Source organism: Rothia sp. SD9660Na, assembly GCF_030064065.1.
Taxonomy (GTDB): domain Bacteria; phylum Actinomycetota; class Actinomycetes; order Actinomycetales; family Micrococcaceae; genus Rothia.
The window spans coordinates 974,222-1,087,113 of record NZ_CP125946.1 but is presented as its reverse complement, the minus strand read 5'-3'; the positions used below and the strand labels follow the sequence as shown (position 1 = coordinate 1,087,113).

Below are 112,892 nucleotides of genomic sequence, written 5' to 3'. Positions count from 1 at the left end.
TCTTAAAGAAATGAGGTGGGCACCGCCTTTGGTGCCCACCTGTGTGTGGTGTGTGGTTGGGTTTTAGTCGATGTTGAGGACGCAGGTGGCGCTGCCGGTGCCGTCTGCCTCGTTGGCGTGGTTGACGTGGTCGCCTTCTTCGAGGGCGTAGCCGGTGCCCTTGATGGCGCAGAAGACTTCAGCTTCGGGGTCTTCGGCGGTGACGGAGACACGAATCTGTGAGTCTGAGAGGTCTGCGAGGTTGTCGTAGGTGAGCTTGTAGAAGGCTTTGCCTTCGAATTCAGCCTGGTTGCCGTCGAAGTTCATCTGGTCTTGGTAGACGGTGATGGTTGCGGGAACCTCTGCGCCGTTGTGTTCGGCAGTTACCTCGATGGTGATATCGTCGCGGCCGCCCCAGCCGTCAGTTGCTTCGATGCCCATGCCGGGTACGATGGTTTGCGCGCAGCCTGCGAGCAGGGCGGTCGCCGCAAGCGCGGATACTACGGTAACTTTTTTCTTTGCCATACATAAAAATATAGCGTCTTCACAGACTCTTAGGGTAATGCTACGCGCCGGTGGGCGACAGTTTGTGGCTAAAAGTCTTGATGAGAGGTTGGGGGATGTAGTGGGGGCGGGCACTCTCTGGTGTGAGGGTGCCCGCCCGGGGTGCGGCGTCCTGGTGGTTGTGGACTAGTGAGCGTTCTCTAGTCGCTCAGGGTCGGTGGTGACCAGGATTTTGACGGCGGTTTCGTTGCGGTTGATGAGGGTGTCGAAGCCTTCGTCGATGAGGTTTTCGAGGGCGATTTTGCCGGTGATGAAGGGCTTGAGGTTGATTTTGCCTGATTCGACCAGCTTGATGGTGTCGGGGTGGTTGTTGACGTAGGCGATAGTGCCGCGCAGGTCGACTTCCTTGAGGACGAGTTTTTGCATGTCGAGCTGGGCGGGCTTACCCCAGATGGAAACCACCACGATAACGCCCTGGGGTTTGATAGCGTCGAAGAGGGTATCGAGCACGACGTTGACCGAGGTGCATTCGAAGGCGACGTCGGCGCCGCGGCCGTCGGTGAGTTTTTTGACTTCTTCAACGACGTCTACCTTGGCCGGTGAGAGGGCGTAGTCGGCGACTCCTGCGTCAAGGGCCTTCTGACGGCGCAGGCTGGAGAGTTCGCTCATGATGACGGTTGCGCCCTGGGCTTTGAGGACGGCTGCGGTAAGCAGGCCGATGGGGCCCGCGCCGCCGACAAGGGCGACGTCCCCGTCCTTGACTCCCCCGGCTCGTTCAACGGCGTGGTAGCCCACGGTGAGGGGTTCGATGAGGGCTGCTTCGTCGAGGGGGATGTCTTTGGAGATTTTGTGGACCCAACGGCGCTTAACGGCGATCTTTTCGGCAAGGCCGCCGCCGCGTCCGGCAAGTCCGATAAAGTTCATATCCTTGGAGAGATGGTAGTCCTTGTTGCCAGGGCCGGTTTCTACATCGTCGCGCACAATGTAAGGTTCAACGACGACATGGTCGCCCACCTCTAGGTCGGTGACGCCTTCACCGAGAGCTTCTACGACACCGGAGAATTCGTGGCCCATAGTGACGGGGGCGGTTTCGCCGGAAATGGGGTGCGGGGTGCTGTGGGTGGGGCAGAAAATGGGGCCGTCGAGGTATTCGTGAAGGTCAGTGCCGCAGATGCCGCACCAGGCTACCTTGATGAGGACTTCACCAGCGCCTGCGGTGGGTTCGTCGATGTCTTCGATGCGGATGTCTTTGTTGTCGTAAAAGCGGGCTGCCTTCATGGGAGTCATCACCTGTTTCGATAAGAGGTCTCCCCCGCCACCTGGCTGAGCTGGTAGCGAGGTTTGGTCGTCTATGACCTCTTTCATCCTATCCCCGCAGCACCTGCTTGTGGCGCCAGTTACGCCATATGCTGCAGCCAGGTCTGCCTCATCGGAGCTATCAACCAGAAGCTGGGCCGGGGACGTCCAGACCTGCCAGTTCTCTGCCAGCACGACTAGGAGCCGCTACTGGTGGTGTGGGAGGTTGAACCGGTGGTGCTTGAGCTGGTACCGGTGCTGGTCTCTGTTGCACTGGGTGAGGTCTGCTCAGTTACGGGGCTGTTGGCAGTGGCCGTTTCAGTACTCTGCAGGTCTCCATAGGTTTCTACTGCTACTGCGGCAGCCCCCAGGGTAGAGGTGGCTACTAGGCTGGCACCTGCCAGGTGGGCTACAAGCTTGCCGCGGGTACGTGTTTGCATAGGGTTGGACTCCTTAGGTTTTTCTCTTGAGTCTTAGCCTAGGGAGCAGGTATGCGCGGGAGTTTTATCCAACCTATGAGCAACCTGTGAAAGTTTCAGAAGAAGGCTTTGCCTCACCTGCTGGGCAGATGAGGCAAGGCTGTCTTAAGAAATAAGGTGCTCAGATGAGAGCGGGTTATGCAGGGAGCGGCCATTGGTGGCAATCACCTGCTGGTACCAGTCAAAGGACTTCTTGCGGTAGCGTGCCATGGTGCCTGAGCCGTCGTCATTCCGGTCTACATAAATCACCCCGTAGCGCTTAGACATCTGGGCGGTTGACATTGATATCAGGTCAATGCACCCCCACATGGTGTAGCCCAGCAGGTTAACGCCGTCCGCCAGGGCCTGCTCCACCTGGAGCAGGTGCTCGCGCAGGTAGCTAATCCGGTAGTCATCCTCAACCGTGAGTCCGTCCGGCCCACCTTCCACCAGCTGGTCCTTGGCGCCCAGGCCATTTTCGACGATGAAGAGGGGCTTGCCCCAGCGATCCCAGAAGTCGTTAAGCACCAGACGCAGACCCACCGGGTCAATCTGCCAACCCCACTCAGAAGCTTCTAGGGTAGGGTTGGGCACTCCCCCGATGATGTTGCCCTCACCGGTATCTGCGGCCCCCGCAGTTTCGCACACCGACATGTAGTAGGAGAAGGAGACAAAATCAACCGTATGCAGCAGGTCGCGGCGGTCCTGCTCGGTAATCTCAAGCTGCACCCCCAGTTCCCTGAGCTTACGGAGAAAGTAGCCGGGGTAGGTGCCGCGGCAGTGTACGTCGCCAAAAACATAGTCATCGCGCGAGGCTACCTGGGCAGCCAGCACATCTGCCGGGTCGGGTGTTAGCGGGTAGCGGGGAACAGCCAGAATCATGCAACCCACCCGATTCTGCCTATCAATCTCGTGGGCCAGGCGGGTGGCACGGGCTGAGGCAACCAGTTCGTGGTGCACCGCCTGATAAAGGCGCTGCGGCCCAATCTCATCAGGCGTTCCTTCAAGCCCCGAGAAGAAAGGAAAGTGCAGCACGGAGTTAATTTCATTGAAGGTAATCCAGTAACGCACTCGGCCTGCAAAATGGGTCATCACGGTGCGAGCGTACCGCTCAAAGAAATCAACCACCTGCCGGTTAGCCCACCCACCGTATTCACGGGCCAGATGCAAAGGGGTCTCGTAGTGGCTGAGGGTCACCAGCGGCTCAATCCCGTGGCGCAGCAACTCGTCAATAACCCGGTCATAGAAGGCCAGACCCTCGGGGTTGGGCTCAGCCTCGTCCCCGCGCGGGAAAATCCTTGACCAGGCAAAGGAAAGGCGGAAGACCTTAAAGCCAAGTTCAGCAAAGAGGGCGATATCGTCTGCATAGCGATGGTAGAAGTCGATGCCCTCAAGCTTGAGATTATCGGGGGTCGGCTGGGCTGTGGGGGCGGACGCAAGCCCCCGCGCCAGCACGTCCTGCACGCTCAGCCCCTTACCACCTTCAGCATAGGCACCCTCAATCTGGTTGGCGGCCGTTGCGCCACCCCACAAAAATCCTTCAGGAAAACTCACCGGGGGCATCCTTTCTCTCTAAAATCTTCTTTCAGCCTACACGTGGTGATAGGGGCGGCCAGCGGAGATTTCACCGGCCCGGTAAATCTGCTCAGTAATAATCAGGCGTACCAGCTGGTGGGGGAAGACCAGGTCCGAGAGACTCCAGATGGTATTGGCGCGGGCCCGCACCGAATCGTCCACCCCGTAGGCCCCGCCAATCACCAGCACTACCTTCCTAAAACCCAACTGGGCTTCCAGCAGGCGAGCTAGGGCTGGAGAGCTCAGCATCTTACCGCGCTCATCGAGCAGCACCAGGTAGTCATCACGATCGACCTTTTCAAGAATGCGGCGGGACTCCTCAGCCCGGGCGGCTTCTTCTGCCAGGGACGAGTGGGGCAGGTACTGCCAAGTAATATCCCAAGGCTTGCGCAGGCGGGTTTCGTAGCGGTCGATGCCGTCTTTGACCCACTTTTCGTGTTTCTTGCCGATAGCAATAATTTTGATGGTCATTAGTTCTCCTCAGTCAGGGGTGCACGGGCTGTAAGAACGGTGAAGGTGGGGGTGCGTTCTAGTTGCCGTACCTGTTCGAAGCGCTCTTCGACCTGTTGGCGATAGCGGGCGTGCGAGTTATGCACCAGGTAGAGCTGCCCACCGGGGGCTAACAGGCGCAAGGACGCATCGAGCAGGGGGCCCACCAGGCTCAGATCAACTGTGGTTCCGGTGTGGAAAGGCGGGTTGAGCATCACGATGTCGGCTGAGCCCTGCGGCAGGCGGGAACCGGCGTTGTCCCAGCTCACCTGCATCCGGGCGTCCTGCCCCAGGTTAAGGACAGCCGAACGGGCGGCGTCCACGTCAAGGTCGGTGGCCCAAACCTGGGCAACCTCTACCCCGGCAGGCAGGTGCTCTAAGACCTCGAGGGTCACCGACCCGTTGCCGCACCCCAGATCAACCAGTGTGAGCGGACTGTCGGGCACCTGGTTGTCCAGGTCGGTAAGGACGCTCGCGGCCAGCAGCTGCCCACCCCGGTCAGGCTTGCCACCGGAGAAGACACCGCCGACAGCATGTAGGGGCCCGGCGGGGCGAGGGGGCTCAGATGCCGGAGACGGCGCTGTAGCGAGTAGGCAGCGGTGCTTGCCCTTACCTCGCAGGCCTCGCACCTGCCCGAAACTGCGGCCCAGAGTCTGGTTGAAGCTGGTGCTCATATGCTTGGTATTGCCGCCCAGAATCAGGGTGGTCTCACTCCCCTGCTCAGCCTGATACCGCGCTAAATCATGGGCGAGGTCGGCGAGCGCGGCGTGACTCTTGGGTAGGTGGCCCAACACCAGACTGCCCTTAAAGTCGTGGTGGGTTAGGGCACGGTAGAGGCTAAAGGTGTCTGGTGTTACCTGCCCCTGGGCATCTAGCCCGGCCAGGGTAAGGTGGGCGGCGGCGCCCGTAGCATTTTCTGTGAGAGTGCGGTGCAGGGTCAGGGCGTCTGCGTAGGAGCGTTGGCGGCTGATCACCCGGTGGTTGCCGGGAGCGGTGTGCGCTAGGGCCCAGAAAGTTAGGGCGCCGGTGGGATCATCAAGGACGAGTATGTCACCGGCAATAGCGCCAGCGGGGCCGGATGCAGAGGCGGCGTCTGCGAGGATAAGCCGGTCAAGGGCACTTGCCGCGCCTGCGCTCAGTGAGTCGAGGGGCACGAGCTGGGTGAGGTAGTGGGTACTAGTTGTGGGCACCCCTCTAGTATCTCACGGGCGGTAAGGGGTCTAGGTGGGGCGGTGCGTCCACAGAGTGAGATACCGGGCCAACGAGTGGCGCTAGGGGGCCGCACTCCCGGCTTCTCTATCAGTCCGCTGATAAAATGCTGGGAGTAGGGCACCCAGACCCTGCCCACACCATACACCTGAAACGAGTAGATTGACATGAGCGAACAGACGCCTTCCTCCTACCCCGCACCCAACTACAACACCGACCCCTACCAGCAGCAGGCACCCCAGACAGAGAAGACCAATACGCTGGCAATTCTCAGCCTCGTTTTTGGTTTCCTGGTGAACATCGTCGGTATCGTGCTTGGCTTTGTTGCCCTCAACCAGATTAAGCGCACCGGCGAGAAGGGCCGAGGCCTGGCCATTGCCGGTATCGTCGTGGGCTTCATCAGCCTGATCAGTGGCATAATCTTCGCGATTCTCATGCTTGCTGGGCTCAACGAGGTTGCCAAGTCCGCAGCTGCCTACGAGTCATCGGCTGCCACTGCAAGCTCGTCATCCGCGAGCGCTCTGGCTACCGAAGAGGTCAGCGAGGAAGCCTCAGAGGCCGCCGACGATGCCTCCTCAGTAGCATCAGATACCGAAACCACCGCTGCCCTTGACCCTGCCTCCCCCTACTGTGTTGCTCTCGATGAGTTCCTGGTTGCCTCTGATGATATCCAGCAGGATGCCACCACCTTAGATGGTTACTTGGCCTCGCTGACCAAACTTCGCGACAATGCTCCTACCGAAGAGATGCGGGCTTCGCTGACCACCGCTATCGATGCTGTCAATGCCTCTGATGCAGCTACCTTTGAGTCTGCCCTGAACGAGGTTGTGTTCGGCCTGGGCCTGGACGCCGTCAACTGCGGCATCGAATAAACCCCGACTAACCCCCACAACAACAAGGGGCCCCGCACCGTCACGGTGCGGGGCCCCTTTGTGGTTTAGGCGGTCATCTTAACGGTTGCCTGCTGGGGTGCTACCAGGGGCATGGGCTCGTATTCAGCGCGCAGGGCTCGCAGGCGGGCCACGTGGGCGTGAAGGGCCTTATCTTCATCGGTAGTGGGCGTGAAGGGGCGGGCCGGTAGGGGCTGGCCGTCAAGATTGGTTGCCATGTAGGTCATAGAGGCATGGATAGCTAGGGGTAGCTAGTCGTGGCGTTCCTTCGGGTTGCCGGCGCGCAGGTGCGCCATCACGCCCATGGACCGCGCGTCGGTGCGTACCAGGCGGCGGCACAGGCGTAGGCGGCATTGTCGATCCATTCAAGCACGCGTCCACCGTACACCCCGGCTGAGCCTGCGATGATGACGTCGGTGGGTGCTGCGAGAAAACGTAGGGTGATGGAGGGCTGCGGGGCAAGCTGGGCCATAGCGGATTTCTTTCTGGTGCTACGTGATTGTTATGTCGTACGGCAGGCGCTGCGTTGCACCGAGCTGTGTCTCACCCTAAGAAAGATGTTAACCATGGTTGACACCTTTCTCATTTAGCAACTAAAGTTGACACCATGGAGCTCCCCCAAACCACCCAGCAGGCAGCAGATACCACAGACCCCCGGCGGGGCCTTCTCGCCATTGCTGCCCTGCGCTCGCTAACCGACAATCTTGAACACCAGCAGGTCGAAGCAGCCCTGCGCACCGGTATGAGTTGGCAAGCTATAGCCGACTGTCTAGGGGTGAGCAGACAGGCCGTTCACAAGAAATATGCCAAACGCATCGACCCCACCATTCCCCTACCGCGCAGAAAGGCGCCCTAGCTACCATGAGCACCGCTTCGAAATGGGCCGACTACCTAGCCATAATGACCGCAGCCCGTACCGCCGCAGCAGCCCGCGGGGCAGCCCTCATCGACACCCAAGACCTCTTCATAGCCCTCACCCTCGATGCGGGTACAACAGGGGCAGCCCTGCGTAGCCGCGGGGTCACCGAAGAGAAAGCCCAGCAGGCACTGGCTTCTCTCGAATCATCCCTCCTTGCCACCTTGGGCATGCAGGAGGTGCCTGCGCGCCAGCCCCTGCCCAACCTCGCCGGTTTCGACTTCACTGACCGAGCCCAGAAACTCCTGCAGCAGGCCATCACCCCGCAGGCTCTTGCCCTAGCGCTCTTGAGCGAACCCACCGGCGTCATCACAGAAGCCCTTGAGCGTTGCGGGGTAAGCTCCGAGCAGGTTCGCGAAAACCTCAACCTCAGTGCTGAGAGCATAGGCGATTCAGTGATAAAGGAGCAGGCCGGGGTATCTAGTGCGGGCGGCACGCAGCTAGGAACAACCCGGCAGACCCAGCTCACCCACACCTCGGCTGACTACCGGGTAACCTATGAGTTAGGTTTCCCCCAGCAGCGGCGGTTCAACACACAGCTCATTGAGGTTACCCTGCTCCCCCAGGATTCAGGGACCCTCGCTCAGGTAACCAGCAGCTGGCTCCGCGCGCCCGAGGCAAACCTGCCCCGCTCTCTGCGGTTGCTGCGCCGTCCGCTCAGTGCCGCAATGCGGCCCTTAACCCGCTGGACCACAACCATCCAGGCCAGCACCCTTGCCGAGCAGCTCCGCGCTGCCGCTACACGCTCCGCTCCCACTTCCTAAGGATGCCCATGGAAAGTATGATTCGCCAGGCCACCGTCATCGTCATCGGCGGCGGGCAGGCTGGCCTCTCGGCCGGCTACCACCTAGCCCAGCGTGGCTACGCCAATGCCCTGACCCAGCCCACAGCCCCGCTCACCTACGTCGTCTTTGATGCTGCTGAAGGTCCCGGTGGTGCCTGGCGCCACCGCTGGGACTCCCTGACCATGGCCACCGTCAACAACATCTTCGACCTCCCTGACTTTCCCCGGCCCCAGGTGGAGCTAACCCAACCCAGCAAACGGGCCATCCCCTCCTACTTCGCCGACTTCGAGGCAACCCAACAGCTGGCCATCGCCCGGCCGGTCGCCGTCCTTGGCGTTACCAAGACTGGCAACCCCGACCTACCCTTTGAACTCGCCACCACCAACGGCACCTGGCAGGCAGCAGCAATCGTCAATGCCACCGGCACCTGGAATAACCCCATCTTGCCCGCCTACCCGGGGCAGGCGTCCTTTCAGGGGCGGCAGCTGCACACCCGCGATTACGTGAGGCTTGAGGACTTCACCGGCCAGCGGATCGCGATTGTTGGCGGCGGTATCTCAGCGGTGCAGCAGCTGGAGGAAATCTCGCGGGTTGCCACCACCTTCTGGTACACCCGACGCGAACCGGTCTTCCGCGACGCCGAGTTCAATACCGAATACGGGCGCGATGTGGTAGCCCGCGTTACCGCCGACGCTGAGGCCGGGATCCCCACCGGTTCGGTCGTCAGCTACACAGGTCTGGGGTGGACGCCCTACGCCCGGGCCGCCAAAGCCCGCGGCGCCCTGAACCGCCGCCCCATGTTCAGCAGTATCGACGCAACCGGCGTGATTGAGGCCGACGGCAGCCACACCGACCTTGACGCTATCCTGTGGGCTACCGGGTTTAAACCGGCGCTCGCCCACCTTGACCCGCTGCATCTGCGCAACGAGCTGGGCGCCATCCAGATGGACGGTACCCAGGTAGCCGCCCAGCCCCGCCTGCACCTCATCGGTTACGGCCCCAGCCAATCGACGGTAGGGGCTAACCGGGCTGGGCGCGTAGCAGTGCGCAAGCTGCACCGGCTCTTGACCCGTTAAGGTCTTTACGCGCGCACAGAAGCTGGCCGGGCTAGCACCAGTGAGGGCAGCAGCGCCAGGGCTGCGATACAGGCGAGCGCCGGGAAAGAGGTTGCCGCCATAATGAAACCCGAGGCCAGGGCAGCGGTTGCAGCCCCCAGATTGGTGAGCGAATCCAGGCCACCTGCTGCCCGGGTGCGGCTTTCAGTCGGCAAGGACGCCGCAAACAGGGAGGACGCCGCCACGAAGGTTGCCGACCAGCCCACACCCAGCAGGATCAGGCTAGCCACCATGGCAGGTGTGCTGTGAGGGGCAAGGGCGCCTAACGCTACAGCCAGAGTCAACAGGGCAGTGCCGAGCAGAATCATGGTGCGCTCCCCCAGCCGGTCTGCGCCCAGCCCCATCAGGGGAGACAGCCCGTACATGCCCAGCACGTGCAGGCTGATGGTCAGGCCGATGATTTCGATGCCTGAGCCCTGATGGTTCATGTGCACCGGGGTCATGGTCATCACTGAAACCATTACCATGTGCGCCCCCAGCAGGCTAATGGCCGCGAAGCGGGCCTGCCTGTTGCCCGCAATTTCGCGGATGAAGGCCCCGATTTTTGCACCCAGGGTGGGCTTCTTTGGGGCGGACGCCTGTTCCCCCTGCCCCGCGGTAGACAAGCTGTGTGCGGCGTCCTTTTTATTGCCTGGCAAGAGGGTGAAGACCAGCAGGGTCGCGGCGGCCATAGCGATAGCCGCCAGAGCAAAGGCTGCACTGTAGAGGTTGATGCCCAGGGATGGCGCGAGCGCGGCAGCCGGGGCGCCAATGTTGGGGCCGAGCACAGAGCCGATAGTGCCAACCCAGACGATGAAGCTGAGGGCTGAGCCGCGGTTGGCGTCGGTGGCATGGTCGGTTGCCGCGAAGCGGGCTTGGAGGGCGGCGGCGGAGCCTGCTCCCATGAGAAGTAGGCCGAGGGTTACCAGGGTGATGCTTGCGGTGGAGGCGGCGAAGGCCAGCAGGGTGGCGCCGAGGGTGGCGGTGGCCCAGCCGGTGGTGAGGGCGGTGCGGCGGCTGGTGCGGGCTGCAAGGTTGGCTAGGGGTATGCCGAAGAGGGCGGCCCCGAAGGTGGAGGCGGTGCGGGCGATTCCAGCTAGTGCCTCGTTCTGGGTGACCTCGCTGGCCAGGAGCACGCCAATGGAGGGGGCTGCTCCTACGCCGATGGTTCCAAAGACCTGGGTGAGGGCCAGGGCCCAGAGGACGCGGCGCTGCTGGTGGGTGTTCATGTTTATCTATTCTAGGGTCGGCTATGGGTAGACTGGGCTCATGTCTGAGCTCCTAGATTTTCTCACCCGGGGTCAAGCGGAAAACCTAGTGAACCATCTTCAGAGTGTAGAACCTGAAGAACGCATGCAGGTGTTGGCCCCGCTCAAGCCATTGGCTCAAGTCGTGTTGAGGGGTGCGCCGGGAGAAATGTCCCAGCAGTGGTACGGCCCGCTCACTGAGGAGCACCGTCACGCAGCTGATGTTGTTGTGTTCCCTGATGTGGATTCTTTGCTGCGGCAGGTGCCTTTGTCTCATCGGTTCATTAGGGAGTCGATACCTGAGCTTTTTCCGGGCGCCCTGGCTCAGGTTTTTGAGGCATGGAGCGGGCTCTACGTCAAGGCTCCAAAAAACTATGACAGGAGGGCAGCTATTCTCCGAGCCGCCGAGTGGTTTGATGGGCGTTATGACGTATCTCTACCCGCTTCGCGCGAGGCTGGCTTCGTTTTCTTCACTGGTCGTTTCCACCTGGGGTGGGTGTATGACGTGCTAGTGCAGAACCCGTTGGAGTGTCGCCACATGGTGAGGGCGGTTTTCCTGGGACCAAGCGCGAAGGGGCTTTCCTTACGGCAGGCCGATGAGATCCGCCTGCCGATTCACACCGTTCGGGAATTCCTGCTACCAGCACTGTGTCAGGCTGAAATTCTTGACCGCACCGAGGTCAGAAACTGGTGTGAGATTGCCTTAGCGAGCAAGGAGCATAGCGCTTTTGAAAAGGTATGGTTCCGGCAGGTTTTAGACGCACAAACTGAATAAACTGTCTGCGGTGGAAACACTGGTGTTTCTTCTTGTGGTCTCCGCTGACAACAGCTATAAAACACCGCCCCTCAGCACCTTTGTTTTTCGCTACTATGAAGAGCTATGACCCCTACCCTTTGGCTTTCCCTCGTCGCTGCCTGGTAATTTCTTTAACCCCGGGGGCAGGTGCGGTCAGCACCATGACAACCTCCCTGCTGCACGGCTGGAAGAAGGCCTTTTTCACGGTCATGGGGCAGCAATACGCGAGCAGCGCATACCGCTTACACTGGAATACCCCCAACCCAACGCAGAAACCCAGGAATCCATTTCTGATTCGCTTGCGATGGAAAAGGAGGGTACCAGTAGATTTAAGAATGCCCAGGACATGTTTGATGACCTAAGAATCTAACGTGGCAAATGCCGGTGACTGGCTTTTAATCTGGAGAACAAGCAAAACTCACGCCTATTTCCTGCGAACAGGAACACACGACGACCTCTTTTGAACTATCATGCCCTTTATAAGGGCAAGCAGGCCCTGGACGCGGGCGTCCGTCTGAGCCAGGGTCTGGGCGACCATTGCCCCGAGAGATACCCCGGCCACCACAAAGGGCCCAGTGAGTGCCGCTACGGCAGCCTGCGCGCGGGCCAGTACCTGCTCGTGGGTGAGCTCCCGGTAAAAGGCCATCCCTTCTTCGATCGTGGTAAAGCGGTGCCCGTTGTAGAGGTCCGGGGTGGTCACTAAATGCCCGGCTTGAGCCAGGCGGTCAGCGAGCGATCGGACGCCGTCCGTCAGCCCCGCGGCGTGATGGAAGAGGACGATGGTGATCATGGGGACCTTTCGTGGGTGGTCTTTCTCACTATGGTAGCCCACACGGTGCCCACTACTCCTCAACGGGCCTATGCGCCGTAAACTGGGGTAGACCGTCCTATCTAGTTTGAGGAGTTTTGATGGCTCGCATCGGTATTATTCTTGGTTCTACCCGCCCTACCCGTATTAGCCCAGTGGTGGGCGCCTGGGCGCAGGAGCATCTGGCTGCCCTGGGCAATCACACCTACGAGATCATTGATTTGGCGGAGCAGAATCTGCCCCTCTTTGACGAGCCTGCATCGCCCAAGTCGGGGGTTCCCTACCAGCACCAGCACACTCGTGACTGGTCTGAGCTGGTTTCTGGGTTTGACGGTTTTGTGGTGGCCCTACCTGAATACAACGGTGGTCTGCCGGCAGTATTGAAGAATGCCATGGACTACCTGTTTGCTGAGTGGAAGGACAAGCCGGTTGCGGTGGTGTCCTATGGTTTTGGGGCGGGGCTCAAGTCGGCTGCGCAGTTCGAGCTAATCTGCCCGAACTACGGCCTGGTGCTGGTGCCCGCGGCGGTGAATATCAAGTTGGGCCGCGCGATGTTTGATGCTGAGGGTAAGATTTCGGACACCGCCACTGCCTTTGCCGAGTACGAGCAGGCCCTGCCCATCGTAGATAAGGCCCTGGGCGAAGCACTGGCATAAGCCAGTTCAGCTGGATTAGGGCAGGGTTCGAAGGATTTTTTCGAGCGGACGCCCCTTCGCTACCTCGTCAACGAGTTTGTCGAGGTAGCGAATCTGCTGCATAAGGGGGTCTTCAATCTCCTGCACCTTGTACCCGCAGATGGAGCCGGTAATGAGGTGCGCGGCGGGGTTAAGCTGGGCTGAGGCGAAGAAGTCGCGGAAGGATATCCGCCCCTCAAGGTGGCGGGCCAGGTCGGCGGGGCTGTAGCCGGTGAGCCAGCAGGTGACGGTCTCAACCAGGGCGGTGTCCTGCCCCTTGCGTTCTACCTTGACCAGGTAGTGGGGCCAGACCTCGGCAACGGGCATGTCAAAGATTTTGTGGGTCATGGGGTAAGTCTATCGGTTAGAGAAAAACTGACTCTCTCACGCCCTTGGAGTCCAAGGAAGTCACTAGTCACTGCTTATACTTTTTCGAGTTTTTGTGCTTAAGCAGAGCCGTGGCCTGGCCCCATACCGCCATGACAGCGCACCCTGTCACCAAGGCAGCTGTGAGGTTAAGGGCTGGGGCAGCATCAAAGCGCATACCCACAAAGAGCATCATGAAAAAGGCGCTAGCAACCGTCCAGGGCTTCTCTGACTCCCACAAAAGGTAGGTAGAGAGCACCAGAAAGAAGAAAGCGGCAGCGGTACTCATCAGAAAAAGGTCTGAGGGCACTTCCACAAACAGCAGAGCTATTATCTGGCACACCAGTGTCGTAGAAACCGCCGCAATACCCAGGCAACCTCGAACTGTTCGGTTCATGCTCTCTTCCTTCCTGTGGCTAGGTCACGATGTCGAGACATACTGTTTTTCTACAATGCTATAGACGGCATCACCGAATTTTTGGAAACTAGACGGGCAGTCGGCGATATCGTTTTCGACGCCAGTACCTAGCTCATCGGCCAGTACAGCTTATTAGAACTAGCCCGGGCCAAGGAAGAAGAGAACCGGTAAAGTGGTGCTGAGTCTATAAACAAGCAATCCCTCACCCTAACACCTAGGACACCATGCGACCAGATTCTAAGCCCACCCCTCGGGCGCTCTTCCGTACTTTTGCCACCGCTGAAATGATCACCTGGGCTCTGCTCATTACGGCCCTGATTCTGCGGGGTACCGGCGTAACCAATATTGTGCCCATTGCCGGTGGTATTCACGGGTTTGTTTTTCTGAGCTACTGCGTGGTGACTGTCTTTACCTGGGTGAACCAGCAGTGGAAGGCTCCCGTGGGCATCGCGGGTCTGCTGCTGTCGGTGATTCCCTTTGCGACGGTTCCCTTTGAGCTTTTCCTCGATAAGCGGGGCCTACTGCGCGGGGGCTGGCGTCTGGCACCTGGTGGGGCGGCGCCGTCCGGCCTGTTCGAGAAAGCCCAGGCCTGGGTCCTGGCCAAGCCCGCCCTGGCCAGCGCCCTGTTGCTTGCCTTTGTGGTTCTGCTCTTCGTGGTGCTCCTGCTGGCGGGCCCGCCCGTGCCCAAGAACTAGCAACTACTTTCGCCTAACGAAACGCCCTCAACCCTTTCAATAAGAGTTGAGGGCGTTTATCAAATAGAGGAGGCGGTGCAGAGACCGAGGCCTCTGCACCCTATATTCCTAGTCCTCGTTATCTAGCAGCTTCAGAAGCTTCTCGACGATGCTCAAAAGGCTATCGACAATCGCTACCAGCGCAGCTAGAATCAGAACTAGGTTCAGAAGTGTCGTTACCACTTCTAAACCTCCTCTATTTGATTTTTGAACGTACCGGGCAGATTTGCCCGGTACGTTTTTATCTTAACAGCATCATGCCGCCTCAAATAGGGGTTATAGGCAGAAAAGTGTGTCCCACCCCGGGCGCGTCACCCACCACGACCACCCCAACCACGCCGCACCACCACACCCTCACCCACAACAAACACACCCCGCAACTCATCCAAAGAACGCCCCACAGCAGCCTCCTTCCTCCGACCAGCAAGAGCAACCACCGGCACCGGCTCCAACCTAATCACCTCATCAACACTGGCACCCCAAGCCGCATCCACCCACAAAAGCCACCCCACAGCCCGCCACTGATGCTCCACCGGCATTCCACGATGCTCGCGCAACATGGCACGAATTTTCGCGTTATAGCCTTCTATGTGATTCGTGGTACGAGAAATAGAACCCTCCCTGAGCAAGTCTGAATCTAGAAAAGTAAACACAACACCCTGTTTCACCAAACGCTCAAGCCTCCTATAGGCAGTACGCACACGCTCATGGGTGTACTGCCAAGAACCATCAGATAACCAGGTTCTCTCCTTGATAAAGCCTTGATACTGCGAGTGCCAGGACGCTAAAGAGGCTGACCAGATCGCTGCTTCATCCAAGCTGGTTACTCGTAGAAGGGCTCTAGAAGGGACTGTCAGATTAACGGTGTAAACCCACAACAAATCTAGCGACCAGCCACCTGCGGCAACCGATCACCAAAAACAATAGCAAAAGCATTCAATGCCGGCTTCCACCGAGTCATCCACCGCCGGGCACCAGCACCTGAAGGATCCAAAGACCGAACCGTCAAATACATAAACTTCAAAGCTGACTCCTCAGACACAAAATGCCCACGCGACCTGGCAGAACGCCGCAACCTAGCATTCAAAGACTCAATCGCATTCGTCGAATACAACACCCGACGAACCTCCATCTCATACGACAAAAAAGGAATAAATTCCTCCCAGCGACGCCACCACAAAGCACTAATAGCCGGGTACTTCTCATCCCACTTCTGCCCAAAGGCCTCCAAAGCCGCCTGCGCAGCCTGCTCGGTCACCGCCTGATAGACCGGCTTCAAATCCCGGCAAATCGCCTCCCAGTGCTGCCTGGGGGCGTAATGCATGGAATTGCGGATCATGTGAATGACGCAGTTTTGCACAATCGTGCGTTCATAGACCGCATTCACGGCCTCAGGCAGGCCGGTGAGCCCATCACAGACCAGGTAGAAGATATCAGCGGTGCCACGGTTCTTCAGCTCGGTCAGGATCTGTAGCCAGAATTTGGCTGATTCGCCTGCCCCTTCAGGGCCTGCCCAGATTCCTAACACATCCCTAGCGCCTTCGACGTTGACTCCCATAGCCACGTAGAAGGGGCGGTTGCTTACCTGCCCTTCGCGGACTTTCAGGTAGATTGCATCGATAAACACAGCCAGGTAGACCGTTTCTAGGGGCCTGGCGGCCCATTCATTCATCTGGTCAAGGACCGTTGTGGTGATACGGCTGATGGTGTCTTTACTGATGCTGGCCCCATAGATTTGCTCGAAGTGGGCTGCGATGTCACCGTAGGTGAGTCCTTTGGCGGCCAGGGAGAGGATGATTTCATCGACGTTTTTGAGTCGACGGGCTCGTTTGGGCACGATGGTCGGTTCGAAGGAGCCGTCGCGGTCGCGGGGGACTTTGATGTCGATGGGGCCGACGGTGTCGGTGAGGATTCTTTTGGTGCGGTAGCCGTTTCTGGTGTTTTGGCTTGTCTGGTTGGGGTTTTCGGCGTGTTTGGGGTAGCCGAGGTGGTCGGTGAGTTCTTCGTCGAGGGCAGCTTGGATGATGTCTTGGGTGAGGGTTTTGAGTAGGGTGTCGCTGCTGAGGTCTAGGCCTTGTTCTTTGGCTTGGGTGATGAGGTTTTGGGCGAGTTGGTGTTCTGTTGTCATGGTGTTATTTTCTCCTGTTGGGGTTGGGGGGGGTACACCGTTTTCCTGACAGTCCCCTCTAGAAATCTTTAATAAGGACTTGCCAGCCTCAGTGCGTGGGGCGCTAGTGAGCAGGGCTCTGGTGTTTCTATAAATGTGCACTAGGCAGCGTTGGATCCGTGTTTCTGGCCAGCATGTTTTGGCGGCGCTGGCAAAGCCAGCCCCGCCATCTACGATGGCTACATCTGGGGCTGGGATGCGTGAGAGTAAAGCTTGGTAGGCTGCGGTGTTCTCATTTTTAGCCCATTGGTAGTCGATGACACCAACGCTGTGGTTGTAGGCGATGATGCAGACCATGCCGCTGATGTAGATGCCATCGAGTTGGATTTCGTGGTGGATTTGGCCTGTTTGTTTGATTGGTGGGGTGATGTTCCAGCACCAGGCGGTATTGGCGCGGAAGGTTCGTCCAGCTCCTAGGGTGGTGTGTTACTGGGTGTTTTTACTGGTGAGCCAGGTGATGAAGGCTGCTAGTTGGTGTTTGCGTGTGCTGGTGGGGCGTTTGATGGTTCTGCTGGCGCCGCAGTGGGTGCAGCGGTAGCGTGTGGTTCCTGCGCTGGTGGTGCCGTTGCGTTTGGTTCGTTGGTTGCATATCAGGCATGTGGGGTTTTTGGGCTCACTTGGTTTAGGTTAGCTTGTGGGGCTAATGTGTGGGGTTGGTTGTCTTGTGGTTGTTGGGTTGTGGGGGTGTTGGGGACACACTTTTCTGCCTATAACCCTCAAATAGACCTAAGTGGTTGATGCTGAATCACCCTTTTACCCTTAGTTCGCATTAGGCTACGTTGCCTATCTGACGAAAGTGCGTCATATCGCCCACCGTGCACATGGCAGGTGCACGCTCAGCGATATGACGCACTTTCGTCTATCACAATCTTTGGATGTGCTTGTATTACCTACTTGCGATGTAAAACTTTGAACAGGCACAGGGGTAGGTGCCCTCCATAAACATGCGGAAACAACTCGGAACTAGGATCAGAAGGGTCTGCTGGTTCCCATCGAACAGTGAACCCAGCAGGCTCTAATTCACGGGGGTCGATTTCAAGGACGAGAATATCTGGCCTGTCACCATAGATGAAGTCTGAAACTCGCTTTACCTGATCCATATCCGCGCAAGCGTGCAAGAATCCCTGCTCGTTGATACTCACTCCACGTGTCGAATGAACCCACACCTTAAGTTTCTGCGCTTGTTCCCAGTCTTCGGGCAAAGCTATGTGATAAATCGTCACTAAAGTTCCTCCGAGAAACATGCATTACCTGTTTTCAAATACCAGCACCTCTGCCCTGAGCTGACCACTTACAGATTCAAATGAACTTTCAAAGCCTCATCTAGTTCCCAAACTTTATTTCTCGATAAGGTACCTATATAGTCGCCGATACGATCCACAGATACTGTTCTTATAAGTTCTGTTTGGGCTTTTGAGTCGGTAGATAGGCCGGTTTCGTCCTGGGCCAAGAGCACCTGAAACGAAGCAATAAATCTAGTATTAGAGGTCAATGGAACAACCGTCAGTGTCCCGATACCGTGATGGGCTACATAAGTATTCGATTCATCCCTACTCACGATGATGGCAGGCCTTTTCTTGTTGGGCTCACTCCCTCGGGCAGGCTCAAAATCTACCCAGTAGACGTCACCTCGTCTCATACAAGACCGTCTCCTGAAGTCTGACCCCACACATCTTCTTCACCAGACTCTGCCCATTCCCGATGTGCTCTGGCGTATTCATCAGTGAGGTCTACGGATGTCATCTGATCAATGGCTGCTTTAATGGCAGATGACCGAGAAGCAAATTTCCTTTGTGCGATAAAACGGTCGAGAGCCTCAACCGTTTCGTCCGCTAAGCTGATACTAATTTTGGTGGTCATACCTCAATCCTACCGACTGGGTTATCTGCAGCTCAAGACCTCAACCCATGAGGCACACGCCCTGCTCCCACCCATATGGCATAATGTCCAGGTTAGACGCACTGACTTTTCGAGGAGACCCTGTGGGTGTTGAGAGCGAACGTTTTGCCCGGTTGAGGCTACTTTTTAAGAACGAGGGCCTGCAGAAACTTCAGGACGCCACCGTCATGGTGCTGGGTCTTGGCGGCGTAGGTTCTGCCTGCGCTGAGGCTCTGGCCCGCGGCGGTGTCGGCAACCTGATTGTGCTGGACCGCGACGTCGTGGAAGAAAGCAACATCAACCGGCAGGCCCTGGCGTTTACCTCCACCCTGGGCAAGGTCAAGGCCGAGGTCATGGAGGGCATGATTAAGGAGATCCAGCCCGACTGCACCGTTACCGCCGAGCGGGTTTTCCTTACCCCCGATAACCTGGCTGAGACTCTGGATAAGTTCCCCCGCCCTGACTATGTCATTGACTGCATCGATACCATCACCCAGAAGCTGGCTGTCTACCAGTGGGCTGCTGAGCGGGGTCTGAACCTGGTGGCGTCGATGGGCGCGGCGAACCGTCTTGACCCGACCATGCTGCAGTTCGCTAATATCCGCCGCACCTACAACTGTTCTATGTCGAAGGTGGTTCGCGCCGAGTGCCGCAAGCGCCAGATTTACGGGCTTGAGGTGCTCTTTTCCACCGAGTTGCCTTTCAAGGTGGAGAAGGTCCCCGGGGCTAAGGCTAAGGGTGAGACTCTGGGGTCGATGAGCTACATGCCCCCGATTATGGGGCAGATGTTGGCGGGTAAGGTGATTCGTCAGCTGGCCGGTATGGAAGAGATTCCGGCGCCTCCCTATCTTGGTTCCCAGGCGGGAGAGGAGGACGCCGCAGGTCAGCACCTGCCTCAGCCCCGCTAGCATGCTGCTTGACACCCACTTTCACTATGACTTCCTAGCCCCGGCGCTTCGTCCAGCGTTTGACGAGGCGCTGCGAGCCCAGGGCGTCCAGGTGGTTGCCCAGACCCTGAAGCCCTCAGCCTACCGGCAACTTCGGGAAACTGCTCCCCCAGATGGCCCCCTGCTGTCTCTTGGTTTTCACCCCTGGCAGATGGCCTCGTCTGCCCAGGTTGAGGCTGAGCTTGAGATTTTTGAGGCTGAGGTGCGAAGCACCCGGTTGATTGGTGAGATTGGTTTAGATTTTCTGCCCCGCCACTTGGAGGCCTCCCCTGCCGACCTGCAGGTAGAGGCCCTGCGCCGCATTTTGAGTGCGGTTCTCCAGGCAGCGGATGGGCAACCTACTGAGAAGCCCTATGTGCTCTCTTTGCACGCCGTCCGCGCAACAACGGCGATGCTTGATCTTTTTGAGAAGCTTGATGTGCCCAGCTCCCCTATCGTTCCAGTGGTTCACCGGTTTGGGGGAACGAGTGACGAGCTGACTCGGCTGATGAGGGCAGGTGGGTGCATTTCGGTTCATCCGCAGATGGTTGAGAGCAAGCGCGGACGGGCGTACTTCCGCCAAGTGCCCACAGATCGCCTGCTTTTGGAGACAGACCTGCCCGAGCAGCCTACCGACGCGCTCGATACCCAGCTTTTTGCGCAGGAAGTGGGCGGACGCCTGCGCCGGCTTATCGAGTGCATTTCGGCTGAGCGCGGCGAGGACTGTGCACCGGTTCTACAAGAGAACCAGAGGAGGCTCTACTCCCTATAGCCCTATCCGTGGTGTACCCAGCCCCAAGGTTTCACAGGGCTTGAGGATCTAAAGAACTCCTGGGCCCTTCGAGATGTGACTCTTTAGGTCGAGCCTCCTGCCTAGTTACTTCTCCGGTGCTCTACCGCTCGAAGCTAGCTGGCCCTTCGTCGTCCACGAATTCGAGAACGTCGCTCACACTACAGTCGAGTACCTTGCAAATGCTTTCGAGAGTGGTGAAGCGTATCGCTTTCGCACGCCCGTTTTTCAGTACAGCGATATTAGCTGGGGTAATACCAACAGCCTCCGCGAATTCGTTGACGCTCATACCCCGTTCGGCAAGCAACACATTGAGCTTGACCTTAATCAAATGACGGCCTCCAATTCTTCATGCTCGGTGCGGGCCTTATCATAGGTGCGGACCGCTAAACAGGTAACGCAAATAAACCCGATTGCGGCCAGGGTTGACATCACTAGGCCAAGCAGAATGAGCACGCCGCCGGCATTCATCGTGACACACAAGTGTATCGCCACCCCAGCAGGGATAACAAAGCCCAGGACGCAGAGCGCCCCCACCGCCTGAATAAGAGCCCGTGTGGCGCCATTCCAGAAGCCGGGTGTGGCGCTCTTTCCCAGTAGCTTGCACAGCAGGACGGCAGCTAGCTGAAAGCATAGCAGGGAGGCTATTCCTAGGGTTGAGTAGGGGGTTACAAGGTGGAGCACCTCGGGGTGGACCTCGGCTGATTCATTGGCTGCGATGGGCACAAGGAGCTGGCCGAGAAAGAGGACGACGATGAATAGGGTGAGTATGGCGATGAGGATTCGCCGTGCAAATGTATCCATGTATCGATTATCAATAGCCACCTATCGAAAGTCAATAGTTTCTATGGCTTAACAGACCCTCAACCCGAGCGCCTACCCCAGTTCTACCCTTAAGCAAAAAAGACCGCCCCTGTTAAACTTTCACAGGAACGGTCTTGATGGTGGAGGTAAGGGGATTCGAACCCCTGACCTTCTGCATGCCATGCAGACGCGCTACCAACTGCGCCATACCCCCGTGGAGCTAAGGGGATTCGAACCCCTGACCTTCTGCATGCCATGCAGACGCGCTACCAACTGCGCCATAGCCCCTTATTCATTTATTCCCCGCTCTCGCGGCGACTGTTCTATCTTATGGCACCCACAAGGGCTCACGCAAATCGAGAGCCCACCAGCACCTATGAACTGCATCACACAATATTCATGGGCTGTTCAACCTATGTCCATAAAAGGACGCCCCACCCTACTCCCCTAACGCAGGGAAGTTGGGTGTGGAGCAGGCTCGCAGCGAGCGCGAGCCTGCGCAACCCCTCTTAGGATGAGCTTCTAGTCTTCGCGCTGGTTCATCAAATCCGCTTCGGGAGTGATGATCTCGAAGTCAGCTTCGGCACCTTCAGTATCGATGGCACCAGCTTCGCTCTCTAGGCCCAGGTCGATGCGGGGGGCGTCGCCCCAGAGGCGGTCGAGGGCGTAGAAGGCGCGGTCTTCTTCGTGCTGTACGTGCACTACGATGTCGCCGAAGTCCAGGAGCACCCAGCGGCCTTCTGCACGGCCTTCGCGGCGCAGGGGCTTGAGGCCCAGTTCTTCACGGAGCTTATCTTCAACCTCGTCAACAATCGCGTTGACCAGGCGTTCGTTGTGGGCTGAGACGACTAGGAAGCCGTCGATCAAACCCATAATGTCAGAAGCGTCGACGGCCAGCAGGTTGGTTCCCTGCATGTCGTCGGCCGCGCGTGCGGCTACCTTCAACGCTTCAATAGACTCTGCAGCTGCAGTCATTTCGCCCTTTCCGAGCAAATCATTCCCCAAACCTTTTGGGGTCTCATTCAACTAAATCTTTAACTGAAGAAAAGGAACCACACGGTGGCCAGCACAAGCACGAGAAGCAGGAGGCCCACGACGGCTACGATAGCGCCGGTGGATCGACCCTCTGATGTTTCTGGGCTGTAGGTTGCTGCTGCTTCTTGTTCCACTTCGGCAAGGTCGCTGGAGGGGGCTTCGTCCGTTTGTTTGACGGTACCTGCGAAGTTGAAGCGCTGAGCGTCTTCTTCCTGGTCGGGGCCGGGGGCCGCCACCGGGGTCTCAGGTGCAGACTCGGTGGTCTCTTCGTCCGCTTCTGCCTGCGGCTCGTAGGTATACCCTTCGGGGGCCTCGGCATTTTCTTCAGAACTATCAGAGTCTACCGCACCGTCACTGTCGCTGGCTAGGGTGCTGGTGGCCGGGTCAGTCACATCGGCAGTGTCAATTTCGGTGAGATCCAGGCCCTGGGCATCAACCGCGCGGACGGGGGCGGGCAGGTCCGGGGTGTGCTGGCCTGCGGTGAAGAGTTCGGTGACGGGACCGCTCTGCGCGTCTTCGGCGAGCTCCGCTTCGGTTTCTTCTTCGGGGTGGGTTGCCCTATATTCATCGTCCTTGGCCTGGGCGCGGGCGATGATAGCGGCAATCGCCTCAGGGTTTGTGGTGACGACGGGTTCCTCGGCCTTACGCTCTTCTACCTGCAGCTCATCAACGCTCACGAAGTCACTTTCACCGGTGATTTCGCCGGCGGCAGCGGCGAAGTCTACCTGCTCGGTAGCTTCAGCCTGCTCGGAGTAGTCAGCGCCGAGAACCTGCTGGTCAATGTGAGCGAGGGGATCTTCGACCACAGTGGCACGGGTGTTATCGAAATCTACGTCGAGCTTCTCGCCCTCACCGGTGCTGATGCTGCCCATCTGCGACAGGTCAACCAGGGAGCGGGCGGCGTCCTGCTCTACTTCTACACCCTCGATGGCCCCCATAAACATGGGCACCTCGGGCAACTCTTCGTCCCCCCGCTGCAGGGCGCGCAGGTATTCAGCGACCTCTTCGTAGTAGCGGCTCAGACGGCGCGGGCCCATAGGGCGGGTCGGGGGCGGGATTTCTATCCCGTCCTCAGTGACGTAGCTTTCGGTGAGGTAGGCGGGTGTCTCGTCGTTCTGGCCGTCCGCGGCCTGATCGGGTCGTGTGCTCACAGTGTTTCCTTGAGTGGGATGCCTGGTTCTTGTGGTTAATGCTATCAACCCAGACAAGTGGTGAAGGTTCTTAGCCGAGGTGGTCTTTGGTTTTATTTCAGCCGGGGCAGGCCAGCTACGTAGCCGCTGCCCGAGGTGCCGGTGTCGTCGCCGGTGTAGAGGCTGTATTTATTGATGTACTGCACTACCCCATCGGGCACCAGGTACCAGACAGGCAGGTCGTTGCGAGCGCGGTCGCGAATGTCGGTCGACGAGATGGCCATGGCCGGTATTTCGATGACGCGGACGCGCCCCTGCGCTTCTTCGGGCACGGTCAGTTCGTGGCCGGGGCGGGTGACCGCCACGAAGGTGGCGAGGTCCCACATCTTGTGGGCGTCCTTCCAGGTGGTAATTTGGCTCATGGCGTCGGCACCGGTGATGAAGAAGAGCTCGACGTTGGGGCGCTCGGTTCGTAGGTCGGTGAGGGTATCGATGGTGAAGGTAGGGCCCTGGCGGTCAATATCGACCCGGCTTACGGTGAAGCGGGGGTTAGAAGCGGTGGCAATCACCGTCATCAGGTAGCGGTGCTCGGGGGCGGTGACCTGTTTGTTGGCCTTCTGCCAGGGGTTGCCGGTGGGCACGAAAATTACTTCGTCGAGACTGAGCACGGCAGCGACTTCGCTGGCCGCAACCAGGTGCCCGTGGTGAATGGGGTCGAAGGTGCCACCCATGACCCCCACGCGGGTGGTGGCGGGGTCGGGTTCGGGGATACCGAGCTCACGTCGGATTTCATGGGCGGGACGAATCACGGGTCTCCTGCTCGCTTTTGTATGTACGGCTTCGGCGCGGGCCCGCTCCCCCGGTTACCGGGTGGTGCGGGCACCGCGCCGAAGTGTGGTGGAGAAAAGTTTAGCGCTTGTGCTTGCTCTGGTAGTCGCGCAGGGCATCGGTCTCTTCGTGGGAGAGGTGGTCTGCTGCATGGTCGGGGCGTACAACGCCGCGGCCTGAGAATGAGATGGTAATGAGGAAGAGAATGCCGAAGACAATGAAGCCGATAATAGCGAACCAGTAGGTGGGCATGCCGAGCAGTTCGAGCTGGTGGCTACCTTCTTCTGAGGCAAGTGCGGTGGAGCCTGATGCAAGTACAGATGAAAACATGTGTGTACCTTTCGAGGCTGGGCGGTGTGTGGCCGCGCCAGTGCGGTCAAGTATGGGTTTATTACCATGCTACCGGGTTTCGCGCTCTATGAGCGGGACTTTACCCGGTAGCAGGTGCGATTTTTCTGCTTTTAGTCGCGGCTGTGCCAGTCGCCGCGCACGATCCACTTGGTGGTGGTGAGCTGTTCTAGGCCCATGGGGCCGCGGGCGTGCAGTTTCTGGGTCGAGATGCCAACCTCAGCCCCCAGGCCGAATTGGCCGCCGTCCGTAAATCGGGTGGAGGCGTTCACGTACACCGCCGCGGAGTCAACGTCGCGAATAAACTTCTCGGCATTGGCGATGTCGTTGGTCAGAATCGCCTCGGAGTGGCCGGTCGAGTATTCGCGAATATGGGCGATAGCTGCGCGAACATCGGGCACTGTCTTAACCGCTAGGTCCAGGGAGCCGTATTCGGTGGCCCAGTCCTCCTCGGTTGCTTCTACCGCGTCTGCGCCCTCGGGCAGGATGGCGCGGGTGGCGGCGTCCGCATGCAGGGTTACCCCCGCCTTAGCCAGGGCCGCAAGGACGCCCGGAGCGGCTTTCGCGCCCTCGGCCAGCAGCAGGGTTTCTACAGTGTTACAGGTACCGGGCCGCTGGGTCTTAGCATTCACCAGAATCTCCGCGGATTTTTCCGGGTCGGCGGTGACATCGAGGAAGATGTGGCAGTTACCCTCACCGGTCTCAATCACCGGCACCTTAGCGTTCTGCACCACCGACTGAATCAGGCTGTGCCCACCACGGGGAATCAGCACATCAATGTGACCGCGGGAAAGCATCATGGCCGCAGCGCCCTCACGGCCGAACTCGTCCACCGACTGCACCGAGTCAATCGGCAGGCCGGTAGCGTGCAGGGCATCGCGGATAATACGAACAATCACCTGGTTGCTCTTGGCAGCAGCTGAACCGCCGCGCAGCATCACCGCGTTACCGGCCTTAATAGCTAAGCCAGCGATATCAACCGTTACATTGGGGCGAGCCTCATAAATAGCGCCCACCACGCCCAGGGGCACCCGCACCTGCTGCATCCGCAGGCCGTTCGGCAGGGTTGAACCGCGCACCAGCTCCCCCACCGGGTCGGGCAGGGCAACCAGCTCGCGCAGGGCGTCCGCAAGCTCAACTACCCGGTGCTCGGTCAAGCGCAGGCGGTCCAGCATAGCCTCGCTCATACCGGCTTCCCGCTCCCGTTCAAGATCCTGGGCGTTCTGCTCAATAATCACCGCCGAATGCTTTTCGAGTGAATCGGCAACAGCTAGCAAAGCCCGGTTCTTCCACCGGGTATCGGCCTTGGCCAGACGGCGGGAGGCGATACGGGCATCCACCGCCATATCGGTGACCTGCCGCATCACATCGTCACTCACGTGTACCTGCTCGCCCATGAGCGTCTCCTTATGTATAGGGGGGTTGAACAACCTTGAAACTATCCTACCGCCGCACCCGCGCAAGGGCCCAGTATTACTGGGGCCGGTGATTACTACTGGGTGGGGGCCACCAGCGCAATATTATCGGCGTGCGCTACCGTACCGTCGTAGGTCTCCCCCATAGTGCGCTGAATCTGCTCGGTGTGCAGACCCACCATCTGGGCGGTCTCACCGGCAGTATAAGAACTCAGGGCATGAGCCAGCACCTCGCCGCCCTCATCAACGATCACCACGGGGCTACCACCCTCAAACGAGCCCTGAACACCCAGCACACCGGCTGCCAGCAGAGAACGACGGCGGCGCAGGGCGGCAGCAGCACCCGCATCCACGGTAATTGAGCCCTCAATATCGGCCAGATGCTCCAGCCAGAGGGTCTGCACCGGGCGGCGCTCGCCGGTGGCGTAGAACCAGGTGCCGACGTCCTCACCGGCAAAAGCGGCGCGGGCGTGAGCCGCGCTGGTCACCAGGGCAGGAATTCCGGACGCCGCCGCCACCTGGGCAGCCTTCACCTTCGTCACCATACCACCGGAGCCCACACCGGCAGACCCCACCGACCCAATCGACAGACCAGCCAGGTCAGCTTCGTTACGCACGCTGCTCACACGCTCGCCGCCCTGGTCGGGGTGGCGGGTGTAGAGGGCATCCACGTCCGAGAGCAGAAGCAGGGCGTCGGCTTTGACGGTGTGGGCCACAAGGGCCGCGATACGGTCATTATCGCCGAAGCGGATTTCGCGGGTAGCTACCGCATCGTTCTCGTTGATAATGGGCATGACCCCCAAATCAAGCAGGCGCTCTAACTGGCGGTGGGCGTTCTGGTAGCGGTCCCGGGCCATGAGGTCTTCGGCAGTCAGCAGCACCTGGGAAACGGTAACGCCGTAGCGGGTAAAGATATCGGTATAGCGGCTCATCAGTAAGGACTGGCCGACGGACGCCGCCGCCTGCTGGGTTGCCAAATCTTTAGGACGGCGCGACAGGCCCAGCGGGGCCAGGCCGGCAGCGATAGCACCCGAGGACACAAAGACCAGCTCGATAGAGGGGTGCTCTTTTTTCTTCTTAGCCAGCACATCGGAGATAGTGGCGATAGCCAGCTCGTCCAGGGAGTTTTCGATGGAGGTCAGGGACGAAGAACCCACCTTCACCACGATCCGCTTAGCCCGTGGCATGTCGGAGCGTTCGATGATGGGGCTGCGGCGGTGCTTGCCGCGTGACTCGGCGCTAGCCTGGAAGGCGTCCTTCAAATCCAATTGATTAGCTCCCTTAAAGTGTTAACTTTAGCTTCTATGAATATAGAGCAGAGTCGCCCCGGGCACACTACCCGGGGCGACTCCTTACACATAGTGAAATAAGAGCGGGGCGAAGAAAACCGCCCTAGCCCCTCTTACTCTTCCTCTGCCGCGCGCTTGGCAGCCCGCTTTTCAGCCTTAGCTGCCTTGGCCTTAGCGGCGCGGGCCTCGTCGACAGACTCGGTCCAGATACCCGCCACGCGCTCAGCCTCAAGCTCGGCACGGGCCTCAGCCTTGGCGTCCATACGCTCGTGGAACTCAGCCTTGCGCTGGGCACGGGTAGGGCGAATGATTTCCTCAAGGCGGGCATCGGTACCGCGCGGGGATGAGAGCAGCTCGGCGCCGCCAACCATGGTGGGCTCCCAGTCAAAGACCACGGCGTCCACTTCTTCACCGATCACCACAGCGTCACCGGCAACAGCACCGGCCTTGAAGAGCTCATCTTCAACGCCCAGGCGGTTGAGGCGGTCAGCCAGGTAGCCCACAGCTTCGTCGTTGTTGAAGTCGGTCTGCTTAATCCAGCGCTCAGGCTTCTCACCGATGACGCGGAAGAGGGGCTCAAGATTGCGCTCTTCCTTGCGGATGATGAATTCCTGGCGCTTCTTGGAGCGGAAGCCCTTGGGCTTGACCACGGCAACGTCTTCTGCGGGGGCGCTCTTACTCTTCTTGCGGGCCTTGCGGTCTGCTTCAACGAGCTCTGCCATAGCGAAGGTCAGCTGCTTGAGACCTTCGTGGGAGGCGGTTGAGATTTCAAAGACCCGGTAGCCGCGCTCTTCAAACATGGGGCGGACGAACTCGGCCAGCTCGCGCGCTTCGGGCACGTCGATCTTGTTGAGCACGATAATCTGGGGGCGCTCGTTGAGGGGCACGGTGACGCCGGCGGTGGGGTCAACCTCGTAGTTTTCAAGTTCCCCACGAATCACGTCGAAGTCGCTGATGGGGTCGCGGTTGGGCTCTAGGGTGGCGCAGTCAATCACGTGCACCAGGGCGCTGGAGCGCTCCACGTGGCGCAGGAAGCGGTGGCCCAGGCCCTTACCTTCGGAGGCACCTTCAATCAGGCCGGGAACATCGGCTACGGTGTAGCGGGTATCGCCAGCCTGCACCACACCCAGGTTGGGAATCAGGGTGGTGAAGGGGTAGTCAGCGATCTTGGGGCGAGCTGCAGAAATAGCTGCAATGAGGGAGGACTTACCGGCTGAGGGGTAGCCCACCAGGGCAATGTCTGCGATGGACTTAAGTTCCAGCACGATATCGCGAGTTGAACCGGGAATACCGAGCAGGGCAAAACCGGGGGCCTTGCGTTTGGTGGAGGCCAGGGCGGCGTTGCCCTTACCGCCGATGCCGCCTTCAGCTGCAACGAATTCGTCACCGATGCGCACCAGGTCGGCCAGCACGTTGCCGTCGCGGTCCTTGACCACGGTGCCTTGGGGTACGGGCAGAATCAGGTCTTGGCCGTTGAAGCCGTGGGACATATCTCCTCGCCCGATGTCGCCGTTGGGGGCGCTCTGGTGGGGGCTGTGGTGGTATTCGAGCAGGGTGGTGATCTGGGCGTTTACGCGCAGGATGACGTCGCCGCCCTTGCCGCCGTTACCGCCGTTGGGGCCGCCGAGGGGCTTAAACTTCTCACGGCGAACCGAGACACAGCCGTGCCCACCGTGCCCACCGGTTACGTGTAGGACCACGCGATCTACAAATTCTGCCACGAGTGCAAGCTCCTTCAAAAAAGTTTGGTTTGGTTATCTAGTCTACAGGGTCGCCCCGACGCCGGTCCCCCTCTGGTTTACGGGCGGACGCCCGCGGGGCGGCTTTGCGGAGGTGAGGTACGCAAAAGGGCGATTACGAGTTGCCCCGTAATCGCCCTTCTACTGAGGTGAGGTGTTTAGGCCTTACTCAGCGGCTGCAAGGATGTTGACTACCTTGCGGCCCTTGCGGGTACCGAATTCGACCTTACCTGCTGCCAGAGCGAACAGGGTGTCGTCGCCACCGCGGCCTACGTTGTTGCCGGGGTGGAAGTGGGTGCCGCGCTGACGAACGAGGATTTCGCCTGCGTTGACGGTCTCGCCGCCGTAGCGCTTAACACCGAGGTACTGGGGGTTTGAGTCACGGCCGTTACGGGTGGAGCTTGCGCCCTTCTTATGTGCCATTGATGCCTACCTTAGGTCAAAGAATGTTGGGATAAAACCAGTCTAAGCTGAACTTATGCGTTGATCGCGGTGATCTTAACGGTGGTCAGTTCGGCGCGGAAGCCCTGACGCTTCTTGTAGCCGGTCTTGTTCTTGTACTTCTGAATAACGATCTTGGGACCGCGGAGGTCTTCGATCTTTTCTGCGGTGACCTTGGCTGAAGCCAGGGACTTTGCATCAACGGTGACCTTGTCGCCGTCAACCAGCATCAGCACGGGCAGCTCAATGGTGCTACCGGGCTCGCCAGCGACGCGGTCAAGGGTAACCAGGTCTCCAACTGAGACCTTTTCCTGGCGGCCGCCAGCGCGGACAATTGCGTATGCCACTTGGGAACTCACTTCTTCTTGACGTCATTTTAATGGTTCAAAACGAGTCTTCCTGAAAGGAACTCGGGCTCAACAGCAAGGTGGTGACCCGGTTTGCTCAGTACGTACCGGGCGGTTTCAGGCTCTGTCGTTTTGAGATGGTGTGGCCTTATCCCGGGTGGAATATGCCTAGCTGAGTCCACGCTAACGCTTGCTTGTGGAAACAGCACCGACTCACCAGTTTACGTGGTGAGCCGGTGCTGAGCAAGATATGTGGTGAACCACTCAGGATCCGGGGAGGTGAAGGCCCCGAAGCCGACTGGCTGGGTCTGGCATGAATTGCTTATGAGCGCCAGCGAATCAGCAAGAAGGTTAGTCGGCGGAGGGGCCTTTTATTCCCCGGATCTTTAGTTACCTACACGCTTGATATCTGCAGCTGAGACGCCGACGCCGAGCATGACGGGGGCGTCATCGCTGGATGCGGCGGGCTTAGTAGCCTGGTCGATGCTGGCGACTACGGAGCTACCGGTTGCGGCCTTGACCTCTTCGGTGCGTACCTCGGTGGAGCCGGCACCTGAGCTGACGGCGCGGCGGGAGCGGCGCTTCTTGCGGGGTGCTTCGCTGGTAGCTGCTGCGGGTGCGGACGCCTCGGCGGGGGTTTCACCGGGTGCTTCAACCTTCTTGCCGGGGATGGCAACACCGGTGACGGTCGGGTCTGCTGCGACCTCGATGGGGGCGACGTACTTGACGTCGGTGCTTGAGGCGCGGCGGGGCTTGCGGGTGCGGCCCTTGCCTGACCCGTCCTGGTTGCGGGTGCCGTGGCGGTCGGTGCGGTCTGCACGGCCGGCTCGGTCGTTACGGCCAGAGCGCTCACCTGAGTTTGCTGCTTCTTCGCCCTCGCGCGGCTCATAGTCGCGTCCGGCCTTTTGGGAGGCGCGGGCACGGGCTTCACCGGCACGAATCGCGTCGAGACGTGATGAGTTCTGAGTGAAGCGGGAGTCAACTTCGGGGTCTACATCGAGTGAGGCATCGGAGTTGACGGAGAAGTCATCTGCTGAGATGTCTTCCCGCTTCTTGCCGCCTCGGCGCTTGGACTGGTTCCGGCCCTTTGAGCGTTCCTCGGAACGCACTTCGGCCTCGGTGTCAGCCTCAGCTTCGGTGTCAAAAACAGCAGCCAGAGATTCGAGAGTGAAGGAGCCCTGCTCCCCCATGTTCTCTTCAGATTCTGCCTCTACACCGGTGGGCAGCTCAATGACCTCATCGCCAATAGTGAGCACCTGCTCACCGCGGGCGTCCTGACCCTGCTGGTTTTCCAGCTCACTCCCCACCTCGGCACGGCGATTGCGCTTGCGGCGCTTACGCTTGCGGGCTGACTTGGACTCAGTTTCTTCCTGCTCGTCCCCGTGGTGGGAGCTGGCGGCAACAATGTTGGCCAGAGCAGCCTTGCGAGCCTCAGTCTTCTGCTCGGTCTCTTCGTCGACCTCGGTGAAGTCGTGGCGGTTTTGGGTCTTCTGGTTGCGGTAGCGCTTGCGGTCATCGCGCTCGGCACGGTGGATGAAGTCGCTGGCACCACCAGAGCGGCCCTTGAGGGGCTGGTCGTGCACGAGAATACCGCGGCCAGCACAGGCTTCACAGGGTTCTGAGAAGACTTCGAGCAGGCCGGTGCCCATGCGCTTGCGGGTCATCTGTACCAGGCCCAGGGAGGTCACTTCGGCCACCTGGTGCTTGGTGCGGTCGCGGCCCAGGCACTCTACCAAGCGGCGCAGTACTAGGTCACGGTTGGATTCGAGCACCATGTCGATGAAGTCGATGACCACGATGCCGCCGATATCGCGTAGGCGTAGCTGGCGGACGATTTCTTCGGCTGCTTCCAGGTTGTTCTTGGTGACGGTCTCTTCCAGGTTGCCGCCGGAGCCGATGAACTTGCCGGTATTGACGTCCACCACGGTCATCGCTTCGGTACGGTCAATGACCAGGGAGCCGCCGGAGGGCAGGTAGACCTTGCGGTCCAGGGCCTTAGCCAGCTGCTCTTCAATCCGGTAGTGGTCAAAGAGGTCATCGTCCTCTTCCCACTTCTTCAGGCGGTCCAGTAGGTCGGGAGCAACGTAGGTGACGTAGGCTTCGATGGAGTCCCAGGCGTCCGAGCCCTGCACCATCATGGAGGTGAAGTCTTCGTTGAAGACATCGCGCACGGTCTTGATGGTCAGGTCGGGTTCCTGATAGAGCAGTTCGGGGGCCAGAACTTTGCGGGATTCGCTCTTGGCCTTAATTTCTTCCCACTGCACGCGCAGGCGGTTGATGTCGTTGCTCAGCTCTTCCTCGCTGGCGCCCTCTGCGGCGGTGCGGACAATGACGCCGGCGTCCTCAGGCACACGGTCCTTGAGGATCTTCTTCAGGCGCTGACGCTCAACGTCGGGCAGCTTGCGGGAGATACCGGTCATGGATCCGCCGGGCACGTAGACCAGGTAGCGGCCGGGCAGGGAGACCTGGCTGGTCAGGCGGGCGCCCTTGTGACCGACGGGGTCTTTGGTGACCTGCACCAGTACCGAGTCGCCTGCCTTGAGGGCATTTTCGATCTTGCGGGGGGCACCGTCGAGGCCGGTGACGTCCCAGTTGACTTCACCAGCGTAGAGAACGGCGTTGCGGCCACGGCCGATGTCCACGAAGGCAGCTTCCATGGAGGGAAGAACGTTCTGAACCTTACCCAAGTAGACGTTACCGATCAGGGAGTCCTGCTGGGTCTTGGAGACAAAGTGCTCAGCCAGCACGCCGTCTTCAAGCACGCCAATCTGAATGCGGTCGTCCTTCTGGCGTACCAGCATCTGGCGGTCAACGGACTCACGACGGGCCAAGAACTCAGCCTCGGTAATGATCTGGCGGCGGCGGCCGGTGGCGCGGGTTTCGCGGCGACGGATGCGCTTGGCTTCCAGGCGGGTGGAGCCGCGGACGCCGGTGACCCGGTTGGTGCTGTGGGAGTCAGACAGGCGCGGGGCGCGTACCTTAACGATGGTGTCCTCGGGGTCGCCATCGGTACCGCCCTCAAATTCTAAGTCAGCATCTCCCCTGCGGCGGCGGCGGCGACGGTGGGAGGTGATTTCCGGATCCAGGTCAGCCAAACGACGCTCACGGCGCTCGGCTTCCTCAGCCTGGCGGCGGGCTTCCTTTTCAGCCCGGAGCTGCTCCATGATTTCGTCCATGTTGGGCGAGTAGAAGAGTAGGTTGTTGGAGCTAACAGCAGCATTAACCTGGGCCAGCTCCTCCTCCTTGAGCTCACGCAGGCTCTTCTGGGGAACCACCGGCTCTTCGGTGCTTTCTGAAGCCGCCTCTTCGGCACTATCACTAGCCTCGCTTGAGGGGGCTTCTTCTTCGGCCTTCTCTTCTTCAGACGAGGGACTCTCAGCGGCCTGATGCTGGTCATTAGCCTCTGCCTGCTGGGGCCCTTCGGCACCCTCGGTCTCAACTAGTGCCTTGGCTTCGGGCCCCTTGGCCTGAGATTCATCAACCTCGGTGGCAACCTCGGCAAGCTGATCTGCCTGCCCGGTGGTTTCTACAGCCTGGTTTTCTTCGAGGTTTTCTACTACCTCGGGCTTCTCGCTGCTCATCAGCCTTCACTCTCCTTGTGTTCGTTTGCCCCCACCGCACCGGGGGTCTTGCCTGCTGTCGGTGGTCCCTGACCGCGCATTTGGTCGGTCCACCGAAATCCTCGGTTACCCGGTAGAGCCCTGCTCCTTGGCGTACTCGACAGGTCAAGGCTTCTATGCTCCATGCCGAGGGGTACCGGGCCAGCGGCATCAACCCGAGGCAGTACTAGGGCTGCACTTGTGAGGGCAAGACGGTAAGGACGTCTGCGGGGAGGCAGAGCGTCACCGGCCGTGTCGGGGTGCCTGCTGGGTAGTGCCACCGCGTGCGGGCGGCACACTACCTCCCCCATTCTCTCATACCCGGGGCCTTTTCACCCCATCTATATCCGAACTCAACCCGCACCGAGCCGCCCTGCACCGGGAAGGAGACCACGGGCGTCCTTACCTGGGAACTTTGTAAAGAAAACCTGCCTCCCTCTGCAAAACCGACCTCGCTAGCAGCCTGCCCCGTAGTATGGGGAAAGAAAGTTTTGTACATCCTAAGGATTCACCGTGTCTACCCCTGTGAACACCACCGATACTGCTAGCTCCATCAGCCAAGCCCAGCTAGACCGCAGGCTCGCCTGGTTTACCCTCATTCCCGGCCTGCTAGCCTTCGGCGCTGCCGCCATGCTGGTTTATGAGCGCTTGCAGATTTATATGGACGGGGCCCACAAGTCTGTCTGTGATATCAACGCCCTACTCAACTGCGGCACCGTCATGCGCACCTGGCAGGCTGAAGCCTTCGGCTTCCCCAACCCCTTTATCGGTATTGCTGGTTACGCCATCGTCCTTGCAATTTCAACCGCCCTGATTGCCGGTGCATCCTTTGCCCGCTGGTACTGGGTGGCTATGCAGGTGGGCCACACCCTAGCCATGGCCTTTGTGGTGTGGCTCTGGTACAACACCACTTTTGACATCAACGCCCTCTGCCTCTTCTGCATGATCGTGTGGATTATGCAAACTGCCATTTTCGTCAAGGTCACCACCCGCAATATTCATGCCGGGGTGATACCCGCACCTGAGAGTATCCGTCGAGCGGCCCCCAACTGGACCTGGTTCTCCATCATTCTGGTCTACATCTTGATTTTCGGTATTATCTTTATCCGCTTCTTCGATGTGATCGTGGGGATGCTCTAAACCCTTTCCCACAGCAAAAGGCCGGGGCCCTCCTACTGAGGGCCCCAGCCTTTTAATCTGAATAAATCAGCGGGGTGCTTAGGCACCGAACCAGAGCACGATTTCTCGTTCTGCCGACTCGGGTGAGTCTGAGCCGTGGACCAGGTTCTTCTGTACGCTCTCGCCCCAGTCACGGCCAAAGTCGCCGCGGATGGTGCCGGGGGCAGCGGTGGTGGGGTTTGAGGAACCCATGAGAGTACGGGCACCCTCAAGCACGCCGTTACCTTCGAGCACCAGGGCAACCACGGGGCCCGATCCCATGTAGGACACCAGCGGCTCGTAGAAGGGCTTGCCCTCGTGTTCCGCATAGTGCTGCTCAAGCAGCTCACGGGAGGGAACCAGCATCTTCAACTCAGCAATGCGGTAGCCCTTACGCTCGAAACGGGCCAGCACCTGGCCGGTGAGGTTGCGTTCAACACCGTCGGGCTTGACCAGAATCAGGGTACGCTCGGTCATGACAATCTCCTTTGATAGGTCAGGGGCAAGTTTTCACCCTAACCCTATCAGAGACCCCGCTAGGCGGGGTTAGCCTTCTCCCATTCTTCTTGCTCTTTGGCGCGGACGGCGTTCTCGGCGTCCAGGCGGGCACCGCGGGTGACCCCGTACCAGTAGGCCACAGCAAAAGCCGCTCCCACAAAGAACATAGAAGGCAGGGCAAAGCCCACCAGAATCAGAGCAACCTGCAGACCGTAGCCCAGGTGGTATCCCCAGGGCTTCTTTAGGAAGGCCGGGGTAACCAGCAGGGCTGCCGCCAGAGCCAGACCCACTGCCCAAATCAGCACCTTGACCCAGGTGGGATCGTTGAAGTGGTGGCCAAAGATGGCCAGGGTGGCAAAGAAGGCAACCAGGGCTTCGAGCGAGAGCACCATCGAGGTAAACATGACCTTGATAGAGCGCTGCTTCTTGGGCTGATTGGGACGCCATTCGCGCTGGGCGCGCGTCATTCTCGCCATCATCTCTCCTTTACAGTCCGAGCAGGGTGCTAGCTTCACCCACCACGGTAATAGAGCCGGTGACCAGTACCGCGGAGTTCAGGTTGGGTACATCGGCTGCTGCCGTCACCGCTGCGGACAGAGCATCGGGAATGTTCTCGTAGGTCTCGATGGCGTCTTCATCAAAACCAGCGTCGAAGGCCAGCTCAGCCAGTTCCTCAGGCGCGATGGCCCGCGGCGAGTCTGACTTAGTCAGGTGCAGCACCGTGCGCCAGTCGGCCCGGTCAACGTACTCGTCGAAGAGCAGGTTCAGCATGGTCGAGGCGTCTTTTTCACCCAGGATACCCACCACCAGGTGGAGCTCTTCGAAGCTGAAGGACTCCTTGAAGGCAGCTGCCGACGCAGTGACCCCGTGGGGGTTGTGGGCGGCATCGAGCACCACGGGCGGCTCCGTGCGGGCCACCTCAAGACGGCCCGGCGAGCGCACCTCACCAAAGGCTAGCTTGATGAGGTCGAGGCTTAGTTCCTTCTCTCCCCCGCCCAAGAAAGCCTCAACCGCGGCCAGGGCCACAGCGGCGTTCTGGGCCTGGTGGGCACCAAAGAGGGGCAGGGCTATGTCTTCGTAGCGGCCAGCTAGCCCCTGGATGGTGAGCAGCTGCCCGCCCACACCGGCGGTGCGCTCGAGGACCTTGAATTCCAGGCCCTCAAAACGGTAATCGGCATTGCGGGAGCGGGCCGCCTCCAGGAGTACCTGGGCAGCAGAGGGGTCTTGGGCGGCAGAAACCAGGAAACCGCCGTCCTTAATAATCCCTGCCTTCTCACCGGCAATCTCGGCGAGGGTCTCCCCCAGCATGTCGGTGTGGTCAAGGCCGATGGGGGTCACCACCGATACGGTAGCGTCGGCGACGTTGGTGGCGTCCCAGGAACCCCCAATACCGACTTCAAGTACCATCACGTCCACCGGCTCGTCGGCGAAAATAGCGAAAGCCAGGATAGTGAGGGCTTCAAAGTAAGTGATGCGGGGGGCACCGGCTGCCTCAAGTTCAGCGTCCACGATCTGCAGGTAGGGCTGAATCTCGCCCCAGATACGCACAAAGGTGGAATCTGCCACGGGCGCCCCGTCAATCGAGATCCGCTCGGTGACCTTGGAAATATGGGGGCTGGTGTAGCGGCCCACACGAATGTCGTGCGCCATGAGCAGGCGCTCGATCATGCGGGCGGTTGAGGTTTTGCCGTTGGTGCCGGTGATGTGGATGACCGGGGCTGCCTTATTGGGTTCGCCCAGAATTTCCACGGCGCGAGTCATGGCGTCGAGGCGGGGGGCCATCTTGTGCTCGGGGGCACGAGCCAGCAGGTCGGCGTAGACCGAGGCTACGCCGAGGGCGTCGTCAGCGCGAGCGCCCTCGGCAGCAATCTCGGCAAACACGGGGTCAAGCTCCATGTTGTCCTTGGTCATCTATGCCTTCTTCACGGTCGCTGAGAATTCAGCGCCCTCGAGGTAGGTCACGGCCACAGCCAGGGTCTCACCGGCCACCAGTTCCTCGTGCTTCTTAAGGGCGTCAAGATCGGCGGCGGGGGCGGTGATGGTCAGCTCGATGCGGTCTGAGACGTTCAGGCCGGCGTCCTTGCGCTCAGACTGGATGGCGCGGACGGCGTCGCGGGCAGTACCCTCGGCGCGCAGCTCGTCGGTGAGGGTGGTGTCAAGGACCAGGAAGCCGCCGCCGGGTAGAACCGAGACGGCGCGCTCTGCGACGCCGTCGGTTTCTGCGACCACGGTTTCAAGCTCGTACTCGCCCAGCTCCAGGGCCATATTATCGGCACCAACCACAACGGTGCCGTCCTCGGTGACCTTCCAGTCCCCGCTCTTAGACGCCTTGATGGCAACCTGCACCTGCTTGCCCAGACGGGGGCCTGCGGCGCGGGCATTGACCTTGAGCTGCTGGGAGATACCGAAGTCAGCAGGAGCCACCTCGGCGGCATCCAGAAGCTCAACCGCCTTGATGTTGAGCTCATCAGCGATGATGGACTCAAAGGTACCGGCTAGGTCCTTGCCACCGGCAACCGCCACGGTTAGGGCGGCCAGGGGCTGGCGCACACGCAGCTTGTGGGCCTTACGCAGGGCAGAACCTGCCGAGGCCACAGCGCGGGTGGTCTCCATCAGGGCCAGCAGCTCAGCCTCGTCCTTGAAATCCGCCGGTGAGGGCAGGTCGGTCAGGTGAACCGAACGCTCCCCGGTCAGACCACGGTAGATTTCTTCGGTGGTTAGGGGCAGCAGGGGGGCCGCCATCTTTACGAAGGTCACCAGGGCGGTGTAGAGCACGTCGAAGGCCGCGGTGTCTTCGTTGAAGAAGCGCTCGCGGGAGCGGCGCACATACCAGTTGGTCAGGGCGTCGGTGTAGGTGCGCAGGGCCTCGCAGGCGGCAGATACATCGTAGGCGTCCATGGCCTCGGTAACCTCGGCAACCAGCTGGCGGGTCTTACCCAGGATGAAGCGGTCCATCACGTGCTCGGCCTCGGTGACCAGCTTGGCCTCGTAACCTGCACCGTTGTTGGTAGCGTTGGTGTAAAGGGCGAAGAAGTGGTAGACGTTCCACAGGGGCAGCATGACCTGGCGGACGCCCTCGCGGATGCCCTGCTCAGTCACAATCAGGTTGCCGCCGCGCAGAATCGGGGACGACATCAGGAACCAGCGCATGGCGTCCGAGCCGTCGCGATCCAGAACCTCGGAGACGTCCGGGTAGTTACGCAGGGACTTCGACATCTTCTGACCGTCCGAGCCCAGCACGATGCCGTGGGCGATGACATTCTCGAAGGCGGTGCGGTCAAAGAGGGCGGTGGCCAGAATGTGCATGGTGTAGAACCAGCCGCGGGTCTGGCCGATGTACTCAACGATGAAGTCTGCCGGGTAGTGGGCCTCGAACCACTCCTTGTTTTCAAAGGGGTAGTGGAACTGGGCGAAGGGCATAGAACCGGAGTCGAACCAGACGTCCAGCACGTCCTCCACACGGCGCATGGTGGACTTGCCGGTGGGGTCATCCGGGTTGGGGCGGGTCAGCTCGTCGATGTAGGGGCGGTGCAGGTCGACCTCGCCGTCCTTGTTCAGGGGTAGGCGGCCGAAGTCGGCTTCCAGCTCAGCCAGGGAGCCGTAGACGTCGGTGCGGGGGTAGTTGGGATCATCAGAGACCCAGACCGGGATCGGGGAGCCCCAGAAGCGGTTACGCGAGATGGACCAGTCGCGGGCGTTCTCAACCCACTTGCCGAACTGGCCGTGCTTGACGTTCTCGGGGATCCAGTTGATGTCCTCGTTCAGCTCGCTCATGCGGCCCTTGAAGTCGGTCACGCGCACGTACCAGGAGGTGATGGCGCGGTAGACCAGGGGGGTGCGGCAGCGCCAGCAGTGGGGGTAGGAGTGAACGTAGGACTTCTCACGGATGAGAACGCCATCAGCCTTGAGGGTGTTGATGATGGTGCGGTTAGCCTCAAAAATCTGGACGCCTGCAATCTCAGCCAGGGGGGCACCGTCAGCCAGGGAAGAGTCGGCGAAGAGGTCCAGGAACTTGGCACCCTCGTCGATGGACAGAATCACGGGGATACCGTAACCCTCGCAGACCTTCTGGTCGTCCTCACCGTAGGCGGGTGCCTGGTGGACCAGGCCGGTACCGTCGGTGGTAGTCACGTAGTCGGCGACCAGAATCTGCCAGGCCTTCTCGGTGCCGAATTTTTCTGCGTCGGTGAAGTAGTCCCACAGGGGTGCGTAGCGCACGCCTTCAAGCTGGGTGCCGGTGTAGGTGGCAAGGACGGCCTCGCGGGCGGCGTCCGCGGGCTTTTCAGCATCCGCATAGCCCAGGTCCTTAGCGTACTCGCCCAGCAGGTCGGCAGCCAGCAGGAAGCGGCGTCCTTCCAGCTCACCGGCGCCGGGTACGACGACGTAGCTGATCTCGGGGCCAGCAGCCAGAGCCTGGTTGGTGGGCAGGGTCCAGGGGGTGGTGGTCCAGGCAAGAGCCTCAACGCCTGCTAGTTCGGCAACGACCTCGGGGTGCTTGGCCAGGGTGGCGTCGTCAGTGATACGGAAAGCCACGGTAACGGACGGGTCCTGACGTTCCTTGTAGACGTCATCGTCCATGCGCAGCTCGTGGTTGGACAGCGGGGTTTCGTCCTTCCAGCAGTAGGGCAGCACGCGGAAGCCCTCGTAGGTCAGACCCTTATCGTGCAGCTGCTTGAAGGCCCAGATGACGGACTCCATGTACTCCACGTTCAGGGTCTTGTAGTCGTTCTCGAAGTCCACCCAACGGGCCTGACGGGTAACGTACTCTTCCCATTCCTTGGTGTACTTGAGCACCGAGGCGCGGGCGGCGTCGTTGAAGTTGTCGATGCCCATCTCGATGATCTGCTGCTTGTCGGTCATGCCCAGCTGCTTCATGGCTTCAAGCTCAGCGGGCAGGCCGTGGGTGTCCCAGCCGAAGCGGCGCTCGACCTTGTGGCCGCGCTGGGTCTGGTAGCGGGCGACCAGGTCCTTGACGTAGCCGGTCAGCAGGTGGCCGTAGTGGGGCAGGCCGTTAGCAAAGGGAGGGCCATCGTTGAAGACGAACTCGTTAGCGCCGTTCTCGCCGGCGTCGCGGTTATCAATGGATGCCTGGAAGGTTCCGTCCTTCTTCCAGTAGTCCAGCACTGCTTCTTCGAGTGCGGGGAAAGAGGGGGAAGCGGCCACAAAGCTGGCTCCGCTTGCACTTGCCTTGGGGTAAACAGGCTTGTTGGTCATGGTTGCGCCCTTAGGTTCTTGTCTGCCTAGTACTTGGGGTGCAAGGACGCCTGCCCTCCCCCGTCCGCTCGACGGGTAAGGAGCCTGCGCGGTACCACCTTGCTTACGTCAACCGGCTCGACCCCACCCCGAGCCGCACCGAAAGTGCGGGCGGGTATGGGTCTGCGCCGGGGCAACCTACCGTCTCGTGAGATGAGGTAGGTTGCGCCCAGCGCAGGGTCGAACCGGTTATCAGTCGCTTCATGACAGCTGTTTCGGGCTTACCCGTCCGGGTCTACTGGGGCTATATCTATTCCGCGCACTCCCCTCGTCGCAACGAATTACGGGGGTGTGCAGGTATAACCTGTTCTTCCGGATTGCTCGCCGGTGATAGCCGGGTCATTGCAACTGTTACCTATTTTAGGGGCAGGGGCGGTGGCTGTCTAACGGGTTTTTAGCTTTTCTGGCAGGCGCCCGCCGGGGCGGGGCGTGAATTACAGGCGTGTGAGCACAAGATGTAGTACAGGTGCGGACGCCCCGCCCCAAGATAGGGGATTACTGCCAGCTGGCAGGGTGAGCGGGGGAACCTAAATTACAATTCTTACCCCCGCCCTTGTGCTCACCTTGGGCCGCACCTGCTGGCGGGCGGCGTCCTCTCATCTCTCCCTCTCCTATTCCGCGAGCGTCCACCAGACTCTCAAAGTGCTTATTCCCCTGGTGGACGGCCTGAGAGTCTGGTGGACGCTCAAGATGAACACGCCCCTAATACGCCGCTAGACTTGGGTTCAAGCACTACCCAGGAGAACACCATGCCCCTCATTAATGTCTCGTATGCATCTACTCAGTCTGATGAGAAGAAGGCCGAGCTGATTGCTGAACTCACCCGCACCTATGCCCGGGTGATGGGCACCAAGGAAAGTTCGGTATGGGTGGTGCTCAACGAGGTGCCACGCACCGACTGGGGTGTTGGTGGGCAGACTTTGGCCGGGCTTGACACGGCTGCTGCTCAACTGGCTTAGGCGCACCACACCTCATCAAGAAAAGCCGCAGCAGGCTCTCCCCCGGCGACTCGCTGAGAGGGCTTACCATATCTGCAATTACGCGAGCCTGCACAGAACCACGACCAGACAGCCTCCGTAAGGCCTGGGCCAGTTTTTGGTGCTCAATCTTCCGCAAAGAACTATCAGCAAGCACAAGTGCCTCTTCGAATTTCATCACTATCATACAGTGAAGAACCGTATCGAGCGGTGCGGTTACATCCACACCCAAACTTTTCTCGGTTTCGGACCGGCTGTTTCTATGCCGCACAACCCGTGGTGAAGGGGTACCGTGTGCCTGACCTACTGTATGGATAGCAGTAGGTATGTTGAGTAGCCACATCCCGTGTACCGCTGCCGCTGAATAATGGGATAGCACCGAGGTTTTGAGTCTGCTTCTGCCATACCCGATGACACGAGCCAGATACTGCTGACTAGGGTAAAGCTGAGAGTGAAAACCGCTTTCCATATAGCTTCCGTAGCCAAGCCGCTGGTACTCGCCGCGAGCGACCGCGCGGGCGAGTGCGTCCTTGTTCATGCCTCGTGCGAATAGATCCTGTGTGGTCTGCACAGCCATAGCAATTTCTTCTGGAGATTTCATGGTCAGATTGTGCGCTGAGCCGGACACATTTCGCTAGGTAGGCACCTCCTGTGGATAGCGCTTTGCGCACCAGTGCACGGCGAGCGCGTTTAAAACGGTGCAGCCGTGACGCAATATGACGGTGCTGAGCTAAGTGTCCACAAGAATCTTGCACCGCCCATTTGAGACCTAAGCACTGCGAGAGTCTGGTGGACGCTCAAGATAAACACGCCCCTAATACGCCGCTAGACTTGGGTTCAAGCACTACCCAGGAGAACACCATGCCCCTCATTAATGTCTCGTATGCATCTACTCAGTCTGATGAGAAGAAGGCCGAGCTGATTGCTGAACTCACCCGCACCTATGCCCGGGTGATGGGCACCAAGGAAAGTTCGGTATGGGTGGTGCTCAACGAGGTGCCACGCACCGACTGGGGTGTTGGTGGGCAGACTTTGGCCGGGCTTGACACGGCTGCTGCTCAGCAGCAGGACGCCCGTGTTGAGATTCGCCGGGCACAGCAGGAAGACCTACCCACCCTTGCAGCCATTGAGGCCGAGTGCTTCCCGGCGGCTGAAGCAGCCAGTGAGAGCGACCTGCGGGCCAGGTTTGATGTTTTTGGTGAGCAGTTTTGGGTGCTTGAAGCTGACGGTGAAGTTGTTGCCTTTATCGACGGGCTGGTAACCGACTCCCCCGTTATCTTTGATGACCTCTATGAGAACCCTGCTTCACATACCCGGCACGGGGCTTACCAGACGGTGTTTGGCATCAACACCCGCCCGGCCCACCGGGGCCGGGGGTATGCGTCCGCCCTGATAAATCAGCTGGTCGAGCAGGCAAGGGAGCAGGGGCGTACAGGAGTGATTCTTACCTGCAAGAAGGAACTCATTGGCTTCTATGAGAAACTCGGCTTTGAGCTTGACGGGGTTTCAGAATCAACCCACGGCGGTGCCGTCTGGCACGACATGACCCTGCACCTAAGCTAGGCACAAGGACGCCCGCCCCACCTGATACAGGCGGGGCGGGCTTTTTGATACTAAGGTTGATGCAGGTGCTACAGGAGCAGGTGGGCAATCGGTGCAGTCAGCACGATTGACAGCACTACTCGTTCAAACCAGATCACAGTCAGTTGCCAGAACTTCAGGGGAATATCTGTAGCCAGAATCGAGGGCACCATTGCCGAGAGAAAGATGACCGCTGATACGCAGACGACAGCGACAATAAATCGGGTGGTGAGGTCTGCTTCGGGCCCAATTGCCGAGGCGGGAAGAAACATCTCGACATACCCCAGAGCAACTGCTTTACCGGCACCGGCGGGATCTGCCATGCCAGCCACCCAGGTGAAGGGGTAAAGCAGCCAGCCGACCCAGTCGAAGAGCGGAGTGTGGCGGCCCAGCAGAATGCCGATAAGGCCCACCGACATGATGGAGGGAAGAATCGATGAAGCCATCAACAGGCCGTCTTTGAAGTTGAGCCACATGGTCGCTGCGATTCCAGGCGATGCCTGTAGGGTGGCGCGAGCCTGAGCCCAGGCTACCTTGAGCTTATCGCGTCCAACTGCTTTTTCAGGCTGAGGTGTGACACCGGGGTAGTACTCATCGGGTATACGGGAGAGCGGTGGAATACGAACCAATACAGCGGTTACCAGATAGGTGACAACCAGGCTGGTGAAGAAATACAACAGCCAGTAGTCCATGATATTCAGAGCATTAGCTACAACCACCATGAAGGTAACAGAGACGGTTGAGAAACCTACGGCAATAATGGCTGCCTCTTTGGCGGTGTACCCGCCTGATTTGTAGACGCGGTTGGTCAAGAGTAGGCCCAGTGAGTAGGACCCGACAAAGCTTGCAACAGCGTCCACGGCTGAGCGTCCCGGGGTCTTCCAGAGGGGTTTCATGACGGGGCGCACAAAGACCCCCACAAACTCCATGAGCCCGAAACCGATGAGGAAGCCCAGGAAGATTGCACCGATGGGCACGATGAGCCCGACGGAGCCAACCAGGGTGCCCCAGAGGAAGGGGCCGACGCCGGGCTGGTCTAGCCAGCTGGGCGGGCTGGTCACCATCAGGATTGCGGTAATGAAACCCACGATGTTCAGCAGGGCGAAAATCGTTTTGGTGGTACTGGCCCGCCAGGTCCTCTGGATAAAGGGACGAGTGGTGCCAAAAGCTATCAGTGCCAGAAGGAGCCAGGGAACAACCGGGCCGAGCAGGGATCTGGCGATGGTTACCAGATGGTCCAGTGGAATGCTGGTTTTATCCTGGTAAGTGATGGGAATAAAGAACATGAAAATGCCAAGCGCCGAGCAGGCAATAAGCTTGACAGCATCTTTACCTGCACCAGGTTGGCGCACCGTATCAATGGCAGCGGTGGGTTCCTGACTCCAGGACTGCATGGACATAGCGACCTCCACAACAAAGGGGTTGTATATACATTGCAGCCAGACTACCAAGCTGCGTGTCCCATGTCACTATATTTTTATTTTTTATTCCAACCCAATTCGCTGGTGATGCGCTCAAGCAGGGCAAGCGCTCGCCGCGGGTTACCCCCGCCAGAAACAGCCACCAGTTGATCGCCCCGCCTGCGGTGGGCCAGTGACCATACAGGAGACCTCTGCGAGTCCCCACCCGCCAGGCACCAGATTCCCCGTTCTTCACACAGTGCCGCTACTCGTGCATTAAGCGCGGGTGAATCAGTCAGGGCATAGACTAACCAAGCCCCATCGAGATCATCAGATTCAAAAGGACGCCGGTGGGCAATCAGGTGCCCGGCAGCCAATTTTTCTTCAACTTCGGCACTCAGAGCGGGTGCAACCACTTCAATGCAAGCACCGGCACGCATGAGGGGGCCAAGTTTGCGGGCAGCAACCCGCCCTGCCCCCACGACAAGCACCCGGCGTCCGCCCAGATTAAGGGCTAGCGGCAGGCGCTGATTCACGCGGGGAGCTCCACCCATACTTCTCCATCGCGCACGTCAACGGGGTAAACCGCGAGGCGCAAATCTGCACCAGAAAGGCATTCACCGCTGACCAGTGAGTACACCTCTTTATAGAGAGGTGATGTCACGGTGGGCTCGCCGCCCTTTTCACCAACAATTCCGCGGGCAATCACCAGTGAACCAGAGGCGGGATCCTTATGCTCGGTGACAAAGATGGAGTCACTTGCGGTGCGGAAGACCGCGTACTGATGCCCATCGATGAGGGCTGCTTCACCCCAGTTGGGTTCCAGGTCGTCTTTTGTGCAGATTCGGTGCCACTGAGTTGTCACGATACTCTTCCTTTTTATGTTTAACTGCTTGTGTTTGCGTGGGTTTACCTTGCCTTTAAGCTAATATTAGCATTAGAAATACGCATTAAACCGGCATGAACCCACACTAGGGAGGCATATATGTCCACCGATCCCCACACCCCCAGCCAGCGTAAGGTCCTGGTGATTGGAGGTGGACCAGCAGCCTGGAGGTTCGCCAAGGCATTCCTTGACAAGGACGCCGGCGCCTCCCACATTACAGTGCTCAATGCCGAGAAACACCTGCCCTATGACCGTGTAGCGTTAGAGAAGATTTTTCACGACACCAACCGCGACCTTACTCTCGGTGATCCAGACCTATGGAATAACCCTCACGTCACCCTGGTCAACGGTGTTAGCGCAACCGCAATCGACCGCAAGAACCGCACCGTCAGCGCAAACGACGGCCAGACCTACCCCTACGATGAACTGATTCTTGCTACCGGCTCATCGGCGGTCAAGATTCCCATTCCTGGCTCCGACAGCGCCCACGTCTTCCGCACCATCGATGATGTGCAAACGGTGGTTGCGGAGGTTGCCCGTCTTACGGAAAAGCTAGGACGCCGCCCCCGCGCTATCGTGGTCGGTGGCGGCCTGCTGGGGCTTGAGGCAGCAGAGGGTCTGCGAGATGTAGGAGCTGACCCCACCATTCTCGATGTGGCTCCCTGGCTGCTATCGATTGAGGTAGACCAGGGCGGCGGCTTTGCGGTCAATGCTGCTATCCGCGAGGCAGGTATTGATGTTGAAACCGGTGCCTTTATCTCAACCATCAACAAAGATGCTGCCGGTGAGGTTGTCTCGGTATCGGTTGCTAACGGCATGGGCGATGAGGCCGATGTGCACCAGCTCGATGCTGACCTGGTCATGATGGCGGCGGGCATCCGCCCCAACGACCAGCTGGCGCGGGACGCGGGTCTTCAGGTTGGCGAGCGCGGCGGCCTGGTAGTCTCCCCCAGCTGTCAATCGGAAGACCCGCATATTTGGGCTATCGGTGAGGTGGCCTGTGTGCTCGGCCGCACTTGGGGTCTGGTGGCTCCTGCAAACCAGATGGCTGAAGCTGTGGCAGCTAACCTCACCGGCGGCCACGAAGAGGTTGAAAGCTTCGATATTGCCACCAAGCTCAAATTCTCGGGCCTTGAGGTTGCTGGCTTTGGCGACCGCCGCGGTGCCACCGAGAACTGCCTAGAGATCATGTTCGCCGACCCTGCCCGAGGGCTCTACCAGAAGATTGTGACCACCGCCGACGCAAAGACCCTGCTCGGTGGTGTCTTCGTGGGTGATACCGCCCCCTACGATTCGCTGAAGCCGCTGCTGGGCAGGGAGCTGCCCGCGGAGCCGTCCGCCTTTCTCACCGCCACAGGTGGCGGGGATGGAGTGCCCGATACCGAGCTGCCCGATGACGCGGTGCTGTGTTCCTGCAACAATATCTGCTTCGGTGCAGTGCGTGAGGCAGTCAAAGCAGGGGCGCACGATGTGGGTGCGGTCAAGTCTGAAACAACCGCGGGTACCCAGTGTGGCTCCTGCGTTCCCATGATTCAAAAGACCCTCGAACAGACCATGAAGAAACTGGGTCTGACAGTCTCAAAGGCCCTGTGCGAGCACTTTGATTTTTCGCGCGCTGAGCTCTTCCAGGCGGTCTACGCCGTGGGTGACCTTGATGATTTTTACGCAGTGCTCAAGCGCTTTGGGCGGGGTACCGACGGCTGTGCCATCTGTAAGCCGACCGTGGCGTCCATCCTTGCTTCGACCCGCAAGTCCTACGCCTTGGACGGCGGCCGCGGCGCCCTGCAGGACACCAACGACCGCAACCTGGCTAACATGCAGAAGGACGGCACCTACGGTGTGATTCCCCGTATCCCCGGTGGAGAAATTACTCCGCAGAAGCTGGCGGTTATTGCCCAGGTGGCAGCTGACTATGGGCTCTACACCAAGATTAACGGCGCACAGCGTATCGGCATGTACGGCGCCCGTCTAGAGCAGCTGCCCGACATCTGGCAGCGGCTGGTCGATGCGGGCTTTGAGTCGGGTCAGGCCTACGGTAAGTCCCTGCGCAATGTGAAGTCCTGTATTGGTTCTGCCTGGTGCCGGTTCGGTATGCGCGATTCGGTGGCTATGGCCATTGATACGGAAAACCGCTACAAGGGTTTGCGTTCTCCCCACAAGTTCAAGGTAGCTGTCTCGGGCTGCAACCGCGAGTGCGCTGAGGCCCAGGGCAAGGACGTCGGTCTGATTGCCACCACCAACGGCTGGAACCTCTACTTTGCGGGCAACGGCGGCGCTAACCCCGCCCACGGCCGCCTCTTCGCCCAGGATCTCGACCAGCAAACCGCCTACCGCTATATTGACCGCTACCTCATGTACTACATCCGCACCGCGGATAAGCTCCAGCGTACCGCCCGCTGGGCCGAGGATCTCGATGAAAAGTTTGGCGACGCTATCGAGCACCTACGCGAGGTGATTATCGACGATAAGCTGGGCATCTGCGACCAGCTCGATGCCGATATGCAGTACCACATTGACCACTATGAGGACGAGTGGGCCGCCACCCTGCGCGACGAGAAACGCCTGCGCCGCTTTAGGGCTTTTGTGAACGAGCCAGAGGCTAATTCAGCGGGTGACCGCATGTACGTGCTGGAACGCGACCAGATCCGCCCGGCTACCGAGGCAGAAATTGCTGCGGCTGAGGCCGATGGTGATCTTGAGGGTGAGGACGCCGGCGAGAAGGTTTTGATTGCCGGGGCAAGTTTGCCGGTGCACGCCGGCTAGCTACCGCCGTGTGACCTCGTGTGACAAGGTTGTAATATTCCGGTTCATGCGAGGTCACGCAAGTGGGTGAAGCTACCCGACCCGTGTGAGGATAAGGGGTAGCGAGTTTTCTAGGGAGAGGATACGGCGTGTTCGCTGATCTTGATGTCACCAGTGCCGCGGTGCTGCTCTGCGGAGCATCAGAGCGGGTGGGGCAGGTTGCGCCCAAGTATAAGGCGGCGGCTGAAGTCATGAGTGTCTACTCTGCTGACCTACTCCCCTCTGCTCTAGAAGGTTTCTCCCCCTCTGTAGTGGTCATCTGTGCCGAGCAGCCCGATGAGATTGGGAGCTGGCGGCAGGCGATCAAGGACGCCCTGGGCGGCAGGGGTCTGCACGCGGTGCTGCTTGTCGATAGCGAACCGGCGCCCCAGCGGGTTGGCAGGGTCTTTTTGATTGGTGCAGGCCCGGGAGATCCCGGCCTCATGACTCGTTATGCCCTTAAGGCACTGAGCCGGGCAGACGTCGTCCTGCTTGATCATCTTGCTCCCCACCAAGACCTACCCCGCTGGGCACCTAAGGCAAGCATTATTGATGTGGGCAAGATTCCCGGCCAACACCGGGTGCCGCAGCGGGAGATTGACCGGCTGATGGTGGAGCATGCCCTAGCCGGTCGAACCGTAGCCCGCTTGAAGGGCGGTGACCCCTACGTCTTCGGGCGCGGTGCTGAGGAGCTCTATGTCTGTGAGCAGTCCGGCATACCGGTCACGGTGTATTCGGGAGTGACCTCATCGATCGCGCTGCCCGCTCTGGCTGGTGTGCCGATTACCCTGCGCGGTGTGTCCCACATGTTCACCGTGGTGTCTGGGCACGCACCTTTAGGCAGCTCGGAGCTGGACCAGCTGGCGGGTCTGCTCAAGGACGGCGGCACGGTCTCCCTGCTCATGGGCGTCAAGTCCCTGCCCCATACCGTTGCCGGTCTGCGCGAGCGCGGGGTGTCGGCGTCCCTACCCATGATTGCGGTGCAGGACGGTTTCCGCCCCAACCAGCGCGAGATCTACGCGACCTTGGGTGACTGCCTTGAAACCCTGGCCGAGGTGAAGCCGCCTGCCGTGATTACCCTGGGTGAGGTGTGCGCGGTTGCCGGGCCCCGCCGCGAAGAGGTCATGGCAAGGGCTTTTGAGACTCACTAGGCAGCAGCTACCACGGCGACTTTTCGAGCCGGGGCCGACGTCCTCGTCCCGAGTCCTTTTCCGTGCTCTCGTTGTGCCTTCCTCCTAGTTTCGACGCGTCCGCCGGTTTTCCATGCCTCAACCGTGGAAAACCGGCGGGCGCGTCGAAGGTTCAGTAGGGTGCTAGAAATCCGGACGGACGCGCCCCCACCGGGGTGGTCCGGACAGGTTGTTCAGACCCTCCTCACTTCAAGATATATGACGCCTGCATGACCTGAGGGCCCCTCAAAACCTTTCCTGAAACCGGTTCAAGGGCAGAGTTATCCACAGATTTTCAGGGGTGGCCGGTGGCGATTGCTTATTCGGTGCAGTCTAGATACATGAAAAGCCTGCACGATATTCACCCCTTAGTTCAGACAGCTAGAGAATTGGAGCTGCGCGGTTTTACCCGTCATGCTGTACGTCAAAAAGTGTCCCGCGGCGAGATTGTCAGAATACGCCGCGGGGTCTATGTGCCCTCACAGAGCTGGTCTTCGCTCCTACCGAGTGAACGCTATGTGGCCCAGCTGGTTGCGTATTCAAAAGGTATGGGGGCTCGAACAGTTTTTTCGCATCAGAGCGCTGCGGCTCTCTATGGTTTTGCTCAGCTGACTGTTCCTGAACGCATCCACGTTGCAGCGCCGAATTCTAGAGCCCATTCTTCACCGGGCGTCACCGTGCACGGGCTAACGAGTAAACCCCAAGAGATAGCTGGTGTTCCCGTAACATCTGCCCTGCAGACAGTGGTGGACTGCTGCCGGGTTCTCGACCTACGCCATGCCCTCGTACTGGCCAATAGTTCCTTACGGGCTGGGGTTCTTTACCCCGATCTCTTGACATGTTTACGCCAGGCTACGGGCCGCGGCAGTAACCGACTACAGAGATTGGCTGACCTGGTCAATCCGCTTTCCGAATCTGCCGGTGAAAGTCTAGTGGTCTATTTCTTAAACGAGTTTGGCTTTCCGCCCTGCCAGCAGCAGGTGTGGGTTGAGGGCGGCGGACGGCGCTACCGGCCTGATTTTATGTGGCCTGAGTGCATGATCATTTTAGAGTTTGACGGAAATATCAAATACGCAGGTTCAAACCGGGAACAGGTTTTTGGGCAGCAGAATGAGCGTGAAGCCTGGCTCCGCGGTAAAGGCTACAACGTCGTGCGGACCAACTGGCATGAGGTTATCTACCGGCCGTACCTGTTGGCAGAGAAACTGAAGCGGGCTTTTGCGTCCGCCGGGGTGTACCTATAACTTCGACGCTTCCGCCGGTTTTCCACGCATAAACAATGGAAAACCGGCGGATGCGTCGAAAGACTGGTTCTAGACCAGCTGCTGCTCGTCCGCCTCCAGCGCGCAAAGGTCTGGGAGGCGTCCGCCCGCTCAGCCAGGTAGGTGCGGATCAGGCGTTCGAGGTAGTCTTCCAGCAGGTCAGCCTCACCTTGAGGCCGCGCACAGTACGGCCAAGGGTTCCGGCGGCGTCATTCTGGTAGTCGGCCAAACCACCGCCGAGGTGAACCTGGAAGCCGGGTACCCGGCGGCCGTCATCGGTGGTAATAATCTGACCCTTCAGCCCGATATCTGCGGTCTGAATACGGGCACAGGAGTTGGGGCAGCCGTTGATGTGCAGGGGCAAGCGCTCAGGCAGCTGGTCAGCCACATCGGCCATGCGCTCTTCGAGGTTATCGATGACGCGGGCGGCAGTGGACTTGGTCGCCACGATAGCCAGCTTGCAATACTCGATGCCGGTGCAGGCGATGGTGGAGCGGCGGAAGACGGACGGACGCGCGTAGAAGCCCAGCTTCTCAGCTTCGGTGATGAAGGGCTCAACATCATTTTCTTCAAGGTCAAGCATGACAAGCTTCTGGTAGGGGGTGGTGCGCAGGCGCGACGAACCGTACTTTTCAACCAGGTTGGCCAGGTCAATGAGCTGGGTGCCGCTAATACGGCCCACGGTGGGTGTCAGGCCGATGTAGAACTTGCCATCCTTCTGCGCGTGTACTCCCACGTGGTCGCCAGTGACGGCGGGCATCTCGGGAGCGGCGAGGACGCCACCGGCCAACAGGGCAAAGACGGCGAGCAGGTGCTCTGTGAGGTCCTGCCGCATTCCCAAGATAAAGCCCAGGCTGGCGGCGAAGGTGACCAGGAATTCGGCGGTGTTCACCCTGCCCACGATCCGGCGGGGTTCAGTTTTGCCGATGGTCATAAGGGTTGAGCTGGTGACCGGGCCCCAGCCTCCCCCACCGGCGGCGTCCACGAATCCACCGAAGAGCCAGAGGAAGCCGAGCGTGCGGGGGTTGGCGGGAGCGCCGGTACCGCGGGAGGCACGGCGGCCGGTGGAGAAGCGGAGTACCAGGTTGATGCCAATAAGGGTCAAGATAGTTGCCATGACCGGCTTGGCGGTAGCCAGGGAGAGGTTGGAGAGCAGGGTCGCTCCGGCAAAGGTCCCTACTGCACCAGGCAGGCCCAGTCGCAACACGACCTTCCAGTCGATGTTGTTGAACCGCCAGTGGCTGACGCCCGAGGCGAGGGTGGTACCGAGTTCTGCCACATGAACAACTGCCGAGGCGCTGGCCGGGCCAGGGCTAGCAGCAGGGTGGTTGAGGTGGCCCCGAAGCCCATGCCAAGGCTGCCGTCGACCAGTTGGGCAAGCAGACCGCCTAGAGCGATGAGTAGTAGTTTGTTCATGGTGGTGTTCGTTCTGTGAGGGCCGCTAGCGGACGAGACCTGCGGCTAGGGAGTTGCCGTCTGCCTGGTTAATCAGCAGTAGGGAGCCCACCAGTCCGCGCCCGGTGTAGGATTCGACCGGTAGGTCTTCTGCCAGTTGCAGGGTGGCGGTAAGTCCCCGGCTGCCCTCGGGCCGGTCGGAACCGGCAACCAGGTCGCCTCGGGAAAGGTCGATGTCATCTGCCAGACGCACCCACGATGGAATCGCCAACAGAAGCAGTGGCAACCTCACCGTATGCGGTATCGATGTGGGTGACAGTGCTGGTTCGCCCCTGCCCCAGGTGCACGGTGTTTCCCATCGAGAAGGTAACGACAAGCATGCCACTCACGTGCTCATGGGCCCAGGTCAGGATTTCTTCGGCGCTTGCATCGTAGAGGGCTTCGGCATAGCGATCTACGAGTTGCTGGTTGGCTTCCTTCTCGGCGTCTGAGAGCTGGGCGGGCTCGGGCGTGCCCTCCGGGCTGATAGCCGGATCTTCCAGCGCTGCGGCCGGTGAGCCAAGACCAAAGTTTTTAAAGCTCACGGGTGAGGGTTCCATAGCGCTCCTTTCATAACAGTTCTTAGGGTCGAATTGTTTGAAAGTCTAGGCTTATGGGGACGGGGTGGTCGAGTTATTGCGGGTGCCAGGTCACGGGGCGACATTTTTACGTCATAGGTCTTCACCGGGGGTAATTTTTACGCCCCTAGGTTTGCTTGAGGCCCTTGCAGCCCACTACTGTGCGCCACTGGTTGCAGGCTTACTTGTCATCTAATGAAACGTGCGTACCGCAGGTAGACCCGGGGCGTGCCACAATGGTGTTTATGCGTATTTTGTCTATTCAGTCCGCTGTTGCCTACGGCCACGTAGGTAATTCAGCCGCCGTCTTTCCCCTGCAGCGCCTTGGCCACGAGGTCATGCCCGTCAATACCGTCCTCTTTTCGAACCACACCGGCTACGGTGCCTGGCGCGGCCCGCTGATCTCGGGCGACGACGTCCGCGACATTGTCACCGGTATTGAAGAGCGCGGCGGTCTGACCGACACCGCTCTGGTCATTTCTGGCTACCAGGGTGGCTCTTCCATCGGTGACGCCATCCTCGATGCCGTTGCCAAGGCCCGCGCAGCCAACCCGGACGTCCTTTACTCCTGCGACCCCGTCCTGGGTAACGCCACCAGCGGTTGCTTTGTCTCCCCCGAGGTGCAGGAACTCATTCGCGACCGCGTGATCCAGCACGCCGATATCATCACCCCCAACCAGTTTGAGCTGGGCTTTGTAACCGGCACCGCCCCCAAGACCCTGGAAGAGGTTCTTGAGTCTGTGGCTGCAGCCCAAAAGATTGGCCCCCAAACCGTGCTGGTGACCAGCGTGAATACCCCCGAAACCCCCGAGGATTCAATCCAGATGCTGGCTGTTTCGGGCGATGAGGCCTGGCTGATTACTACCCCGCGCCTGCCCATGAAAGCCAACGGCTCAGGTGACGTCACCCAGGCCCTGTTTGCCTCTCACTTCGCCTCGGGCAAGAGCCTAAAGGAAGCCCTGGAACTCACCACTGCCAGCGTCTACGAACTGCTGAAGAATACCCTGGCCTCGGGCCAGCGTGAACTGCAGCTGATTGAGTCCCAGCAGGCCTACGTTGAACCTGCTGAGACCTTCGAGGCGGTAGCGGTTAAGCGCTAAGAGCGGCTAAGGCTTCGGTGGCCCTCTCTAGGGCAACCGAAGCGACAACCGCAGCGGAAGCGGCGTCACCGGGGAGCACCAGCGGCTCGGTGACGGCCGCTTTTTCTGTTCCCTGATAAGCCTTGGTGAGTTTGCTGTGGAAGTAGCCGCGAGCCAGTAGATAGGTAGAGATATATTCTGCCTGGTTGCTCTCCCATGCCTCGTCGATGGTGGGCTCAATATCGGCGATAAAGCCGTAGGGCACCTGCCGGCTGAGCAGGGTGCTGAAAACTTCTGCCTGGTAGAGCACGGCTTCACGGCCGTCAGCCCGGGACGAGCCCGCTGCTGCCAGGGCGATGTCGTCGTAGCCGTCCCAGCCCGCTTCTTCAAGGCGCTGGCGCTGGAGCTTAGCCAGGGCCGCTGAGGGGCCTAGTGCTCTAGCAACCGCGGTGGTCAGGTGGGTAGCTTTGGCGGCTGCCTGCTTCATGTCGTATTCGGTGTGGTAGCCCGGTGAGAGCAGCAGGGGCACCAGGACGGCGGTTGCTCCGGACGGCAGGTCCTTCAGCACCTGCGGCAGGGCGGGTTCTTGCACATCCACGTAGGCTTCGTGCACGGTGTAGGTTCCAGGGGCTTGGGCCTCGACCAGGGCGGTGAGCTGCTCACGGATGAGTTTGACGGCTTCGCGGCCCTGGGGGTTATCGGTACCGTGGGAGGTGGCGACCAGGTGAATCATGGGGCTCCAGTCTGCTGCTCATACAGCACAGTGGGTGGGGCTGACCCCACCCACTGTACAACCTAGCGGTCAACAATGAAACCGCAGCGGGGCTCAGTGCTGGCACAACCGGTGTAAACGGTCGAGCCCTCTTCCCCCAGCGGCCCGGTAATGCTGACCTGCCGTACTTCTCCGCTGTCGTCCTGCCCTAGAACAAGGTAGGCTTCTCCGTCCGCATCGAGGTGCAGGCCAGCAGCGGGCTCACCGGCCTCGTCGAAGAAGGGCTGAATCTCGAACCGCGGTTTCTCTACCGGCGCAGAGGGTAGAGTACCCTCCTGGCTGTACCCGGTATCGGTGGGTGCTAGGACGACCACGGACCTATCCGTTGCCAGGTAGATGTTGCCGTAGCGGTCGATGTTGGAGCCGCTGGCAAGGTCCCACGTCATATTGCCCATCACGGTATGCGTAGTGATGAAGGCGTAGGTATTGCCCAGGCCCTCGTAGAAGCCGATGGGCTGGCCGTCCTGGTAAACGGCGTAGGCCAGCTGCATCTGGGAAGGGGCTGACCCCGGGTTCATATCCCAGCCATAGGTGCGAATCTCTACCGGCCCGAGGGTGGGGTGGGTGACATCAATGGTTTCGTAGTGGGTGCAACGGTCCCGACAGGAGTCCTCAACAACCTGAGGCACGGCTGTCACTGACGAGTTTGAAGGCGAAGGGGTGCTTGCCGGTGCAGTCGCAGAGGTAGAAACAGCAAAGCTCTGAGCCGGTACCTGCGCTGGGGCTTCCCCCACTGGGGCTTCACCGCCACCGGCACAGGCGGCCAGGAGGGGCACGAGGGCCAGCATTCCGAGAGCAGGACGCCAGCAGGCCGGCCGATCGGCGAGGGCGGGGCTGGTATGGGGGTTGCGTTTCACGGTCATCATCTCCTTTGATTGATGGTTGGTTACCGTAGTGGGCTCCCTCTTCTCATACTAAGCAGGCTGGCTAGTTGCTTTCAAGAAGATGACGCAGGTTCACCCCGCCCCCTACCCGCCCCGGCTAGGAGGCTGCGGGCCGACGAATCACCTTGTACTGGGCGGCCTGGGCAACCGGGCGCATGGTGATGTGGTCCAGGTTGATGTGCTGGGGGATGTTCACGGCAAAGGTGACGGTCTGGGCGACGTCCTCAGCTAGCAGGGGCTTCTCAACGCCAGCGTAGACCTTAGCGGCAGCCTCGTCCGACCCCAGGCGGTTACGGGAGAATTCTTCGGTGTGTACCATGCCGGGGCGTACCTCAATCACACGCACGTTATGTTCGGCCTCTTCGAGGCGCAGGGTCTCGGTCAGGGCCCGCTCCCCGAACTTGGCAGCGTTGTAGCCCGCTCCCCCTTCGTAGCCGGCTTCGGCTGCGGTTGAGGTCAGGTTGAGCACGGTACCCTGGCCGTTCTCGCGCAGGGTTGGCAGGAAGGCCTTGACCATATTGAGGGTGCCAATCACGTTGAGCTCAAACATGGCCGACCAGCCAGCGGGGTCAGCATTAGCTACAGAATCAGCCCCAATAGCACCGCCGGAGATATTAACCAGGGCATCGAGGCGGCCGCCGGTTTCCCTCAGAATCTCCTGGGCGCGGGCAGCTACCGCGTCGGCGTCCGTAATATCGAGGACGACCGGGCGCACCTGGGTGCGCGAGGCAAGTTCTTCGAGGCGGTCGGCGCGGCGGGCTACGGCGTAGACCGTCCAGCCTGTCGCGGCCATGAGCTCGGCAGTAGCACGGCCGATACCCGAGGAGGCACCGGTCACCACGGCGACCTTACCGGCCTGAGCATCGGGGGCAAAGGGATTAGCGGGAAGTGATGTAGTAGTCATAGCACTAGCCTAACCTGCAACATATTTTTATTCGTGAGAGAATAGGCCACATGGCTGAAATCAACCAGGGCACAGACACGCCCGCAGAAAACACCGTAGAAATTACCGTCCCCGCGAAGCCCGGCCTTGAAGGCCTCGAAAAGAAGTTCACCGAGAACTGGGCCGCCAACAAGACCTACGCATTCGACCCCAACACCACCCGCGAGCAGGTCTACTCCATCGATACCCCGCCGCCCACCGCGTCCGGTTCCCTGCACGTCGGTCACATGTTCTCCTACACCCAGACCGACGTTATCGCCCGCTACCAGCGTATGAAGGGCAAGAACGTCTTCTACCCCCTAGGTTGGGACGACAACGGCCTGCCCACCGAACGCCGCGTGCAGAACTACTACGGCGTACTCTGCGACCCGGCAATCCCCTACAACCCCGATTTCAAGGCTCCCGAAAAGCCCGCTAAGAACCAGCGCGACTGGCCCCGTATCTCCCGTCAGAACTTCATCGAGCTGTGCGAGATCCTGGCGGTAGAAGACGAAAAGGTCTTCGAAGAGCTCTTCACCACCCTGGGTCTGTCCGTCGACTGGTCACACACCTACCGCACCATCGACGCCCACTCCCGCAAGGTCTCCCAGCTGGCCTTCCTGAACGACCTTAAGAGCGGCGATGCCTACATGGCAGAGGCCCCCACCATGTGGGATGTCACCTTCCGCACCGCGGTAGCCCAGGCAGAACTTGAAGACAAGGAACGCCCCGGTGCCTACCACCGCATCTCCTTCCACCGCGAGAATGGCGAGAAGGTCTGGATCGAGACCACCCGTCCCGAGCTCCTGCCCTCCTGCGTTGCCCTGGTCGCCCACCCCGACGATGAGCGCTACAAGTCCCTCTTCGGCACCAAGGTCACCTCTCCCCTGTTCGGTGTAGAGGTCGAGATCAAGGCCCACCCCCTGGCCCAACCCGATAAGGGTGCCGGCATCGCCATGATCTGTACCTTCGGCGACACCACTGACGTTACCTGGTGGCGCGAACTGCAGCTGCCCACCCGCGCCCTCATCGGCCGCGACGGCCGCTTTGCCGCCGACACCCCCGAGTGGATTACCTCCACCGAGGGCCGCGAACGCTATGAGCGCATGGCAGGTGCAACCGTCTTCACCGCTCAGAAAACCGTCGTTGAGATGCTGGTCGAAGCCGGTGAAATGGACGGCGATCCCAAGCCCATCACCCACCCGGTCAAGTTCTACGAGAAGGGCGACAAGCCCCTTGAAATCGTGGCCTCCCGCCAGTGGTACATCCGCAACGGTGGCCGTGACGCCGACCGCCGTGACGCCCTGGTTGAGCGCGGCCGTGAAATCGCCTGGCACCCCGCCTTCATGCGCTCCCGCTACGAAAACTGGGTTGAAGGCCTCAACGGTGACTGGCTCATCTCCCGCCAGCGCTTCTTCGGTGTGCCCTTCCCCATCTGGTACAAGCTCGACGCCGACGGCGAACCCAACTACGACGAGCCCATCATCCCCAGTGAAGAGATGCTCCCCGTCGACCCCGCTTCGGACGCCGCCCCCGGCTACACCGAAGACCAGCGCGGCGTACCCGGCGGCTTCATTGCCGACCCCGACGTCCTCGACACCTGGGCCACCTCATCCCTGACCCCGCAGATTGCCACTGGCTGGGCCGTGGACGAGAACCTGCACAAGGTCACCTTCCCCATGGACCTGCGCCCCCAGGGCCACGACATCATCCGCACCTGGCTCTTCTCCACCGTGGTTCGCTCCAACTCCCTGGAGAACTCCGTGCCCTGGACCGACACCGCCCTTTCCGGCTGGATCCTGGACCCGGACCGCAAGAAGATGTCCAAATCCAAGGGCAACGTGGTGGTACCCAACGAGGTCCTCGAAAAGTACGGTTCGGACGCCGTGCGCTACTGGGCAGCCAGCGCCAAGCTGGGCGCCGATACCGCCTACGACGAGGCCCAGATGAAGATTGGTCGCCGTCTGGCCATCAAGCTGCTGAACGCCTCCAAGTTCGTTCTCGGCCTGGGCGCCACCGCCAACTCGGTCATCACCGACCAGGCCGCGGCAGGCGTCCTCACCAACGAGCTCGACCGTTCCCTGCTAGCCCGCCTAGCTGCCCTGGTTGAAGAAGCCACCGCCGCCTTTGAGAACTACGAGTACGCTCGTGCCCTGCAGATCTCAGAGACCTTCTTCTGGCACTTCACCGACGACTTCGTCGAACTCATCAAGGACCGCGCCTACGGCAACGTCGGTGAAGCCGAACAGGCCTCCGTCCTGGCAGCCCTGGCCACCACCCTCGACGCCATGCTGCGCCTTTTCGCCCCCTTCCTGCCCTTCGTCACCGACGAAATCTGGTCCTGGTGGCGAGCAGGCTCTGTGCACCGCGCCCCCTGGCCCACCACCGACGGCTTTGCCGCCGCCGTTGCGGACGCCGACCCCGCAGTCCTGCCCACCGTAGCAGCTGCCCTGGGCGGCCTGCGTAAGGCCAAGTCAGAGGCCCAAGTCAAGCAGCGCACCGAGGTTGAAACCGCTACCATCACCGGTTCAGCGGACGACCTCGCCCGCATCCGTGGCGGTCTTGGCGACCTCAAGGCAGCTGGCAACGCTCGCGACCTCACCCTCACCGAGACAGAGGACGAGCTGGCGGTCACCGACGTTGTGCTGATTACTGAGGAAGAAAGCTAAAACTAGCCGCCTGCGGGGGTATGCAGGCCCAGCAATACTGCACATCAAAAGATTAGGCCCGGTTCCAGATTGTCTGGAACCGGGCCTTATCGTGTATTCGACAGTACGGGCTTTGAGTGCCCGCTAGTTACTGTTTTTCGGTGGTGAAAATCGGGCCGACGTTGCGGGAGCGCTTAATCTCAAAGAAACCGGGGTAAGAGGCCAGAGCCACAGCGCCGTCGAAGACCTTAGCGGCTTCTTCACCGGTGGGGGCAGGTGACATCACGGGGCCAAAGAAGGTCACACCGTTGATGCTCATCAGGGGCACGCCGATGTCATCACCACCAGCAGAGTCTAGACCTGCACGAGTTGAGGCCCGCATCTGCTCGTCGTATTCATCGGTAAAGGCAACCTGGGCTAGTTCGGCAGGAAGACCCACCTCAGCTAGGGCAGCTTCGATAGCCTTCTCGAAGTAGGTGCCCTCTTTGTTTTTCTGGTGGTGAATCTGCTCGCCCAGGGCGGTGTAGAGTTCATCGAGTTTTTCCTGGCCGTACTGTTCTGCCACGGCGGTAGCCACGCGGGCAGGGCCCCAGGTGTTGTCGATGTGTTTGCGGTAGCCCGGGTCAAGGTCGCGGCCTTCGTTCAGGACGGCGAGTGAGAAGGGGTGCCAGGTGACGGCAACATCGCGCTGGATCTCAACCTCTTTAATCCAGCGGGAGGTCATCCAGCACCAGGGGCAGGTAGGGTCAAACCAAAAATCAACGGTATTTTCAGCCACGGGTTGTCCTTTCAATCAGGGGTGGGATGCAAGAGCCCGCTGCCAGCGCGCAGAGGCACCGACAGCGGGTGAGACTTTTAGGCAGATTTTTTCTCGGTGGCTTCGAGCACCAGAATCGGGTCCTTCTCCCCCGCTACAACAGCCTCGTCAATAATGACCGAGGTGACGTCTGAGCGGCTGGGTACATCGAACATGACCGGCTGCAGAATCGACTCCATAATGGAGCGCAAACCGCGGGCGCCGGTATCTCGCTCAACAGCCTGGCGGGCAATAGCTGCCACGGCGGCGTCCTCAAAAATCAGCTCGACCCCGTCGAGGGCAAACATGCGCTTGTATTGCTTGACCAGGGCGTTCTTAGGCTCGGTCAGAATCCGCTTGAGGTCAGATTCGGTGAGCTTACCCAGGGTTGCCAGCACGGGCAGACGGCCAATAAATTCAGGAATCAGACCAAACTTGAGCAAATCCTCAGGCATGAGCTTGGTGAGAATATCGCTCTCTTTAGCGGCCTGGTCAATAGATGCGCCAAAGCCGATGCCCTTGCGGCCCACTCGCCCGCCCACAATCTCTTCGATACCGGCAAAAGCACCAGCGACGATGAAGAGGATATTGGCTGTATTAATCTTGAGGAAGTCCTGCTGGGGGTGCTTCCGCCCGCCCTGCGGGGGTACAGCTGCCTCGGTGCCCTCAAGAATCTTGAGCAGAGCCTGCTGCACTCCCTCGCCCGATACGTCCCGGGTGATGGAGGGGTTATCGGCCTTACGGGAAATCTTATCGATTTCATCGATATAGATAATGCCGCGCTGGGCCTTTTCAATATCACCGTCAGCAGCCTGGATGAGCTTGAGCAGGATATTCTCAACGTCCTCACCCACGTAGCCGGCCTCGGTCAGGCTGGTGGCGTCGGCAACGGCAAAAGGTACGTTGAGTTTCTTAGCCAGGGTCTGCGCCAGGTAGGTCTTACCCGAGCCGGTGGGGCCAACCAAGAGAATATTAGACTTGGCAATCTCTACGTCTTCGCCCTCGGTAGCCAAAAGCTCCTTGGCCTCAAAGGCAGGGCCCTGCTGGGCCCGAATACGCTTGTAGTGGTTATAGACGGCAACAGAGAGGGCACGCTTGGCGGCCTCTTGGCCAACCACGTACTCCTGCATGTGGTCAAAGATTTCACGCGGGGTGGGGAGCTCTTCAACGGCACCCAAATCTTTCACGTCAGCGAGCTCTTCTTCGAGAATCTCGTTGCACAGTTCAATGCATTCATCGCAGATGTAAATGTTGGGGCCGGCGATCAGTTTACGAACCTGTCGCTGGTTCTTCCCACAAAATGAGCATTTGGGAAGAGTGGTGCTATCGCCTAGGCGAGCCATAGACCCTACCTTTCCTTGGGTTCCTCTACCTAATCTACCGTGAAAACCTGCCTAGCCCAACATGTGACGGTTCAGGCAAGGTTATCTCTCTATGACCTAACAGTTGAGCTACCCTGAGCATTCCCCTCACAGCCGCAAAAGGCGGACGCCGCCCCTCCCCTGACCTGCCTTTGGGCAGGTGGGGTGGAAGGCGGCGTCCGCACCGAGTCTGAACGTGAGCAGTGCTTAGTCGTGCTTTTCTGCGGTATTGAAGGAGGGCTTCACAGCCTTACGGGATTCAAGTACCTGGTCAACAATGCCGTACTCCAGAGCGCCCTTAGCTGTCAGAATGTTATCGCGCTCAATCGACTTATCGACTTCTTCGAAGGTCTTGCCGGCGTGCAGGGCCAGGGTCTGGGCGGTCCACTCACGCATACGCATGACCTCGTTTGCGTGAATCTCAATGTCTGAAGCCTGACCACCCTGCTGGCCGGAGAGGGCGGGCTGGTGAATTAGCACGCGGGCGTTGGGCAGGGCAAGACGCTTGCCGGGGGTACCGGCTGCCAGCAGGACGGCTGCTGCTGACGCAGCCTGGCCCAGGCAGACGGTCTGAATCTCGGGGCGGATGTACTGCATGGTGTCGTAGATAGCAGTCATCGCGGTGAAGGAGCCACCGGGTGAGTTGATATAGAGGGTAATGTCGCGATCGGGGTCCTGGGACTCGAGCACCAGCAGCTGGGCCATGATGTCATCGGCTGAGGCGTCGTCAACCTGCACGCCCAAGAAGATAATGCGATCTTCAAAGAGCTTGGCGTAGGGGTCCTGGCGCTTGTAGCCATACGGGGTACGCTCTTCGAAGTTAGGGAGCACGTAGCGGTCGGTGGGCATACCGGCAGGTGCGGTTGATGAAGGAAGGTGAATCATTCGTCTCTCCTGTAAAAGTTCTGTGCCGGTTTACTTGTCGTTGGCACTGGTGGCCGGACCGATCTTGTCGAGGATCTTGTCGAAGAAGCCGTAGGCCAGGCCTTCTTCGGCGGTGAACCAGTTGTCGCGGTCGTTATCGCGCAGGATGGTCTCAACGGTCTGGCCGGTGCGCTCAGCGGTAATTTCGCTCAGGCGCTTCTTCATGTCGAGAATGAGCTGGGCCTGGGTACGGATGTCGGAGGCGGTGCCGCCGATACCGCCGGAGGGCTGGTGCATGAGGATGCGGGCGTTGGGGGTTGCGTAGCGCTTGCCGGGGGCACCTGCGGTGAGCAGGAACTGGCCCATGGAAGCTGCCATGCCGGTCACCACGGTGACAACGTCGTTGGGGATCAGCTGCATGGTGTCGTAAATGGCCATGCCTGCGGTGACGGAGCCGCCAGGTGAGTTGATGTAGAGGTAGATGTCTGCCTCGGGGTCTTCAGCTGAGAGCAGCAGGAGCTGGGAACAGATGCGGTTGGCGTTGGAGTCGCGCACCTCGGAGCCCAGCCAGATGATGCGTTCCTTGAGCAGGCGGTTGTAGACGTAGTCGTCCTGACCGCCCATGGGGGTTTCCATGGCGGGGGTCTGGTGTGCTTCAGGGGTGAAGGACATGTGTTCCGCTCCTTGTGTCGGTTGCAGCACCAGCGCGGACGCCGGTGCCAAAGATTTGCTTGACACTTAGGTTATCGCTTTTGGGGTTCCCAAAATTGCCTTTTGGCTCTCAGTTCGCTGTTGGCATGTGCCCGCTACGCTCTGAGCAAGAGCGAGCGGGCACAGGGCTTAGTGGTAGCAGGCGATGGGGCCGCTGGGCCCCTGAATCACCTGGATGGGGGTGTTGAAGATTTCGGTGAGCAGGTCATCTTGCATGATCTCTGCAACGGTTCCGAAGCGGGCGAGTTTGCCGTCCTTGATAGCGCAGATGTAGTCGGCGTAGCGGGCAGCGAAATTGATGTCGTGCAGCACCACGATGATGGTGCGGCCCAGGGTGCGGGCGGCGTTGTGCAAGTGCTGCATCATCTGCACGGAGTGGGAGATGTCGAGGTTATTGAGGGGCTCGTCAAGAAGTACGTAGTCGGTTTCTTGGCAGAGCACCATGGCTACGTAGGCCCGCTGCCGCTGGCCGCCTGAGAGCTCATCGAGGTAGCGGTTTTCGAGGCTGGTGAGATTGAGGAAGTCGATATAGCGGGAGATAATCTCTTCGTCTTCAGCAGTGAGTCGGCCCCCTGTGTAGGGGAAGCGTCCGAAGCCCACGAGCTGGCGCACGGTGAGTTTGGTGACAAAGTGGTTTTCCTGGCGCAGAATCGAGACGACTTTAGCCAGGTCTTTGGACTTGGTAGTAGCCACGTTCAGGCCACCGATTTCGATGGTACCTGCGTCGATATCGAGTAAGCGGCCCACCATAGTGAGCAGGGTGGACTTACCAGCACCGTTGGGGCCAACCAGGGCTGTGATACCTCCTGACGGTAGCTCTACGTCAACCGGGCCGATGTTGGTTTCACCGGAGTAGCTTTTGGCGACCTGGTTCAGGGTGATCATAGTTTGCCCTTTCGGAGGATGACGATCAGGAAGGTCAGGCCACCGATCAGTTCGATGATAATACCAACGACTCCCTGGGCTGAGAAGATGTGGTTCATGATGAAATAGGAAACCGCCAGAATGGCAAAGGAGAGCACGGTTGCCATAGGGAAGAGGTAGCGGTGGTCGTAGGTATCAGCAAACTGGTAGGTAAGGGTTGCCACCAAAAAACCTAGGAAGGTCAGCGGGCCGACCAGGGCGGTTGAAACAGCCATCATGAGGGCAACGATTACCAGCACAATGATGGACTCTCGCCGGTGGTCAATCCCCAGGTTGGTGGCTGCCGGTGCGCCCAGGGATAGGGCATTGAGGGTACGAGACTTTGCGTAGAGTACCGCAACGCTCAGGACGACCAGGGGCAGGGCCACCGGGTAGTAGGCGGGGTCGGCGTTGTTGACCGAGGCGAAGAGGCGGGCGGTCAGGATATCGAACTCGCTGGGGGTCAGCATGCGCTGCATGAAGGTTGAGACTGACCCCAGCCCCCCACCCAGTACCACACCGACCAGGAGCATAACGTGCATGTTAGCCCGCCTGCCGGTCAGCAGCCAGGAGTAAAGCAAGAGGCTCAGGGCCACCATCATGACCAGCTGGAAAATAAAGGTGTCGAGGGTGCGGGCGGCAATCAGCCCGGCTGCCCCGGCGAAATAGATGGTTGCGGTGTGAATCGCGGCGTAGAGGGCCTGAAAGCCCAGAATGCCGGGGGTGATAATGCGGTTGTTAGTCACCGTCTGAAAAGCCACCGTTGCCACAGCCTGGCAGACAGCTGCTACAGCCATCGCAATCAGGGCATTGGATCGACGCTCAGCAATGAGCCACCACTTGAGGGTGCCGGTTTCAAAGGGGTTTCCGTAGGCCAGTAGACCGAAGGCTGCCAGCGCAGCGGCAGCGGTGAGCACCGCCAGGAGCACCCAGTAGGTGCGGGCAGCGGCAGGGGTCTTGAAAGCCCCTGCGCTCCGGGAGATACCTGCCCTGCGGGAGGTGGGGTGGGCGTCCGCACCGGTGCTCATCTCGGGCAGGGCGGACGCACCCACCCGGCTTTCTTTACTTGCCTGCTGATACACGGGGCCGCCCCTTCACAATCAGACCAATAAAAACAAGAGCACCCACGATACCCAGAATCACCGACACCGGGATTTCGAAGGGGGCGATAATAGTGCGCCCAATCAAGTCGCAGATTGTCACGACCCCGATACCGGTGAGGGCGACCCATGGTAGGTTAGAGCGCAGGTCATCCCCACGGAACATGCTGACGATGTTGGGAACGATTAACCCTAGGAAGGGCAGGGATCCGACCACCACGGTCACCACACCGGTTGCGATGGCAATCAGGGCGGTGCCCACCAGCATGATCTGGGCGTAGTTCAGGCCCACGTTGGTTGCAAATTCCTGGCCTAGACCGGCGACAGTCAGCCGATCGGCATACCAGAAGATAACAGCAACCACCAGGAGCACCAGCCAGAGCACCTCGTACTGCCCCTTAATAACAGACGTAAAACTGCCGGCGAACCACACACCCAGGTTCTGTAACAGGTTGGTCTGAAGGGCAAAGAAAGTGGTAAAGGCAGAAACAACAGCACCCAGCATCATGCCCACAATCGGCACGATGAGAGAAGACCTGAGAGATACCCGGCGCAGGAAGAGGAAGAAGACCATTGAGCCGATAAAAGCAAAAACGATAGCCGCCGTCATCTGCTGCAAGAGGTTCGCCGCGGGGAAGAAGTAGAGCATAAAGAGCAGACCCAGACTAGCCCATTCGGTGGTACCGGTCGTGGTTGGTTCCACGAACTTGTTCTGGGTCAGCATCTGCATGACCAGACCGCACATGGCCATGGCTGCTCCGGCCAGCACCAGGGCAATGGTTCGAGGTATGCGGGTGATGGCGAACATGGTAGCGCCGTCAGCCTTGTTGAAGATGTCGTACTCCCCCGTGAACAAGGAGAGCACGAGCAGGGCAACAATGCCCAGGCTGGCTAGCAGGAATTTGCCGCTGACCAGGGAGTTCCTGGTGCGGCTAACTCGGGTGGTTTCGGTGATCGTCATAAAAGCCCTCAAGGAGTCACCCCGCCACGAGGGCAGGATGACTCCTTTTTCATAGGTTAATGGGTCTCAGCCGGTACCTTACTTGGCGGCTTCGAACTTATCGGCAAGATCGTTGAGAATCTCGGTGTAGGTGATGATGGATTCGTTGGTATAGGTATCAGCCGGAGCGTAGGCAATCTGGTTCTTGGTGATTGCGGTGACATTGGCCAGGGCTGAGCTACCGGCGATGACATCTGCAGCAGCGGGTGAGCCCTCATCGATGCTGGTGCCAGCATCGCGGTCAAGAACCAGCAGCCAGTCGGGGTTGGCTTCTGCGATAGCCTCAACCGAGATATCGTCGCCCTGGTGGTTATCTGATGAACCTTCAACTTCAAGGGCGGGCTTGAGGCCCAGCATGTCGAAGATAGGGCCGTAGGTGCGGCCGATGGAGGGGGCAACGTAGCCGATTTCGCCGCCGGAGACGTTGACGGCCATGACGGTGGATTCGCCGTCGTAGGCGGCCTTAGCGCGGGCTAGAGCGGCGTCGAAGTCTGCGATGAGCTGGTCGGCCTCAGCCTGCTTGCCGAAGACCTCGCCCAGTACGGTGACCTGGCGCTTGAGCTCTTCGCCCAGGGGCTGGCCGTCGCGGGGTTCAAGTTCGAGAATGGCAGCCTGGGGGTTAAGCTCCTTGATGGCGTCATAGTGCTGAGAGAAGCGCTGACCGTTGACAATCAGATCAGGCTCTTCGCCGGCCAGCAGTTCAAGGTTGGGCTCGCGGTGGGTGCCAATGTCGGTGATGGACGAGTCGTTCTTGTAGGTCTCAACCGTTGCAGGAATCAGAGTGATGGGGGCTGCAACCAAATCGATGCCCCAGGCTTCGAGGACCTCAAAGGTACGGTTATCGGTGGCCGCTATCTTCTGAGGGGGAACAGTCACGGTAACCTCACCGTAGTTATCAGTGACGGTAACAGTGCTAGCAGTCTGGCTAGCGGAAGCTGAGGTAGACGCGCTTGATTCGTTGGAGGCGTCAGTGCTGCCTGCGCCACAGGCGGTGAGCGCCAGCGCCAGAACGGAAGTGGCTGCAAGCAGGGAGATACGGTTGGCCTTCACGGGTTTTCCTATATCTGGTAGTGGTGTGGACTTGGTAAGCCTGAACATCTTCTAAGGCTTGACTTACCTAAGTTTAGTTAGCCCAACCTTACTTACGCAACTCAAAACCTCCTATTACGAAATATCTTTTTAACTTATTTGCTGTATTTGACTTCTAGTCACCCAGTTCACCCTCTTTTAGGCAACGGACGCCGGCGCCCGCGTCCGCCTTTTCCCACGGGTTTTACCCGCAGGCAGCACAAAGCCCCCGCAAGAACCCAATCAGGGTCTTGCGGGGGCTTGAGCTAGAAAAGTTTTAGAGCCTCAAGAGGCAAAAACTTATTCGGCATCTGCGGTCTCACCCAGGAAGGAAGAGAGGTCAACAGCCTTGCCGTCGGCGTCCTTAACCTCAGCCTGAGCCAGAACAGCTGCCAGAGCCTTTGAACGGCGAACCTCGCCAACAATCATGCCGGACTGGCCTGAGCCGTCGAGCATCTGAGCGAACTGGTTGGGGTCCATGCCGTACTGCTGGCTCATGGTGATGATGTAATCAATGAGCTCAGCCTGCTCGACAGAAACTTCTTCCTTCTCAGCAATAGCGTCGAGGATGATTTCGTTCTTGAAAGCACGCTCGGTGTTCTCGCGAACCTCTGCGCGGTGCTCTTCGGTGTCGTGGTCATCATCCTGGCCGGGGGTGTTGAAGTGCTGAGCCAGCTGGTCTTCGATAACCTTCTCGGGAACGGGGATTTCAACCAGTTCAACCAGAGCATCAAGAACCTTGTCGCGTGCTTCTGCACCCTGCTCGGCAACCTTGGAATCAGCAGCCTGCTTCTTCAGGTCCTCCTTCAGTTCAGCAATGGTGTCGAACTCTGAAGCCAGCTGAGCGAAGTCGTCGTCAGCCTCAGGCAGCTCGCGCTCCTTCACAGCGGTGACCTCAACCTTAACGGTTGCTTCTTCACCTGCATGCTCACCACCGGCAAGCTTGGTGACGAAAGTAGCGTCCTCACCAGCGGAGAGGCCAAGGACAGCCTCATCCAGACCGTCCAGCATAGTGCCGGAGCCAACCTGGTAGGACAGGTCGTTAGCGGCATCAACCTCTTCGCCGTCAATTTCAGCGGCGATGTTGATGGTCAGGAAGTCCTCGTCAGCTGCGGGGCGGTCAACAGCCTTCAGGGTGCCGAAGCGGCCGCGTAGGGCATCGAGAGCCTTCTGCTCATCTTCTTCGGTAACCTCTACGCTTGCAACCTCAACCTTGATACCTGAGTAGTCAGGCAGTTCGATCTCGGGGCGGACGGTGACCTCAATGGTCAGCTTCACATCAGCTTCGCGGTTGCCCTCTTCAGGCTTAGAAACGATGTCGAGCTCGGGCTGAGCCAGGGGGGTCAGCTCATTCTCAACCAGGGCCTGCTGGTAGAAGTTGTTCAGAGCATCGTTCAGAGCGTTCTCAACAACAAAGTCAAAGCCTGCACGCTGATCGATGAGAGCCTTAGGGGTCTTACCCTTACGGAAACCGGGAACCGAAATCTGGTTAGCCAGTGACTTGTAGGTACGGTCAAGGTAGGTCTTGAACTCAGCGAAGGAAACCTCGACCTCAATCTTTGCGAGGGTCGGGTTGATCTTCTCGACGGCAGTCTTCACGTCCGTTGATCTCCTGATAACTTGATTGGAACCGCCACCCGGAAAAGAGTGGGGCTAGATATAACGTTCTATAGAAAAACCCGCCGTTTCCGGCGGGTCGTTCTATTTCACGTCGGGGTGACAGGATTCGAACCTGCGATCTCCTGCTCCCAAAGCAGGCGCGTTAGCCAAGCTACGCCACACCCCGATTTGCACGGAAGGCACCACCCAGTTTAGCGGTTCAACCGCCCAAAACCTAACTCGCACCCCGATTACGCCCAGGGCGTGTTGAGAAACGCCATCGCCACCCTGATTTGACAAGGCCCCGTTCGACCAGGTTTACTGGAAGACGTCCACAACGCCGGGCACCCCATTTGGGGATGTAGCTTAATGGTAAAGCCTCAGTCTTCCAAACTGATTACGCGGGTTCGATTCCCGTCATCCCCTCTCTCGCGGCTGTAGCTCAATGGTAGAGCGCACGCTTCCCAAGCCTGATACGCGGGTTCGATTCCCGTCAGCCGCTCGCTATCGCTCGGGACTGGCGGAAGCCATTTTCAGCGCACACTCGCTTCACGGTCACTCTTCGGAGTGGCCGTTTTTGCTTTCCTAGAAAAACCGGCGAGCAACAGGCGCAGGCGCATCCAATAGCTCCACCAGGTCGCGCACCTTCACGCTCCCCCTCGCCACTTTCTGACCGCGGCGGTGCCGGTTAACCCAGGCAGCCTGCAGACCCGCCCGAGCCGGGGCGGCAACGTCCGCAATATAGTTATCGCCCACGTGCACAGCAAAAGCCGGGTCCACCTCTAACTGGGCACAAACAAACCGGAAAATATAGGGGTCGGGCTTGCTCATACCCACTCTCTCTGAAGAAAACAGGGGCATATCATGCAAGCCGATAGCATCGAGCTTCTTCTGCTCAGTGAGCTGGGACCCGTTAGAAAGCACCGCCACCTGCAGATGCCCAAACCGGCGGCCGAGCTCCCCAAAAAACCGATCGACCTCAGCAAAAGGGGCCCAAGCCGTACGGGTTTCCTCCTGTAGGGTCGCCAAAAACTTCTGGGCCCTGTCAGCGCTCTGCTGCTCCCCCGTCATCAGGTGCAAGAGACTCGACGTGCGAAACAAGCGATTTTCGTCAAAAACCTGCTCACCGGCCAAATAGCGCTGAAAATCCTCGCGCTGAATATCGGCCCAGGCCTGGAAGTAGCTCTGGGTGTCGTCGATTTCTCCCTCAAAACCGAACTCCCGAACAGCCCGGTTAAAACCCACTGCGGTTGCTGTATCGCTATCGAGCAGGGTGCCATCTAGGTCGAAGAGCACCAGGTTGGCCTGCCCCAGCAAGTATCTGGTATCGCGCATAGTAGCCCTTCGTAGTTATGATGGCTTTATTCACTTCACAAGCATAACCTTTCACGCTTGACCCATCTCCCCTAATATGGGGAGTAAATAACCACACTTTTCCGCAAGGTTGACTTCTTCATGGCTTTAGCACCCCTATCTGCTCGATTCATTCCGGTGAGCGCCCTGCTTGCTACCGGCGTTCTGATACTGACAGGCTGCGGGAGCAGCCAGACCACCGCTACCCCCGCTGAAACCGACGTTAGCGCCGCAAGCAGTGCGTCCACTACTCCAGCCGAAAGCAGCACCCCCAGCCCCACCGCTGAGCCAACAACAGAAACTGCAAGTGCAGAATCTTCTGCGGTTGAGACCGCTGCGCAGTCCCCTAGCGCTACAGCCCTGACTCCCCCGGTCAACGACGGCTTTACCATCGACCCGGTTTCGCTGGTGACCACCGATCTCGTCACAGGAACCCCGGTGGCTGACCTTGCAGCCTACAACTTTGCGGCGGCAGACCAGCCCTCTGTCGTCTTCCAGACCCCGAACCCCCAGGTAGCCTGCCTGATGCAGACCTACGGGGTATTTTGCATGACCGATGACTCAAAGAACTGGGTCCTACAATCGGTGTCGATGGGCCCTGGCGATACTCAGCCCCGCACGGTGCAGGCCCGCGGTCGGGCTGCCACCCACGATTGGTTCAAGACCAACACGGTGCTGCCCGAGGGGCAGTCCATCAGCTGGATGGGTATGACCTGCACGACCACAGGACCAGTGAGCGTGCACTGCAACGACGGTACCACCGGCTTTAACCTCTCTGACCTGGCAAACCGTTAGAGCATATCAACGAGAAAGGCCCCCGGTAATCACCGGGGGCCTTGTGTTTACCGTTTGAGCGTGTAGCTAGGCTAGTTACCTAGTGCTGGCAGCCCGGGCACCAGTAGAGCTTGCGCCCAGCCACTTCTTCCAGCGCAATAGTTGCCCCGCAGCGGGGGCATGCCTGGCCCTGGCGGTGGTACACGTAGTTAGCGTGATCCGGCCAGGCCTCGGTTTCCGGTATGCCGGGCCTGTCGGCGGGCTCGGTGGTGATAATTCTGCCGACGCGCACACCGATTTCCAGCAAGTGCTTGTTATCGTTCCAGAGGGCTTCAAGCTGCTGGCGGCTACATTCTTTAGCCGGGGTAAAGGGGTCGATGCCGGTGCGGTAGAGGGATTCTGCGCGGAAGATGTTTCCTACCCCCGAGATGGCCTTCTGATCCATGAGGACTACGCCGATAGGCCGACTGGTCTTGGCCGCCGAAGCGTAGAAGGCGGCAGGGTCGGCGTCCTGGTTCAGGGGGTCGGGGCCCAGTTTTGCGCGCACCTCCCCCACTTCCTCGGGGGTGAGGGTTCGGCAGATGGTGGGGCCCACCAGGTCTGCCCAGCCGTGCTCTGAGACCAGGCGGGCGCGGGTGGTCGGCCGGGGCGCAGGAGGTTCAGCGGTGAGCTCGGACCGGTGGTCCTCTCGCTCACCAATTTTACGTGGAGCACCAATCGAGGAGGCCCCAGTAAAGTGCTCGTCGCCACCGAAGGTAAAGGCCCCGTAGATTCCCAGGTGCACGTTGAGGTAGAGCTCGTTGGAGAAACGGGCGAAGAGGTGCTTACCGTGGGCGAAAGCCGAGTCGAAGGTATGGCCGTCGAGTAGGGCTGCGCCGTCCGCAAATCTTCCCTGGGGGCTGGTGACCGCCAGCTGGGCACCGGCAAAAACGTCGGTGAGCTGGCGGGCCAGGCGGTGGATTGAGTGCCCTTCTGGCATTAGTTCTCGTAGCTGTCGATCTGCTTGCCGGCGATGGCGCCGGTCTGCTCGTATTCGGCCATCTGATCGATGCGGCGGGCGTGGCGCTCTTCGTTGGTCCACTCGGTGGTGAGGAAGACCTTGATGATCTCGAGGGCTTCTTCCTTGGTGTGCTGGCGTCCGCCCACCGCAACGACCTGGGCGTTGTTGTGTTCACGGGCCAGGGCTGCGGTGTCGTGGCTCCAGGCCAGAGCAGCACGGATGCCTTCAACCTTGTTAGCGGCCATCTGCTCACCGTTGCCGGAACCACCCAGCACAATACCCAGGGAGTCTAGGCCCGCTGCGCGGTCTGCGCGGACGGCGAGCGCCGCGTTGATGCAGAAGCTGGGGTAGTCGTCGAGGGCGTCGTATTCAGCAGGTCCGTGGTCGACCATCTCGTAGCCGGCCTCGGTGAGTGCTTGGATGAGGTAGTGGCTAAGTTCTAGGCCTGCGTGGTCGGTTGCGATGTGTACACGCACGGTGTCTCCTTTGGTCGTGGTGGGTGGGGGCCGGTTGACCGCACTGAAATTTAGTTATGTGAATCACTGGCAAGCACATAGAATTGGGAAGGTATGTACTGTGTATTGCCCTATATACGATTGTAGGTCACGTGCAGTTCCCCCGTGGCTTGTTTTCTGTGGTTTGCAGATGGGCAGGCCTCTAACTTCAGATTTGATTGACAAGGATTCCTCATGCCTGGAATGAATTTGACCCGTGCCGAAGCTGAGAAGAGAGCGTCTGTGGTTCAGCGTGTGCATTCGTACACGGTTGAGCTTGACCTAACGCGCGGTGAGCGGGTCTTTGGTTCTCGTACGGTGGTGCGTTTCGATGCGGCTGCCGGGGGTGAAACCTTTATCGATGCGATTACCGATACGGTGCACAGTATTGAACTCAATGGTGAGTCGGTGCCGGTGACCGCTGCTGACGGTGTCCGTATTGCCCTGCCGGCGTTGGCTGAGAGCAATGAGCTGGTGATTGATGCCGATATGCTCTACACCAATACCGGTGAGGGTTTGCACCGCTTTGTAGACCCGGTGGACGGCGAGGTGTACCTCTACTCGCAGTTTGAGGTACCTGATTCCCGCCGCGTGTACCCAGTTTTTGAGCAGCCTGATTTGAAGGCTGAGTTTGAGTTTATTGTGACTGCCCCTGCCCACTGGGTAGTGGTGTCTAACCAGCCTGAGACTTCTGTTGAAGAAGTGGCGGACGGCAAGAAGTGGGCTTTTGCGCCTACCCCGCGTATCTCGTCCTACATCACCGCAATTATTGCCGGCCCCTACGCGAGCGTGCACTCCTCACTCACCAACAGCGAGGGCCGCGAGGTGAAGCTAGGCTGCTACGCCCGTCAGTCCTTGATGGAGTACCTGGATGCCGATGAGGTATTCCACATCACCCGCCAGGGTTTTGAGTTCTTTGAAGAGCAGTTCTCAACCCCCTACCCCTTTGAGAAGTACGACCAGCTCTTTGTGCCCGAGTTTAACGCCGGTGCTATGGAGAATGCCGGTGCTGTGACCTTCTTGGAGAACTACATTTTCCGCTCTAAGGTGACCGAGGCGATTATTGAGCGCCGCGCTATCACTATTTTGCACGAGCTGGCCCACATGTGGTTTGGCGACCTGGTGACTATGAAGTGGTGGAACGACCTGTGGCTCAACGAGTCTTTCGCTGAGTTTATGTCGACTCTGGCCGCTGCTGAAAACACCCGCTTTGCGCCTGAGGCATGGGCTACGTTCTCGGCCTCAGAGAAGACCTGGGCCTACAACCAGGATCAGCTCTCATCTACCCACCCCATTGTTGCCCCGATTCGTGACCTGCAGGATGTTCAGGTCAACTTCGACGGCATTACCTACGCTAAGGGCGCCTCTGTGCTGCGTCAGCTGGTGGCCTGGGTAGGGCAGGATAACTTTATGGCCGCACTCAAGGTCTACTTCGAGAAGCATGCCTACGGCAACACTGTGCTCGATGACCTGCTCGATGAGCTGAAGACGACGAGCGGACGCGACGTACGCGCCTGGTCTAAGCTCTGGCTGGAGACCGCCGGGGTCAACACCCTGACCACCGAGGTCGAAGAGGCAGAGGACGGCACTATTACCCGTCTGGCCCTGCGCCAGACCTACGCTGAGGGCTTTGAGACCCTGCGCCCCCACCGTCTGGTCATTGGTTTCTACAATCTCGACGGTGAGGTGCTTACCCGCACCGACCGCCTAGAAATCGATGTGAATGGTGAGGTTACCGAAGTGCCCCTGGCCGTTGGTGCCAAGCGCCCCAATTTGATTCTGGTCAACGACGAAGATTTGGCCTACGCCAAGATTCGCCTGGATGAGCGGTCTCGTGCTACCGCCGTTGCCCACCTGGGTGCTATTGATTCATCTGTTGCCCGCGGCGTGGTCTGGGGTTCGCTCTGGGATACCGTGCGCGATGCCGAAATGCCCGCCCGCCAGTTTGTTGAGCTGGTTCTGGGTAATATCGGGGCAGAGACTAACTCCACCGCCGTCCGCACCCAGCTTCTTAACCTTGAGAGCACCCTGCGCGCCTACCTGAACCCCGCCCATGCTGAGGCTGTTCGGGCGGAGGCTGCTGACCGTATCTGGCAGCTGGCTCAGGCGGCTGAGGCAGGTTCTGATAACCAGTTCCAGTTGGTCGGTACCTTCGCCCGCCTGGCCCACACGTCAGACCAGCTCGATGCTGTAGCTGCCCTGCTCGATGGTGCTACCGTTCTAGAAGGTCTGGAGATTGATACCGACCTGCGCTGGAACCTGCTGGGATCTCTGGCTGCGGGCGGACGCGTTACCGCAGCAGAGATTGACGCTGCTCTGGCTGAGGACAACACCTCCAACGGCCAGCAGGCAGCTGCTACCGCCAAGGCTGCTATCCCCACCGCTGAGGCCAAGGCTGATACCTGGCGGGCCGTGGTGGAGACCGGAGAGCTCTCTAACATCGTGCAGCGCTCTGCTATTCTCGGCTTCTACCGCGGTGCCCCCGAGTTCTCAGAGCCCTACATCGACCGTTACTTCGAGGCTATTGAGGGGGTCTGGCGCGAGCGCTCCCACGAGATCTCAAGCCAGATTATTGGTGGGCTCTTCCCCCGCTTCTACACTCAGGAGGTCCTGGATAAGGCCGAGGCTTATCTGGCTGGCCTGCCCGAGGACGCAGCGGCCCTCAAGCGTCAGGTAGCAGAAGGACGCGACTCCCTGGCTCGCGCGCTGAAGGTTCAGGCCGCAGACCGCTAGGTTCTGAGCCATGAAGTAACTGCAGACGATAAGGGGCGGGAGTAGACTGGTGGGTATGAATTTACCCAACCCAGCCTTCCGCCCCTTATCTGCGCCCGGCGAGGCCAGCGTCCAGACCTCAACCGCGACCGAAACGGTCGATGAGCGCTCTTTCTACTACCAGGTGGGTGGGCGACCGGTTTTTGAAAAGCTCTGCCGCGAGTTCTACTCCCGTGTGGCGGCTGACCCGGAATTTCGTGCCATGTACCCCGAGGAAGACCTGGGGCCTGCTGAACGTCGGCTCTTTATGTTCTTGGAGCAGTACTGGGGCGGGCCCAAGACCTACCAGGCAGAGCGCGGCCACCCGCGTCTGCGCATGCGCCACAACCCCTTCTATATCGGCCCCAAAGAACGCGATACCTGGCTGAAGTACATGCGGGAGGCCATGGACACCCTAGAGCTAGCTCCCCTGCACGACGCCGAAATGTGGGCCTACTTTGACAGGGCAGCCCACGCCATGCAGAACCGGGCCCAGTAGTTGGTTTTAGGCTGAGGCAGCCGAGTAGACCAGGACGTGCCCTGCCCGGGCCGAGATGCGGGCCCAGCGTCCGCTGGCAAAAACGGGCATGGGTTCGGTAGCCCGCGGCGGCAGGAACCCGAGCACCTCAAGGGCAAAAGCAGCCCCGGTGGGTAGGCTCACCGCCGCATCGGGGGCCTGTAGGGGTGAAGACCAGATACGGGAGCGGACGGTTGTCACCACCGCGTGCCCCGGGTTAGCGGGCAGGGCCCCGTCTACCGCGGCAATCCCCTCCTGGGCTGCTGTGCGGGCATGGTCAGAGAGATAAAATCCTTTCTTCTCCCAGCCGCTGCGCGGAGCGGTACGCCCGGCCCAGGGGGCGGCCACGGTAACTGGCGGCAGGGCCAGGGCCAGCCCGGCCTCTTCAATGCGGGCTAGTCGATCCAGAAGAGCTGCCGACTCAACCGTAAGATCAACCTCGGCAGGCTGGGCCAGCTTGATAGCGCGCAGACCAATCACCGTGGGCGTCGAATCGAGCAGAGTTTCAGGTGCAAGCACACACACCGACACCCCCAGCACCTCACCGTTAGCCTGTAGGCGGACGGCAGCCTGGGTGTCCACAGAACGGGCCCGGGTCAGATAGGTCGCCAGGTCACGCGCAGTTGTAGCATCGGGCAGATAAACATAGTCAGTGTAGTCAGAGAGTTTTGGCTCGGTCATATCACTAGCTTTCAAACGAGCTTATGCGGTCTATTCTCCCACCACCCTATCGCAGAAACTCAGTTGGGCTTCCAGTGAGATGAGAAAAATGGGGCTACCTGTGAGAGAGTGTAACTATGAGTCACGAAACCCTAGAAAGTCTCTCTCCTACCCAAAAATTACTGGCCATGCTCAGCCTCACTCCGGGTGGAGCGTCCGCCCACGAGCATGTCTTTAGTGCCCTGACCCTCACCAAGGAATCCCCGCGCATTTTCGGCGGGCAGGTGCTCGCCCAGGCTGTTATGGCTGCTGCCCATACGGTCGACGGTAAAACTCTGCATTCCCTGCACGGCTACTTTCTGCGCCCCGGTGACGTAGAAGGCGATCTCTCCTACGGGGCCGAGGCCCTCAATGACGCCAGGTCATTTTCCACCCGCAGGGTGCAGGCCTATCAGGGTGGGCAACCAATCTTTTCGTGTATTGCTTCCTTCCAGGTGCCTGCCCCTGGGCCAGACCACGGCGCCAGAATGCCGCAGGACGTTCCCGCGCCCGAGAGTCTGCCCACCGCAGCGGACCTGCTGGGGCATCTACAGGTCCCCATCGCCCAGAAAGTTGCTTTCTCCCGCCCCTTCGACGTCCGGCATGTGACTTCCCCGCTATACACCTCGCCCAGTGATGAGAAGCAGCCGGTGAATATGGTCTGGTTCAAAACCTTTGAAGCCTTGCCCGATGACCCTGCCCTACATCAGGCTGCCCTGGCCTATTCATCAGACTATACCCAGCTTGAACCGATTCTGCGGCAGCACGGCAAGACATGGCTTGAACCCGGAATGAAGGTAGCCTCGCTAGATCACGCCATATGGTTCCACCGCCCGGCCCGCGCCGATGAGTGGTTACTCCTCGTTCAGGAATCGCCCAGTGCCCAGGACTCCCGCGGCCTCTCTGTGGGTAAGGTCTTCACCCGCGACGGCCTGCACGTAGCCACCGTAACCCAAGAAGCCATGATTAGGTTGCCAGAGTATCGCGATCAGTAAACAGGTAAAGAAAATCCCTCCCGCCGGTGAAGGTGGGAGGGATTTTATCTAGCTCATCGAGTCAACTTGCGGTGAACGACGCGGTGCGGCTTCGCTGCCTCGGGGCCAAGACGCTCAATCTTGTTCTTCTCGTAGGATTCGAAGTTACCCTCGAACCAGTACCAGTTGTCGGGCTGTTCGTCAGTGCCTTCCCAGGCCAGGATGTGGGTAGCTACTCTGTCGAGGAACCAGCGGTCGTGGGAGACCACGACGGCACAGCCGGGGAATTCCAGCAGGGCATTTTCGAGAGAGGTGAGGGTTTCGACGTCCAGGTCGTTGGTAGGTTCGTCGAGCAGCAGCAGGTTGCCGCCCTGCTTGAGGGTCAGGGCCAGGTTGAGACGGTTGCGCTCACCACCGGAGAGCACGCCTGCCTTCTTCTGCTGGTCGGGGCCCTTGAAGCCGAAGGCTGAGACGTAGGCGCGTGAGGGCATTTCTACCTGTCCTACCTGGATGTAATCCAGGCCGTCTGAGACGACCTCCCACAGCGACTTTTCGGGGTCGATGTTGGAGCGGTTCTGGTCAACGTATGAAATCTTAACGGTTTCACCAATCTTCAGGTTGCCGCCGTCGAGGGGTTCAAGGCCAACGATGGTCTTGAAGAGGGTTGACTTACCTACACCGTTGGGGCCGATGACGCCGACGATGCCGTTACGGGGCAGGGAGAAGGAGAGATCGTTAATGAGGGAGCGTCCGTCGAAGCCCTTCTGCAGGTTTTCTGCTTCGATGACGACGTTACCCAGACGGGGTCCCGGGGGAATCTGGATTTCTTCGAAGTCTAGCTTGCGGGTCTTCTCCGCCTCTGCAGCCATCTCTTCGTAGCGGGCCAGGCGAGCCTTCGACTTAGCCTGACGGCCCTTGGTGTTGGAGCGAACCCACTCGAGTTCTTCTTCCAGGCGCTTAGCGAGCTTGGCGTCCTTCTTACCCTGAACTTCAAGGCGAGCGCGCTTCTTGTCCAGGTAAGTGGAGTAGTTGCCCTCGTAGGGGTAGAGGTTACCGCGGTCTACTTCTGCGATCCATTCTGCAACGTGATCGAGGAAGTAACGGTCGTGGGTAATAGCGATTACTGCGCCCTCGTAGGACTGCAGATGCTGTTCCAGCCAGAGGACGGATTCGGCGTCCAGGTGGTTGGTGGGCTCGTCAAGCAGGAGCAGGTCGGGCTTCTGGAGCAGAAGCTTACAGAGCGCTACGCGGCGTCGTTCGCCACCGGAGAGGTGGGTAACGGGTGAGTCGCCGGGAGGGCAGCGCAGGGCGTCCATGGCCTGTTCCAGCTGGGAGTCGATGTCCCAGGCGTTGGCAGCGTCAATGGCCTCCTGCAGCTTGCCCATTTCTTCCATGAGCGCGTCGAAGTCAGCATCGGGGTTGGCCATCTCTTCTGAGATTTCGTTGTAGCGAACAATCTTTTCGTAGATTTCGCCGACGCCTTCCTGAACGTTACCCAGGACGGTCTTTTCTTCGTTCAGCGGGGGCTCCTGCATGAGGATGCCCACGGTGTAGCCCTCTGAAAGTCGTGCTTCGCCGTTGGAGGGAGTATCGAGTCCCGCCATAATTTTCAGGATGGTTGACTTACCGGCACCGTTGGGGCCGACCATACCGATTTTTGCACCGGGGAAGAACGACATTGATACGTCGTTAAGGATAACTTTGTCGCCTACAGTTTTGCGGGCTTTGGTCATGGTGTAGATAAATTCTGCCATGCGTTTAAGCCTACCGGTTGATGTCAAGCTGTTGGGGGTTTAGGGCAGGGCATCTGCCAAGAATCTTGGTGTGAGTTTGCCCTGCCCCGCCATTTAGCTGGTCAAAGCCTCAACAGCCTCATCGTCTGCTGCCTTATCAGTGAGCCCCTGGTCAGAAACCTGATGGCCGTTTTCGGGAGAATGGTTGCCTTGGGGGTCTTCTTCAACAGCTGGTAGAGAGCTATAGCCGTGGTTGAGTTTTTGTTCCCCTGCTACCTGTTCGTTGAACTTGCGATCGGTTTCATCGACATCCGGTTTTCGGTCGGTGACACGGGCAAAATTGGCTAACCCGTAATTGAGGTCGTGCCCGATGCTGGTGGCGTCCACTTCGATGCTGGTGCCGGGTGAGCCGTCCGCCCGTTCAAACTGCTTGACGCGCAGGCGTCCGGTAACCAGCACCGGGTGCCCTACCTGTAGGCTCCGGGCACTGTTATACGCCAGAGCTCTAAAGGAGTTGACGGTGTACCAGTTGGTTGTTCCTTCTTTCCAGGTGCCGCTGGTGGCATCAAACCAGCGGGGTGTGGAGGCAATACGGAAGTTCGTTACCGGGATATTGCCATTGGGCAGAAATTTTTGGGTGGGTGCCGTTGCGATAAAGCCTCGGATAGTGACGGTGTCGGTCATGGCTCCTCCTTGAATCGTGGGTGGATCGGGTGCCTCAAGGGTTACATCAGCAGAGGCCTATGAGCCAGAAAAATGGTGCCTGTGGATAACTTATGTGCTGCTATTGCACGGTAAAGGGCAGAAAATTGGTGAAGCTGTGACGCGGGCAAGAGCTTTCATAACAGATTTTGTTCACACCCCTGTTGCACAGCTGCCCTGCCCCTCTAGGCTCATACCACCTGCCCCGCTAAGACACCGGGGCGGGCGTCCGCACCTACGAGCACAAAGGAGACATCACAGTGACCGATACACGTGTTCCCGATGAGCCTGCCTGGGTACGGGATGACCGTACCCGCACCTACTTTGAACGGGAATGGCAGAACGTGCCACGCACCAACGAGGCCCTTTTCGAGCACCTCTGCCTACTGGTGTTCCAAAGCGGCCTGTGGTGGTCTACGGTTCTAGCAAAACGGGAGGAGCTGAACAGGGCCTTACACAATTTTCAACCCAACCGTTTAGCTGCCATGGCTGAAGACGATATCAGTGCCTACCTTGAGGGCGATATCGGAATTAGGAACGAATCTAAGCTTCGGGCCTGCATCACCAACGCCAGAGTGTTGCAAGAGTCTCGGGTAAATCTAGCGGATCTCTTTGCTGCTGCATTTCCAGATGAATTACTGAGCCCATGCGCCGAAGCACTCCCCCGAACCACCGCTGAAACCGATACCCTGGCTCGCGAATTACGGGCACTCGGGTTTCAACGTTTAGGGCCGGTGGTTGTATGCGCGGTAGCTCAGGCCGCTGGTTACATCAAGTTAGAAACCCACACACTTAGCCGGCGCGGTCAAAGTAGGCTTGCACTGCCTGGCTAGATACCTCGTACCCTACCTGCTGGTCATCGAACCCCTTGCTCAATAGGGCAAGGGAGTAAGTGGTATCTTCGGTGCGCACAACCCCAACAGAGTTGATGCGCCATTCACCAGTATCTTCCTGGATCCAGCCATTTTTAACCGATACGTCGGTGACAGGTTCCCCCAATACGGTCTGCCCGTATTGGGAGCCCACGCCCCAGATTTGTGACCAATCGAGCGGAACCATTTTTTCGAGAAGGAACTGGGCGTCGGTAGCATTGACCCATTCAACAGTATCGACGATGGCCCGCATGATACGCACCTGGTCCTCGGCCCAGGTTTGGTTATCGCCCCAGGTTCCGGCAGATCGGGTCTCTGTGACACCCAGCAGCTCATAGGTCTTGTTGAGGGACTGGGCGCTGGCCGTAGATTCCCCGTCGTCAGACCCAAATCTGCGGTAAATCTTAATGGTTGCGTTGCTATCGGAGACAGCCAGGCTGAGGGTAACGCCGTAGTCTGCTTTGAGCTGGTCAAGTGCCTGATTGATGTCTACGTCGTGGGCCTCGTTGGTGTGTTCATCACCGGTGACGGTGGGCTGAATTTGCTCTTCAGCGGGGCCACAGGCAACAAGTAAAGTGCTCAGGGCTATGGTAAGCCCGGTCCCTGCCAGCATTGTTCGGCGGGGCAAGACGGGGCGGACCACCCGATCCTTGGCATCCTGATCAAATTTCTTGGGCATGTTCCAGATTTTCCCATCTACTCAAACGGAACAAAACCTGGGACACTTCAGACAGCTTAGAGGGAACTACAAGCGTATGGGGGGTACCACGTTCCCTATAAAGGAAACTGCCGGGTGCCAGGACACGAAACATACAGCGTCAAGGCATGCCAAGGGTGCAACTCAGAAATCATTACCGGACTCAGAGCGAAATTTGATTACGGGAACCCTCATATGTACGGCGGGCACGGTATCTAGCACCCACCGGCTTATCGAACGCACAGACACCGGCCCACAGCTACCCCGGCCCCTCGACCAGACACCAGCACCCACGGCCACCACAACGAGCAGAACAGCAGACCCCCAACCGTATGCGAGCGCTCGCAGACACACCACCAGCACCTAGCCACCGCCCCGCCCTTAACGCTAGGCTTAACCCACACCAGCAGACCAACAGCAAAAGGAGCGCCCCCCACCATGACCGCAACCGCTCACGAAACCACAGCCACCGCCCAGGACTTCCAAGACGCGCTAGAAACCGTCCTCGACCGCCTAGAGGGTGTAAACGCTATCCTCGCCACTCAGTAGCACCCCCGCCCGCCCCTATGCGATATGTGGCCCTATCTGAAGCCCTAGCAGTACACGCCCGCCTAGCACCGGGCCAGCACCTCAAACCCGGCGGGGAACACCTGCTAGAAAGCGCCCTAGCCCGCCCTGCCACCAGCTACGCAGGCCACGAACTTTACGCCGGTATCTTTAACAAGGCCGCAGCCCTCTTAGAGGCCCTAGTACAGAATCACCCTTTTACGGACGGCAACAAACGCACCGCCTACACCTGCACCGTCCTTTTCATGTACCTGAACGGCTGGGATATTCTCCCGCTAGAGGTGCTTGAAGATAACGAGCAAGCACAGTTCGTTGTCCAGGTAGCAGAGCACTCACTGACCTTTGAGCAGATAGCCCAGCAGCTCGAAGAATGGGCGACACCCCACAGCTCATAGCCCTAGCCCAGCCGGTGCCATGACCGGAACACAACACCGCCCACCCCTGTTAATCTGGGAACCATGAGCACCACCAGCCAGCAGACCCCACCGGCCCCGGCTCTGACCGATACCGAACTAACCCACCTCGCTACCGCCCTGACCGGCTACGCCACCAGCGCCCACCCTGCCTACCGTGCCGCAGCTGCCCGCACCGCCCTAGACACTCTGGCTTCTATCAAGGCTTATGTGTGGGAGCGAGCAGCAGGGCACCTAGAATGTACCGGCGATTTGCTGGCCGCGTCCGTCCTATGGCGCTCACAACCCCACTACGCACCCCGCCCAGCCCACGCCACCCTAGAACAGGTAAGAGCCGTGTTAGCCCACAGCCAGCAGCCCCCGGCCCCGCAGCAGGATAAGACCACCACCGCCGCCCTACGCGCTGCCCTCGACACTCTGACCACCACGCCCCTAGAGTCCATCACCGCCGCTATCCAACTAACCGATAGTGACCGCGCCGCGCTCGCTGCCCTGGCCGCTGCCCGTCTTGATACCTGCCCGGTCTGTGCTGACCTCGTACCAGAGGATAGCCCCGGCCCGTTCTGCTCCATCTTCTGCCAGCAGCAGCACGGCGACACCAGCGCCTAACCCCCAACACCACTCAGGCCGAAAGCAAAAAGACACCCGGCTCCGAAATACCGCAATTATCTCGGGGCCGGGTGCTCTCTCACCCTACCAGCACACCCCTCATAGGCCGCGTATGAGCCAGAATTAACGCCCACAGCTCCGAACGCAGCACGCACAGGTTATTGGAGCCACCGCACCTATTCCAGCCCCGCAGAAGAGCGCACAGCACCGGGAGTTGGGAGCCAGCACACCAGCGGCGAGCGCCACCCACCACCAGCCCAGCACCGGGAGCCGGGAGCACCAGCCCAGCACCAGAGCGCTCACCGACCCGACCAAGCAAAACCTCGAAACCGGCAACCCGCAGGTTTTGAACCCTGGCACCAGGGGCAGGGGGTAGCCCCCAAACCGGCAACAGGTCTTACCGCTCGTACATAGCAAGCCGCAGCGCGTACGGGTTACAAGCCCACCAGCAAAAAAGGGGGGTTATTGAAACTCACCCCCTCACCGCACCTAGTCACGCCCATATTGCTGAGGCCAGCAAAAAGGAACCACCCTACCGCCCAGAGGACAGGCAAGGGTATAAGCTCCACTGACCCCCTTTTCACGCCCCCGTATGTCCAGGGGCACCTACTCTGACATGCTATTTCACCAGACGGCGAAAAAGGCGGGGCTGTACGCACCCAATAAGCCCATGACCTAACCAGCACTCCCAGCACCCTAGGGGGCGGTAAATTCTCTAGCACCGCAACCCGTGGACACCTCCCGGGGCGCTCCTATCCTCTCCCCCCCCCCCCCCCGCACCCTGAAAAACATTCGACCAAGTTCGCATATTTATGAGGTCTATACAGGCGAACCCAATAAATCACTAACCACACGCCCCCACCACAGCCCGCCACCCACAGCGGCCAGCACCCCGCGCCCCCCTGACCTCATGGGAGCCAGCCACCCCAAGGGAACACCCCACAATCCGGCGAACCCCAAGCCGACACCACACCCGGCCACCAGCTACCCCGCGCCACTCGACACCGCAGCAAGCCCCACCGGCCCCGCCGCCGTCCGCTGCCCTCGTATGCCCAGCAGCACCAACCCACCGCCGCCCGCTGCCCCTAGCGTCCCCTCTCTCGAACACCCTGCCCGCGCTCGCTGCCCCCTGCAACCACCCCTCTCAGCACCTCGAAACCGGCCCGCAACAGGGGGCACCTGAAGCCCGCCTTAATGCCGACTTGCTGGGCAAACGAGTATCACAGGAGTATCACGGGGCACCATTTGGGCATAGAAAAACCCGCCCCACCCTGCTTTGACAAGGTAAGACGGGTTTAACTGCGAGCGCCCCAGGAGGGAGTCGAACCCCCGACCAAGAGATTAGAAGGCTCCTGCTCTATCCACTGAGCTACTGAGGCTAGCCGCTGTTTATACTATCGGCTCCTCGGCTAAAAGTCATCTCAGCGCCCCTAAGGGAGTCGAACCCGCGACCAAGAGATTAGAAGGCTCCCGCTCTCATCTGGAGGCTAGATACTAACTTCGTAGAGGGAGGAACGCTGGCCACGGCGGAGCACTCGGCGGGTTGCCGGGTCGAAGAAGACCAACCAGAAGGCGTAGGCAAGGCTGAGGACAGCTGCGATAAGGCGGCCCATGTTCTGGTCGAAGTTATCGAGGTAGGGTGAGACCGCAAGCTGGTCTGAGACCCCGTAGATCACGAAGAACATGGTGGACAGGAAGTAGAAGTCCAGCTGCCAGTCAGTGCGCACACCAGCCACCACAAACAGCGGGATGAACCAGAGCAGATACCAGGACTGCAGCATGGGGGAAAAAATCACAACCATAGCTAAAGCCAGGCCTGTGCGGCGGATGAGGTTTTCGTCCTTGCCAACAAACATGACAACCACGGCCAGCAGCATGCCCGCGAGCTTTCCCAGGGAGAAGAAAGTGTCGCGCACCGAGTTCGCCAGGGCGTTATCGCCCGTGATAGATACCAGAATTTGGTTGATTTGTAGCCCCAGGAAGCCGATGGGAGTGAACCAGATGTACTGGCCACCGGTGGTAGCTAGGGCCCCAATCCAACCAAAGCCCAGGTCGGTCACGGCCCCAAGCACCCAGAGCTCTGCCATGGAGATAGCCAGGGTCATGGCCCAGAAAATGAAGCGGCGGGGCCAGCTGGCTCCCCTACCGGCCCAGAAAAGCCCGATGAAGGGTAGGGCGACCAGGGCAATAGGCTTGACCGCTACGGCCGCGGTCACCAGGGTAATTCCCAGTAGGCCGCCCACGGTATCGCGGTGGGCCGCCGCGTGGTGGACGCCTGCCAGCACCAGGCCGGTCATCAAGGCGTCATTATGGGAAGAGGTGATGAAGGCGGCGATAAAGAGGGGGTTGGCCAGCACCAGCCAGTTAGCTCGTATGCCATTGATACCGTGGAGGCTCGCCAGTTTAGGCACGTAGTAGGCAATAAGACCCACTCCTATGAGGGCAACCAGTCTAAAGAGATAGAGGGCGGTGTCTACGGAATCACCGGCGATTTGGGCTACCCATTTTTCGATGAGCAGGAAGACGGGGCCGTAGGGCGGAGCCGATTCGGACCACATCTGGTCGGCACCGTACTGGAAGAAGTTATTGACGGAAGAAACCCCGTACTCGTAGGGGTTAAACCCTGACGCCATAACGCGCCCCTGGGCAAAGTAGGAGAAGACGTCACGGCTATAGAGGGGGAAGGCAAACAACTGGGGCAGCATCCAGCAGATAATGGCTGCGGTTGCCCAGCGTTTTGCACGCTGGTCCCAAACGAGCAGTTTCTGCACCATGCGCAACCATTCGCGGCAGAGCATCATCGATCCCACAACGAGCAGGGCGATGCAGGTTACCAGCCCGGGTGCCGTGTAGCGTAGCGGGATAATCCAGTCCACCCGGCGGAAGGGCGAGGCATCCGCCAGCCACCCCACGCCGAAGGATGCAAACATCACCAGTAGAGAACCGATGGTTCCAAAGATGAGGGTTCGCAGGGGGCTACCCGAGACATAGTGGGCTGTCTTGGGGTTATACCGGTGCACCGGGATGCTAGCGGTATGGGTTTGCGCTGTTCTGGGGCTCATGGTCCTCCTGGCCGAGCGGAAGAGTACACCTGATTTTACCCGGCCGCCCCTAGCCCACCGGGCGTGTGCGGCGCTCTGCTCTCTGAAAATCTGCTGTGGGTTAGGGGCCAAAAGGGGTAGATTGGTTCTGTGTCTATTTCAAATGAACGTATCGTGTGGATTGATTGTGAGATGACCGGCCTCTCTCTTGAGAAGGACGCCCTGATTGAGGTCGCCGCGCTGGTGACTGACGGGGATCTCAACATTTTGGGTGACGGCGTGGATGTCGTCATCAAACCCGGGCCAGAGGCGCTTGAGCAGATGGATGATTTTGTGCGCAACATGCACACGGTCTCTGGTCTGCTGGATGACCTGGACCAGGGCATCACTATGGCTGAGGCCCAGCAGCTGGTGCTGGATTATGTGAAGCAGTGGGTCCCTGAGCCGCGCAAGGCTGTGCTGGGTGGTAATTCTGTGGGCACCGATAAGACTTTTTTGGTGCGCGATATGCCCGAGCTTGTGGACTACCTTCACTACCGCGTGATTGACGTATCTACCATCAAGGAGCTTTCTCGCCGCTGGTTTGAGAAGGCCACCTATAACGCCCCGGCGAAGACCGGCAACCACCGAGCACTGGGCGATATCCAGGATTCCATCGACGAGCTGCGCTACTACCGCGGCACGGTTTTTGTGCCCTCCCCCGGGCCCGATAGCGCAACCGCCCAGAAGGTTGCCCAGGAGGTTGCAGCAACCCGCCAGCAGATTAATCCCGCCTAGGGGTTCAGGCGGTGCGGACGCCGCCCGCAGCCAGGCAGCGTCCGCCCAGCTTCCAGCCCCGAAAGTTCGTGAGCACAGTCACCACACATTGCCTCATTTTCGATTTGCGGGGAATCAAAACTGTGTGTAAGCTAGTATCTGTTGCCAAAACAAGCCAATGAAAAGCGGTTCTGTTTTGAACACATGGTGGTCGTAGCTCAGTTGGCAGAGCGCCTGGTTGTGGTCCAGGAGGTCGCGGGTTCAACCCCCGTCGATCACCCCGAGTAGAAGGGTCGCTACGGTTTTTATCGTAGCGGCCCTTTTGTTTACCCTGCGTGAGAGGTTATGTCTTGACTGTTCTGCCCATTGTTATTCACGGCAACCCGATTCTGCACCGCCCGGCTGCTCCGGTGACGTCCTTTGATGATAAGCTGCGCAAGCTGATCGACGATATGTATGAGACCCAGGAGGTCTCGAACGGTGTAGGCCTGGCTGCCCCCCAGGTGGGTGTGGGTCTGCGCCTGTTCACCTACAAGTTTGAGAATGAGGACGGTGTGCCCCCGCTGGGCGTGGTGGTTAACCCCGTGCTGACTCTGGGCAAGATCTCAACGGCTGACCCCGATCCTTACGATGAGGTTGAGGGCTGCCTGTCCTTCCCCGGCTATTCTTTCCCGCTCAAGCGCGCTGACTGGGTCACTGTGAACGGGTTCGACGGTGAGGGTAATCCGCTGAAGTTTGAGGCTACCGGCTGGTTTGCCCGCGTCATGCAGCACGAGACTGACCATTTGGACGGCAAGCTCTACGTAAATCGTCTGAACGCCAAGTACACCAAGAAGTACAAGAAGGTTGTGAAAGCTGAGGGCTGGACTGCCGAAGGTAACACCTGGATGCCGGGTGTCGACCCCGACCCCTTTGGTCACGGGGAATAAAGAACGGGATGCCCGATAAGCCTGCGATGAAGCGCATTTTTCCGAGCGAGCGAGGAATAAAAAATGCGCTGAATCGGTGAGCGCCAGCGAACCGCAGAACCCGGCGTGCGCCGTATAAAACTAAAAGAACGGGATGCCCGATAAGCCGGGTTCTGTACCTACCCGAGGGCAGGCGGCAATCATCCATCTAGACCCGTCGTTGCCGGCGGGTTCAAGCAGCCTACCCGGGCGCTTCACCGCACTGGTTACTAGCGCGCCCTGTTTGGCCTTGCTCCGGGTGGGGTTTACCGAGCTACCGCAGTCGCCTGCGGTACTGGTGAGCTTTTACCTCACCTTTTCACCCTTACCCCATGGTGGGGCGGTTTGTTTTCTGTGGCACTGGCCTGCAGGTTACCCTGAGTCGACGTTATCGACCACCCTGTGCTGTGGAGCCCGGACTTTCCTCGAAGCGTTTGTGCGCTGCGCGATTGCCTGGGCGTCCCGTTCTGGGGTTCTACTTTACTACACTGGTGGGTATGTTGATTTTGTTTCCGCCGTCTGAGGGTAAGACTCCTGCCACATCTGGCTCCGGGGTTAAGTTAAGTGACTTGTTGGCTCCTGAGTTGACGGGAGCTCGTGAGACCGTGGTGGATGAACTGGTGCGGGTAAGCGGTTTGCCCGATGCGGGGCAGCTGTTGAAGGTGGGCCCGTCCTTGCTGGCTGAGGTTGAGCGGAATACTCGGTTGTGGTCGGAGCCTGCGGCTCCTGCGTCCGAGGTGTATTCGGGGGTTTTGTTTGAGGCTTTTGGGTACGGTTCTTTGGAAGCGGACGCACGAAAGCGGGCTGATAGGGCTGTTGTGGTGATATCTGCGGCCTGGGGCGCGGTGTGTCTTACCGATATGATTCCGGCCTACCGGCTGTCGATGGGCACGAAGCTGGGTGAGATTGGGGATCTGGCTAAGTTTTGGAAGGGCGAGCTCAAGCGCCCCTTGGATGAGTTGGCCAGGGATCAGCTGGTGGTGGATGGCCGCTCTGCTGCCTACGCGAAGGCGTGGACGCCCGCCCCGCAGCGCCATCTGCTGGTTCGGGTCGAGAGGGTGGCGGCTGACGGTAGTCGCAAGGTGGTCTCGCACATGGCCAAGCACTACCGGGGCCTGTTAGGCCGCTACCTGGTGCAGGAAAATCTGACCGGGATTGAGGACGCCGGTGAGCTGGCCGAGGCTCTTGCCCCCGGTTTTGAGGTGGAGCTGCTCTCCCCCACCGAGAAGAAGCCGGGTACCCTGACTCTTCTGGTGAGGGAGTAGGGCACCTAGCGGGTGGAGGCTGAGCCCGCTACCTGCCCGGTGGGGACGGTGAAGTCCCACGGGTCGGTGTTGAGGGTTGAAACGTAGGTTTCAATTGCAAATCCCTGGCCCTCTAGCTTTTCGGCGAGCAGGCGGGCGGCCCCGTCCATCCAGAGCCATTCGCTGGCGTAGTGGGAGCAGTCAATCAGGGCCGGGGTGCTTCCACTGATGAGGGCCTGCTCGCGGGCTTCTGAGGCCGGGTGGTGGCGCAGATCTGCAGTGATGTAGACGTCCGCACCCGATGCGCGAGCGTCGCCAAAGAGGGAATCACCAGCCCCGGTGCAGAGGGCAATTTTTTGAACCATCTGATCGGGTCGGCCTGCGATACGCAGGCCACCGGCAGTTGCCGGCAGGAAGTCAGCAATTTTTTCGGCCAGTTCCTTGAGGCTGACGGGGGCAGGCAGACTGCCAACGCGCCCGATGCCGACGCGAACGTCCGCCCCCTCAATCTGTACGGTCTCTTCCTCGGCCAGAATCTGGGTGTCGGTGATACCCAGCTTGCTCATGAAGACCTCATTAGTGCCGTGCGGGGCCGAGTCCACGTTGGTGTGGGCACCCAGCAGGCCGCAACCAGCCTCAATGAGGGTATGCACGATTTCGCCCTTGTAGTCGGTATCGGGCAGGAAGGACGCCCCGCGCAGCAGCAGGGGGTGGTGGGTAATGAGCAGGCCCGCACCTTTTTCTGCGGCCTCACGGGCAGTTGCCACGGTGGCGTCCACCGCGAAACCAACAGTGGTGACGGGGGCATCAGCGCGCCCGACCACCAGACCAGCGGCGTCCCATTTCTCGGCAAGAGAGGGCGGGAAAATATCATGGAAGGCCCGGGTTACATCGTTCAGGGTGGGGGTTAAAAGTTCAGTCATGCCTCTATTCTTTCACGAGCACCCAGCTAGGAATAAGTGCCTGGGCTTGGCTGTTACAGGGGTATGCAAAGTTTTGTTGTAGGCGGCGGGTGCTTCTGGTGCATCGACGCCGTATATCGTCAGTTTGAAGGAATTACCGCCAGTATCAGCGGCTACACCGGTGGGCACGTTGAGAACCCCACCTACCGCGAGGTCTGTTCGGGGACCACCGGCCACGTTGAGGTCGTCAAGGTGGAGTTTGACGAGACCGTCATTCCCGCCGAAACCGTGCTCGATATTTTCTTTACCTCGCACGACCCCACCAGCTGGGATAGGCAGGGGGCGGACGCCGGCCCCCAGTACCGCTCGGCCCTCTACTATGAGAACGAGGAGCAAAAGGCCCTCTTTGAGTCAGCCATAGAGAGGGCACAGAAGCTGTGGGATCAGCCCATCGTCACGGTGGTAGAGCCCCTGGGCACTTTCTACGAGGCTGAGGACTACCACCAGAACTACTACGCCCTTAACCCCTACCAGGGTTACTGCATGGCCGTCATTAACCCCAAACTCACCAAGACTAGGCAACATTACGCTAAGTTTCTTAGAAGTTAAGCCCTTCCCCTTTGTTACGTACACTAGAGGGCGAACCATCAATCGCTTTCACTCGAAAGGTGCACTCATGTCAAAGATGTACAACAATATCACCGAAGTTGTCGGCCGCACCCCCATCGTCCGTCTCAACCGCCTGGATGCTGACCTGCCCGGCAACGTCGCAGTCAAGCTGGAATTCTACAACCCCGCCAACTCCGTCAAGGACCGCATCGGTGTAGCTATCATCGACGCCGCTGAGAAGTCCGGTGCCCTCAAGCCCGGCGGCACCATCGTTGAAGGTACCTCAGGCAACACCGGTATCGCCCTGGCCATGGTGGGCGCTGCCCGCGGCTACAAGGTCATTCTGACCATGCCCGAAACCATGAGCAACGAGCGTCGCGTCATGCTGCGCGCCTACGGTGCTGAAATCGTGCTGACCCCCGGTTCTGAGGGTATGCGCGGTGCCGTTGAAAAGGCCAAGGAAATCGTAGCCTCCACCGAGAACGCTATTCTGGCCTCCCAGTTCTCCAACGAAGCTAACCCCGAGATCCACTACAACACCACCGGTCCCGAGGTCTGGGAAGCAACCGAAGGCAAGATTGATATCTTCGTAGCTGGCATTGGCACCGGCGGTACCGTCTCTGGTACCGGCAAGTACCTCAAGGAGCAGAACCCCAACATCAAGGTTGTTGCGGTCGAGCCCAAGGACTCCCCCCTGCTGACCGAGGGCAAGGCTGGCCCCCACAAGATCCAGGGCCTGGGCGCTAACTTCGTACCCGATACCCTCAACCGCGATATCTACGATGCCGTCACCGACGTTGCTATCGACGACGCCGTTGCTACCGCCCGTAAGCTGGGCAGCGAAGAGGGCATCCTGGGCGGCATCTCCTCCGGTGCAGCTGTGTGGGCCGCTCTGGAGGAAGCTAAGAAGAGTGAGAACGCCGGCAAGCTGATTGTCGCTGTCGTTCCCGACTTCGGTGAGCGCTACATCTCCACCCTGCTCTACGAAGATATCCGCGGCTAAACATTCAGATTCGTGATGGTTTCGGGCACCCCGCTGGTTGGCAGCGGGGTGCCTGCGTCTCTGCAGGCAGAAGCCTGCGCGGACGTCCGCCCTCAACTTGTCATAAATGTTTTGGGCTGAGACGGAATATCGTTCTAGCCATGACTGTTGTAGAGTTCAGCAAGAGCGCCAACCGCGCTCCCCTGCCTAGATCTTGAGGAGAAGCATGAGTTTCCGAGCGCGCCTGCGTGAAGACTTAGACACCGTCAAAGCACATGATCCTGCCGCCCGCGGTGATGTGGAAATCATGATTAACTACTCTGGTATGCACGCCATCTGGGCTCATAGGCTAGCCCATAAGCTCTGGCAGCGGGAGTCTACCCGCACACTGGCCCGCATCCTCAGCCAGTTTACCCGCTTCATGACGGGGGTTGAGATTCACCCCGGTGCCACCATTGGCCACCGCTTCTTCATCGACCATGGCATGGGCGTGGTGATTGGTGAAACCACCGAAATCGGTGACGATGTCATGATTTACCATGGGGTAACCTTGGGCGGACGTTCCCTTGAGAAGGGTAAGCGCCACCCCACCATCGGTGACCGTGTGACCATCGGCGCCGGTGCCAAGGTCCTAGGCCCGGTGCTGATTGGAGCTGACTCAGCTATCGGCGGCAACTCGGTGGTGGTACACGACCACCCTGAGGACTCCATCATTACCGGCATTCCCGCCCGCTCGCGTCCGCGCGCCCCCGAAAACAAAAAACCCCTGGTCGACGCCGTCGAGTACGTGGACCCGACCATGTGGATCTAGAGACCTATACGCCAAAGGGCCCGGTACTCCTTCGTGGAAGGAGCCCCGTACCCTTTGATGTAAACAGCTTATAAGTTACCTTGCTGAGGGCCCCACTTACGGGCGAGAACCTGGCGGGAAGATTCAATATCGTTGCGGTGCTTTGAGAAGGTTTTGAGCCAGGGAGTACGTCCGTGATAAATCTGAATTTCGGGGTCTTGTACAAATACCAGCTTCCCGCTGGCACGGCTAAAGAAATCACTATGCTCAATCACGCGTAACTCTTCGTCCCAGCCACCGATTGAGCGAATTGACTCGGTACGGGCTAGAAAGATGTTCGGGGTTTTGACACGCACGGGCAGCCCGTAAAGGTCATGACCCGCCTCGTAGATAGGCTTGTCTGCCCCGCGGTACAGGGCGAGGTCGCTGGTACCGTGAATATGCGTTTTGAAAGTGGGAACTTCAACCTGAGTTGCGGCAACACCGTCAACATCGGGGTGGGTTTCTAAGTAGTTGTAGGCTTTTTGCCAGTTGGTCAGACGGGTGAATACAAAATCGTCATCGGTCAGTAGGACGTATGGGGTCTCTACCCGTTCTAGGGCACGGTTGCGCCCTGCAGAAATACCAACATTAAATGGTAGCTGCAGAACCTCTACCTGGGGGTCATGGGTTGACCAATATTTCTCAGAGTCATCAGCGACCAGAACTTTACCGGTAAAGGTTGCCTCCCGGATTGATGAGAGCAAACGGTCCATAGCCTTGGGGCGGGAAAAAGTTTTTGCCACGATGGTGACGTCCCTGAAAAACGTTTGGTTCTGTAGAGAACTGTGCCCCGCTTGCAACAGCAGGCGGGGCACAGGCGACTTAGCCTCAGAAGAGACTAGTGGGTGTGAGAGTCCTCAGCGTTGGTTTCGCTGCGGTCGCCGCTCCACTCGGTGTGCCACATGCCCTCGGAATCGATGCGGCCGTAGGTATGAGCGCCGAAGAAGTCACGCTGGCCCTGAATCAGGGCAGCGGGCAGGCGCTTGCGGCGCAGACCGTCGTAGTAGCTCAGGGAGGACGCGAAGACGGGCACGGGCACGCCCTCGGCGGTTGCCTTAGCAACCACGCGACGCCAGGAGGGAACGAGTTCTTCCATGAGCTTCTTGAAGCCGGGGGCCAGCAGCATGTTGGCGGGGGTCTCGTCCTTGTAGGCGTTCATGATTTCACCCAGCAGTTCTGCACGGATGATGCAGCCTGCGCGCCAGAGACCAGCAATGACGTCGAGCTTGAGGTCCCAGCCGTACTCGTCGCCAGCCTTAGCCAGCATGTCGAGACCCTGGGCGTAGGAAACCAGCTTGGAGGCAAAAAGGGCCTTACGGACGTCCTCAATAAACTCTTCGTCGCCGTTAGCAACGGCGGTGGTTGCGATCAGGCCTGCGGGGAGCTCTTCCTGGGCCTGCTTGCGGGCATCAGCGTTGCTAGATGAGAGGGCACGGGCAAATACTGACTCTGCGATACCGGAGACGGGGGCACCCAGGTCAAGAGCGGCCTGAACGGTCCAGCGGCCGGTGCCCTTCTGGCCTGCCTCATCAACAATCACGTCGACCAGGGGCTTGCCGGTCTTAGCATCGACCTGGGCCAGAACCTCAGCGGTGATTTCGATGAGGTAGGAATTGAGGTCGGTGGTGTTCCACTGCTTGAAGATTTCTGCCTGGGCAGCGGGTTCTAGACCTGCAACGGTACGGAGCAGATCGTAGGCTTCACCAATGACCTGCATGTCAGCGTATTCGATGCCGTTGTGGACCATCTTGACGAAGTGGCCAGCGCCGTCGGTTGAGATCCAGGCGCAGCAGGGGTCGCCATTGGGGGCCTTAGCTGAGATTTTTTCGAGCAGGGGGCCGAGGGATTCGTAGGACTTAGCGGAGCCACCGGGCATGATGGAAGGGCCGTTGAGGGCGCCCTCTTCACCACCGGAAACACCGATACCGACGAAGTGCAGGCCCTTTTCGGCCAGGGCACGCTCGCGGCGGATGGTGTCGGGGAAGTGGGAGTTACCGCCGTCGATGATGACGTCACCTTCATCGAGCAGGGGTTCGAGCTGCTCAATGACGGCGTCGACGGGGCCACCGGCCTTCACCATAATCAGGATGCGGCGGGGGGCTTCAAGAGAGTCGACCAGTTCTTGCAGGGTCTCGGTGCGAATAAAGTCGCCTTCATCGCCGTGGGCTTCGAGCAGGGCGTCGGTTTTTTCAACGGAGCGGTTGTGCAGGGCTACGGTGTAGCCGTTGCGGGCCAGGTTGCGGGCCAGGTTTGCACCCATGACGGCCAGGCCGGTTACACCAATTTGTGCCTTACGAGCAGTATTGTTTTCAGTCATACCTTTAAGACTACGCTGGTCTGCTCTATTTGTGCTTCAGTACCGGGTGAGATGAAGCAAACTCTCATATTCTGGGAGGTTGGCAGCGGCGCGTGCAAGTCTTTGTTAGGAGTCGTAGGTATCGGTAAAGAGCACCCACACAGCTGCGGTACCAATGACCAGGGCTACACAAGCGAAAATCGACCAGAGGGTCACCATAGTCCCCTGGGTAATAAAGAAGATTGATATGAGCAGCCAGATTACCGACAAGAAGACGGCGGTAAAGTTTCGAGGTTTAAAGTTTCTATTCACTGTCGCTGGCCTATCTCTCAAGTGGGGAGGCAGAGCCCCAGTCTAGCATTTCTGAAACAAGCAGAAGGGGCAAGACCCAAACACGTCTCGCCCCCCCTCTCACACACCGGCTACGGGCATGTGCCTGACTTGCTTATGCTTTCGTTGCAGCCTGGACGGTAGTTGCGGTGACCGAGCTTGCACCAACAGTGTAGGTAGCTACATAGCCGGTGTATACACCTCCGATTTCGCCTGCCAGCATGGCACCGTCAGGCGATGTGAAGCGGCCTGCGATATTAGTTGAGATATCGGTGCCAGGAACGGCCTGGGAGGTGGTTTCAGACCCTACAGTAACGGGGGTTGCACCTGCGTTATAGGTTGCCGCATAGATCAGATAATCAGCAGAGGAGAGCACATTACCGTTGGCGAGAGCAACGGTGCCTTGAGCTGAAGAAGCCATCGGGTCCCAAACGGTCGTAGCAGACCCATAATTGATGTTGACTGCATCGATTTCGTAGGCAGCATTACGGGGAATGAGCACATAGTAGGTCAGGGCTGTGAGGACGGCGGTGGTATCGGTACCGCTGGTCTGGTAAAGACGGAAGCCGGTTGAGCCATCGGTCATGGGTGACTGGGTGGTCTGACCTGTGAAGTTCACCAGGTCAGTTGAGTCCACGCTCTGGAAGCCAAAGGAGTCCGCTGACCCTTGAGCAACGACGCTCGTGGACGGAGTTGAAGCCGCATAAGCAGGGATTGCGGCGGTTGCTAGGACGGCCGGGGCCGCCCAGGCGGTCCCTTGGAGCAGGGTACGGCGTGAGGTAGTCAAGATAGGTTTCCCCTCTAAAAGTATGTGCGTGAGTCAAACTGAAGTTTTTCAGTTTACCTATAAGCGCTTCCTGCAGGCACTACATTTACCCTTGCTAGACGCCCACACATACGCCCACAGCTCTCGGGTTATAGGCAGAAAAGTGTGTCCCCAACACCCCCACAACCCAACAACCACAAGACAACCAACCCCACACATTAGCCCCACAAGCTAACCTAAACCAAGTGAGCCCAAAAACCCCACATGCCTGATATGCAACCAACGAACCAAACGCAACGGCACCACCAGCGCAGGAACCACACGCTACCGCTGCACCCACTGCGGCGCCAGCAGAACCATCAAACGCCCCACCAGCACACGCAAACACCAACTAGCAGCCTTCATCACCTGGCTCACCAGTAAAAACACCCAGCAACACACCACCCTAGGAGCCGGGCGAACCTTCCGCGCCAATACCGCCTGGTGCTGGAACATCACCCCACCAATCAAACAAACAGGCCAAATCCACCACGAAATCCAACTCGATGGCATCTACATCAGCGGCATGGTCTGCATCATCGCCTACAACCACAGCGTTGGTGTCATCGACTACCAATGGGCTAAAAATGAGAACACCGCAGCCTACCAAGCTTTACTCTCACGCATCCCAGCCCCAGATGTAGCCATCGTAGATGGCGGGGCTGGCTTTGCCAGCGCCGCCAAAACATGCTGGCCAGAAACACGGATCCAACGCTGCCTAGTGCACATTTATAGAAACACCAGAGCCCTGCTCACTAGCGCCCCACGCACTGAGGCTGGCAAGTCCTTATTAAAGATTTCTAGAGCCCTTCTACGAGTAACCAGCTTGGATGAAGCAGCGATCTGGTCAGCCTCTTTAGCGTCCTGGCACTCGCAGTATCAAGGCTTTATCAAGGAGAGAACCTGGTTATCTGATGGTTCTTGGCAGTACACCCATGAGCGTGTGCGTACTGCCTATAGGAGGCTTGAGCGTTTGGTGAAACAGGGTGTTGTGTTTACTTTTCTAGATTCAGACTTGCTCAGGGAAGGCCCTATTTCTCGTACCACGAATCACATAGAAGGCTATAACGCGAAAATTCGTGCCATGTTGCGCGAGCACCGTGGAATGCCGGTGGAGCATCAGTGGCGGGCTGTGGGGTGGCTTTTGTGGGTGGATGCGGCTTGGGGTGCCAGTGTTGATGAGGTGATTAGGTTGGAGCCGGTGCCGGTGGTTGCTCTTGCTGGTCGGAGGAAGGAGGCTGCTGTGGGGCGTTCTTTGGATGAGTTGCGGGGTGTGTTTGTTGTGGGTGAGGGTGTGGTGGTGCGGCGTGGTTGGGGTGGTCGTGGTGGGTGACTCGCCCGGGGTGGGACACACTTTTCTGCCTATAACCCCAGCTCTCCCCAACCTGACGACGAGAAAGTGGAATACAAAAAGCCCCACACCAAAGTGTGGGGCTTATCTGTGGGTCCTACCGGGATCGAACCGATGACATCCACGGTGTAAACGTGGCGCTCTACCAGCTGAGCTAAAGACCCTTGTCTCCTCCGCTTTATGTCTCGCGGCGACATGTAATACTCTACGCAGGTCAAAACAGTCGCGCAAATCGAAAACCCCCTTTGAAGCGCAAAAAGGGCCTATTTTCTGACTGTTTCAAGCAGACAAATGTCAGAAAATGCCTTTTTGACATGGGTTTATATTTTTCTCAAAAAAATTATTAACTTTTTTCTGCACCACCTTCTTTCGGGGCTAGAACCTATCAAAAAGGGCCCCCTATCTAACCAGACAGAAGACCCTTACGCCTATTTCCCCTGCTTCATCACTAGGCGGAAAGCAGCCCAGTCTTGAGCGAGAGACTCAGATGTAGTCACGTGCAGGCCCGCTAGCGGGGCAGCTTCTTGAATCTCCACTGGCGGGACATGCCCTTCACGACCATTTTTTGGAGTCAGGAGCCACACGACTCCCCCCTCATCCAGGGTTGCCAGCACATCCATAAGCCCGTCGACCAGATCGCCATCTTCAGCACGCCACCACAGCAAGATACCGTCGACCACTTCTTGGTCGTCTTCATCTAGTAGCTCCGTCCCTAGAAAATCCTCTAGGGCATCGCGCAGGTCGAAGTCGACGTCCTCATCGTAGCCAAACTCCTGCATCAGGCTGCCAGCTGGCAGGCCCAGCTTCTGTCCAACAGTCTCTTGAGTAGCACCGGTGGCGCTCACGTACGTCCTCCAAAGAATCATAAGAAAGTGACGGGCTGCCATACCGCATACCCTGCATACCCGCGTCCGCCCCTTTGCTCAGCGAACTCAGGCATGCTCATAGTTCCTACTGAACACGCTTCAAGGCCCCAAATCAACAGAACACGACCAAAACAGGTCAGCTAATTTCACCCTCAGAAAAAGAAGGGGCAAGTGACGGCTAATTCACACCCCCAAACCCTTGAAACCACAACCTTAAAACCGGCAATTTGTGACAACATAGAAGGGAAGTTGTCTTAGCGCCTGCCCACCGGCCGCGCAAGGCAAACACCCAAGGCTCACCGGGCGCATACGCTGCCACCGGTGAACACATACCCCTACAACAAAGAGAGGTTGACTAGTGGGACCCTCAGAAACGAACGATCACGTTTTGAGTGCACTGACCAACAGCTTCACCGACATCGATCCCGAAGAGACCAACGAGTGGATTGAGTCTTTCGACGACCTGGTAGAAGCCCACGGCACCGAACGTGCACAGTTCATCGTGCGCTCACTTATGCAGCGCGCAGGCCAGAAGTCGATCACCGTACCTATGGTGACCACCACTGACTACGTCAACACCATTCCTGTCGATCAGGAACCCGAATACCCCGGCGACGAGCAGATTGAACGCCGCTACCGTGCTATGCTCCGCTGGAACGCTGCCATGATGGTACAGCGTGCCCAGAAGGCCACTATCGGCGTAGGCGGCCACATCTCTTCCTACGCGGGTGTAGCTACCCTCTACGAAGTAGGTTTCAACCACTTCTTCCGCGGCCGCAACCACCCCGGTGGCGGCGACCAGATTTTCTTCCAGGGCCACTCCTCCCCCGGTAACTACGCCCGTGCCTTCCTCGAAGGCCGCATTACCGAAGAGCAGCTCGACGGCTTCCGTCAGGAAAAGACCAAGCAGGGCACCCACCTGCCCTCCTACCCCCACCCCCGTAACCTGCCTGACTTCTGGCAGTTCCCCACGGTTTCAATGGGCCTTGGCCCCCTGAACGCCATCCACCAGGCACAGTTCAACAAGTACCTGCACAACCGCGGCATCAAGGACACCTCAGACCAACATGTCTGGGCCTTCCTGGGCGATGGCGAAATGGACGAGCCCGAGTCACGCGGTGCCCTGCAGCTAGCTGCCAACGACAAGCTCGACAACCTCACCTTTGTCGTTAACTGCAACCTGCAGCGTCTGGACGGCCCCGTCCGCGGTAACGGCAAGATTGTTCAGGAGCTTGAAGCCTTCTTCCGCGGCGCAGGCTGGAACGTCATCAAGGTCCTCTGGGGCCGCGAATGGGATTCCCTGCTCGAAAAGGATAAGTCCGGCGAGCTCGTCCGCATCATGAACGAAACCCGCGACGGTGACTACCAGACCTACAAGGCTGAATCCGGCGGCTTCATCCGCGAACACTTCTTCGGTCAGACTCCTGAAACCAAGGAACTCGTTGCAGATATGACCGACGACGAAATCTGGGCTATGAAGCGCGGTGCTCACGACTACCACAAGGTTTACTCAGCCTTCAAGGCAGCTGTTGAGCACAAGGGTCAGCCCACCGTCGTCCTTGCTCAGTCTGTTAAGGGTTACGGCCTGGGTGCCTCCTTCGAGGCTCGCAACGCCACCCACCAGATGAAGAAACTGTCGATGGAAGACCTGAAGCAGTTCCGCGACCACCTGCGCATCCCCATCTCCGATGAGGAGCTGGAGAAGGACCTCTACAACCCGCCCTACTACCACCCCGGTAAGGACTCCGAAGAGTACAAGTACCTCATGGCCCGCCGTGAGGAACTGGGCGGCTTCGTCCCCTCCCGCAAGAACGTCCAGCCCAAGATTACCCTGCCGTCAGACAAGGCCTACAAGGGTGCATTCAAGGGCACCGGTAAGCAGATGGCTGCAACCACCATGACCTTCGTGCGCCTGCTCAAGGACCTCATGCGTGAGAAGGACTTCGGCCACCGTATCGTACCCATCATCCCCGATGAGGCTCGTACTTTCGGTATGGACTCCTACTTCCCCACCGCCAAGATTTACAACCCCAACGGCCAGAACTACCTGGCTGTTGACCGTGAACTCATGCTGGCCTACAAGGAATCACCCGAGGGCAAGATTATTCACGTAGGTATCAACGAGGCAGGTGGCACCTCAGCCTTCACCGCCGTAGGTACTTCCTACGACACCCACGGCGAGCCCATGATCCCCGTCTACATCTTCTACTCGATGTTCGGCTTCCAGCGCACCGGCGACTCCTTCTGGGCTGCCGCTGACCAGCTGACCCGAGGCTTCATCATGGGCGCAACCGCAGGCCGTACCACCCTGACCGGTGAAGGCCTACAGCACGCAGACGGCCACTCACCGATTCTGGCCGGCACCAACCCCGCAGTGATCCACTACGACCCTGCCTACGGTTACGAAATCGGCCACATCGTCAAGCGTGGTATCGAGCACATGTACGGTGACAAGGACGAAGACCACAACGTCATGTACTACATCACCGTCTACAATGAGCCCATTCAGCACCCCGCTGAACCCGAAAACCTCGATATTGACGGCCTGCTCGGCGGTATCTACCGCCTGCACGAGGCAAAGAACGACGGCCCCCGCGCCCAGCTTCTGGCCTCAGGTGTTGCAGTTCCCTGGGCTGAAAAGGCACAGCAGATTCTGGCCGAAGACTGGGGCGTCTCAGCAGACGTCTGGTCAGTTACTTCATGGACCAACCTGCGCCGCGACGGCCTTGCCACCGAGCGCGAGCTACTGACCAACCCGTCCGCTACCCCCCGCACCCCCTTCGTTGCCCAGCAGCTTGAGGGTGCAACCGGCCCCATCGTCGCCGTGTCTGACTACCAGACCGACCTGATGGACGGCATCCGCCAGTTCGTTCCCAACGAATTCGCAACCCTGGGCGCAGACGGCTTCGGCTTCTCAGACACCCGCGCCGGTGCCCGCCGCTTCTTCAAGATCGACGCCGAGTCCATCGTCGTCCGTACCCTGCAGATGCTAGCTAAGCGAGGCGAGGTCCCCGCTGATGCACCTGCTAAGGCCTTCGAGAAGTACGACCTGAACAACATCAATGCAGGCACCTCAGGTACCGCCGGTGGCGACGCCTAAGCCCCTGTATTGATGAGTTCCTAGCTCACGGCGAGTCCTAGATTCGCGCTGAGTGTAAGGGCGGCCCCCACGATTATCGTGGGGGCCGCTTTTGTTCTGGGCAGTCTTTGGCCTAGCCTGTCTTACCCTCTAGCTTTCTTGGGCCGAAGCCCTTTGCTGTGAGTTTTCTTGGCTTTTGAGATTGAACAGCTGTGCCGTTCCAGCTGGCCTGCTAACAGGAGTAGGATAGTTATTTGAACAAAGCGCTAGAAACTTTCAAGTTCTAGGTCTCAAACTCTATTTTCAAGGCGGTTACGCGTGATAGCACTGGTGTGCCCCGGCCAGGGGTCGCAGAAGCCCGGGTTCCTCTCAAACTGGCTAGACGTCGACGGGGTACGCCCCCACCTCGAGCGTCTCTCTGAGGCTGTAGAGCTTGACCTGGTTCATTACGGCACTGAGGCCGATGAGGAAACCATCAAAGACACCGCTATTGCCCAGCCCCTGATTGTGGCAGCTGGTCTTGCCACCGGTCGCCTAGCCCAGAAGATCCTAGAGGGCCAGAAGCTTGTTTTTGCTGGTCACTCGGTAGGTGAAATTACCGCTTCAGCCCTAGCCGGAGTGCTCACCGAAGAGGACGCCATGCGTTTTATCAAGGTGCGCGCCGACGGCATGGCTCAGGCAGCTGCCGCTACCCCCACCGGCATGGCCGCCGTACTCGGCGGAGTTGAGGACGACGTCCGCGCCGCTATCGCCGAATCCAACCTCACTGCCGCTAACTCGAACGGCGGCGGGCAGATTGTAGCCGCTGGTTCCCTCGATGCCCTTGCAGCGTTCGCCGAGAACCCGCCCGCCAAGACCCGCGTGATTCCGTTGAAGGTTGCCGGTGCCTTCCATACCGACTACATGGCGGCAGCCCAGGGGCCCCTGGCAGACTTTGCGGCAGGCCTCTCCCCCGCAGAACCGACTGCGCAGCTGCTCTCAAACTTCGATGGCCAGCCCGTTGCCTCGGGGGCAGCGGCCCTTGAATCGCTGGTTGCCCAGGTGACCCGCCCCGTCCGTTGGGATCTGTGCATGGCAACCCTCGCAGAGCAGGAAGTTACCCGCCTGGTTGAGGTTGCTCCCGCCGGTACCCTCGTGGGCCTGGCCAAGCGGGGTATGCGCGGCACACCGGCGTCCGCCATCAACACCCCCGATGACCTTGCAGCCCTAGCCCAGGCTCTCCATGCCTAAAGTTTTCCCGAAAGGACTTTCACGATGCCTACTCTCAAGCAGGTTGAGCCCAACCGCTACTCCCGTATTCTGGGTTACGGTGCTGCCCGCCCAGACCTGATCGTCACCAACGACGATATTGCCGGCCCGATTGACTCCTCAGATGAATGGATTGTTCAGCGCACCGGCATTAAGACCCGCCACCGCGCCTCAGAAAAGATTTCTGTAACAGATCTTGCTGTGGGAGCTGCCCAGGACGCCCTGGCCACCTCAGGTGTGCAGGGTGAAGAGCTGGATGCCGTGATCGTCGCCACCATCTCTCACCCCTACGCAACCCCCGCCCTCGCGACCCTGGTAGCTGAAGCTGTGGGTTCTAAAGCTCCCGCTTACGATATTTCAGCAGCCTGCGCAGGCTTCTGCTACGGCATTGCCCAGGCGGACGCCCTGGTACGTTCCGGCACCGCCCAGAAGGTTCTGGTCATCGGCGTTGAGAAACTCTCAGACTTCATCGACAACACCGAGCGCACCATCTCCTTCCTGCTCGGTGACGGTGCTGGTGCGGCGGTCGTAGGTGCCTCCGATGAGCCCGGCATCGGCCCCACTATCTGGGGTTCGGACGGCGAGCGCTGGGGCGCTGTGGGTATGACCCATTCCATGCTTGATATCCGCAACCGTGATTTTGTGGCTAACCCGGTGCAGGAGGGCGAGAAGCTTTGGCCGACCCTGCGCCAGGACGGCCAGACGGTCTTCCGTTGGGCTGTCTGGGAGATGGCTAAGGTCGCTCAGAAGGCTCTCGATGCTGCCGGTATTACCGCAGATGACCTGGGAGCGCTGGTGACCCACCAGGCCAACATGCGCATTATCGACCAGATGGTGAAAACCCTAAAGCTACCCGAAAGCGTTGTGGTGGCCCGCGATATCGAGTGTGCAGGTAACACCTCTGCTGCCTCTGTTCCGCTAGCTGCCCACCAGTTGCTCCAGGACAACCCCGATCTCTCTGGTAAGTTTGCCCTGCAGATTGGTTTCGGCGCGGGTCTGGCCTACGCAGCCCAGGTTGTTGTGCTCCCCTAACCTGCCCTGTGCCGGGTTGGCGGGGCGGGCGTCCGCACCGTATTTTGACAAAATGTTAGATTTATTTCAAAAATTAGGTGGCGTCACAGCTTAGCTTTGTGCGGGCTAGGGGCTACACTCAATTTTGGAAGCTAAAGTGGGTTCTGCCCGCTTAACCCTCAACCGCTGCGCGCCCTGCACGGTGAGTTACAACTGTGGCCCCACGCCACTCATACTAGACGAAGGAGCCATCATGGCAGATCAGAACGAAATCCTCGCAGGTCTTGCAGAAATCGTGAACGAAGAGACCGGTGTAGAGGTTGAGGACGTCCAGCTCGAGAAGTCCTTCACCGAAGACCTGGACATCGACTCCATCTCAATGATGACCATCGTTGTGAACGCTGAGGAAAAGTTCGGCGTTACCATTCCCGACGAAGAGGTCAAGAACCTGAAGACCGTCGGCGACGCTGTTAACTTCATCGCTAACGCCTAAGTCGCGTTGACCAGGTTGGGCACGGTCTTATCGTGCCCAACCTGCTTTTTATTCTTTACCCCAACCCAAGACTGTATTCGAAGGAATCAAGCATGACTCGTAAAGTTGTGGTCACCGGCCTCGGCGCCACCACCCCCATCGGTGGGGATGTTCCGACAACCTGGGAAAATGCGCTTGCAGGTGTCTCAGGCATCGCCACTATTGAAGAGCCCTGGGTTGAGGAATTCGACCTGCCGGTTTCGATTGCTGGCCGTGTGGCTGTAGACGCTGTTGAGTCGGGTCGCCTGACCAAGGTTGAGGCTAAGCGCCTGGACCCCTCGGGCCAGCTGGCTTTGGTTGCTGCGCGCGAGGCCTGGGAGGACGCCGGTTTTAGCGGCCCTGATGCTGAGGCTGCCGAAGAGTGTGACCCGCTACGGACCGCGGTTGCTTTTGGTACCGGTATCGGTGGTGTGTGGACTCTGCTTGATGCCTGGGATACTCTGCGTGAGAAGGGCCCGCGCCGTATGCTGCCCATGACGGTTCCCATGCTGATGCCCAACTCAAATGCTGCTGCGGTTTCTATGAACTTGAAGGCCCGTGGCTCTGCCCAGACCGTTGTTTCTGCCTGTGCTTCGTCGACCGAGGCTTTGGAGCTGGGCCTGATGCTGATTCGCTCGGGTAAGGCCGATGTGGTGATTGCCGGTGGTTCTGAGGCCGCGATCCACCCCATGACGATTGGCGCTTTTGCGAAGATGCAGGCCCTGTCGACCCGCAACGATGACCCTGCTGGTGCTTCTCGCCCCTACGATACCGGCCGCGACGGTTTTGTGATGGGTGAGGGTGCTGCTGCGCTGATTCTCGAATCTGAGGAGCACGCACTGGCCCGCGGTGCCCGTATCTACGCGGAGCTGGCTGGCACCGGCGTCTCAGCGGACGCCCACCACATCACCGCTCCCGACCCGGCTGCTCTGGGTGCCACTCGCGCCCTGCGGGAGGCTCTGACCGATGGCGGTATTTCTCCCGAGCAGGTAGTGCACGTCAATGCGCATGCAACCTCTACTCCCGTGGGTGATATTCCCGAGTCTCTGGCTCTACGTGAGGTCTTCGGGGAGCACACCGGCAAGGTAGCTGTATCTGCAACCAAGTCAATGACAGGTCACCTGCTCGGTGGTGCCGGCGCTCTTGAGGCTGTGCTGACCGTACTTGCTCTCCATCACCGCAAGGCTCCTTGCACCATCAATCTGGAGAACAAGGACCCCGAGATTGACCTCGACGTTGTTACAGAGGCGCGTGATCTGCCTGCCGGTGAGATTGCTGCGGTCTCGAATTCCTTCGGCTTTGGTGGCCATAACGCGGTAGCGGCTTTCCGTAGCGTCAGCAACTAGCACCGTGCTGGTCTAGCGTGTAAAAGGGCCCTTCTGCACGAACCCTGGTTCGGGCAGAAAGGCCCTTTTCTGTGCCCTGGGGCGGGCGCTCTTGCCTTAGGCTCGGAGCCTGACGGTAGCGCTGGCCGATGAAGCGTTAGGACGCAGGGGCTCAAGTTCTTCGTCCCAGGGCTGGCCAACAGCCGCAGAGAACTGCCGGTAGAGTTCATCGAAATTACCGGCTGCCTTTTCAAAGGCATAGCGGATGCGGTCTTCGGTCACGGTGAAATTGCCCTGGAGGTCTACCGGTAGGGTACAGATGCCGAGTTCGGGGGTGTGCATGATGCGTAAGGCGTCGGAGGTCGCGGTGCGGCGCTCGGTGACTTCAAAATAGCTGCCCTTGAAGTGACGGAGGGTGGAGGCAATCAGGGCTGCTCCCCCGCTGTTGCCCTGCCAGCTGATATCTGCACGGTGGTAGCCCGGTTTTAGGGGTTGGGACTGCCAGGTGGGAGCCAGCCGGTGAGCAGTGAGATTTTCAAGGGCCCAGGTCACGTGGCTTGTGAGGGCTGAGGGGACAGCCAGCAGAAAGATAAAACCACCGGTAGAGTTGCCGGTAGTCTCTGATGGAAGGGGGACGGGCTGGCCGGTCTTTTCTGCTGGTGAAAACATGGTCTTCCCATCCTATACCTTCTGCCCTACCTTTAGGCCCGGGGGTGAGCCCTGCTATAGGCCTGGGCAAGGCGGTCCACCGAGACGTGGGTGTAGACCTGGGTGGTTGCTAATGAACTGTGCCCGAGAAACTCTTGGACGGCTCTGATGTCTGCCCCCCCATCGACCATGTGGGTTGCTGCTGTATGGCGGAAGACGTGGGCGCCTGTGGCTTCGGTGTCGTCCAAGGTACCCAGCAGGGTGGTGAGGTCTTGGCGAATCTGCCGGGGGTTGGCACGTTTCCCCTGGGGGCCGATGAAGAGGGCATGTTGAGCCGAGGCACTTTTAGCTGCCTCTGTCTCGGGAAGCCATTGCGGGCGTCCTGCCACAACCCACCGGTTGAGGGCTTGCATAGCCTGAGCCCCGAAGGGCACGACCCGCTCTTTATTGCCCTTACCCAGCACGCGCAGGGTTCGCTGGTTACGGTCAATGCTTGCTAGGTCGAGACCGGTGAGTTCTGAGATGCGCAACCCGCTGGCATAGAGTAGCTCTACCACCGCTTGAAGACGCAGGAGCCGGGCATCCCGCGGGGCCTGCTCCAGAGCTGCTGTGAGGGTTGTGGTGACGGCCTGTATCTGGGCTTCGCTGAGTACCGAGGGCAGGTGGTTGCTCTTCTTGGGGGTAGTGAGTTTGAGTGCTGGGTTAGCTTGGATGAGTTCTTCTTCCTCCGCCCAAGTGAAGAAGGTCCGCAAGGACGAGGTCCGCCGAGCCATAGAGCTCCGGGCAGCTTGTTTGCGGTGATGGTAGGCTAGCCAGTCTCGAATGACGTCAAGGGTGATGTGGGAGAGGTGGGTGGTGCCGTGCCTGCGAGCGTGGGCAAAGAAATCGGTGAGGTCAGAGACGTAGGCCCGAATTGTTTGGGGTGAGCGGTGGAGCTCGTAGGTGAGGTAGCGTTCAAAGGCTTCAAGGGCTCGTACGAACTCTCGGTCTTCGTCGACCGTGGAGGCCCCGATTTTGAGGGTGGTGGGTAGCTGGTCTGCGGGGTGCACCGTACCGCTCCTTTCTACCAGTGGCTGAGGTTAGGTCTTCATTCTATCCCCCGGAGCTTTCCGTCGATGGTTTGGTTTTTCGCCATCCAGTGCCTTCCTGCTCTGCGAGGTTGAGTCGGTTGAGTTGTGATAGGGCAATCATGACGGTTCGGGCAGGTAGCGTAAGGTCGGCGCTGAGCTGTTCAACGGTAGCAGGAGTGCGGAGGGGCAGTACGTCCCACACCCGTCTTTGAGTTTCAGTGAGCGAATCTAGGAGCTGCTGGTGGGCAGAAGGAGCTGCGAATAGGCTGGTTTGTTCTGCAGCTATCTCCGAGGTTCTGTCGTCAAGAATCTGGCGGGCATCGGTCACAAGCTGGGCTAGGCCGTCTCGAATCAGACGGTGGCAGCCTTCTGAGGTCGGTGAAAAGATAGGGCCGGGTACAGCATAGACGGGACGCCCCAATTCCAGGGCATGATGGGCAGTGTTGAGCGCGCCACTGCGCCAGCGGGCTTCAATAACTATGCTGGCCCCGGTGAGAGCGGCGATGAGCCGGTTACGTTGGAGGAACCTGTAACGGGTGGGGTTCTGCCCCAGGGGAACCTCGCTCAGCAGCAGGCCCCGTTCAATAATCTCGTGTAGCAGGCGTTCATTGGGCTTGGGGTAAAGACGGTCAAGACCTCCCGCCATCAACGCTACGGTGGGCAGGGAAGACGTCGCGGTAGTGAGGGCAGCTCGATGGGCGGTAGCGTCTACACCAAAGGCTCCACCTGAGACCACCGTATAGCCCCGGTTTGCTAGTTCACCGGCCAGGTGGCTGGTTGCTGAGTTGCCGTAGGAGCTGACATCGCGGGACCCCACTACTGCATAACTCTTTTCGGTGGTGAGCTGGGCCAGTAGCTGGCGGTCTCCTCTACCCCAGAGACCAACCGGAGTTTTTTCTGCAAGGTCGTTCAAGGCCTGTGGCCAGTCTGGGTCTTCGGGTATACACAGCCAGCTGCCGCTGGCCCGGGCTAAAGCCATATCCTGTTGGACGCTGATACCTGCCCGCCTGCTCTTCCACCGCTGCGTCCGTTCGCCGATGGCGCTAGCGAGGGCAGGTGCCGCAGAGACATCGTATGCTCCTGCTTCCTCAAGGTGGCGGGCTAGAAGACGCGGGGTGAGCTCCTGACGGCCGGTGAGGTAGTCTGCGGCACGCACCGGTCCCACTAGCCGAAGCAGGGTGTAGGTGGCGACGTCCTCAGGGTCGGTAATGCGCAGAATCTCGGTGCGGGCTCTACGAATATCGTGGTGGGGGTCATGATGTGTCATGTCTGGTAGCTTTCAGTGGCATGGTTGCGGAAGTAGAGGGCAAGATCAAGGTGGTCTCGGCTGGGGCTGGTGGCTCCATCTAAATCGGCTAAGGTCCAGGCTGTCCGTAGCACTCGGTCATAGCCGCGGGCTGTGAGGGTACCGTGGTCCAGGGCGGTGGAGAGGGACGAGGTCAGTTGAGCTGAAAGCTTGAGAGGGCCGCGCAGGATCTTGCCGTTCGTCTCAGCATTTGTGGTCATGCCCAGTGGGCTCAGTCTTTCCGCCTGGGCTTTGCGGGCTTGGCTGACCCGATAACGGATTTCCTCTGAGCTTTCGTTGGTGCCGCTGGTAGCGAGGTCGGCAGCCGTTACTTTAGGGACGCTAATATGAAGATCAATACGGTCGAGCAGAGGCCCCGATAGCCGACTGAAGTAGGACCTTCGCTCACGGCTAGTACAGGTGCAGTCTAGGCCCCGCCCCACGTTATAGCCGCAGGGGCAGGGGTTCGCAGCTAAAACGAGTTGGAACCTAGCCGGGTACCGGGCTGAAGCAGCTGAGCGACTAATAATGACTTCGCCGCTTTCGAGGGGCTGGCGCAGAGAATCTAGAACGCTGCGCTTAAACTCCGGGGCTTCATCGAGAAAAAGGACGCCCCGGTGCGCCTTTGAGATACACCCCGGCTTGGGTAGCCCGGCACCGCCTCCCATAATCGCAGGTGCGCTGGCAGTATGGTGGGGCGCTTCGAAGGGCGGTCTGGTCATCAGTTCGGTGAGCGGCTCACCCGAACGGCAGAGCGAGTGCACCGCGGTGACATCCAGCGCTTCTTGTGGCGTGAGCGGAGGAAGAACACCGGGGAGGCGTTCTGCCAGCATGGTCTTGCCAGAACCAGGTGGGCCGGTGAGCAACAGGTGATGGCCCCCTGCAGCTGCTATTTCAAGGGCTAGGCGCCCCTCGGCCTGGCCGGCAATATCTGCCATATCAGCGCTCTGCTGCGGGCTGTTGTGCTCCGCAACGGTCTTCTGGCTACCCACCAGAGCTGGTCTTTTGAGTTTTTCTGGTTCGGGGCAGCCCAGGAGTTCAAACACTTCAGCGAGACAGCTGACCCCGGTCACTTCAACCCCCTCTATGAGGGCTGCTTCTTGGGCATTACCCTCGGGTACAACTACCCGCTCATGCCCGGCATCGCGGGCCGCTTTGACGGCAGGTAGCACTCCGGGAACCTGTCGCACGCTCCCATCGAGACCGACTTCGCCCAGGAAGACCGTGCGGCCTGATGAACCTAGCTGCCCCGCCGCCTGCTGGGCTGCAACCAACATGGCTACATCAAATGCCGAGCCGCGTTTGGGAAGGGTAGGCGGGGTGAGGTTGATGGTGAGTTTCTGGGGTGGCAGGGGCAGCCCGGAATTCTTCGCGGCAGACCGAACCCGGTCTTTGGCCTCGTTCAAAGAACTATCGGGCAAGCCGAGCAGGACGAAGCCGGGTAGGGCAGATGAGATATCGGCTTCTACTTCGACGAGATAGCCGGTGACACCCACCAGGGCAACCGAATAGGTTCGTGCGAAGGCCACGGCTACACCACCGCCTGCCGATGCTCAAACGTGAAATCCGTGGGGCTCCCGCACAGGGCGATAGCATCTACTCTCATGGTGGAATAGGGAGCCCGGTTTTCTGCTAACCAGGCGTAGGCCAGTTGTCGTAGCATCTGGCACTTCCGGGCAGTAATAGATTCAAGCGGGTGCCCGTAACCCGCACCAGAGCGGGTTTTCACCTCGATAAAGACCAGGGTTTGGTCGCTATCGCGCATAACTAAATCAAGTTCGCCGCTCCACCGCGGCCGCTCTTCTGTTCGTGCGGGTCGCCAGTTGCGAGCTAAGAGGGTATAGCCTTGCCGTTCTAAGACCGCCAGGGCAATATCTTCACCCCAGCGACCCACCTCTTTGGGCCGCAAGGACGCATGGGGCGAGGATGGTTGTAATGCGGGGTTCATGGGGCCTCCTTCAAGTATCAGGGTTAGCCCCATCATGACCTGTAGGGTCTGGTTCTACCTAGCTCCGCGCTGGCTGTGGATATCGCCCTTTCCCTATACCGCCAGGTCAGCACCAGATAGCTCCCATCTGCACGCCCATAAACGGTACAGCCATGACGCGACCATGACGCCCGGCGCGTCCTTATCCCCAGCTTGCTGCACCGGGCGTCCGCACTCCTCTACCCTCTTTAGACGAAAAACCCGCCCCTTCCCTCGCGGGAAGGAGGCGGGCTCACACGCTAGCTTTTAGGCCAAACCGGGGTCGAAATCACTCATGGTTGGCACGACCAGGTCTTCGGCGGCAGCGCGTTCTTCAACGTTAACATCACGCACCGAATATACCTTCACGTTTTTGACAAACCGAGACTGCCGGAAGATATCCCACACCCACACATCCTGCATCTCCACCTCAAAATACAGAGACCCGTCAGCAGTTCGCGGGGTCACCTGCACCTGGTTGGCCAGGTAAAAACGGCGGTCAGTCTCAACGATATAGGTAAAGAGCTCAGCTACATTCTTGTACTCTTCATACAGGGCTAGCTGGGCACCTGATTCGTAGCTCTCAAGATCCTCTTGGCTCATGCTTCTTCCTTCTCTCGTTCCACCATAGCCTGCTGGATTTGTGCCTCGGTAGCCGGCAACGACCAGCTCAGCCGGTGCAAAGGGGTGGGTCCCATCGTTTCTATCGCGGTGCGGTGGGCGCCCGACCCGTAGCCCTTATTTTTCGTCCAGCCGTAGCCGAGGTAGCGTACATCCAGCTCGTCCATGAGGGTATCGCGCTCTACCTTAGCCACCACCGAGGCTGCCGCGATAGAGGCGCAGCGGTAGTCACCCTTAATCTCCATCTGCACTGGCCCGAACCAGCCACCGGGTTCCCCCGCCAGACCTGCCCAGGCTTCAGTCACCAGCCCACGGTAGAGGGCGGTTGCCGGATCAAGGTCGGCAAAGAGGTCGGGCTCGGGAGCAGATAGCCAGTTATGTTTGCCGTCCAAGAGGACGGCGTCAGGGTAGGCTCCAGCCCTGGTCACCTGGGCAAGAGCCCGCTGCCCCGCTAAACGCAGGGCTGTGGTAATTCCCAGGGCATCGATTTCAGCCGGGCTAGCGTGCCCCACAGCGGTTACAGCCCACTGCTCTACCAGCGGGGCTATAGCCAGCCGCTTTTTCTCGGTCATAGCTTTGGAGTCGATCAGCCCCTCGACCGTCAGCTCAGCACCCGCCTCAATGACGGCAACGCCCACGCTAACCGGCCCAGCCAGCGGGCCGCGGCCTACCTCGTCCATGCCCGCTATCAGGGTCTTACCCGCTGCAAAAAGTTCGGTTTCGACTCTTAGGTCAGCGGACGCGGGTTCTTTAGCTGGCACGGTCTTACTCGGTATCGGGGACGTCGGCAAAGACATCGCTAGCCCCACCGACGAATGTGAAGTTAGACAGGGGCCAGGCAACCACGAAGACTTCGCCTACAACGTCGGCGTCGTTGATGAACTCGGTGCCGGTCTGGATATGGTAGCGGGAGTCAGCAGAGTTAGGGCGGTTATCGCCCATGACGAAGTAGGAGTTCTGGGGAACAATCACATCGAAGGGTAGCTCGGTGGGGCTGACACCGGGCTTGAGGTAGGTCTCGTCAATTTCTACGCCGTTAACGGTGATGCGGCCATCGGCGGTAGCCACGATGTGGTCACCGCCCACACCAATCACACGCTTGACCAGGTAGTTTGATGAGCTATCAGGCATAACCCCCACAAAGGCAAGCGCATCACGCACGGGGTTTGAACTGGTAGAGACAGGCATCCAGCCCTGGGTGTCCTTGAAGACCACGATGTCGCCGCGCTCGGCCTCGGTGAAGAGTCCACCTGCCACGTTCACAAAAACGCGGTCGTTGATTTGCAGGGTATCTTCCATGGAGCTAGAAGGAATATAAAATCCGCGAACCACAAAGGTTTTCAGCAGGAAGGCGATGAGCACCGCGTAGAGGATAATCAGGGCGTACTCTTTGACCGCGCTATTTTCGCGGCGGCGTTTACCGCCACGGGGCTTGTCGGTCGAGGCTGTGGTGGTGTCCTGTGCCGCCGCCTCAATGCTGTCTGAGTTCTTCTGCTGCTCCATGAGCCCGCACCCTTCTGCTGTGAACGTGTTTAGAGGATAGTTTAGTGGTTTTAGCTGGGAGCTTGACCAAAGCGGTAGGCCGGCCAGGCGATGAAGACCGGGGTGCCGATGATTTTCTCGGTGCGGATCATACCGCCGCCGGGCGCCCCTAGCAGGGCCCGGGAGTCAGCGGACGCCGAGCGGTGGTCACCCATCACCCACATGCGTCCTTCGGGTACCTGCACGCTAAAGCTCACCTCGCTGGCGCTATCGCCGGGGTAAAGGTAGGACTCTTCGGAAGGCTGCCCGTTGATGAGAAGATAGCCCTGGGCGTCGCAGCACTCGACGGTATCACCAGCTACCCCGATGACCCGCTTGATATAGACCGTATCTGAGCCCACCAGCCCCAGCCACTGCCCCATGGTTCTGAGCGGTTCCCGCACCCAGGGGCTGCCAGGCACATAGGGGGCAAAGGAGCCGGTACCGTCAAAAACGACCACATCGCCACGCTGGGGCTCGGTCGCTAGTTTTGAGACTAGAATGCGGTCCCCGGGCTCGTAGGTGGGTTCCATGGAGCTTGAGGGTATGTAGAACACATCAATCAGGAAGGAACGAACCAGTAGGAGCAGGGTGAAGGCCAGGGCTGCGGCGACAGCAACAAGGCGCCAGCCCTGTAGAAAGGGGTGGCGCCTTGCCTCAGAAGATTCGGCGTGTACGCCAGTCTCCATAAAACTGTTGAAACCTAAATGGCTTAGGCTTCGCGCTTCTCGCGGATACGAGCAGCCTTACCGTGACGGTCGCGCATGTAGTAGAGCTTTGCACGGCGGACGTCACCGCGGGTGACAACCTCGATCTTTTCGATGACGGGAGAGTGTACGGGGAAGGTACGCTCTACGCCTACACCGAAGGAAACCTTGCGGACGGTGAAGGTTTCGCGGACGCCAGCGCCCTGACGGCCAACAACGAAGCCCTTGAAGACCTGGACACGGCTGCGGTTACCTTCAACAATGTTGACGTGTACGTTCAGGGTGTCGCCGGGGCCGAACTCGGGGATGTCGGTGCGAAGTGACTTGTTATCAATGAAGTCAAGAGTCTGCATTGAGTTTCTCCGTGAATATCTCTGCCGCAGGTCAAACATATTCGGTGTATGTCGCAGGCAGTGTCTAGGGGTCACCGGGTGGTGCCAGACTGATGCTGTCTGCGATGAATTCTTGTCTCACCGGCGCTGAACGGTCAGAGCCGGTGGTTCACGCTGTTATAGGTCGCTCTTCCCCCTGCGGCAGGGGCGTGCCCAGCATGAACACAAAGAAAAATTATCCCACAGAAAACCCGCCTGCACCAGGGGTGCTGCGGCGGGCGTCCGCGTGTTGCTTGTGAGCTTACCTACTTTAGGTGCGCTACTGTGCCGGTTCGCTCTGAGCTGCCGCCTGGCGGGCAGCTTTCTGCTCGGTGTGCAGTTCCTGTAGGAGCTTGCGATCTTTCTTATCCCAGTTTTCAGCGGGGTAAGCCTTGACCATATCGGGGCGGCGGGTAAAGGTGCGCTTGATTTGTTCGTCGCGGCGCCAGCGGGCAATGGCTCCGTGGTTGCCTGAGAGCAGGACGGGCGGCACCTGCTGGTCACGCCAGGTAGCTGGCTTGGTGTAGACCGGATATTCCAGCAGACCACCGGTGTGAGATTCTTCGGCCAGGGACTCGGGGTTGCCCATCGCGCCAGGTATCAGGCGGGTAATGGCCTCAATCATCACCATCACGGCCACTTCACCCCCGTAGAGCACATAGTCGCCGATGGATACCGGCAGCACCCTAAATTCCTGCTCAGCCCAGTCCAGCACACGCTCGTCAATGCCTTCGTAGCGGGCTGGGGCGAATACG

At 59.4% G+C, this 112,892-nt stretch carries 112 protein-coding genes, 8 tRNA genes, 1 other RNA gene and 2 pseudogenes (1 of these 123 cut by a window edge); 39 read left to right on the top strand and 84 right to left on the bottom strand.

Annotated features, from left to right (window positions below; genetic code table 11):
* Positions 1–63 precede the first annotated feature (63 nt).
* From QM007_RS05265 to QM007_RS05240, 6 genes are all read right to left on the bottom strand, one after another.
* Positions 64–504 (bottom strand): hypothetical protein, encoded by a 441-nt coding sequence (locus QM007_RS05265; protein ID WP_283490863.1) that lies wholly within the window; start codon positions 502–504, stop codon positions 64–66.
* A gap of 165 nt (positions 505–669) precedes the next feature.
* A complete protein-coding gene (locus QM007_RS05260) occupies positions 670–1,761 on the bottom strand; it encodes a 2,3-butanediol dehydrogenase (RefSeq protein ID WP_283491006.1) in 1,092 nt (363 codons plus the stop codon).
* A gap of 215 nt (positions 1,762–1,976) precedes the next feature.
* Positions 1,977–2,219 (bottom strand): hypothetical protein, encoded by a 243-nt coding sequence (locus tag QM007_RS05255; RefSeq protein ID WP_283490862.1) that lies wholly within the window; start codon positions 2,217–2,219, stop codon positions 1,977–1,979.
* Positions 2,220–2,363: 144 nt separating this feature from the next.
* A complete protein-coding gene (locus QM007_RS05250; RefSeq protein ID WP_283490861.1) occupies positions 2,364–3,800 on the bottom strand; it encodes a glycoside hydrolase family 1 protein in 1,437 nt (478 codons plus the stop codon).
* 27 nt (positions 3,801–3,827) lie between these two features.
* A complete protein-coding gene (locus QM007_RS05245; RefSeq protein WP_283490860.1) occupies positions 3,828–4,283 on the bottom strand; it encodes a 23S rRNA (pseudouridine(1915)-N(3))-methyltransferase RlmH in 456 nt (151 codons plus the stop codon).
* Complete coding sequence (locus QM007_RS05240) at positions 4,283–5,491, bottom strand: class I SAM-dependent methyltransferase (RefSeq protein WP_283490859.1); 1,209 nt, start codon at positions 5,489–5,491, stop codon at positions 4,283–4,285. The genes QM007_RS05245 and QM007_RS05240 overlap by 1 nt, the downstream gene beginning before the upstream one ends.
* Positions 5,492–5,677: 186 nt before the next feature.
* On the opposite strand from QM007_RS05240, the gene QM007_RS05235 reads away from it, so the two are divergent.
* Complete coding sequence (locus QM007_RS05235) at positions 5,678–6,382, top strand: DUF4190 domain-containing protein (protein ID WP_283490858.1); 705 nt, start codon at positions 5,678–5,680, stop codon at positions 6,380–6,382.
* Positions 6,383–6,447: 65 nt separating this feature from the next.
* On the opposite strand, the gene QM007_RS05230 is transcribed toward QM007_RS05235, so the two are convergent.
* Both QM007_RS05230 and QM007_RS05225 read right to left on the bottom strand, forming a co-directional pair.
* Positions 6,448–6,627, bottom strand: a complete 180-nt coding sequence (locus QM007_RS05230) for a hypothetical protein (RefSeq protein ID WP_283490857.1) — start codon at positions 6,625–6,627, stop codon at positions 6,448–6,450.
* A gap of 68 nt (positions 6,628–6,695) precedes the next feature.
* Positions 6,696–6,872, bottom strand: a complete 177-nt coding sequence (locus QM007_RS05225; protein WP_283490856.1) for a hypothetical protein — start codon at positions 6,870–6,872, stop codon at positions 6,696–6,698.
* Positions 6,873–7,007: 135 nt separating this feature from the next.
* Between QM007_RS05225 and QM007_RS05220 the strand changes: the two genes are divergently transcribed.
* The 3 genes from QM007_RS05220 to QM007_RS05210 are packed head-to-tail and all read left to right on the top strand — an operon-like array spanning position 7,008 to position 9,177.
* A complete protein-coding gene (locus tag QM007_RS05220; RefSeq protein ID WP_135013811.1) occupies positions 7,008–7,256 on the top strand; it encodes a helix-turn-helix domain-containing protein in 249 nt (82 codons plus the stop codon).
* 5 nt (positions 7,257–7,261) lie between these two features.
* A complete protein-coding gene (locus QM007_RS05215; RefSeq protein WP_283490855.1) occupies positions 7,262–8,080 on the top strand; it encodes a Clp protease N-terminal domain-containing protein in 819 nt (272 codons plus the stop codon).
* 8 nt (positions 8,081–8,088) lie between these two features.
* Positions 8,089–9,177, top strand: a complete 1,089-nt coding sequence (locus QM007_RS05210; RefSeq protein ID WP_349361502.1) for an NAD(P)-binding domain-containing protein — start codon at positions 8,089–8,091, stop codon at positions 9,175–9,177.
* Between the two features lie 5 nt (positions 9,178–9,182).
* Here QM007_RS05210 and QM007_RS05205 read toward each other — a convergent pair whose 3' ends face one another.
* Complete coding sequence (locus tag QM007_RS05205) at positions 9,183–10,424, bottom strand: MFS transporter (RefSeq protein WP_283490853.1); 1,242 nt, start codon at positions 10,422–10,424, stop codon at positions 9,183–9,185.
* A gap of 40 nt (positions 10,425–10,464) precedes the next feature.
* Here QM007_RS05205 and QM007_RS05200 point away from each other — a divergent pair, with 40 nt between their 5' ends.
* Complete coding sequence (locus QM007_RS05200) at positions 10,465–11,217, top strand: hypothetical protein (protein WP_283490852.1); 753 nt, start codon at positions 10,465–10,467, stop codon at positions 11,215–11,217.
* A gap of 445 nt (positions 11,218–11,662) precedes the next feature.
* Here QM007_RS05200 and QM007_RS05195 read toward each other — a convergent pair whose 3' ends face one another.
* Positions 11,663–12,070 (bottom strand): dienelactone hydrolase family protein, encoded by a 408-nt coding sequence (locus tag QM007_RS05195; protein ID WP_283490851.1) that lies wholly within the window; start codon positions 12,068–12,070, stop codon positions 11,663–11,665.
* Between the two features lie 77 nt (positions 12,071–12,147).
* Between QM007_RS05195 and QM007_RS05190 the strand changes: the two genes are divergently transcribed.
* Entirely contained in the window at positions 12,148–12,702 is a 555-nt protein-coding gene (locus QM007_RS05190) for an NADPH-dependent FMN reductase (RefSeq protein ID WP_283490850.1), read from the top strand.
* 15 nt (positions 12,703–12,717) lie between these two features.
* Here QM007_RS05190 and QM007_RS05185 read toward each other — a convergent pair whose 3' ends face one another.
* Both QM007_RS05185 and QM007_RS05180 read right to left on the bottom strand, forming a co-directional pair.
* The gene (locus QM007_RS05185; RefSeq protein WP_283490849.1) at positions 12,718–13,068 is read right to left on the bottom strand and encodes a DUF2200 domain-containing protein; all 351 of its coding nucleotides are present in this window, start codon (positions 13,066–13,068) and stop codon (positions 12,718–12,720) included.
* Positions 13,069–13,135: 67 nt separating this feature from the next.
* A complete protein-coding gene (locus tag QM007_RS05180) occupies positions 13,136–13,483 on the bottom strand; it encodes a hypothetical protein (RefSeq protein WP_283490848.1) in 348 nt (115 codons plus the stop codon).
* Between the two features lie 245 nt (positions 13,484–13,728).
* Here QM007_RS05180 and QM007_RS05175 point away from each other — a divergent pair, with 245 nt between their 5' ends.
* Complete coding sequence (locus tag QM007_RS05175) at positions 13,729–14,199, top strand: DUF3817 domain-containing protein (protein WP_283490847.1); 471 nt, start codon at positions 13,729–13,731, stop codon at positions 14,197–14,199.
* A 350-nt stretch (positions 14,200–14,549) separates the two neighbouring features.
* Here QM007_RS05175 and QM007_RS05170 read toward each other — a convergent pair whose 3' ends face one another.
* The 7 genes and pseudogenes from QM007_RS05170 to QM007_RS05155 form a co-directional block, all read right to left on the bottom strand.
* The gene (locus QM007_RS05170) at positions 14,550–15,056 is read right to left on the bottom strand and encodes a hypothetical protein (RefSeq protein WP_283490846.1); all 507 of its coding nucleotides are present in this window, start codon (positions 15,054–15,056) and stop codon (positions 14,550–14,552) included.
* A gap of 65 nt (positions 15,057–15,121) precedes the next feature.
* Positions 15,122–16,366 (bottom strand): IS256 family transposase, encoded by a 1,245-nt coding sequence (locus QM007_RS05165; RefSeq protein WP_283489550.1) that lies wholly within the window; start codon positions 16,364–16,366, stop codon positions 15,122–15,124.
* Between the two features lie 114 nt (positions 16,367–16,480).
* A pseudogene (locus QM007_RS11120) lies at positions 16,481–16,702 on the bottom strand (transposase); the annotation flags it as partial.
* Between the two features lie 129 nt (positions 16,703–16,831).
* Positions 16,832–16,996, bottom strand: coding sequence for a transposase-like zinc-binding domain-containing protein (locus QM007_RS11115; RefSeq protein ID WP_502949096.1), 165 nt, complete (start codon positions 16,994–16,996; stop codon positions 16,832–16,834).
* A 299-nt stretch (positions 16,997–17,295) separates the two neighbouring features.
* Positions 17,296–17,649: a DUF952 domain-containing protein gene (locus QM007_RS11110; RefSeq protein ID WP_502949081.1), complete on the bottom strand. Its 354-nt coding sequence runs from the start codon at positions 17,647–17,649 to the stop codon at positions 17,296–17,298.
* A 47-nt stretch (positions 17,650–17,696) separates the two neighbouring features.
* Positions 17,697–18,044, bottom strand: coding sequence for a type II toxin-antitoxin system PemK/MazF family toxin (locus QM007_RS05160; protein ID WP_185174621.1), 348 nt, complete (start codon positions 18,042–18,044; stop codon positions 17,697–17,699).
* Positions 18,041–18,265, bottom strand: a complete 225-nt coding sequence (locus tag QM007_RS05155) for a ribbon-helix-helix domain-containing protein (protein WP_237206551.1) — start codon at positions 18,263–18,265, stop codon at positions 18,041–18,043. The genes QM007_RS05160 and QM007_RS05155 overlap by 4 nt, the downstream gene beginning before the upstream one ends.
* A 122-nt stretch (positions 18,266–18,387) precedes the next feature.
* Here QM007_RS05155 and QM007_RS05150 point away from each other — a divergent pair, with 122 nt between their 5' ends.
* Together QM007_RS05150 and QM007_RS05145 are read left to right on the top strand one after the other, a co-directional pair.
* A complete protein-coding gene (locus QM007_RS05150; RefSeq protein ID WP_283490845.1) occupies positions 18,388–19,191 on the top strand; it encodes a tRNA threonylcarbamoyladenosine dehydratase in 804 nt (267 codons plus the stop codon).
* Position 19,192: 1 nt separating this feature from the next.
* Entirely contained in the window at positions 19,193–19,981 is a 789-nt protein-coding gene (locus tag QM007_RS05145; RefSeq protein ID WP_283490843.1) for a TatD family hydrolase, read from the top strand.
* A 121-nt stretch (positions 19,982–20,102) separates the two neighbouring features.
* Here QM007_RS05145 and QM007_RS05140 read toward each other — a convergent pair whose 3' ends face one another.
* The 14 genes from QM007_RS05140 to QM007_RS05075 all read right to left on the bottom strand — a co-directional run bounded on the left by QM007_RS05140 (position 20,103) and on the right by QM007_RS05075 (position 32,956).
* Positions 20,103–20,330 carry a helix-turn-helix domain-containing protein gene (locus QM007_RS05140; protein ID WP_272878551.1) on the bottom strand — a complete coding sequence of 76 codons (228 nt, stop codon included), beginning with the start codon at positions 20,328–20,330 and terminating at the stop codon, positions 20,103–20,105.
* Positions 20,327–20,803, bottom strand: coding sequence for a DUF2975 domain-containing protein (locus tag QM007_RS05135; protein ID WP_283490842.1), 477 nt, complete (start codon positions 20,801–20,803; stop codon positions 20,327–20,329). Before QM007_RS05135 ends, QM007_RS05140 begins: the two co-directional genes overlap by 4 nt.
* A 138-nt stretch (positions 20,804–20,941) precedes the next feature.
* Positions 20,942–21,017: transfer RNA gene (locus QM007_RS05130), tRNA-Ala, on the bottom strand.
* 1 nt (position 21,018) lies between these two features.
* A tRNA-Ala gene (locus QM007_RS05125) sits at positions 21,019–21,091 on the bottom strand.
* A 234-nt stretch (positions 21,092–21,325) separates the two neighbouring features.
* Entirely contained in the window at positions 21,326–21,778 is a 453-nt protein-coding gene (gene rsfS / locus QM007_RS05120; protein WP_283490841.1) for a ribosome silencing factor, read from the bottom strand.
* A 59-nt stretch (positions 21,779–21,837) separates the two neighbouring features.
* Positions 21,838–22,989 (bottom strand): prolipoprotein diacylglyceryl transferase, encoded by a 1,152-nt coding sequence (locus QM007_RS05115; protein WP_283490840.1) that lies wholly within the window; start codon positions 22,987–22,989, stop codon positions 21,838–21,840.
* Between the two features lie 92 nt (positions 22,990–23,081).
* A complete protein-coding gene (nadD, locus tag QM007_RS05110) occupies positions 23,082–23,777 on the bottom strand; it encodes a nicotinate-nucleotide adenylyltransferase (RefSeq protein ID WP_502949080.1) in 696 nt (231 codons plus the stop codon).
* Between the two features lie 100 nt (positions 23,778–23,877).
* Entirely contained in the window at positions 23,878–24,126 is a 249-nt protein-coding gene (locus QM007_RS05105) for a hypothetical protein (protein ID WP_283490839.1), read from the bottom strand.
* Positions 24,127–24,257: 131 nt separating this feature from the next.
* Positions 24,258–25,541 (bottom strand): glutamate-5-semialdehyde dehydrogenase, encoded by a 1,284-nt coding sequence (locus QM007_RS05100; protein ID WP_283490838.1) that lies wholly within the window; start codon positions 25,539–25,541, stop codon positions 24,258–24,260.
* 95 nt (positions 25,542–25,636) lie between these two features.
* Positions 25,637–26,746: a glutamate 5-kinase gene (proB, locus tag QM007_RS05095; RefSeq protein ID WP_283491004.1), complete on the bottom strand. Its 1,110-nt coding sequence runs from the start codon at positions 26,744–26,746 to the stop codon at positions 25,637–25,639.
* A 215-nt stretch (positions 26,747–26,961) separates the two neighbouring features.
* Positions 26,962–28,569 carry a GTPase ObgE gene (obgE, locus tag QM007_RS05090; RefSeq protein ID WP_283490837.1) on the bottom strand — a complete coding sequence of 536 codons (1,608 nt, stop codon included), beginning with the start codon at positions 28,567–28,569 and terminating at the stop codon, positions 26,962–26,964.
* Positions 28,570–28,752: 183 nt separating this feature from the next.
* Positions 28,753–29,010, bottom strand: coding sequence for a 50S ribosomal protein L27 (rpmA, locus tag QM007_RS05085; protein WP_135013898.1), 258 nt, complete (start codon positions 29,008–29,010; stop codon positions 28,753–28,755).
* A gap of 53 nt (positions 29,011–29,063) precedes the next feature.
* Positions 29,064–29,375: a 50S ribosomal protein L21 gene (gene rplU / locus QM007_RS05080; protein WP_135013897.1), complete on the bottom strand. Its 312-nt coding sequence runs from the start codon at positions 29,373–29,375 to the stop codon at positions 29,064–29,066.
* A 386-nt stretch (positions 29,376–29,761) separates the two neighbouring features.
* Positions 29,762–32,956, bottom strand: a complete 3,195-nt coding sequence (locus QM007_RS05075; RefSeq protein ID WP_283490836.1) for an Rne/Rng family ribonuclease — start codon at positions 32,954–32,956, stop codon at positions 29,762–29,764.
* 531 nt (positions 32,957–33,487) lie between these two features.
* Between QM007_RS05075 and QM007_RS05070 the strand changes: the two genes are divergently transcribed.
* On the top strand, positions 33,488–34,114 hold the full coding sequence (locus QM007_RS05070) for a vitamin K epoxide reductase family protein (RefSeq protein WP_283490835.1): 627 nt from the start codon (positions 33,488–33,490) through the stop codon (positions 34,112–34,114).
* A 78-nt stretch (positions 34,115–34,192) separates the two neighbouring features.
* Here the strand turns inward: QM007_RS05070 and ndk are convergent, their stop codons facing one another.
* From ndk to ileS, 4 genes are read right to left on the bottom strand one after another with little or no spacing between them, the layout of a single operon-like run.
* The gene (gene ndk, locus QM007_RS05065; protein ID WP_283490834.1) at positions 34,193–34,609 is read right to left on the bottom strand and encodes a nucleoside-diphosphate kinase; all 417 of its coding nucleotides are present in this window, start codon (positions 34,607–34,609) and stop codon (positions 34,193–34,195) included.
* A gap of 59 nt (positions 34,610–34,668) precedes the next feature.
* A complete protein-coding gene (locus QM007_RS05060) occupies positions 34,669–35,109 on the bottom strand; it encodes a DUF4233 domain-containing protein (protein WP_502949079.1) in 441 nt (146 codons plus the stop codon).
* A gap of 7 nt (positions 35,110–35,116) precedes the next feature.
* Positions 35,117–36,541, bottom strand: coding sequence for a bifunctional folylpolyglutamate synthase/dihydrofolate synthase (locus QM007_RS05055; RefSeq protein WP_349361500.1), 1,425 nt, complete (start codon positions 36,539–36,541; stop codon positions 35,117–35,119).
* Positions 36,542–39,844 carry an isoleucine--tRNA ligase gene (ileS, locus tag QM007_RS05050; protein WP_283490833.1) on the bottom strand — a complete coding sequence of 1,101 codons (3,303 nt, stop codon included), beginning with the start codon at positions 39,842–39,844 and terminating at the stop codon, positions 36,542–36,544.
* 716 nt (positions 39,845–40,560) lie between these two features.
* Between ileS and QM007_RS05045 the strand changes: the two genes are divergently transcribed.
* Both QM007_RS05045 and QM007_RS05040 read left to right on the top strand, forming a co-directional pair.
* The gene (locus QM007_RS05045) at positions 40,561–40,842 is read left to right on the top strand and encodes a tautomerase family protein (protein WP_283490832.1); all 282 of its coding nucleotides are present in this window, start codon (positions 40,561–40,563) and stop codon (positions 40,840–40,842) included.
* Between the two features lie 879 nt (positions 40,843–41,721).
* Complete coding sequence (locus QM007_RS05040; RefSeq protein WP_283490831.1) at positions 41,722–42,423, top strand: GNAT family N-acetyltransferase; 702 nt, start codon at positions 41,722–41,724, stop codon at positions 42,421–42,423.
* 68 nt (positions 42,424–42,491) lie between these two features.
* Here QM007_RS05040 and QM007_RS05035 read toward each other — a convergent pair whose 3' ends face one another.
* From QM007_RS05035 to nirD, 3 genes are all read right to left on the bottom strand, one after another.
* On the bottom strand, positions 42,492–43,841 hold the full coding sequence (locus QM007_RS05035) for a YjiH family protein (RefSeq protein WP_283490830.1): 1,350 nt from the start codon (positions 43,839–43,841) through the stop codon (positions 42,492–42,494).
* Positions 43,842–43,918: 77 nt separating this feature from the next.
* Positions 43,919–44,395, bottom strand: a complete 477-nt coding sequence (locus QM007_RS05030) for a precorrin-2 dehydrogenase/sirohydrochlorin ferrochelatase family protein (RefSeq protein WP_283490829.1) — start codon at positions 44,393–44,395, stop codon at positions 43,919–43,921.
* The gene (gene nirD, locus QM007_RS05025) at positions 44,374–44,706 is read right to left on the bottom strand and encodes a nitrite reductase small subunit NirD (RefSeq protein ID WP_283490828.1); all 333 of its coding nucleotides are present in this window, start codon (positions 44,704–44,706) and stop codon (positions 44,374–44,376) included. Before nirD ends, QM007_RS05030 begins: the two co-directional genes overlap by 22 nt.
* Before the next feature lie 120 nt (positions 44,707–44,826).
* Here nirD and nirB point away from each other — a divergent pair, with 120 nt between their 5' ends.
* The 3 genes from nirB (at position 44,827) to QM007_RS05010 (ending at position 49,921) form a co-directional block, all read left to right on the top strand.
* Positions 44,827–47,490 (top strand): nitrite reductase large subunit NirB, encoded by a 2,664-nt coding sequence (gene nirB / locus QM007_RS05020; RefSeq protein WP_283490827.1) that lies wholly within the window; start codon positions 44,827–44,829, stop codon positions 47,488–47,490.
* Positions 47,491–47,618: 128 nt separating this feature from the next.
* Complete coding sequence (cobA, locus tag QM007_RS05015; RefSeq protein ID WP_283490826.1) at positions 47,619–48,659, top strand: uroporphyrinogen-III C-methyltransferase; 1,041 nt, start codon at positions 47,619–47,621, stop codon at positions 48,657–48,659.
* Positions 48,660–49,018: 359 nt separating this feature from the next.
* Positions 49,019–49,921 carry a hypothetical protein gene (locus tag QM007_RS05010; protein ID WP_283490825.1) on the top strand — a complete coding sequence of 301 codons (903 nt, stop codon included), beginning with the start codon at positions 49,019–49,021 and terminating at the stop codon, positions 49,919–49,921.
* A gap of 95 nt (positions 49,922–50,016) precedes the next feature.
* Here the strand turns inward: QM007_RS05010 and QM007_RS11105 are convergent.
* From QM007_RS11105 to QM007_RS04990, 3 genes and pseudogenes are all read right to left on the bottom strand, one after another.
* Positions 50,017–51,218: pseudogene (locus QM007_RS11105) on the bottom strand (TSUP family transporter); the annotation flags it as partial.
* A 162-nt stretch (positions 51,219–51,380) separates the two neighbouring features.
* Positions 51,381–51,587, bottom strand: a complete 207-nt coding sequence (locus QM007_RS04995; protein WP_283490824.1) for a hypothetical protein — start codon at positions 51,585–51,587, stop codon at positions 51,381–51,383.
* Positions 51,571–51,933: an adenine nucleotide alpha hydrolase family protein gene (locus QM007_RS04990; protein ID WP_283490823.1), complete on the bottom strand. Its 363-nt coding sequence runs from the start codon at positions 51,931–51,933 to the stop codon at positions 51,571–51,573. The genes QM007_RS04995 and QM007_RS04990 overlap by 17 nt, the downstream gene beginning before the upstream one ends.
* A gap of 263 nt (positions 51,934–52,196) precedes the next feature.
* On the opposite strand from QM007_RS04990, the gene pdxY reads away from it, so the two are divergent.
* Complete coding sequence (pdxY, locus tag QM007_RS04985) at positions 52,197–53,051, top strand: pyridoxal kinase PdxY (protein ID WP_283490822.1); 855 nt, start codon at positions 52,197–52,199, stop codon at positions 53,049–53,051.
* Here pdxY and QM007_RS04980 read toward each other — a convergent pair.
* From QM007_RS04980 to QM007_RS04970, 3 genes are all read right to left on the bottom strand, one after another.
* The gene (locus QM007_RS04980; protein ID WP_283490821.1) at positions 53,041–53,763 is read right to left on the bottom strand and encodes a sirohydrochlorin chelatase; all 723 of its coding nucleotides are present in this window, start codon (positions 53,761–53,763) and stop codon (positions 53,041–53,043) included. The genes pdxY and QM007_RS04980 overlap by 11 nt on opposite strands.
* Positions 53,764–53,825: 62 nt before the next feature.
* Positions 53,826–54,659 (bottom strand): hypothetical protein, encoded by an 834-nt coding sequence (locus QM007_RS04975; RefSeq protein WP_283490820.1) that lies wholly within the window; start codon positions 54,657–54,659, stop codon positions 53,826–53,828.
* 124 nt (positions 54,660–54,783) lie between these two features.
* On the bottom strand, positions 54,784–55,590 hold the full coding sequence (locus tag QM007_RS04970; RefSeq protein ID WP_283490819.1) for an SDR family oxidoreductase: 807 nt from the start codon (positions 55,588–55,590) through the stop codon (positions 54,784–54,786).
* Between the two features lie 50 nt (positions 55,591–55,640).
* On the opposite strand from QM007_RS04970, the gene valS reads away from it, so the two are divergent.
* Positions 55,641–58,277, top strand: a complete 2,637-nt coding sequence (valS, locus tag QM007_RS04965) for a valine--tRNA ligase (protein WP_283490818.1) — start codon at positions 55,641–55,643, stop codon at positions 58,275–58,277.
* Between the two features lie 127 nt (positions 58,278–58,404).
* Here valS and QM007_RS04960 read toward each other — a convergent pair whose 3' ends face one another.
* From QM007_RS04960 to QM007_RS04915, 10 genes are all read right to left on the bottom strand, one after another.
* Complete coding sequence (locus QM007_RS04960) at positions 58,405–59,034, bottom strand: mycothiol-dependent nitroreductase Rv2466c family protein (protein ID WP_283490817.1); 630 nt, start codon at positions 59,032–59,034, stop codon at positions 58,405–58,407.
* 77 nt (positions 59,035–59,111) lie between these two features.
* The gene (gene clpX / locus QM007_RS04955) at positions 59,112–60,395 is read right to left on the bottom strand and encodes an ATP-dependent Clp protease ATP-binding subunit ClpX (protein WP_283490816.1); all 1,284 of its coding nucleotides are present in this window, start codon (positions 60,393–60,395) and stop codon (positions 59,112–59,114) included.
* A gap of 225 nt (positions 60,396–60,620) precedes the next feature.
* Entirely contained in the window at positions 60,621–61,298 is a 678-nt protein-coding gene (locus QM007_RS04950) for an ATP-dependent Clp protease proteolytic subunit (RefSeq protein ID WP_283490815.1), read from the bottom strand.
* Between the two features lie 30 nt (positions 61,299–61,328).
* Positions 61,329–61,949 (bottom strand): ATP-dependent Clp protease proteolytic subunit, encoded by a 621-nt coding sequence (locus QM007_RS04945; RefSeq protein WP_283490814.1) that lies wholly within the window; start codon positions 61,947–61,949, stop codon positions 61,329–61,331.
* A 168-nt stretch (positions 61,950–62,117) separates the two neighbouring features.
* Complete coding sequence (locus tag QM007_RS04940) at positions 62,118–62,873, bottom strand: iron ABC transporter ATP-binding protein (RefSeq protein WP_283490813.1); 756 nt, start codon at positions 62,871–62,873, stop codon at positions 62,118–62,120.
* A complete protein-coding gene (locus QM007_RS04935; RefSeq protein WP_283490812.1) occupies positions 62,870–63,973 on the bottom strand; it encodes an iron chelate uptake ABC transporter family permease subunit in 1,104 nt (367 codons plus the stop codon). Before QM007_RS04935 ends, QM007_RS04940 begins: the two co-directional genes overlap by 4 nt.
* A complete protein-coding gene (locus QM007_RS04930; RefSeq protein ID WP_283490811.1) occupies positions 63,954–64,952 on the bottom strand; it encodes an ABC transporter permease in 999 nt (332 codons plus the stop codon). The genes QM007_RS04935 and QM007_RS04930 overlap by 20 nt, the downstream gene beginning before the upstream one ends.
* A 78-nt stretch (positions 64,953–65,030) precedes the next feature.
* Positions 65,031–66,041 carry a siderophore ABC transporter substrate-binding protein gene (locus tag QM007_RS04925; protein WP_283490810.1) on the bottom strand — a complete coding sequence of 337 codons (1,011 nt, stop codon included), beginning with the start codon at positions 66,039–66,041 and terminating at the stop codon, positions 65,031–65,033.
* Positions 66,042–66,359: 318 nt separating this feature from the next.
* On the bottom strand, positions 66,360–67,658 hold the full coding sequence (gene tig, locus QM007_RS04920) for a trigger factor (RefSeq protein ID WP_283490809.1): 1,299 nt from the start codon (positions 67,656–67,658) through the stop codon (positions 66,360–66,362).
* Between the two features lie 112 nt (positions 67,659–67,770).
* A tRNA-Pro gene (locus tag QM007_RS04915) sits at positions 67,771–67,845 on the bottom strand.
* Positions 67,846–68,013: 168 nt separating this feature from the next.
* Here QM007_RS04915 and QM007_RS04910 point away from each other — a divergent pair.
* Positions 68,014–68,084, top strand: a tRNA-Gly gene (locus tag QM007_RS04910).
* A gap of 5 nt (positions 68,085–68,089) precedes the next feature.
* A tRNA-Gly gene (locus QM007_RS04905) sits at positions 68,090–68,160 on the top strand.
* An 83-nt stretch (positions 68,161–68,243) separates the two neighbouring features.
* Here the strand turns inward: QM007_RS04905 and QM007_RS04900 are convergent.
* Positions 68,244–68,993, bottom strand: a complete 750-nt coding sequence (locus tag QM007_RS04900; RefSeq protein WP_283490808.1) for an HAD family hydrolase — start codon at positions 68,991–68,993, stop codon at positions 68,244–68,246.
* Positions 68,994–69,113: 120 nt separating this feature from the next.
* Here QM007_RS04900 and QM007_RS04895 point away from each other — a divergent pair, with 120 nt between their 5' ends.
* Positions 69,114–69,806 carry a hypothetical protein gene (locus QM007_RS04895; RefSeq protein WP_283490807.1) on the top strand — a complete coding sequence of 231 codons (693 nt, stop codon included), beginning with the start codon at positions 69,114–69,116 and terminating at the stop codon, positions 69,804–69,806.
* 79 nt (positions 69,807–69,885) lie between these two features.
* On the opposite strand, the gene QM007_RS04890 is transcribed toward QM007_RS04895, so the two are convergent.
* Both QM007_RS04890 and QM007_RS04885 read right to left on the bottom strand, forming a co-directional pair.
* Complete coding sequence (locus QM007_RS04890) at positions 69,886–70,764, bottom strand: Fpg/Nei family DNA glycosylase (protein ID WP_283490806.1); 879 nt, start codon at positions 70,762–70,764, stop codon at positions 69,886–69,888.
* Positions 70,764–71,261, bottom strand: a complete 498-nt coding sequence (locus QM007_RS04885) for a ribose-5-phosphate isomerase (protein ID WP_283490805.1) — start codon at positions 71,259–71,261, stop codon at positions 70,764–70,766. The genes QM007_RS04890 and QM007_RS04885 overlap by 1 nt, the downstream gene beginning before the upstream one ends.
* A gap of 213 nt (positions 71,262–71,474) precedes the next feature.
* Here QM007_RS04885 and pepN point away from each other — a divergent pair, with 213 nt between their 5' ends.
* Positions 71,475–74,012 carry an aminopeptidase N gene (gene pepN / locus QM007_RS04880; protein ID WP_283490804.1) on the top strand — a complete coding sequence of 846 codons (2,538 nt, stop codon included), beginning with the start codon at positions 71,475–71,477 and terminating at the stop codon, positions 74,010–74,012.
* A 55-nt stretch (positions 74,013–74,067) separates the two neighbouring features.
* The gene (locus QM007_RS04875) at positions 74,068–74,529 is read left to right on the top strand and encodes a globin (RefSeq protein ID WP_283490803.1); all 462 of its coding nucleotides are present in this window, start codon (positions 74,068–74,070) and stop codon (positions 74,527–74,529) included.
* Between the two features lie 6 nt (positions 74,530–74,535).
* On the opposite strand, the gene QM007_RS04870 is transcribed toward QM007_RS04875, so the two are convergent.
* Positions 74,536–75,228, bottom strand: coding sequence for a DUF8185 domain-containing protein (locus QM007_RS04870; RefSeq protein ID WP_283490802.1), 693 nt, complete (start codon positions 75,226–75,228; stop codon positions 74,536–74,538).
* A 116-nt stretch (positions 75,229–75,344) separates the two neighbouring features.
* Here QM007_RS04870 and QM007_RS04865 point away from each other — a divergent pair, with 116 nt between their 5' ends.
* Positions 75,345–76,241, top strand: coding sequence for an acyl-CoA thioesterase (locus tag QM007_RS04865; RefSeq protein ID WP_283490801.1), 897 nt, complete (start codon positions 75,345–75,347; stop codon positions 76,239–76,241).
* Between the two features lie 53 nt (positions 76,242–76,294).
* Here the strand turns inward: QM007_RS04865 and ettA are convergent, their stop codons facing one another.
* A complete protein-coding gene (gene ettA / locus QM007_RS04860) occupies positions 76,295–77,974 on the bottom strand; it encodes an energy-dependent translational throttle protein EttA (protein WP_283490800.1) in 1,680 nt (559 codons plus the stop codon).
* A 93-nt stretch (positions 77,975–78,067) separates the two neighbouring features.
* A complete protein-coding gene (locus tag QM007_RS04855) occupies positions 78,068–78,637 on the bottom strand; it encodes a single-stranded DNA-binding protein (RefSeq protein ID WP_283490799.1) in 570 nt (189 codons plus the stop codon).
* 278 nt (positions 78,638–78,915) lie between these two features.
* Here QM007_RS04855 and QM007_RS04850 point away from each other — a divergent pair, with 278 nt between their 5' ends.
* Positions 78,916–79,488, top strand: coding sequence for a DNA-3-methyladenine glycosylase I (locus QM007_RS04850; protein ID WP_283490798.1), 573 nt, complete (start codon positions 78,916–78,918; stop codon positions 79,486–79,488).
* Here QM007_RS04850 and QM007_RS04845 read toward each other — a convergent pair.
* Complete coding sequence (locus QM007_RS04845; RefSeq protein WP_283490797.1) at positions 79,448–80,206, bottom strand: serine hydrolase; 759 nt, start codon at positions 80,204–80,206, stop codon at positions 79,448–79,450. The two genes, QM007_RS04850 and QM007_RS04845, sit on opposite strands and share 41 nt — an antisense overlap.
* A gap of 593 nt (positions 80,207–80,799) precedes the next feature.
* Here QM007_RS04845 and QM007_RS04840 point away from each other — a divergent pair.
* Positions 80,800–81,186, top strand: a complete 387-nt coding sequence (locus QM007_RS04840) for a type II toxin-antitoxin system death-on-curing family toxin (RefSeq protein ID WP_283490796.1) — start codon at positions 80,800–80,802, stop codon at positions 81,184–81,186.
* 63 nt (positions 81,187–81,249) lie between these two features.
* Entirely contained in the window at positions 81,250–81,813 is a 564-nt protein-coding gene (locus tag QM007_RS04835; RefSeq protein ID WP_283490795.1) for a hypothetical protein, read from the top strand.
* Positions 81,814–83,119: 1,306 nt separating this feature from the next.
* Here QM007_RS04835 and QM007_RS04830 read toward each other — a convergent pair.
* A tRNA-Arg gene (locus QM007_RS04830) sits at positions 83,120–83,192 on the bottom strand.
* Positions 83,193–83,300: 108 nt separating this feature from the next.
* A complete protein-coding gene (gene mptB / locus QM007_RS04825) occupies positions 83,301–84,875 on the bottom strand; it encodes a polyprenol phosphomannose-dependent alpha 1,6 mannosyltransferase MptB (protein WP_283490794.1) in 1,575 nt (524 codons plus the stop codon).
* Between the two features lie 129 nt (positions 84,876–85,004).
* Here mptB and orn point away from each other — a divergent pair, with 129 nt between their 5' ends.
* From orn to def, 3 genes are all read left to right on the top strand, one after another.
* Complete coding sequence (orn, locus tag QM007_RS04820) at positions 85,005–85,631, top strand: oligoribonuclease (protein WP_283490793.1); 627 nt, start codon at positions 85,005–85,007, stop codon at positions 85,629–85,631.
* A gap of 186 nt (positions 85,632–85,817) precedes the next feature.
* Positions 85,818–85,890, top strand: a tRNA-His gene (locus tag QM007_RS04815).
* A 70-nt stretch (positions 85,891–85,960) separates the two neighbouring features.
* Positions 85,961–86,539 (top strand): peptide deformylase, encoded by a 579-nt coding sequence (gene def, locus QM007_RS04810; RefSeq protein ID WP_283490792.1) that lies wholly within the window; start codon positions 85,961–85,963, stop codon positions 86,537–86,539.
* Positions 86,540–86,664: 125 nt separating this feature from the next.
* On the opposite strand, the gene rnpB is transcribed toward def, so the two are convergent.
* Positions 86,665–87,022, bottom strand: an RNA gene (gene rnpB / locus QM007_RS04805) — RNase P RNA component class A.
* Between the two features lie 32 nt (positions 87,023–87,054).
* Here rnpB and QM007_RS04800 point away from each other — a divergent pair.
* Positions 87,055–87,822: a YaaA family protein gene (locus tag QM007_RS04800; protein WP_283490791.1), complete on the top strand. Its 768-nt coding sequence runs from the start codon at positions 87,055–87,057 to the stop codon at positions 87,820–87,822.
* 5 nt (positions 87,823–87,827) lie between these two features.
* Here QM007_RS04800 and QM007_RS04795 read toward each other — a convergent pair whose 3' ends face one another.
* Positions 87,828–88,724, bottom strand: coding sequence for a Nif3-like dinuclear metal center hexameric protein (locus QM007_RS04795; RefSeq protein ID WP_283490790.1), 897 nt, complete (start codon positions 88,722–88,724; stop codon positions 87,828–87,830).
* A gap of 63 nt (positions 88,725–88,787) precedes the next feature.
* Between QM007_RS04795 and msrA the strand changes: the two genes are divergently transcribed.
* From msrA to epsC, 3 genes are all read left to right on the top strand, one after another.
* Positions 88,788–89,312: a peptide-methionine (S)-S-oxide reductase MsrA gene (msrA, locus tag QM007_RS04790; protein ID WP_283490789.1), complete on the top strand. Its 525-nt coding sequence runs from the start codon at positions 88,788–88,790 to the stop codon at positions 89,310–89,312.
* A gap of 67 nt (positions 89,313–89,379) precedes the next feature.
* Positions 89,380–90,315, top strand: a complete 936-nt coding sequence (cysK, locus tag QM007_RS04785) for a cysteine synthase A (RefSeq protein WP_283490788.1) — start codon at positions 89,380–89,382, stop codon at positions 90,313–90,315.
* Positions 90,316–90,520: 205 nt separating this feature from the next.
* A complete protein-coding gene (epsC, locus tag QM007_RS04780; RefSeq protein WP_283490787.1) occupies positions 90,521–91,105 on the top strand; it encodes a serine O-acetyltransferase EpsC in 585 nt (194 codons plus the stop codon).
* A gap of 68 nt (positions 91,106–91,173) precedes the next feature.
* Here epsC and QM007_RS04775 read toward each other — a convergent pair whose 3' ends face one another.
* The 4 genes from QM007_RS04775 to QM007_RS04760 all read right to left on the bottom strand — a co-directional run bounded on the left by QM007_RS04775 (position 91,174) and on the right by QM007_RS04760 (position 94,539).
* A complete protein-coding gene (locus tag QM007_RS04775) occupies positions 91,174–91,869 on the bottom strand; it encodes a glycosyltransferase family 2 protein (protein ID WP_283490786.1) in 696 nt (231 codons plus the stop codon).
* Between the two features lie 95 nt (positions 91,870–91,964).
* Positions 91,965–93,443 (bottom strand): NADP-dependent phosphogluconate dehydrogenase, encoded by a 1,479-nt coding sequence (gene gnd / locus QM007_RS04770; RefSeq protein WP_283490785.1) that lies wholly within the window; start codon positions 93,441–93,443, stop codon positions 91,965–91,967.
* 105 nt (positions 93,444–93,548) lie between these two features.
* Positions 93,549–93,734: a hypothetical protein gene (locus tag QM007_RS04765; RefSeq protein WP_283490784.1), complete on the bottom strand. Its 186-nt coding sequence runs from the start codon at positions 93,732–93,734 to the stop codon at positions 93,549–93,551.
* Between the two features lie 133 nt (positions 93,735–93,867).
* Positions 93,868–94,539 (bottom strand): hypothetical protein, encoded by a 672-nt coding sequence (locus QM007_RS04760; RefSeq protein WP_283490783.1) that lies wholly within the window; start codon positions 94,537–94,539, stop codon positions 93,868–93,870.
* A 247-nt stretch (positions 94,540–94,786) separates the two neighbouring features.
* Between QM007_RS04760 and QM007_RS04755 the strand changes: the two genes are divergently transcribed.
* Positions 94,787–95,890 carry an IS1249 family transposase gene (locus QM007_RS04755; RefSeq protein WP_349361504.1) on the top strand — a complete coding sequence of 368 codons (1,104 nt, stop codon included), beginning with the start codon at positions 94,787–94,789 and terminating at the stop codon, positions 95,888–95,890.
* Between the two features lie 109 nt (positions 95,891–95,999).
* Here QM007_RS04755 and QM007_RS04750 read toward each other — a convergent pair.
* Both QM007_RS04750 and QM007_RS04745 read right to left on the bottom strand, forming a co-directional pair.
* Positions 96,000–96,072 (bottom strand) — tRNA-Val (locus QM007_RS04750).
* 264 nt (positions 96,073–96,336) lie between these two features.
* Entirely contained in the window at positions 96,337–96,753 is a 417-nt protein-coding gene (locus QM007_RS04745; protein ID WP_502949078.1) for a DUF3052 domain-containing protein, read from the bottom strand.
* 379 nt (positions 96,754–97,132) lie between these two features.
* Here QM007_RS04745 and aceE point away from each other — a divergent pair, with 379 nt between their 5' ends.
* From aceE to fabF, 5 genes are all read left to right on the top strand, one after another.
* Positions 97,133–99,874 carry a pyruvate dehydrogenase (acetyl-transferring), homodimeric type gene (aceE, locus tag QM007_RS04740; protein ID WP_283490782.1) on the top strand — a complete coding sequence of 914 codons (2,742 nt, stop codon included), beginning with the start codon at positions 97,133–97,135 and terminating at the stop codon, positions 99,872–99,874.
* Positions 99,875–100,171: 297 nt separating this feature from the next.
* A complete protein-coding gene (locus QM007_RS04735) occupies positions 100,172–101,083 on the top strand; it encodes an ACP S-malonyltransferase (RefSeq protein WP_283490781.1) in 912 nt (303 codons plus the stop codon).
* Between the two features lie 24 nt (positions 101,084–101,107).
* The gene (locus QM007_RS04730) at positions 101,108–102,133 is read left to right on the top strand and encodes a beta-ketoacyl-ACP synthase III (protein WP_283490780.1); all 1,026 of its coding nucleotides are present in this window, start codon (positions 101,108–101,110) and stop codon (positions 102,131–102,133) included.
* 232 nt (positions 102,134–102,365) lie between these two features.
* Complete coding sequence (locus tag QM007_RS04725; RefSeq protein ID WP_185174557.1) at positions 102,366–102,605, top strand: acyl carrier protein; 240 nt, start codon at positions 102,366–102,368, stop codon at positions 102,603–102,605.
* A gap of 92 nt (positions 102,606–102,697) precedes the next feature.
* Positions 102,698–103,969, top strand: a complete 1,272-nt coding sequence (gene fabF / locus QM007_RS04720) for a beta-ketoacyl-ACP synthase II (protein ID WP_283490779.1) — start codon at positions 102,698–102,700, stop codon at positions 103,967–103,969.
* A 96-nt stretch (positions 103,970–104,065) separates the two neighbouring features.
* Here the strand turns inward: fabF and QM007_RS04715 are convergent, their stop codons facing one another.
* The 11 genes from QM007_RS04715 to trmD all read right to left on the bottom strand — a co-directional run.
* A complete protein-coding gene (locus tag QM007_RS04715; RefSeq protein WP_283490778.1) occupies positions 104,066–104,617 on the bottom strand; it encodes a DUF3145 family protein in 552 nt (183 codons plus the stop codon).
* Positions 104,618–104,649: 32 nt separating this feature from the next.
* Positions 104,650–105,645 (bottom strand): tyrosine recombinase XerC, encoded by a 996-nt coding sequence (locus tag QM007_RS04710; protein WP_283490777.1) that lies wholly within the window; start codon positions 105,643–105,645, stop codon positions 104,650–104,652.
* Between the two features lie 43 nt (positions 105,646–105,688).
* On the bottom strand, positions 105,689–106,933 hold the full coding sequence (dprA, locus tag QM007_RS04705; protein WP_283490776.1) for a DNA-processing protein DprA: 1,245 nt from the start codon (positions 106,931–106,933) through the stop codon (positions 105,689–105,691).
* On the bottom strand, positions 106,930–108,480 hold the full coding sequence (locus QM007_RS04700) for a YifB family Mg chelatase-like AAA ATPase (protein ID WP_283490775.1): 1,551 nt from the start codon (positions 108,478–108,480) through the stop codon (positions 106,930–106,932). Before QM007_RS04700 ends, dprA begins: the two co-directional genes overlap by 4 nt.
* Before the next feature lie 2 nt (positions 108,481–108,482).
* Entirely contained in the window at positions 108,483–108,899 is a 417-nt protein-coding gene (locus QM007_RS04695) for a YraN family protein (protein WP_283490774.1), read from the bottom strand.
* 285 nt (positions 108,900–109,184) lie between these two features.
* Complete coding sequence (locus tag QM007_RS04690) at positions 109,185–109,520, bottom strand: DUF2469 family protein (RefSeq protein WP_283490773.1); 336 nt, start codon at positions 109,518–109,520, stop codon at positions 109,185–109,187.
* On the bottom strand, positions 109,517–110,299 hold the full coding sequence (gene rnhB / locus QM007_RS04685; RefSeq protein ID WP_283490772.1) for a ribonuclease HII: 783 nt from the start codon (positions 110,297–110,299) through the stop codon (positions 109,517–109,519). Before rnhB ends, QM007_RS04690 begins: the two co-directional genes overlap by 4 nt.
* A 4-nt stretch (positions 110,300–110,303) precedes the next feature.
* Positions 110,304–111,041, bottom strand: coding sequence for a signal peptidase I (lepB, locus tag QM007_RS04680; protein WP_283490771.1), 738 nt, complete (start codon positions 111,039–111,041; stop codon positions 110,304–110,306).
* A 50-nt stretch (positions 111,042–111,091) separates the two neighbouring features.
* On the bottom strand, positions 111,092–111,748 hold the full coding sequence (gene lepB, locus QM007_RS04675; RefSeq protein ID WP_283490770.1) for a signal peptidase I: 657 nt from the start codon (positions 111,746–111,748) through the stop codon (positions 111,092–111,094).
* Between the two features lie 23 nt (positions 111,749–111,771).
* Positions 111,772–112,119, bottom strand: coding sequence for a 50S ribosomal protein L19 (rplS, locus tag QM007_RS04670; RefSeq protein ID WP_135011098.1), 348 nt, complete (start codon positions 112,117–112,119; stop codon positions 111,772–111,774).
* A 298-nt stretch (positions 112,120–112,417) separates the two neighbouring features.
* A protein-coding gene (trmD, locus tag QM007_RS04665) for a tRNA (guanosine(37)-N1)-methyltransferase TrmD (protein ID WP_283490769.1) crosses the window boundary here: on the bottom strand, positions 112,418–112,892 show its 3' portion. It continues 341 nt past the right edge of the window; the window shows 475 of its 816 coding nt (coding positions 342–816); the start codon falls outside the window, past its right edge — the gene reads right to left on this strand; it ends in the stop codon at positions 112,418–112,420.

Excerpts from the sequence above, each read along its gene's own strand:
- QM007_RS05265 (WP_283490863.1), bottom strand. The coding sequence starts at position 504 with ATGGCAAAGAAAAAAGTTACCGTAGTATCCGCGCTTGCGGCGACCGCC.
- QM007_RS05260 (WP_283491006.1), bottom strand. The coding sequence starts at position 1,761 with ATGAAGGCAGCCCGCTTTTACGACAACAAAGACATCCGCATCGAAGAC.
- QM007_RS05255 (WP_283490862.1), bottom strand. The coding sequence starts at position 2,219 with ATGCAAACACGTACCCGCGGCAAGCTTGTAGCCCACCTGGCAGGTGCC.
- QM007_RS05250 (WP_283490861.1), bottom strand. The coding sequence starts at position 3,800 with ATGCCCCCGGTGAGTTTTCCTGAAGGATTTTTGTGGGGTGGCGCAACG.
- QM007_RS05245 (WP_283490860.1), bottom strand. The coding sequence starts at position 4,283 with ATGACCATCAAAATTATTGCTATCGGCAAGAAACACGAAAAGTGGGTC.
- QM007_RS05235 (WP_283490858.1), top strand. The coding sequence starts at position 5,678 with ATGAGCGAACAGACGCCTTCCTCCTACCCCGCACCCAACTACAACACC.
- QM007_RS05230 (WP_283490857.1), bottom strand. The coding sequence starts at position 6,627 with ATGACCTACATGGCAACCAATCTTGACGGCCAGCCCCTACCGGCCCGC.
- QM007_RS05225 (WP_283490856.1), bottom strand. The coding sequence starts at position 6,872 with ATGGCCCAGCTTGCCCCGCAGCCCTCCATCACCCTACGTTTTCTCGCA.
- QM007_RS05220 (WP_135013811.1), top strand. The coding sequence starts at position 7,008 with ATGGAGCTCCCCCAAACCACCCAGCAGGCAGCAGATACCACAGACCCC.
- QM007_RS05215 (WP_283490855.1), top strand. The coding sequence starts at position 7,262 with ATGAGCACCGCTTCGAAATGGGCCGACTACCTAGCCATAATGACCGCA.
- QM007_RS05210 (WP_349361502.1), top strand. The coding sequence starts at position 8,089 with ATGGAAAGTATGATTCGCCAGGCCACCGTCATCGTCATCGGCGGCGGG.
- QM007_RS05205 (WP_283490853.1), bottom strand. The coding sequence starts at position 10,424 with ATGAACACCCACCAGCAGCGCCGCGTCCTCTGGGCCCTGGCCCTCACC.
- QM007_RS05200 (WP_283490852.1), top strand. The coding sequence starts at position 10,465 with ATGTCTGAGCTCCTAGATTTTCTCACCCGGGGTCAAGCGGAAAACCTA.
- QM007_RS05190 (WP_283490850.1), top strand. The coding sequence starts at position 12,148 with ATGGCTCGCATCGGTATTATTCTTGGTTCTACCCGCCCTACCCGTATT.
- QM007_RS05185 (WP_283490849.1), bottom strand. The coding sequence starts at position 13,068 with ATGACCCACAAAATCTTTGACATGCCCGTTGCCGAGGTCTGGCCCCAC.
- QM007_RS05180 (WP_283490848.1), bottom strand. The coding sequence starts at position 13,483 with ATGAACCGAACAGTTCGAGGTTGCCTGGGTATTGCGGCGGTTTCTACG.
- QM007_RS05175 (WP_283490847.1), top strand. The coding sequence starts at position 13,729 with ATGCGACCAGATTCTAAGCCCACCCCTCGGGCGCTCTTCCGTACTTTT.
- QM007_RS05165 (WP_283489550.1), bottom strand. The coding sequence starts at position 16,366 with ATGACAACAGAACACCAACTCGCCCAAAACCTCATCACCCAAGCCAAA.
- QM007_RS11110 (WP_502949081.1), bottom strand. The coding sequence starts at position 17,649 with ATGTTTCTCGGAGGAACTTTAGTGACGATTTATCACATAGCTTTGCCC.
- QM007_RS05160 (WP_185174621.1), bottom strand. The coding sequence starts at position 18,044 with ATGAGACGAGGTGACGTCTACTGGGTAGATTTTGAGCCTGCCCGAGGG.
- QM007_RS05155 (WP_237206551.1), bottom strand. The coding sequence starts at position 18,265 with ATGACCACCAAAATTAGTATCAGCTTAGCGGACGAAACGGTTGAGGCT.
- QM007_RS05145 (WP_283490843.1), top strand. The coding sequence starts at position 19,193 with ATGCTGCTTGACACCCACTTTCACTATGACTTCCTAGCCCCGGCGCTT.
- QM007_RS05135 (WP_283490842.1), bottom strand. The coding sequence starts at position 20,803 with ATGGATACATTTGCACGGCGAATCCTCATCGCCATACTCACCCTATTC.
- rsfS (WP_283490841.1), bottom strand. The coding sequence starts at position 21,778 with ATGACTGCAGCTGCAGAGTCTATTGAAGCGTTGAAGGTAGCCGCACGC.
- QM007_RS05105 (WP_283490839.1), bottom strand. The coding sequence starts at position 24,126 with ATGTTTTCATCTGTACTTGCATCAGGCTCCACCGCACTTGCCTCAGAA.
- QM007_RS05100 (WP_283490838.1), bottom strand. The coding sequence starts at position 25,541 with ATGGGCGAGCAGGTACACGTGAGTGACGATGTGATGCGGCAGGTCACC.
- proB (WP_283491004.1), bottom strand. The coding sequence starts at position 26,746 with ATGCCACGGGCTAAGCGGATCGTGGTGAAGGTGGGTTCTTCGTCCCTG.
- rpmA (WP_135013898.1), bottom strand. The coding sequence starts at position 29,010 with ATGGCACATAAGAAGGGCGCAAGCTCCACCCGTAACGGCCGTGACTCA.
- QM007_RS05075 (WP_283490836.1), bottom strand. The coding sequence starts at position 32,956 with ATGAGCAGCGAGAAGCCCGAGGTAGTAGAAAACCTCGAAGAAAACCAG.
- ndk (WP_283490834.1), bottom strand. The coding sequence starts at position 34,609 with ATGACCGAGCGTACCCTGATTCTGGTCAAGCCCGACGGTGTTGAACGC.
- QM007_RS05060 (WP_502949079.1), bottom strand. The coding sequence starts at position 35,109 with ATGATGGCGAGAATGACGCGCGCCCAGCGCGAATGGCGTCCCAATCAG.
- QM007_RS05055 (WP_349361500.1), bottom strand. The coding sequence starts at position 36,541 with ATGACCAAGGACAACATGGAGCTTGACCCCGTGTTTGCCGAGATTGCT.
- ileS (WP_283490833.1), bottom strand. The coding sequence starts at position 39,844 with ATGACCAACAAGCCTGTTTACCCCAAGGCAAGTGCAAGCGGAGCCAGC.
- QM007_RS05040 (WP_283490831.1), top strand. The coding sequence starts at position 41,722 with ATGCCCCTCATTAATGTCTCGTATGCATCTACTCAGTCTGATGAGAAG.
- QM007_RS05035 (WP_283490830.1), bottom strand. The coding sequence starts at position 43,841 with ATGTCCATGCAGTCCTGGAGTCAGGAACCCACCGCTGCCATTGATACG.
- QM007_RS05030 (WP_283490829.1), bottom strand. The coding sequence starts at position 44,395 with ATGGGTGGAGCTCCCCGCGTGAATCAGCGCCTGCCGCTAGCCCTTAAT.
- nirB (WP_283490827.1), top strand. The coding sequence starts at position 44,827 with ATGTCCACCGATCCCCACACCCCCAGCCAGCGTAAGGTCCTGGTGATT.
- QM007_RS05010 (WP_283490825.1), top strand. The coding sequence starts at position 49,019 with ATGAAAAGCCTGCACGATATTCACCCCTTAGTTCAGACAGCTAGAGAA.
- QM007_RS04990 (WP_283490823.1), bottom strand. The coding sequence starts at position 51,933 with ATGGAACCCTCACCCGTGAGCTTTAAAAACTTTGGTCTTGGCTCACCG.
- pdxY (WP_283490822.1), top strand. The coding sequence starts at position 52,197 with ATGCGTATTTTGTCTATTCAGTCCGCTGTTGCCTACGGCCACGTAGGT.
- QM007_RS04980 (WP_283490821.1), bottom strand. The coding sequence starts at position 53,763 with ATGATTCACCTGGTCGCCACCTCCCACGGTACCGATAACCCCCAGGGC.
- QM007_RS04970 (WP_283490819.1), bottom strand. The coding sequence starts at position 55,590 with ATGACTACTACATCACTTCCCGCTAATCCCTTTGCCCCCGATGCTCAG.
- valS (WP_283490818.1), top strand. The coding sequence starts at position 55,641 with ATGGCTGAAATCAACCAGGGCACAGACACGCCCGCAGAAAACACCGTA.
- clpX (WP_283490816.1), bottom strand. The coding sequence starts at position 60,395 with ATGGCTCGCCTAGGCGATAGCACCACTCTTCCCAAATGCTCATTTTGT.
- QM007_RS04950 (WP_283490815.1), bottom strand. The coding sequence starts at position 61,298 with ATGATTCACCTTCCTTCATCAACCGCACCTGCCGGTATGCCCACCGAC.
- QM007_RS04945 (WP_283490814.1), bottom strand. The coding sequence starts at position 61,949 with ATGTCCTTCACCCCTGAAGCACACCAGACCCCCGCCATGGAAACCCCC.
- QM007_RS04940 (WP_283490813.1), bottom strand. The coding sequence starts at position 62,873 with ATGATCACCCTGAACCAGGTCGCCAAAAGCTACTCCGGTGAAACCAAC.
- QM007_RS04930 (WP_283490811.1), bottom strand. The coding sequence starts at position 64,952 with ATGACGATCACCGAAACCACCCGAGTTAGCCGCACCAGGAACTCCCTG.
- QM007_RS04900 (WP_283490808.1), bottom strand. The coding sequence starts at position 68,993 with ATGCGCGATACCAGATACTTGCTGGGGCAGGCCAACCTGGTGCTCTTC.
- QM007_RS04895 (WP_283490807.1), top strand. The coding sequence starts at position 69,114 with ATGGCTTTAGCACCCCTATCTGCTCGATTCATTCCGGTGAGCGCCCTG.
- QM007_RS04890 (WP_283490806.1), bottom strand. The coding sequence starts at position 70,764 with ATGCCAGAAGGGCACTCAATCCACCGCCTGGCCCGCCAGCTCACCGAC.
- pepN (WP_283490804.1), top strand. The coding sequence starts at position 71,475 with ATGCCTGGAATGAATTTGACCCGTGCCGAAGCTGAGAAGAGAGCGTCT.
- QM007_RS04875 (WP_283490803.1), top strand. The coding sequence starts at position 74,068 with ATGAATTTACCCAACCCAGCCTTCCGCCCCTTATCTGCGCCCGGCGAG.
- QM007_RS04870 (WP_283490802.1), bottom strand. The coding sequence starts at position 75,228 with ATGACCGAGCCAAAACTCTCTGACTACACTGACTATGTTTATCTGCCC.
- QM007_RS04865 (WP_283490801.1), top strand. The coding sequence starts at position 75,345 with ATGAGTCACGAAACCCTAGAAAGTCTCTCTCCTACCCAAAAATTACTG.
- ettA (WP_283490800.1), bottom strand. The coding sequence starts at position 77,974 with ATGGCAGAATTTATCTACACCATGACCAAAGCCCGCAAAACTGTAGGC.
- QM007_RS04855 (WP_283490799.1), bottom strand. The coding sequence starts at position 78,637 with ATGACCGACACCGTCACTATCCGAGGCTTTATCGCAACGGCACCCACC.
- QM007_RS04845 (WP_283490797.1), bottom strand. The coding sequence starts at position 80,206 with ATGCCCAAGAAATTTGATCAGGATGCCAAGGATCGGGTGGTCCGCCCC.
- QM007_RS04835 (WP_283490795.1), top strand. The coding sequence starts at position 81,250 with ATGAGCACCACCAGCCAGCAGACCCCACCGGCCCCGGCTCTGACCGAT.
- mptB (WP_283490794.1), bottom strand. The coding sequence starts at position 84,875 with ATGAGCCCCAGAACAGCGCAAACCCATACCGCTAGCATCCCGGTGCAC.
- QM007_RS04800 (WP_283490791.1), top strand. The coding sequence starts at position 87,055 with ATGTTGATTTTGTTTCCGCCGTCTGAGGGTAAGACTCCTGCCACATCT.
- QM007_RS04795 (WP_283490790.1), bottom strand. The coding sequence starts at position 88,724 with ATGACTGAACTTTTAACCCCCACCCTGAACGATGTAACCCGGGCCTTC.
- msrA (WP_283490789.1), top strand. The coding sequence starts at position 88,788 with ATGCAAAGTTTTGTTGTAGGCGGCGGGTGCTTCTGGTGCATCGACGCC.
- cysK (WP_283490788.1), top strand. The coding sequence starts at position 89,380 with ATGTCAAAGATGTACAACAATATCACCGAAGTTGTCGGCCGCACCCCC.
- epsC (WP_283490787.1), top strand. The coding sequence starts at position 90,521 with ATGAGTTTCCGAGCGCGCCTGCGTGAAGACTTAGACACCGTCAAAGCA.
- gnd (WP_283490785.1), bottom strand. The coding sequence starts at position 93,443 with ATGACTGAAAACAATACTGCTCGTAAGGCACAAATTGGTGTAACCGGC.
- QM007_RS04730 (WP_283490780.1), top strand. The coding sequence starts at position 101,108 with ATGCCTACTCTCAAGCAGGTTGAGCCCAACCGCTACTCCCGTATTCTG.
- QM007_RS04725 (WP_185174557.1), top strand. The coding sequence starts at position 102,366 with ATGGCAGATCAGAACGAAATCCTCGCAGGTCTTGCAGAAATCGTGAAC.
- fabF (WP_283490779.1), top strand. The coding sequence starts at position 102,698 with ATGACTCGTAAAGTTGTGGTCACCGGCCTCGGCGCCACCACCCCCATC.
- QM007_RS04715 (WP_283490778.1), bottom strand. The coding sequence starts at position 104,617 with ATGTTTTCACCAGCAGAAAAGACCGGCCAGCCCGTCCCCCTTCCATCA.
- dprA (WP_283490776.1), bottom strand. The coding sequence starts at position 106,933 with ATGACACATCATGACCCCCACCACGATATTCGTAGAGCCCGCACCGAG.
- QM007_RS04695 (WP_283490774.1), bottom strand. The coding sequence starts at position 108,899 with ATGAACCCCGCATTACAACCATCCTCGCCCCATGCGTCCTTGCGGCCC.
- QM007_RS04690 (WP_283490773.1), bottom strand. The coding sequence starts at position 109,520 with ATGAGCCAAGAGGATCTTGAGAGCTACGAATCAGGTGCCCAGCTAGCC.
- lepB (WP_283490771.1), bottom strand. The coding sequence starts at position 111,041 with ATGGAGCAGCAGAAGAACTCAGACAGCATTGAGGCGGCGGCACAGGAC.
- lepB (WP_283490770.1), bottom strand. The coding sequence starts at position 111,748 with ATGGAGACTGGCGTACACGCCGAATCTTCTGAGGCAAGGCGCCACCCC.
- rplS (WP_135011098.1), bottom strand. The coding sequence starts at position 112,119 with ATGCAGACTCTTGACTTCATTGATAACAAGTCACTTCGCACCGACATC.